The organism is Cedecea davisae, assembly GCF_044095835.1.
In the GTDB taxonomy this organism is placed as follows: domain Bacteria; phylum Pseudomonadota; class Gammaproteobacteria; order Enterobacterales; family Enterobacteriaceae; genus Cedecea; species Cedecea davisae.
On sequence record NZ_CP172054.1, the window covers coordinates 2572894 to 2688236 of the forward strand.

Annotated in this window: 100 protein-coding genes and 2 pseudogenes (2 of these 102 only partly in view); 47 read left to right on the forward strand and 55 right to left on the reverse strand. The window is 53.3% G+C overall.

The window, feature by feature from the left end:
• Positions 1–303: the start of a hypothetical protein gene (locus tag ACG1VR_RS12360; RefSeq protein ID WP_172570052.1), read on the reverse strand. Its footprint begins 324 nt before the window's first position; only the first 303 of its 627 coding nucleotides appear in the window; the start codon lies at positions 301–303; the stop codon falls past the left edge of the window.
• A gap of 302 nt (positions 304–605) precedes the next feature.
• Between ACG1VR_RS12360 and ACG1VR_RS12365 the strand changes: the two genes are divergently transcribed.
• Positions 606–893 carry a hypothetical protein gene (locus tag ACG1VR_RS12365; protein ID WP_395488919.1) on the forward strand — a complete coding sequence of 96 codons (288 nt, stop codon included), beginning with the start codon at positions 606–608 and terminating at the stop codon, positions 891–893.
• A gap of 94 nt (positions 894–987) precedes the next feature.
• On the opposite strand, the gene cybB is transcribed toward ACG1VR_RS12365, so the two are convergent.
• From cybB to ACG1VR_RS12395, 6 genes are all read right to left on the reverse strand, one after another.
• Positions 988–1527 (reverse strand): cytochrome b561, encoded by a 540-nt coding sequence (cybB, locus tag ACG1VR_RS12370; protein WP_016536320.1) that lies wholly within the window; start codon positions 1525–1527, stop codon positions 988–990.
• A gap of 144 nt (positions 1528–1671) precedes the next feature.
• Positions 1672–2466, reverse strand: a complete 795-nt coding sequence (locus ACG1VR_RS12375) for a YdcF family protein (RefSeq protein WP_016536319.1) — start codon at positions 2464–2466, stop codon at positions 1672–1674.
• 94 nt (positions 2467–2560) lie between these two features.
• On the reverse strand, positions 2561–2845 hold the full coding sequence (locus ACG1VR_RS12380; RefSeq protein WP_016536318.1) for a VF530 family DNA-binding protein: 285 nt from the start codon (positions 2843–2845) through the stop codon (positions 2561–2563).
• A 126-nt stretch (positions 2846–2971) separates the two neighbouring features.
• Entirely contained in the window at positions 2972–4666 is a 1695-nt protein-coding gene (locus ACG1VR_RS12385; protein ID WP_395488920.1) for a methyl-accepting chemotaxis protein, read from the reverse strand.
• A gap of 133 nt (positions 4667–4799) precedes the next feature.
• Complete coding sequence (locus ACG1VR_RS12390) at positions 4800–6449, reverse strand: putative bifunctional diguanylate cyclase/phosphodiesterase (RefSeq protein WP_395488921.1); 1650 nt, start codon at positions 6447–6449, stop codon at positions 4800–4802.
• Positions 6450–6552: 103 nt separating this feature from the next.
• Complete coding sequence (locus tag ACG1VR_RS12395; RefSeq protein ID WP_016536315.1) at positions 6553–6804, reverse strand: HTH domain-containing protein; 252 nt, start codon at positions 6802–6804, stop codon at positions 6553–6555.
• 221 nt (positions 6805–7025) lie between these two features.
• Between ACG1VR_RS12395 and ACG1VR_RS12400 the strand changes: the two genes are divergently transcribed.
• Positions 7026–7247, forward strand: coding sequence for a hypothetical protein (locus ACG1VR_RS12400; RefSeq protein WP_147293928.1), 222 nt, complete (start codon positions 7026–7028; stop codon positions 7245–7247).
• Here the strand turns inward: ACG1VR_RS12400 and ACG1VR_RS12405 are convergent.
• A complete protein-coding gene (locus ACG1VR_RS12405; protein ID WP_395488922.1) occupies positions 7236–7748 on the reverse strand; it encodes a GNAT family N-acetyltransferase in 513 nt (170 codons plus the stop codon). The two genes, ACG1VR_RS12400 and ACG1VR_RS12405, sit on opposite strands and share 12 nt — an antisense overlap.
• 188 nt (positions 7749–7936) lie before the next feature.
• Between ACG1VR_RS12405 and ACG1VR_RS12410 the strand changes: the two genes are divergently transcribed.
• Positions 7937–10234 carry an FdhF/YdeP family oxidoreductase gene (locus ACG1VR_RS12410; RefSeq protein ID WP_395488923.1) on the forward strand — a complete coding sequence of 766 codons (2298 nt, stop codon included), beginning with the start codon at positions 7937–7939 and terminating at the stop codon, positions 10232–10234.
• A 67-nt stretch (positions 10235–10301) separates the two neighbouring features.
• A complete protein-coding gene (locus tag ACG1VR_RS12415) occupies positions 10302–10958 on the forward strand; it encodes an O-methyltransferase (RefSeq protein ID WP_395488924.1) in 657 nt (218 codons plus the stop codon).
• 555 nt (positions 10959–11513) lie between these two features.
• Here the strand turns inward: ACG1VR_RS12415 and hrpA are convergent.
• On the reverse strand, positions 11514–15413 hold the full coding sequence (hrpA, locus tag ACG1VR_RS12420; RefSeq protein WP_395488925.1) for an ATP-dependent RNA helicase HrpA: 3900 nt from the start codon (positions 15411–15413) through the stop codon (positions 11514–11516).
• A 213-nt stretch (positions 15414–15626) separates the two neighbouring features.
• Here hrpA and azoR point away from each other — a divergent pair, with 213 nt between their 5' ends.
• On the forward strand, positions 15627–16232 hold the full coding sequence (gene azoR / locus ACG1VR_RS12425; RefSeq protein WP_016536308.1) for an FMN-dependent NADH-azoreductase: 606 nt from the start codon (positions 15627–15629) through the stop codon (positions 16230–16232).
• Between the two features lie 159 nt (positions 16233–16391).
• Here azoR and paaY read toward each other — a convergent pair whose 3' ends face one another.
• From paaY to ACG1VR_RS12460, 7 genes are all read right to left on the reverse strand, one after another.
• The gene (gene paaY, locus ACG1VR_RS12430) at positions 16392–16988 is read right to left on the reverse strand and encodes a phenylacetic acid degradation protein PaaY (RefSeq protein ID WP_395488926.1); all 597 of its coding nucleotides are present in this window, start codon (positions 16986–16988) and stop codon (positions 16392–16394) included.
• Between the two features lie 9 nt (positions 16989–16997).
• Positions 16998–17927: a phenylacetic acid degradation operon negative regulatory protein PaaX gene (gene paaX, locus ACG1VR_RS12435; RefSeq protein ID WP_172570062.1), complete on the reverse strand. Its 930-nt coding sequence runs from the start codon at positions 17925–17927 to the stop codon at positions 16998–17000.
• Positions 17928–18062: 135 nt separating this feature from the next.
• Positions 18063–19241: a glycoside hydrolase family 5 protein gene (locus tag ACG1VR_RS12440; RefSeq protein ID WP_395488927.1), complete on the reverse strand. Its 1179-nt coding sequence runs from the start codon at positions 19239–19241 to the stop codon at positions 18063–18065.
• A gap of 89 nt (positions 19242–19330) precedes the next feature.
• Positions 19331–20146: a DUF2861 family protein gene (locus tag ACG1VR_RS12445; protein ID WP_395488928.1), complete on the reverse strand. Its 816-nt coding sequence runs from the start codon at positions 20144–20146 to the stop codon at positions 19331–19333.
• On the reverse strand, positions 20143–20802 hold the full coding sequence (locus tag ACG1VR_RS12450) for a response regulator transcription factor (RefSeq protein WP_395488929.1): 660 nt from the start codon (positions 20800–20802) through the stop codon (positions 20143–20145). The genes ACG1VR_RS12445 and ACG1VR_RS12450 overlap by 4 nt, the downstream gene beginning before the upstream one ends.
• Positions 20792–22207 carry a DUF3404 domain-containing protein gene (locus tag ACG1VR_RS12455; protein WP_395488931.1) on the reverse strand — a complete coding sequence of 472 codons (1416 nt, stop codon included), beginning with the start codon at positions 22205–22207 and terminating at the stop codon, positions 20792–20794. The genes ACG1VR_RS12450 and ACG1VR_RS12455 overlap by 11 nt, the downstream gene beginning before the upstream one ends.
• 50 nt (positions 22208–22257) lie before the next feature.
• Complete coding sequence (locus ACG1VR_RS12460; RefSeq protein WP_279045946.1) at positions 22258–22968, reverse strand: YnfC family lipoprotein; 711 nt, start codon at positions 22966–22968, stop codon at positions 22258–22260.
• Positions 22969–23073: 105 nt separating this feature from the next.
• On the opposite strand from ACG1VR_RS12460, the gene ACG1VR_RS12465 reads away from it, so the two are divergent.
• From ACG1VR_RS12465 to clcB, 8 genes are all read left to right on the forward strand, one after another.
• Positions 23074–23346, forward strand: coding sequence for a DUF1161 domain-containing protein (locus ACG1VR_RS12465; RefSeq protein ID WP_395491105.1), 273 nt, complete (start codon positions 23074–23076; stop codon positions 23344–23346).
• A 216-nt stretch (positions 23347–23562) separates the two neighbouring features.
• Positions 23563–25998, forward strand: a complete 2436-nt coding sequence (gene ynfE / locus ACG1VR_RS12470; protein ID WP_395488932.1) for a selenate/tellurate reductase subunit YnfE — start codon at positions 23563–23565, stop codon at positions 25996–25998.
• A gap of 11 nt (positions 25999–26009) precedes the next feature.
• A complete protein-coding gene (gene dmsD / locus ACG1VR_RS12475) occupies positions 26010–26630 on the forward strand; it encodes a Tat proofreading chaperone DmsD (RefSeq protein WP_172570069.1) in 621 nt (206 codons plus the stop codon).
• Between the two features lie 312 nt (positions 26631–26942).
• Entirely contained in the window at positions 26943–27656 is a 714-nt protein-coding gene (osmY, locus tag ACG1VR_RS12480; protein WP_016536295.1) for an osmoprotectant ABC transporter permease OsmY, read from the forward strand.
• Between the two features lie 21 nt (positions 27657–27677).
• Entirely contained in the window at positions 27678–28583 is a 906-nt protein-coding gene (osmX, locus tag ACG1VR_RS12485; RefSeq protein ID WP_395488933.1) for an osmoprotectant ABC transporter substrate-binding protein OsmX, read from the forward strand.
• A gap of 9 nt (positions 28584–28592) precedes the next feature.
• Positions 28593–29231, forward strand: coding sequence for an osmoprotectant ABC transporter permease OsmW (gene osmW / locus ACG1VR_RS12490; RefSeq protein WP_395488934.1), 639 nt, complete (start codon positions 28593–28595; stop codon positions 29229–29231).
• A 36-nt stretch (positions 29232–29267) separates the two neighbouring features.
• Complete coding sequence (gene osmV, locus ACG1VR_RS12495; RefSeq protein ID WP_395488935.1) at positions 29268–30413, forward strand: osmoprotectant ABC transporter ATP-binding protein OsmV; 1146 nt, start codon at positions 29268–29270, stop codon at positions 30411–30413.
• Positions 30414–30509: 96 nt separating this feature from the next.
• Positions 30510–31805, forward strand: a complete 1296-nt coding sequence (gene clcB, locus ACG1VR_RS12500) for a voltage-gated ClC-type chloride channel ClcB (RefSeq protein WP_395488936.1) — start codon at positions 30510–30512, stop codon at positions 31803–31805.
• Here the strand turns inward: clcB and bioD are convergent.
• From bioD to ACG1VR_RS12515, 3 genes are all read right to left on the reverse strand, one after another.
• Entirely contained in the window at positions 31758–32453 is a 696-nt protein-coding gene (gene bioD / locus ACG1VR_RS12505; protein WP_395488937.1) for a dethiobiotin synthase, read from the reverse strand. The genes clcB and bioD overlap by 48 nt on opposite strands.
• Positions 32454–32578: 125 nt before the next feature.
• Entirely contained in the window at positions 32579–33796 is a 1218-nt protein-coding gene (gene mlc / locus ACG1VR_RS12510; RefSeq protein ID WP_016536288.1) for a sugar metabolism global transcriptional regulator Mlc, read from the reverse strand.
• 125 nt (positions 33797–33921) lie between these two features.
• Positions 33922–34824 (reverse strand): LysR family transcriptional regulator, encoded by a 903-nt coding sequence (locus ACG1VR_RS12515; protein ID WP_395488938.1) that lies wholly within the window; start codon positions 34822–34824, stop codon positions 33922–33924.
• 100 nt (positions 34825–34924) lie between these two features.
• Between ACG1VR_RS12515 and ACG1VR_RS12520 the strand changes: the two genes are divergently transcribed.
• From ACG1VR_RS12520 to ACG1VR_RS12535, 4 genes are all read left to right on the forward strand, one after another.
• A complete protein-coding gene (locus tag ACG1VR_RS12520; RefSeq protein ID WP_395488939.1) occupies positions 34925–36175 on the forward strand; it encodes an MFS transporter in 1251 nt (416 codons plus the stop codon).
• 74 nt (positions 36176–36249) lie between these two features.
• The gene (locus ACG1VR_RS12525) at positions 36250–37734 is read left to right on the forward strand and encodes a carboxypeptidase M32 (protein WP_395488940.1); all 1485 of its coding nucleotides are present in this window, start codon (positions 36250–36252) and stop codon (positions 37732–37734) included.
• Positions 37735–37886: 152 nt separating this feature from the next.
• Positions 37887–38255 carry an acid resistance repetitive basic protein Asr gene (asr, locus tag ACG1VR_RS12530; protein WP_395488941.1) on the forward strand — a complete coding sequence of 123 codons (369 nt, stop codon included), beginning with the start codon at positions 37887–37889 and terminating at the stop codon, positions 38253–38255.
• A 261-nt stretch (positions 38256–38516) separates the two neighbouring features.
• Positions 38517–39323 carry a serine protease gene (locus tag ACG1VR_RS12535; protein WP_016536282.1) on the forward strand — a complete coding sequence of 269 codons (807 nt, stop codon included), beginning with the start codon at positions 38517–38519 and terminating at the stop codon, positions 39321–39323.
• A gap of 3 nt (positions 39324–39326) precedes the next feature.
• Here ACG1VR_RS12535 and ACG1VR_RS12540 read toward each other — a convergent pair whose 3' ends face one another.
• From ACG1VR_RS12540 to mdtJ, 3 genes are all read right to left on the reverse strand, one after another.
• Complete coding sequence (locus ACG1VR_RS12540; RefSeq protein ID WP_395488942.1) at positions 39327–41495, reverse strand: EAL domain-containing protein; 2169 nt, start codon at positions 41493–41495, stop codon at positions 39327–39329.
• 127 nt (positions 41496–41622) lie between these two features.
• Positions 41623–41952 (reverse strand): multidrug/spermidine efflux SMR transporter subunit MdtI, encoded by a 330-nt coding sequence (gene mdtI, locus ACG1VR_RS12545; protein WP_016536280.1) that lies wholly within the window; start codon positions 41950–41952, stop codon positions 41623–41625.
• Positions 41939–42316 (reverse strand): multidrug/spermidine efflux SMR transporter subunit MdtJ, encoded by a 378-nt coding sequence (gene mdtJ / locus ACG1VR_RS12550; protein WP_115586284.1) that lies wholly within the window; start codon positions 42314–42316, stop codon positions 41939–41941. The genes mdtI and mdtJ overlap by 14 nt, the downstream gene beginning before the upstream one ends.
• A 456-nt stretch (positions 42317–42772) precedes the next feature.
• On the opposite strand from mdtJ, the gene ACG1VR_RS12555 reads away from it, so the two are divergent.
• Entirely contained in the window at positions 42773–43804 is a 1032-nt protein-coding gene (locus tag ACG1VR_RS12555) for an AI-2E family transporter (protein WP_016536277.1), read from the forward strand.
• Between the two features lie 49 nt (positions 43805–43853).
• Here the strand turns inward: ACG1VR_RS12555 and ACG1VR_RS12560 are convergent, their stop codons facing one another.
• Positions 43854–44468: an alpha/beta hydrolase gene (locus ACG1VR_RS12560; protein WP_395488943.1), complete on the reverse strand. Its 615-nt coding sequence runs from the start codon at positions 44466–44468 to the stop codon at positions 43854–43856.
• Positions 44469–44629: 161 nt separating this feature from the next.
• Between ACG1VR_RS12560 and ACG1VR_RS12565 the strand changes: the two genes are divergently transcribed.
• Both ACG1VR_RS12565 and ACG1VR_RS12570 read left to right on the forward strand, forming a co-directional pair.
• Positions 44630–46126, forward strand: coding sequence for an MFS transporter (locus ACG1VR_RS12565; protein WP_395488944.1), 1497 nt, complete (start codon positions 44630–44632; stop codon positions 46124–46126).
• Between the two features lie 39 nt (positions 46127–46165).
• Positions 46166–46747 carry a TetR/AcrR family transcriptional regulator gene (locus ACG1VR_RS12570; RefSeq protein ID WP_172570078.1) on the forward strand — a complete coding sequence of 194 codons (582 nt, stop codon included), beginning with the start codon at positions 46166–46168 and terminating at the stop codon, positions 46745–46747.
• Here ACG1VR_RS12570 and ACG1VR_RS12575 read toward each other — a convergent pair.
• The 4 genes from ACG1VR_RS12575 to budA all read right to left on the reverse strand — a co-directional run bounded on the left by ACG1VR_RS12575 (position 46744) and on the right by budA (position 52054).
• On the reverse strand, positions 46744–48636 hold the full coding sequence (locus tag ACG1VR_RS12575) for a potassium transporter Kup (protein ID WP_395488945.1): 1893 nt from the start codon (positions 48634–48636) through the stop codon (positions 46744–46746). The genes ACG1VR_RS12570 and ACG1VR_RS12575 overlap by 4 nt on opposite strands.
• A gap of 143 nt (positions 48637–48779) precedes the next feature.
• A complete protein-coding gene (locus ACG1VR_RS12580) occupies positions 48780–49550 on the reverse strand; it encodes a (S)-acetoin forming diacetyl reductase (RefSeq protein WP_395491106.1) in 771 nt (256 codons plus the stop codon).
• Positions 49551–49571: 21 nt separating this feature from the next.
• The gene (alsS, locus tag ACG1VR_RS12585; protein WP_016536271.1) at positions 49572–51251 is read right to left on the reverse strand and encodes an acetolactate synthase AlsS; all 1680 of its coding nucleotides are present in this window, start codon (positions 51249–51251) and stop codon (positions 49572–49574) included.
• A gap of 23 nt (positions 51252–51274) precedes the next feature.
• Entirely contained in the window at positions 51275–52054 is a 780-nt protein-coding gene (budA, locus tag ACG1VR_RS12590) for an acetolactate decarboxylase (RefSeq protein ID WP_216376546.1), read from the reverse strand.
• A 108-nt stretch (positions 52055–52162) separates the two neighbouring features.
• Here budA and ACG1VR_RS12595 point away from each other — a divergent pair, with 108 nt between their 5' ends.
• The 4 genes from ACG1VR_RS12595 to ACG1VR_RS12610 all read left to right on the forward strand — a co-directional run bounded on the left by ACG1VR_RS12595 (position 52163) and on the right by ACG1VR_RS12610 (position 58039).
• Positions 52163–53041 carry a LysR family transcriptional regulator gene (locus ACG1VR_RS12595; RefSeq protein ID WP_016536269.1) on the forward strand — a complete coding sequence of 293 codons (879 nt, stop codon included), beginning with the start codon at positions 52163–52165 and terminating at the stop codon, positions 53039–53041.
• 122 nt (positions 53042–53163) lie between these two features.
• The gene (locus ACG1VR_RS12600; RefSeq protein ID WP_395488947.1) at positions 53164–53781 is read left to right on the forward strand and encodes a TetR/AcrR family transcriptional regulator; all 618 of its coding nucleotides are present in this window, start codon (positions 53164–53166) and stop codon (positions 53779–53781) included.
• Between the two features lie 77 nt (positions 53782–53858).
• Positions 53859–54971: an efflux RND transporter periplasmic adaptor subunit gene (locus tag ACG1VR_RS12605; protein ID WP_395488948.1), complete on the forward strand. Its 1113-nt coding sequence runs from the start codon at positions 53859–53861 to the stop codon at positions 54969–54971.
• Positions 54971–58039, forward strand: a complete 3069-nt coding sequence (locus ACG1VR_RS12610) for an efflux RND transporter permease subunit (RefSeq protein ID WP_395488949.1) — start codon at positions 54971–54973, stop codon at positions 58037–58039. Before ACG1VR_RS12605 ends, ACG1VR_RS12610 begins: the two co-directional genes overlap by 1 nt.
• 1 nt (position 58040) lies before the next feature.
• On the opposite strand, the gene ACG1VR_RS12615 is transcribed toward ACG1VR_RS12610, so the two are convergent.
• Entirely contained in the window at positions 58041–58961 is a 921-nt protein-coding gene (locus tag ACG1VR_RS12615) for a LysR substrate-binding domain-containing protein (protein ID WP_395488951.1), read from the reverse strand.
• 92 nt (positions 58962–59053) lie between these two features.
• Between ACG1VR_RS12615 and ACG1VR_RS12620 the strand changes: the two genes are divergently transcribed.
• The 4 genes from ACG1VR_RS12620 to ACG1VR_RS12635 all read left to right on the forward strand — a co-directional run bounded on the left by ACG1VR_RS12620 (position 59054) and on the right by ACG1VR_RS12635 (position 63650).
• Positions 59054–60193: a DSD1 family PLP-dependent enzyme gene (locus ACG1VR_RS12620; protein WP_395488952.1), complete on the forward strand. Its 1140-nt coding sequence runs from the start codon at positions 59054–59056 to the stop codon at positions 60191–60193.
• Positions 60194–60301: 108 nt separating this feature from the next.
• The gene (locus ACG1VR_RS12625) at positions 60302–61561 is read left to right on the forward strand and encodes a hypothetical protein (protein WP_395488953.1); all 1260 of its coding nucleotides are present in this window, start codon (positions 60302–60304) and stop codon (positions 61559–61561) included.
• 223 nt (positions 61562–61784) lie between these two features.
• On the forward strand, positions 61785–62636 hold the full coding sequence (locus ACG1VR_RS12630) for an aldo/keto reductase (protein ID WP_395488954.1): 852 nt from the start codon (positions 61785–61787) through the stop codon (positions 62634–62636).
• Positions 62637–62660: 24 nt separating this feature from the next.
• Positions 62661–63650, forward strand: a complete 990-nt coding sequence (locus ACG1VR_RS12635; RefSeq protein WP_395488955.1) for an aldo/keto reductase — start codon at positions 62661–62663, stop codon at positions 63648–63650.
• Positions 63651–63683: 33 nt separating this feature from the next.
• On the opposite strand, the gene ACG1VR_RS12640 is transcribed toward ACG1VR_RS12635, so the two are convergent.
• Positions 63684–64577 carry a LysR family transcriptional regulator gene (locus tag ACG1VR_RS12640; RefSeq protein ID WP_395488956.1) on the reverse strand — a complete coding sequence of 298 codons (894 nt, stop codon included), beginning with the start codon at positions 64575–64577 and terminating at the stop codon, positions 63684–63686.
• Positions 64578–64718: 141 nt separating this feature from the next.
• Positions 64719–65651, reverse strand: coding sequence for a LysR family transcriptional regulator (locus ACG1VR_RS12645; RefSeq protein WP_016536258.1), 933 nt, complete (start codon positions 65649–65651; stop codon positions 64719–64721).
• A gap of 92 nt (positions 65652–65743) precedes the next feature.
• Between ACG1VR_RS12645 and ACG1VR_RS12650 the strand changes: the two genes are divergently transcribed.
• Complete coding sequence (locus tag ACG1VR_RS12650; RefSeq protein ID WP_395488957.1) at positions 65744–66220, forward strand: GNAT family N-acetyltransferase; 477 nt, start codon at positions 65744–65746, stop codon at positions 66218–66220.
• Positions 66221–66340: 120 nt separating this feature from the next.
• Entirely contained in the window at positions 66341–66751 is a 411-nt protein-coding gene (locus tag ACG1VR_RS12655) for an ASCH domain-containing protein (protein ID WP_395488958.1), read from the forward strand.
• A gap of 47 nt (positions 66752–66798) precedes the next feature.
• Here the strand turns inward: ACG1VR_RS12655 and ACG1VR_RS12660 are convergent, their stop codons facing one another.
• Together ACG1VR_RS12660 and ACG1VR_RS12665 are read right to left on the reverse strand one after the other, a co-directional pair.
• Positions 66799–67035, reverse strand: a complete 237-nt coding sequence (locus ACG1VR_RS12660) for a hypothetical protein (RefSeq protein ID WP_395488960.1) — start codon at positions 67033–67035, stop codon at positions 66799–66801.
• Between the two features lie 64 nt (positions 67036–67099).
• Positions 67100–67444 carry a DUF1294 domain-containing protein gene (locus ACG1VR_RS12665; protein WP_395488961.1) on the reverse strand — a complete coding sequence of 115 codons (345 nt, stop codon included), beginning with the start codon at positions 67442–67444 and terminating at the stop codon, positions 67100–67102.
• Between the two features lie 147 nt (positions 67445–67591).
• Between ACG1VR_RS12665 and ACG1VR_RS12670 the strand changes: the two genes are divergently transcribed.
• Entirely contained in the window at positions 67592–68674 is a 1083-nt protein-coding gene (locus ACG1VR_RS12670) for an NAD(P)/FAD-dependent oxidoreductase (RefSeq protein ID WP_395488962.1), read from the forward strand.
• A gap of 122 nt (positions 68675–68796) precedes the next feature.
• On the opposite strand, the gene ACG1VR_RS12675 is transcribed toward ACG1VR_RS12670, so the two are convergent.
• The 4 genes from ACG1VR_RS12675 to ACG1VR_RS12690 form a co-directional block, all read right to left on the reverse strand.
• Positions 68797–69183 (reverse strand): VOC family protein, encoded by a 387-nt coding sequence (locus ACG1VR_RS12675; protein ID WP_395488963.1) that lies wholly within the window; start codon positions 69181–69183, stop codon positions 68797–68799.
• Positions 69184–69296: 113 nt separating this feature from the next.
• On the reverse strand, positions 69297–69812 hold the full coding sequence (locus tag ACG1VR_RS12680; protein ID WP_395488964.1) for a glutathione peroxidase: 516 nt from the start codon (positions 69810–69812) through the stop codon (positions 69297–69299).
• A 256-nt stretch (positions 69813–70068) separates the two neighbouring features.
• Positions 70069–70587: a ClbS/DfsB family four-helix bundle protein gene (locus ACG1VR_RS12685; RefSeq protein ID WP_395488966.1), complete on the reverse strand. Its 519-nt coding sequence runs from the start codon at positions 70585–70587 to the stop codon at positions 70069–70071.
• Positions 70588–70704: 117 nt separating this feature from the next.
• Positions 70705–71235, reverse strand: coding sequence for a hypothetical protein (locus ACG1VR_RS12690; protein WP_395488967.1), 531 nt, complete (start codon positions 71233–71235; stop codon positions 70705–70707).
• Between the two features lie 750 nt (positions 71236–71985).
• Between ACG1VR_RS12690 and ACG1VR_RS12695 the strand changes: the two genes are divergently transcribed.
• Entirely contained in the window at positions 71986–72960 is a 975-nt protein-coding gene (locus ACG1VR_RS12695) for a DUF1852 domain-containing protein (protein ID WP_395488968.1), read from the forward strand.
• A gap of 28 nt (positions 72961–72988) precedes the next feature.
• Positions 72989–74020 (forward strand): methionine synthase, encoded by a 1032-nt coding sequence (locus ACG1VR_RS12700; RefSeq protein ID WP_039898186.1) that lies wholly within the window; start codon positions 72989–72991, stop codon positions 74018–74020.
• Between the two features lie 65 nt (positions 74021–74085).
• Here ACG1VR_RS12700 and umuC read toward each other — a convergent pair whose 3' ends face one another.
• Positions 74086–75348: a translesion error-prone DNA polymerase V subunit UmuC gene (umuC, locus tag ACG1VR_RS12705; protein WP_395488969.1), complete on the reverse strand. Its 1263-nt coding sequence runs from the start codon at positions 75346–75348 to the stop codon at positions 74086–74088.
• A pseudogene (umuD, locus tag ACG1VR_RS12710) lies at positions 75332–75691 on the reverse strand (translesion error-prone DNA polymerase V autoproteolytic subunit); the annotation flags it as partial. The gene umuC and the pseudogene umuD, both read right to left, overlap by 17 nt.
• Before the next feature lie 639 nt (positions 75692–76330).
• Between umuD and ACG1VR_RS12715 the strand changes: the two are divergent.
• The 3 genes from ACG1VR_RS12715 to ACG1VR_RS12725 all read left to right on the forward strand — a co-directional run bounded on the left by ACG1VR_RS12715 (position 76331) and on the right by ACG1VR_RS12725 (position 80447).
• Complete coding sequence (locus ACG1VR_RS12715) at positions 76331–76570, forward strand: transcription factor (RefSeq protein WP_126358398.1); 240 nt, start codon at positions 76331–76333, stop codon at positions 76568–76570.
• A 156-nt stretch (positions 76571–76726) separates the two neighbouring features.
• A complete protein-coding gene (locus ACG1VR_RS12720) occupies positions 76727–78550 on the forward strand; it encodes an ATP-dependent endonuclease (protein WP_126355920.1) in 1824 nt (607 codons plus the stop codon).
• A 1-nt stretch (position 78551) separates the two neighbouring features.
• Positions 78552–80447: an ATP-dependent helicase gene (locus ACG1VR_RS12725; protein ID WP_395488970.1), complete on the forward strand. Its 1896-nt coding sequence runs from the start codon at positions 78552–78554 to the stop codon at positions 80445–80447.
• Positions 80448–80628: 181 nt separating this feature from the next.
• On the opposite strand, the gene ACG1VR_RS12730 is transcribed toward ACG1VR_RS12725, so the two are convergent.
• The 7 genes from ACG1VR_RS12730 to ACG1VR_RS12760 form a co-directional block, all read right to left on the reverse strand.
• Positions 80629–82035 carry a tyrosine-type recombinase/integrase gene (locus tag ACG1VR_RS12730; protein WP_395488971.1) on the reverse strand — a complete coding sequence of 469 codons (1407 nt, stop codon included), beginning with the start codon at positions 82033–82035 and terminating at the stop codon, positions 80629–80631.
• The gene (locus ACG1VR_RS12735) at positions 82028–82603 is read right to left on the reverse strand and encodes a hypothetical protein (protein ID WP_126355924.1); all 576 of its coding nucleotides are present in this window, start codon (positions 82601–82603) and stop codon (positions 82028–82030) included. Before ACG1VR_RS12735 ends, ACG1VR_RS12730 begins: the two co-directional genes overlap by 8 nt.
• A complete protein-coding gene (locus ACG1VR_RS12740) occupies positions 82600–84723 on the reverse strand; it encodes a hypothetical protein (protein WP_395488973.1) in 2124 nt (707 codons plus the stop codon). The genes ACG1VR_RS12735 and ACG1VR_RS12740 overlap by 4 nt, the downstream gene beginning before the upstream one ends.
• Positions 84716–87076 (reverse strand): hypothetical protein, encoded by a 2361-nt coding sequence (locus ACG1VR_RS12745; RefSeq protein ID WP_395488974.1) that lies wholly within the window; start codon positions 87074–87076, stop codon positions 84716–84718. The genes ACG1VR_RS12740 and ACG1VR_RS12745 overlap by 8 nt, the downstream gene beginning before the upstream one ends.
• Positions 87077–87264: 188 nt before the next feature.
• Positions 87265–87429, reverse strand: coding sequence for a hypothetical protein (locus ACG1VR_RS12750; RefSeq protein ID WP_126355929.1), 165 nt, complete (start codon positions 87427–87429; stop codon positions 87265–87267).
• 195 nt (positions 87430–87624) lie between these two features.
• Complete coding sequence (locus ACG1VR_RS12755) at positions 87625–89865, reverse strand: P-loop NTPase fold protein (RefSeq protein WP_395488975.1); 2241 nt, start codon at positions 89863–89865, stop codon at positions 87625–87627.
• Between the two features lie 2 nt (positions 89866–89867).
• Positions 89868–90017, reverse strand: coding sequence for a hypothetical protein (locus tag ACG1VR_RS12760; protein ID WP_164716807.1), 150 nt, complete (start codon positions 90015–90017; stop codon positions 89868–89870).
• Positions 90018–90326: 309 nt separating this feature from the next.
• Here ACG1VR_RS12760 and ACG1VR_RS12765 point away from each other — a divergent pair, with 309 nt between their 5' ends.
• Positions 90327–90566, forward strand: coding sequence for a HigA family addiction module antitoxin (locus ACG1VR_RS12765; protein ID WP_126355930.1), 240 nt, complete (start codon positions 90327–90329; stop codon positions 90564–90566).
• Between the two features lie 38 nt (positions 90567–90604).
• Here ACG1VR_RS12765 and ACG1VR_RS12770 read toward each other — a convergent pair.
• From ACG1VR_RS12770 to pgaA, 6 genes and pseudogenes are all read right to left on the reverse strand, one after another.
• Positions 90605–91081, reverse strand: a pseudogene (locus ACG1VR_RS12770) (IS3 family transposase); the annotation flags it as partial.
• Between the two features lie 620 nt (positions 91082–91701).
• Complete coding sequence (locus tag ACG1VR_RS12775; RefSeq protein WP_395491107.1) at positions 91702–93801, reverse strand: NEL-type E3 ubiquitin ligase domain-containing protein; 2100 nt, start codon at positions 93799–93801, stop codon at positions 91702–91704.
• Positions 93802–93892: 91 nt separating this feature from the next.
• On the reverse strand, positions 93893–94348 hold the full coding sequence (pgaD, locus tag ACG1VR_RS12780; RefSeq protein WP_395488977.1) for a poly-beta-1,6-N-acetyl-D-glucosamine biosynthesis protein PgaD: 456 nt from the start codon (positions 94346–94348) through the stop codon (positions 93893–93895).
• Entirely contained in the window at positions 94345–95676 is a 1332-nt protein-coding gene (gene pgaC, locus ACG1VR_RS12785; protein ID WP_016536241.1) for a poly-beta-1,6-N-acetyl-D-glucosamine synthase, read from the reverse strand. Before pgaC ends, pgaD begins: the two co-directional genes overlap by 4 nt.
• A complete protein-coding gene (pgaB, locus tag ACG1VR_RS12790) occupies positions 95669–97684 on the reverse strand; it encodes a poly-beta-1,6-N-acetyl-D-glucosamine N-deacetylase PgaB (RefSeq protein WP_395488978.1) in 2016 nt (671 codons plus the stop codon). Before pgaB ends, pgaC begins: the two co-directional genes overlap by 8 nt.
• 8 nt (positions 97685–97692) lie before the next feature.
• Positions 97693–100035, reverse strand: a complete 2343-nt coding sequence (gene pgaA, locus ACG1VR_RS12795) for a poly-beta-1,6 N-acetyl-D-glucosamine export porin PgaA (RefSeq protein ID WP_395488979.1) — start codon at positions 100033–100035, stop codon at positions 97693–97695.
• A gap of 670 nt (positions 100036–100705) precedes the next feature.
• Here pgaA and ACG1VR_RS12800 point away from each other — a divergent pair.
• On the forward strand, positions 100706–101272 hold the full coding sequence (locus ACG1VR_RS12800) for a LuxR family transcriptional regulator (protein ID WP_395488980.1): 567 nt from the start codon (positions 100706–100708) through the stop codon (positions 101270–101272).
• A gap of 30 nt (positions 101273–101302) precedes the next feature.
• Here ACG1VR_RS12800 and cueP read toward each other — a convergent pair whose 3' ends face one another.
• Positions 101303–101854, reverse strand: a complete 552-nt coding sequence (gene cueP / locus ACG1VR_RS12805; RefSeq protein ID WP_395488981.1) for a copper-binding periplasmic metallochaperone CueP — start codon at positions 101852–101854, stop codon at positions 101303–101305.
• Positions 101855–102283: 429 nt separating this feature from the next.
• On the opposite strand from cueP, the gene ACG1VR_RS12810 reads away from it, so the two are divergent.
• The 3 genes from ACG1VR_RS12810 (at position 102284) to yjiA (ending at position 105691) form a co-directional block, all read left to right on the forward strand.
• Positions 102284–104437, forward strand: coding sequence for a carbon starvation CstA family protein (locus ACG1VR_RS12810; protein WP_395488982.1), 2154 nt, complete (start codon positions 102284–102286; stop codon positions 104435–104437).
• Between the two features lie 76 nt (positions 104438–104513).
• Positions 104514–104717 carry a YbdD/YjiX family protein gene (locus tag ACG1VR_RS12815; protein ID WP_016536233.1) on the forward strand — a complete coding sequence of 68 codons (204 nt, stop codon included), beginning with the start codon at positions 104514–104516 and terminating at the stop codon, positions 104715–104717.
• Positions 104718–104728: 11 nt separating this feature from the next.
• Positions 104729–105691, forward strand: a complete 963-nt coding sequence (gene yjiA, locus ACG1VR_RS12820) for a GTPase (RefSeq protein ID WP_395488983.1) — start codon at positions 104729–104731, stop codon at positions 105689–105691.
• 1 nt (position 105692) lies between these two features.
• On the opposite strand, the gene btsR is transcribed toward yjiA, so the two are convergent.
• Both btsR and ACG1VR_RS12830 read right to left on the reverse strand, forming a co-directional pair.
• Positions 105693–106412, reverse strand: a complete 720-nt coding sequence (gene btsR / locus ACG1VR_RS12825; RefSeq protein ID WP_395488984.1) for a two-component system response regulator BtsR — start codon at positions 106410–106412, stop codon at positions 105693–105695.
• Positions 106406–108094, reverse strand: coding sequence for a sensor histidine kinase (locus tag ACG1VR_RS12830; protein ID WP_039898178.1), 1689 nt, complete (start codon positions 108092–108094; stop codon positions 106406–106408). Before ACG1VR_RS12830 ends, btsR begins: the two co-directional genes overlap by 7 nt.
• Positions 108095–108549: 455 nt before the next feature.
• Between ACG1VR_RS12830 and ACG1VR_RS12835 the strand changes: the two genes are divergently transcribed.
• The 6 genes from ACG1VR_RS12835 (at position 108550) to ACG1VR_RS12860 (ending at position 114994) form a co-directional block, all read left to right on the forward strand.
• A complete protein-coding gene (locus ACG1VR_RS12835; protein WP_279045840.1) occupies positions 108550–109572 on the forward strand; it encodes a methionine ABC transporter ATP-binding protein in 1023 nt (340 codons plus the stop codon).
• The gene (locus tag ACG1VR_RS12840; protein WP_016536228.1) at positions 109565–110233 is read left to right on the forward strand and encodes a methionine ABC transporter permease; all 669 of its coding nucleotides are present in this window, start codon (positions 109565–109567) and stop codon (positions 110231–110233) included. Before ACG1VR_RS12835 ends, ACG1VR_RS12840 begins: the two co-directional genes overlap by 8 nt.
• Positions 110234–110325: 92 nt before the next feature.
• A complete protein-coding gene (locus tag ACG1VR_RS12845) occupies positions 110326–111141 on the forward strand; it encodes a MetQ/NlpA family ABC transporter substrate-binding protein (protein ID WP_016536227.1) in 816 nt (271 codons plus the stop codon).
• A gap of 96 nt (positions 111142–111237) precedes the next feature.
• Positions 111238–111783, forward strand: a complete 546-nt coding sequence (locus tag ACG1VR_RS12850) for a shikimate kinase (protein ID WP_172570110.1) — start codon at positions 111238–111240, stop codon at positions 111781–111783.
• 64 nt (positions 111784–111847) lie between these two features.
• Positions 111848–114334 carry an ATP-binding protein gene (locus ACG1VR_RS12855; protein WP_395488985.1) on the forward strand — a complete coding sequence of 829 codons (2487 nt, stop codon included), beginning with the start codon at positions 111848–111850 and terminating at the stop codon, positions 114332–114334.
• Positions 114335–114367: 33 nt separating this feature from the next.
• Positions 114368–114994 carry a response regulator gene (locus ACG1VR_RS12860; RefSeq protein ID WP_395488986.1) on the forward strand — a complete coding sequence of 209 codons (627 nt, stop codon included), beginning with the start codon at positions 114368–114370 and terminating at the stop codon, positions 114992–114994.
• Between the two features lie 7 nt (positions 114995–115001).
• Here ACG1VR_RS12860 and ACG1VR_RS12865 read toward each other — a convergent pair whose 3' ends face one another.
• Positions 115002–115343, reverse strand: the 3' portion of a protein-coding gene (locus tag ACG1VR_RS12865) for a fimbrial protein (RefSeq protein ID WP_016536223.1). It continues 675 nt past the right edge of the window; only the last 342 of its 1017 coding nucleotides appear in the window; its start codon lies beyond the right edge, outside the window; the stop codon is at positions 115002–115004.

Here is a 115343-nt window from a genome sequence, read left to right on the forward strand (position 1 = left end):
TGTCTGGAACTGACCGCTGCTATAGGTCACCCCCATTTCGTTATTACCGCCCGTTGTTATCGGGTCCATTTGCTGAAGCGGCCCGCCCGAACTCCAGAGTACGCCCGGGGCCAGAGGCTGAGCCGTGGTCCCCCAGTTTAGCGCCCAGTCAATTGTCCAGTTGTAGGTATTGGTATTACCGTTGTTGACCGTTTGCAGCAGCCAGACCAGCGGCAGCCCGACGATGCTCGGGTAAGTCTGATAAATAGCAACATTTGCCGGCGCACCGCTGGCATTTAACACAGAAATAGAATAGGAAGACATAATGTTATTTCCTCTTAGATATATATGCTGTGTGAGTCTTTATCCCGCCTCGGTACATTGCAATGTGATGCGAGACAAATTCATTATCAGCGATATTTTTAAATTAGCAATGACGGTAATTAAATATATCCTAAGCGAGGCGATAAATATATTTTCAATCATTAAGCGGCGCTACACATAATGCAAAACCAGTAAACTATAAAAAGATAATTATTTTCCTGAACGAATTGCAGTTTTCCATTCGTTCATTACGCTTAAATGCACAGGTCGCTAATGGCCTGCAATTTTATTGAGGTGATAACATGTCAGAAGAAATTGAAGTCGTTAATTCTTTTCAGGTTGATCCTTCGGTGAATAACGAAACGGTTCAGGTTTCAGGAACTATTACGCCGCTTTTGGGTATTATCAGGCTCGCAGCCTCCCCGGCTTTTCGCGTGACGACCCTTATTGCATTAGGTAGCAATGTCGAGCTTAGCGTCAAAGAAACATCGGTAACTAATGAATTTAAATGGACATATACTGGCCCGCTCTCCATTGCCGCACTAAAAACTTATTTTGCTCCAGGAAAAGACGTGAACGCAAAGTCATGAAATAGAATTAATATATTGTGCAATAAAAAGGCATAGAGCTATTTATCTTATTAACCAGGATAAATATAAAATCTCTATGCCTGTTTGCATTAAATTATGATTCGCGGTCGCGCTTGCCCGGCATCATGCGCAGTAAAGTATTATCTTTCCAGACGTAATGGTGGAACAGCGCACCAAAGGCGTGAATGCCGATGATAAAATAACCGGTATTGGCGATAAGCTCATGCCAGGATTTCAGATCGAATTCCCTGTCTTCATCCGGAACGGAGGCAACCGGCATATGAATACCAAAAGCCACCCATTCGACACCCCTGAAATAGACCGTCAGGAAGCCCAGCAGCGGTAGCGCAATGAACATCAGGTAAATCACCGTGTGTACCAGATGAGAGATGCCGATAATGGCCGGATGCGGCTTTGGCACGATTGCCGGAGCGCGAAACTTAATGCGCACCAGAAGGCGGGCTACCATTAACACCAGTACCGAGATCCCGCAGGTAAAATGGATAGAGTTGATTAGCGGCCGGTAACTGCGCGGCGCGAATCCGCGCAATTCCATCGCGCAATAAGCGCCCACCACCAGGAGAAACACCAGCCAGTGGAGCGAAATCTGTAGTGAGGTGTATTTGTTGCGCATAATCTGCCCTGCCCTTGAAAACGTTAAATACCAGGATAACGAAGAAACATTAAAAATTCATTAACATCAATGAATTATGGTCGGCATTTTGTTTCAGCGTGTAATTTTTTTGGCGATAACGGTAATCAGGGCAAGGCTGGGGAGTTAAAGACCCCTTTCCCGCATGTAGGCGCTTAGCGCCATATCCTGCTGTAGGGCGTGCCAGGCGGCCATAACCTCCGCCGGAATATCAACATGCACGATAAAATCGCGCCCCTGTGGGCCATAGCCGCTGGCGTCGTCACGTAGCCGGGGGATCTCACCGAGCACCAGTGAAACGTAGCGCTCCGGCGGCCACATTCCTTCAAGGTTACCGGCAAAAATGTCTCCCCGCTCGTCGGCTATCAGCTCAGGCACGACGCCGGGCCAGCTTAACCATTCAGGCTGCTGCGGCTCATCCTGCCAGACACGGGCAAAGGTCGCGACCGTACGGCGCTGCATGGTTGGGTCCTGTACCAGCAGAACGCGCCCCGGGTTAAGCCCGTGTTCAGCAAGCGTGGTAAAGCTGAAGCGCGCGTTTTCACCGCAGTTGGTCGATTTCTCTTCGGTAATGATTTTTTCGTTCGGCACTTTCCAGAACTGGTGGGCGATATCACGGATAATCGCCGCTTCTGAGCGCCCGGTGGTAGGAATAGTGTTATAGCGCGAGTGGCCTGCGATAGCCCCATAAAGGTAAGTCGTGGAATGCCCGATACCGCCGGTTATCAGCAATGTTTTTTCACCGTTTGCGGCAAATTCACAGGCTGCGTCGAGGGTCGGCATCACCGCGTTACCGGCAAGAATAATTAAATCGGCCTCCTGGGACTGCGGTGCAGAGGAAAAATCATTCTCTGCCAGCCAACGGCCCACGGTGTTAATAGCCTGGATGGTCGGGGTGCTCAGGGTCGGAAATGTCATCATCAACTGGTCCCTCCATGTTAAAAACCAGCAGGCAGCATAGCCCGGCCTTTATGCCGGGCCTATCAGATGCGGCTGAAAAGGCCACTAAGCATAATTAGTCGCCTTTTTTGCCCTGCCAGTTGGCCCACGGGTTATCCGCTTGAGTATCAGATTCCTGCGGCTCATCGAGGGAAGCGATATACAGTTCCTCAACTTCCTTGCGCGCCCACGGCGTACGGCGCAGAAATTTCAGGCTGGACTTCACGCTGGGGTCGCTTTTAAAGCAGTTGATGTTGATTTGTTTCGCCAGTTCAGCCCAGCCGTAGCGCGCCACTAAATGATTCAGCAGCGCCTCGAGCGTAACGCCGTGCAGCGGATCTTTTGAATGCTGAGTGCTCATAACTTATTCCGAAATCTTGTAAATTTGCGCACACCTTACTGATTCTAAAACCCCGGCGCAACCGGGCACTCCCGTTAATCACTACGCGGGCGGCGAGCCGTTGCGAACGCCGCCCGGTTGATGCCGTCAGAAGGTTTCCCAGTTATCGGCGGAGACGGCGACCGGACGAGCAGGTGCACCTTTAGCGGCGGGCGCAACAGAGCCGCTTTTAGGCTGTGAAGATAAGCCAGCTTTCAGGCGGAAGGTCCCTACGGCCTCGGTCAAGCGAGCGGCCTGTTCTTCGAGTGATACCGCCGCAGCGGATGCCTCTTCCACCAGCGAGGCGTTCTGCTGGGTCACATTGTCCATTTCATGAATTGCCTGGCCAACCTGCAAAATTCCCCGGCTTTGTTCGTCGGAGGCGGCGGCTATTTCCAGCATAATATCCGTCACGCGGCGCACGGCTTCGACGATGCCGGTCATTGTCGTTCCTGCCTGAGCTACCTGCCGCGAGCCATCATCAACCAATGACACTGACTCGCTGATTAACCCTTCAATTTCTTTGGCCGCCTGGGCGCTGCGCTGCGCCAGGGTGCGAACTTCGGTAGCAACAACGGCAAAGCCTCGTCCCTGCTCGCCCGCCCGTGCAGCCTCAACCGCGGCGTTGAGCGCCAGGATATTAGTCTGGAAGGCGATGCTATTAATGACCGCGGTTATTTCGGAGATTTTCTTCGAGCTGGCGGAGATATTATCCATCGTGCTGACCACGCCAGAAACGATACGCCCGCCGTCGCTGGCTTTTTTCGAGGCGTCTTCGGCAAGCTTAGTCGCATGGTGCGCGTTGTCCGCATTCTGCTTCACCGTGGCGGTAAGCTGCTCCATGCTGGCGGCCGTTTGCTCAATCGCAGAGGCCTGCTGTTCGGTACGGGAAGAGAGATCGCTGTTGCCCGCAGAGATTTCGCTTGACCCCTGGTAGATAGCCTCTGCGCCCTCGCGCACCGTGCTCACGGTAGTGACCAACTGCTGCTGCATATGTTGCAGATGCTGGCTTAGTTTGCCGATTTCGCTGTTGCCGCAGGCTTCTTCGGGCTGCGTCAGGTCACCGGTGGAGATATGTTCAATTCGCAATGCCGCTCTTTGCAGCGGACCGATAACAACCCGGCGCAGCATGATAAAGGTAAACACCGTCATAAATAGCGCGAGGCCAAATGCTCCGGCCATTAGCGCCACGCTCAGACGAGTACGGCTCTCGGCTTCTGTCCGCAGCAGATTTGCCCGCTCGGTACGGATAGCAACGGCCTTCTGAAGTTTATCGCTGTAGTCGTTATCAAGCTTGCGCACCACTTCGCTTTCGTGAGTGATGATCGCCTCAAACATGCCGTTTTTGGCAAACTTCAGCATCGGCTTCATCCCTTTTTCAAGGTAGGCCGCGAAGTCATCCTGTAGCGCCTTGTCCAGCGCCTGGTCCGCTGGCGTTTTTACCTGCCGGGCCATATAGGTATTAAAGCCCTGCTGAGCCTGCTTAATTAACGCTTCTGCATTGGCATTATTCAGCTTCACCTGGTCCATATCCGCCACGCGGCTCGCCGCCCCGGCGTTAATCAGGTTAATTCGCGCCGAGCGCAGATGGTTAACGCTGTCCGCAATCCCCATTCGCACCTGAATCTCTTCCGTTACGTCCTGCAAAGCCTGGTCACTTTGCACCAGGAAATAGCTGGCGAAGCCGATACACAGCGCAAACAGCAGCAGAATGCCGCCAAGAATAGAAGAAAACAGCGGCACCAGCCTGATGTGATGCCAGAAACGCACGCCGCCTTGTGGGGTCAGAGTTTTTATCGACATATCCGTGACTCGCTTTGCAAAGGGAAATCCCTTCCCGGGTCATCGGCCCCGTCGGGGAAAAACATTACGCGCTACGTCACAGATTTGAGTTAATGCCGCTAAATAACGTTCGGATAGTTAAGCAGATCACACCTTAGCGATGAATATTCTTGATGTCGACCGGCTGTCCGAACAGGAACCCCTGAATCTCGGTGCAGCCCTCTTCTTCCAGAATGCGCAACTGCTCGCTGGTTTCTACGCCTTCGGCAATCAGCGGGGTATTGATCGAATTGCCCAGCGAGATTATCGCGCGCACAAAGGAGCGAGCCTGGAAGTTGCTTTCCACGTTGGTGAGGAAGCTACGATCCAGCTTGATAACGTCGAAATGAAACTCCCGCAGGGTACTCAGCGAAGAGTAGCCGGTGCCGAAGTCGTCCAGCGCGATGCTGATGCCCATTTTCTGGAACTGATGCAGAATGTTAAACGTCAGCTTTTTGTTCACGATAAAGGCGGTTTCGGTCACCTCGAACTCCAGCAGCGTCATCGGCCACGCGGTGCGCATTAAAATCTCGCGCACGTTGTCGATAAAGTTCAGGTTTCGCAGCTGTACCGGAGAGATATTGATCGAGATTTTCTTGTCGATTTTATTGGCCAGCGACTCTTTGCACACCGTCTCGATAACCCAGTAACCGAGCGGAACAATTGCACCGCTCTCCTCGGCGACCGGGATAAATACATCCGGCGGAATAAGCCCGTGATCGGGGTGATTCCAGCGCAACAGGGCTTCATAACCGGTGATGGCCTTATCCTTCAGCGAGCGTTTTTCTTGATAATGAATGAAAAACTGCCCTTCTTTCAGGCCGCGTCGAATGTCTGCCGCCATCAGGTTACGCAGGCGCGTCTTCTCATCCATGTCTTTTTCGTACCAGCAAATCTTGTTATCCAGATTGGCTTTGGCGCGGTACATAGCAAGATCTGAATTACTGATAAGCGTGTTGATGTCCGTGGCGTCGTCGGGGTAAACCGCCACGCCGATGCTGGCGCTAACGAGAATATCGCTGTGGGCGAAAGTTTGCCTGCCCACAAAACAGCCGTGCAGGCGCTCGGTGAAATTACGCAGCTCGTCATCGTGGTTATAGGGCTTGGCCGCAACAAACTCATCGCCGCCAAAGCGGGCAACGATCTCGTCCTTTTCAATCGCCTTCAGCACCGAAGCAGACACGCGCTGTAGCAGTTGGTCGCCCACGAGATGACCTTCCGTATCGTTAATTTCTTTAAATTTATCCAGGTCAACGGTGCAAATTGCGATGTGGTTATAGTCGGACTCGGTAAACAATTTTTCGACAAAAGAGAAAAATTCGACCCGGTTCGGCAGGCCGGTTAGCGCGTCATAGCGGGCAAGCCACGACATTTTGTCGATGACCACTTTCTGCTCGCTGACGTCGCGGGTGATTTTAGCGAAGCCAAGTAATGCCTGGTTGTCGTCATAAACAGCGTCGATAACCACATGAGCCCAGAAGCGTGTGCCATCTTTGCGATAGCGCCATCCCTCGCCTTCAAACTTGCCGTGTTTCAGGGCGATGGTCAGATTCCGCGCCGGCAGGCCGTTTTCCTGCTCGGCCTCGCTATAGAAGATACCGAAATACTGCCCCACAACTTCCTCACGCTGATACCCTTTTGCCCGCAGCGCGCCCTCATTCCAGGTTGCGACCGTGCCATCAATATTTAGCATGTAGATAGCGTAATCTTTAACGCTCTCCACAAAGTGACGATAGGCGATATCAGTTAAGCTCTCAGTACTCATCTTGCCCTTGGATTAATTGTGGTTTTCATTAATAAAAAGAAAAATTTACCGCATTATCGGCAGCGTAGCTATGAAGCTTTATGCGTTCACCCCTCTGGTGAAATCAATTTTTACGCTTTACCCGCAACAGATAATTTTCCATCTGCTGGGTCACTTCCCGGCTCAGCGCGTACTGATCGTCGCCGACATGATAAACATAGTTGCTGAGCCGCCGGAGATCCCGGTAAATCGTGCGTTCGCTTACGCCAAATTTGCTGGCCAGTTGATGGCGGGACACGCGCTCGCAGCTCAGCATTTCACAAAAGATACCGGCAATCCGGTCCGCCAGCAGCGTGTTTTTTTCGGGGGGGGTCATGAGTGTTTCTCCCGCAAGTAGGTGTCAGGAATATTAGCGCAGTCAGATGACAGGTCTTGTCACCCGCTGTCAGAATATATCGCGCGACAGCAAAGTAATTATGATGCAACTTTTTGACAAGATTAGATTTTTTTGAGCAAAAACAGAGCAGCCGTGGAGATCGGACGACATGTCGCTGGCTTTGCGGGTTATAATCGCCCCCCACAATGAGCTAACAGACGATGACAGTGAGCAAACATCGGGTAACGAGACCAGACGAAATAGAGATGAAGCGGCGGGCCTGGCATCAGGCGCGGCGAGCCATTCTGTGCGCACGGCCGGATGAATCTCCCTTAACGCCGCCCGCCACGCTGTATGAAGAACTGGCTATCGGCTACCACATTCGCCAACTGAGCAAGTTGCAGCGCTGGTTTAAGGAAAGAGAACTGCCCTTACCCGAGTAAATAACGCATTGCGCAACGCGGTAACACCATCAGCCCTTCCTCCTGCTGGTGCCGCAAACATTCCGCCAGTTCCGCAGAAAGTTCATGCGTTTCAACCCTCTCGAAGCCGTGCCGCCGATACCAGGGCGCATTCCACGGCACATCCCGAAAAGTCGTCAGCGTAACCTCCTCAACGTTCAGGCGCCTGGCGTGTTCGAAAACGGCTTCCAGTAGCGCGGTTCCCACTCCGGCACGCTGGAAATCCGGATGAGTGGAGATCTCGGCCAGATAGAGAGAATCCTGCTGCATCTGACAGTAGCAAAATCCCATAATCGGCCCTTCGCTTCCGGCTACCAGCCAGGAAAGATTTTGCTCTATGGCACGGCGATGCGTCGTAGCGTCCGTCACGCCTGCCTGCGCCAGGAAAGCCAATTCGGGTGCGCTCAAAAAAAGCCGGGCCGCCGCGGCTTCAACTCGCCGTAGCGCTTCGATATCTCCGATAGTGCTGGCTCGTAAAATCATTGTCGATGTCCTTATGCTTACCGCCATACGAGTGTCGATTCTAACAGGCTTAGGGGTCATCCCGGCCGTTTCGTTGACGGCGGATTGATGCTTTGCTCTTTCACTAATGTTAATCAGGAGTAAACTAAAGGTAAGCAACCTAACTGTGTTATTGCGCAACGCTAACCATAACAAGTGACACCTGCCATATGAAATTCAAATCAGCGATTAAGCCTTACCAGGCCGCAGCGGGCGGCTGGGGCTCTCTTGAAGCGACGACCCGCTTCGTTATCGACAGCAAGCATGCCCTGAAAAATCTGCGCAATTTGTTGCGCATGAACAAAGCCAAAGGCTTCGACTGCCCGGGATGCGCCTGGGGCGATGATAACAAAAGCACCTTCAGCTTCTGCGAAAACGGCGCAAAAGCCGTGACCTGGGAAGCCACCCGCCGTTTCATTGTTAACGAGTTTTTTGCCCAGCACAGCGTGAGTAAACTTTACCAACAAAGCGATTACTTCCTGGAATACCAGGGCCGCCTCACCGAGCCGCTAAGCTACAACTCCGAAACGGACCATTACGAACCCATAAGCTGGGCCAGCGCGCTGAGAATGATTGCGCAGCACATAGGCCAGATGGACAGCCCGAATCAGATCGAGCTTTACACCTCGGGGCGCGCCAGCAATGAAGCCTCTTATCTCTATCAGCTGTTTGGCCGTATGCTGGGAACAAACAACTTCCCCGACTGTTCAAACATGTGTCACGAAGCCAGCGGCAGCGGCCTGAAGCGGAGCATCGGCGTAGGCAAAGGCACCATCAGCCTCGACGATTTCGATAAGGCGGACGCCATTTTCGTCTTCGGCCAGAACCCCGGAACCAACCACCCTCGTATGCTGCACAGCCTGCGCCATGCGGCGGAAAATGGCGCTCAGATTGTCACTTTTAATACCCTGCGCGAACGCGGCCTTGAGCGTTTTGCCGACCCGCAAAAGCCGCTGGAAGTGGTTACCTCGCTGGCGGGAACCATCAGCACCAACTATTACCAGCCTAATCTGGGCGGCGATATGGCCGCCCTACGCGGAATGGCAAAAGCGCTGCTGGAAACTCATCGCCGACGGATTACCGATGGCGAAGACGGAATTTTTGATCTTGAGTTTATTGCCGCGCATACCCACGGCGTAGAGCAGTGGTTTGCCGCCATTGATAACACCAGTTGGGAACACATTACTCGCCAGTCGGGGCTTAGCGAACTCCAGCTGCGCGACGCGGCAGCGGTCTGGCAGCAGTCAAAACGAGTGATAATCACCTGGGCGATGGGGATAACCCAGCATAAGCATTCGCTGAATACCGTGCGCGAAATCGTCAACCTTCAGCTGCTTGGCGGCCATCTTGGCAGGCCTGGCGCGGGCCTGTGCCCGGTACGTGGCCACAGCAACGTGCAGGGTAATCGCACGATGGGTATTGATGAAAAGCCGCCCGTAAGCCTGCTCGACAGCCTGGCGCAACACCTCAACTTCGAGCCTCCACGCGAGCACGGCCACAATACCGTTGAAGCGCTGGCCGCCATGCTGCGTGACGAAGTAAAAGTGCTTATCGCCCTGGGCGGTAATCTGGCCGCTGCGGCACCGGACAGCCCGCGCACCGAGGAAGCCATCAGCCGCTGCGGCCTGACCGTTTTCATCAGTACCAAGCTCAATCGCAGCCACCTGGTTCCGGGGAAAGCCTCGCTTATTCTGCCAACGCTCGGGCGTACCGAGGAGGATATGCAGGTTTCCGGCCGCCAGTTCGTCACGGTGGAAGACTCGTTCAGCATGGTGCACGCTTCCGAAGGCATCGGGAAACCCATTGCCGCGACTCAACGTTCGGAAACTGCAATTGTCGCCGGCATTGCCGACGCGGTATTAGGCAGGAGCCAGCTAGACTGGCTGGAACTGGCGGATGACTACAACCTGATCCGCGACCATATCGCCGCTACGCTGCCGGGCTTTAAAGACTTTAACCAGCGCTGCGAGCACCCCGGCGGCTTCTACCTGGGTAATGCTGCGGCAGAACTGCGTTTTAACACTCCGACGGGCAAAGCAGAATTCTGTGCCGCACCGCTGCCAGACTCGCTCTGGCAAGACGTGGAAGCCCCGTTCACCCTGCAAACTCTGCGCTCTCACGACCAGTACAACACCACGATTTACGGGCTGGACGACCGCTATCGCGGCGTTTACGGCCAGCGGGAAGTGCTGTTTATTCATCCCGATGATATGGGTGACCTGGGGCTGAACGACGGCGATAGAGTCGATATTGAGACCATCTGGCACGACGGCATTACCCGTAAAGTCAGCGGCTTCAAGCTGGTTGCCTACGACATTCCACGCGGCAATCTCGCGGCCTATTACCCCGAAACCAACCCGCTGGTGCCGCTCGGCAGCGTGGGCGACGGCACGGGAACGCCAACTTCAAAATCTGTACCGGTCAAAATCAGCCGCAGTGAAGAAACTGAAACCCGACGTATTGCCTGACCAGGAATAATAGCCCCTCTCCCCACAAGGGAGAGGGAGAAAGCTCTCTCTTAACGTGGAGTAAGCCATGCAGAAACAATGGTCCGATGTTGATGAGTATCTTGTCTGTTCTTTAATCCCCACCGATTCCGTTTTCCAACAAATCCTCGAAAATAATTACGCCGCAGGGCTACCCGCCCACGATGTAGCCCCCAACCAGGGGAAATTCCTTCAGTTGCTGGTGGAGATAACCGGCGCGCGCAAAATCCTCGAGATTGGTACTCTGGGAGCGTACAGCTCGGTCTGGATGGCGCGAGCGCTACCGGCTGGAGGCAAGCTGGTCACGCTTGAGGCTGACCCTCACCACGCGGAAGTTGCGCAAAAGAACATTCAGCTGGCAGGCCTTGAAACTATTATCGATCTGCATATCGGTCCGGCGGCAGAAACACTTGCGCATTTGGGCGGCGAATCACCGTTTGATTTGATTTTTATTGATGCAGATAAACCCAACAACCCGGTTTATCTTGAATGGGCGCTGAAATACTCCCGCCCGGGGACGTTAATTATTGGCGACAACGTGGTGCGCGACGGTGAGGTTGCCAACCCCGAAAGCGGCGATGACCGCGTTCAGGGTGTGCGAACGTTTATAGAAATGATGGGTAATAATCCTCGCCTTTCCGTCACCGCGCTACAAACGGTCGGCAGCAAAGGCTGGGATGGTTTTACGCTGGCCCGGGTGTTGTGAAAGAGGATTATCCTTTGTGTTGAGAGGCTGCGTTAGCGGCAATGAATTGGCCCGGCGGGGTGGTGTTGCCGGGAGCAGCTGTGTAAATATCCCCCTCACCCCGTCCCTCTCCCCAAAGGGGCGAGGGGGAAAACAAATCGCTTTATCTCACCAGCACCAGATCGCATTCGATTCCGCAGCCACGCCCTTGCCCCCGGCTCTCATCGTCCCCGGCTTTGACCCAACTCAGGCGGGGTGGAGCTGCCGGGAGCAGCGAAAGAGAGCGATCGTCGGGAACGGATCGCGAACGACCCCGAATGTTTGGGTGATAACCGGTGGGTTTACCGCTTTAGCGGCGAAGAGCTTGCCGGCGCCGGGGGTGGTCAGGGGGAATGGCGTATTTCCCCCTGACACGTTCACCATTTTCTGAACGTGCAGAGAAAACAGATTTACCGGTGAACGGAACATAACCGTGCGTGCAGAGATTATCTCTTCAGGTTAAAGCCGTTTATGCCAATCCGAAGAGGCTTCCGTTCACGCACTATCCCGCTGCCTATGTAAGGCGCACACGAAGACTTAAAGCGCTACCTGCTCCATGGCCTGCAAAATACGCTTATCGGAAATCGGATACGGGGTTCCCAGCTGCTGGGCAAAGTAGCTGACTCGCAGCTCCTCTATCATCCAGCGGATCTCCTGTACCTCTTCGTTTTCGCGGCTGGCCGGCGGCAGTTTGTTCAGCCACTGCTGCCACGCCTGCTGCACGCTTTCCACTTTCAGCATTTGCGCACGATCCCGGTGAGGGTCGATGGCCATCTTCTCCAGCCGCTTCTCGATAGCCTGCAGGTAACGCAGCGTATCGCCGAGGCGCTTATAGCCGTTGCCGGTCACAAAACCACGGTAAACCAGGCCGCTCATCTGGGCTTTAACATCCGACAGACCGAGCGCCATCGTCATGTCCACGCGCCCTTTCAGGCGTTTGTTGATGTTAAACACCGTCGTGAGGATCTGCTCAACCTGTTTGGCAATCTCAACCACCGTATCGTTAAGCTCGGCGCGCACTTTTTCATGCAGCGCGGCAAAACCTTCCTCGCTCCATACCGGCCCGCCGTTTTGCGCAATCAGTTTGTCGATGCCGCAGGAAATGCAGTCGTCGATAAGCTCCAGCACCTTACCGTAAGGGTTGAAGTAGAGGCCGAGCTTCGCCTTGTTGGGCAGCTTCTCGTGCAGGTATTTCACCGGCGACGGGATGTTCAGCAGCAGTAAACGGCGCAGGCCGCGCCACATCGCCTGCTGCTGCTCGAGCGGGTTATCAAATAACTTGATTGCCACGCTCTCTTTTTCATCCACCAGCGCCGGGAAGGCCTTCATCCTGTAACTGCCGCGCTTTTGCTCGTAGCTTTCCGGCAATGAGCCAAAGCTCCAGATATGCAGCCCGCTCTGCTCGATGCCGTCATCCGCCACCGCAGACAGCGTTTGCTGTACTTTGTCTTTCAGGCCGCCCTTCAACTCGTGGAGGTCTTTACCTTCTTTCAGCTTTTTGTTGTGCTCGTCCACTACCCGGAAGGTCATTTTCAGGTGATCGGGGACCTGATCCCAGTGCCAGTCTTCCCGGTCGATGGTCACGCCCGCCATGCGGCGGAATTCGCGCTCCAGGCTGTCCAGCAGCGGCAGCTCCAGCGGCGTTGCGCGGCCTAAAAACGCTTCGGCATAGTTCGGGGCAGGAACAAAATTACGGCGTACCGGCTTCGGCAGCGATTTAATCAGGGCAATAATCAGCTCCCGACGCACGCCGGGGATTTGCCATTCAAAGCCGGATTCCTCAACCTGGTTAAGCAGCGGTAGCGGAATATGGACCGTGACGCCGTCGGCGTCCGCGCCCGGCTCAAACTGGTAGGTAAGCCGCAGCTTGAGGTTTCCCTGGTGCCAGAAGTTCGGATAGTCCAGCTTGCTGACCTGCTCCGCGCCTTCCCTGATAAGCATACTTTTTTCGAAGTTCAGCAGATCGGGGGTTTCACGGCTGGCAGTTTTCCACCAGTTGTCGAAGTGGCGGGCGGAAATCACTTCATGAGAAATTCGCTGGTCGTAGAACTCAAATAGCGTTTCGTCATCCACCAGGATGTCCCGGCGGCGCGACTTATGCTCAAGATCCTCGATTTCCGCACGCAGTTTGAGATTCTCGCGGAAGAAGGCATGCCGGGTTTGCCAGTCGCCCTCCACCAGCGCGTGACGGATAAACAGCTCGCGGCACAGAGCGGGGTCAATCTGGCTGTAGTTGACCTTACGCGCGGCCACAATCGGCAGCCCATAAAGCGTCACTTTTTCCTGCGCCATCACCGCGCCCTGAGCTTTTTCCCAGTGTGGTTCGCTGTAGGAGCGTTTAATCAAATGCTGCGCCAGCGGCTCGATCCATTCCGGGTCGATACGGGCGGCTATGCGCCCCCACAGGCGGCTGGTTTCCACCAGCTCGGCGACCATCGTCCACTTCGGCGGCTTTTTGAATAAGCCCGAGCCGGGGAAGATGGAGAAGCGAGCATTGCGTGCGCCGGTATATTCTTGTTTCTCAGTGTCTTTCTGGCCGATATGCGACAGAAGCCCCGTCAGCAGCGCTGAATGCACGGAGCGGAAGTCCGCAGGCTCGCTGTTTACCGGCAGGCCAAGTTCTTTAACCACCTGGCGTAGCTGGGTGTAGATGTCCTGCCACTCGCGCACGCGCAGGTAATTGAGGAAATCCAGCTTGCACTGACGGCGGAACTGGTTCGAAGAAAGCGCTTTTTGCTGCTCGCCGAGGTAGTTCCACAGGTTCACGTAAGCCAGGAAGTCTGACTCTTTGTCGTGGAAGCGGCGATGTTTTTCGTCCGACGCCTGCTGCTTGTCCATTGGCCGTTCGCGCGGGTCCTGAATAGAAAGCGCTGACGTAATGATCATTACTTCGCGCACGCAGCCAAATTTTTGCGCCTCCAGCACCATTTTTGCCAGGCGCGGGTCAACCGGCAACTGGGCGAGCTGGCGACCGGACGCCGTTAGCTTATAAACGCTGTGATCTTCATCGCTGGTGATGGCCCCCAGCTCCTCCAGCAGGCGCACGCCGTCCTGGATATTGCGCTTGTCAGGCGCTTCAACGAACGGGAACGCCTGGATATCGCCAAGCCCCAGCGCCGTCATCTGCAAAATAACCGACGCGAGGTTGGTACGCAGGATTTCCGGGTCGGTAAATTCCGGGCGAGACAGGAAGTCATCTTCGGAATAAAGACGAATACAAATCCCTTCCGAAACGCGCCCGCAGCGGCCTTTACGCTGGTTAGCAGAAGCCTGAGAAACCGGCTCAATCGGCAGACGCTGCACCTTGGTGCGGTAGCTGTAGCGGCTAATACGCGCCGTACCGGGATCGATAACGTATTTAATGCCCGGCACGGTGAGCGAGGTTTCCGCCACGTTAGTTGCCAGCACAATACGGCGGCCAACGTGAGGCTGGAACACCCGGTTCTGCTCGCTGTTGGACAGGCGAGCATAGAGCGGCAGGATTTCAGTATGCGGCAGGTTCAGCTTCGTCAGCGCATCTGCCGTGTCGCGGATTTCCCGCTCGCCGCTCATAAAGATCAGGATATCGCCCGCGCTTTCGTGGCCCAGCTCGTCTACCGCATCAAAGATGGCCTGTAGCTGGTCGCGGTCGGTATCGTCGTTATCTTCCACCATCGGGCGGTAACGCACGTCCACCGGATAAGTCCGGCCGGACACCTCAATGATTGGCGCATTATTGAAGTGGCGCGAAAAACGCTCCGGGTCAATGGTTGCCGAAGTAATGATGATTTTGAGATCGGGGCGCTTAGGCAACAGTTCCCGCAGGTAGCCCAGCAGGAAGTCGATGTTCAGACTGCGCTCGTGCGCCTCATCGATGATGATGGTGTCGTACTGCATCAGCAGCCTGTCCTGCTGGATTTCCGCCAGCAGGATCCCGTCCGTCATCAACTTGACCATGGTGTTGTCGCCAACGTGGTCGGAGAAGCGCACCTTATAGCCCACGCAGCCGCCCGGCTCGGTTTGCAGCTCTTCAGCAATGCGGTTTGCAACGGTACGCGCTGCAAGACGGCGAGGCTGCGTATGGCCTATCAGCCCTTTTATGCCCCGCCCCAGCTCCATGCAGATTTTTGGCAACTGGGTGGTTTTCCCGGAGCCGGTTTCCCCGGCCACGATAACCACCTGGTTGTCGCGTACCGCATTGAGGATGTCCTGCTTTTTCTGGCTTACAGGCAGATTTTCAGGATAGGTAATAGCCGGGCGCGCAGCTTCGCGCAGCAGAACCTTGCCTGCTGCGGCGTCTATTTCTGCGGCCAGGGAGTCGAATAAGGCCTGCTGAGAGTCAGCATTTTTGATCTTCTTTGCGCCGTGCAGGCGGCGGGAGAAGCGTTGTCTGTCGCGGAGCATCAGCCCGTCAAGGCGCGCAAACAAAGAGGACAGCGAGTGTTTTACGGTTTCCATTTTTTCTATCTTTATTTCGCTACCGGGCACAACCGGTTAAGTCATGGCTCTGATTTCCGCTATTTTACCACACCACGATTTAGAGCGCCTTGTTCAATAAATTCGAATATAGGGTTCGATATATTGCGCTATCACTGTAATCAGATTGTGAATACATTAACTCTCAGCGAACGGGCACAACGCCCGACTGACCAAACACTAAGGAATCACTCCATGAGCAAAGTATTAGTTCTGAAATCCAGCATCCTGGCAGGTTACTCACAGTCCAACCAGCTGTCCGACTATTTTGTTGAACAATGGCGTGAAAAGCACAGCAACGACGAAATTACCGTTCGTGACCTGGCGGCAAACCCAATTCCTGTGCTGGATGGTGAACTGGTTGGCGCGCTGCGTCCTTCCGATGCGGCTCTGACTCCGCGTCAGCAGGAAGCTCTGGCGCTGTCTGACGAGCTGATTGCAGAACTGAAAGCGCACGATGTGATTGTTTTCAACGCGCCGATGTACAACTTCAACATCCCAACTCAGTTGAAAAACTACTTTGACCTGGTCGCTCGCGCTGGCGTCACTTTCCGCTACACCGAGAAAGGCCCTGAAGGTCTGGTGACCGGTAAACGTGCTCTGGTTGTGACCAGCCGCGGCGGCATCCACAAAGATACCCCGACCGACCTGCTGGTGCCTTATCTGAACGTATTCCTGGGCTTCATCGGCATCACCGATGTGAACTACGTGTTCGCTGAAGGCTTCGGCTACGGCCCGGAAGTTGCGGCTAAAGCGCAGACTGATGCAAAAGCAGCTATCGACAGCATCGTTGCTGCGTAATATTTGCTTCCTGAGTGACTGACCCTCACCCTAAAAGGAAGAGGGGAAAAAAACAGGCATTACCCTGAAGGGTGTGAGGAAACTTGCGCCCTTTTTTGATTTTGTATTACAGGTGTTTACTCCCTCGCCCCTTTGGGGAGAGGGTTGGGGTGAGGGGGATCAACAGCTCTTCTTAGGTTGATGCAAATCTTCAAACACCAGCCGTTTACGCCCCGCTTCCGCTTCACGCAATGGCTCGACCTGATGCATTGTCTGCTGGCAGCGAATCACCAAATCCTGATACTCCTTCGTTCCCTGCTTTTTCCATTCCAGCTCTTCCGGTCTTAACTCGCGAATCGCTTTCGCCGGGCTGCCGATAATCATCGTATTGGCCGGAAACTCCGCTTTGCCTTTAACAAAGGCCGCCGCGCCGACGATAGAATTCTCGCCAATTTGCGCCCCGTCGAGGATCACCGCGTTCATGCCGATTAGCGCATTCTTACCGATGCGGCAGCCATGAAGAATTGCGCCGTGGCCGATGTGGCCGTCCTGCTCCACCACCGTATCCTGCTCCGGGAAGCCGTGCATCACGCAGTTATCCTGCACGTTAGCGCCATCTTCGATGATAATGCGCCCAAAGTCGCCGCGCAGGCTGGCATTGGGGCCAATATAGACTCGGTGGCCCAGGATTACGTCGCCAATCAGCACCGCCGTGGGATGCACATAGCTGTCTTCCGGGACAACCGGCGTCAGGCCATCAATCTGGTAAACAGGCATAAAGGCTCCTTAAGAGTGATTGAGTCCGCCAAAACGCTGCAAATAGCCATTGCCCGGCACCGGCAGAGAGCCAACCGAGGTTTCCCCCAGTTCACTGACATAAGCCAGCGCGCCTGGCGCAACGCGTTGGTAGATATTGATACAAAGCTGGCGTGCGCTCTGCCCCAGCCAGTGCGGCGGCAGCAGTTCATCCGGCAGAAGCGGATCCTTCAGCACTACGCGGCGGTAGAAGTGAATCAGCAGCAATTGGATCTGGAAGCAGCGCCGGGGCGTCAGCTCTTCGCTTCCGGCCTCGCGCAGCAGCGGCAACAGCGGGCGGAAGGAGCTGATGAATTCGGCGTAGCGCTCGTTTTTGTCGGTCAGCAGCCAGCATTCTTCCACCCGAGACTTTAGCGCGGCGCGGGAGGTTTGCAGCGGAGAATCGGCTTCAAAGCAGATAACCTGTTCGGCCACGCCCGCCTCATGCAGCAGGCTTTGAATATCCGCCAGGCTCTGCGAAGGCGAAGCCATCAGGCTCGGTGCCAGGGCACCAAATCCCTGCCAGATCAGCTGTTTTTTTACCTGCTGGAGAGTGCTTTTATCCAGCCCCTCGGATAGCAGCAGCAGCCACTTTCCGTCCCAGGCGGGCTGCCCGGCACGGTAAATTTTTGACTCGGCGCGGCGCGACATGCGCTGGCCTAAATCCGTCAGGCGATAAAAACTCCGACGCCCCACCCGCTCCACATCCAGCCAGCCTTCTTTATTCAGGCGAAACAGTGAGGTTCGAACAAAGCGTTCGCCAAAGCCGAGCGGCTCCAGCATCGCCGCCAGGCTACCAAGCCAGATTTCTCCTCCCCGGTGCGCCAGCGCATCGCCGTACAAAGAGACAATCAGCGAGGTGCCGCTAATGGGAACCGCGCTGACCGCCTGCTGAATAAACTGATCGAGTTTGCCGCTCATCCTGTCTCGCCGCCGTGGTTAAATTTGCCAGCGAAAAACATAACATAAATAAAGCGGCGAAAAATCATTGCATTAGAAAATGTGATTCAGAATAGTCGCTGACTCAATTCAGCCTGAACCACTTAATCATCCGCGTTAGTGGCTCAACCTGCGGCTAATCGGCTCGAACTCAGGCGTCGCACGGCGCGGCAAAGTATCCGGCTGCTGTTTATCCATCGCCTGCCAGTAAGACCAGGGCACCTTGCCTTTACCCAACTCGTAATCCATTCCGTCCCAGGCGTCCTCCCGGAAGCTGTAAAACGCCCAATGGGCCTGGGTTTTATCCAGCACGGTGAGCACATCCTCAAGATATTGGCGACAGCCGTCCAGCTGGCGAATACAGCCAAATTCCCCGGCTACCATACGATTTTGCTCAATGCCCCGCTGTTTTGCCCATACGAAAGGCTGCTGTAAATACTCGGCAACGCGCCCGGCATCCCATTTTTCCTTCCCTCCGGCAAAAGGCACTACGCCGGGGTAAGCATAGGGCTTAGCTCGTTTCAGGTTAGGCGCGCTGGTGGCGTCGTACGGTTCGTACATATGGAAGCTGTACAGCACCCGCTTGTCAGCGAGCGCGTGCGGCCAGTAGCTAAAGGCGTCCGCCGCCGCATACCAGCCGCTATCGACCATAATTGGCGTATTCGGGTCCACTTCGCGAATCGCTTTAATGACGGTCTGGTAGAACTCCGGCAGATCCCGTGCCGTACCCTGATGCTCTTTATACCAGGCCAGCATCTCTTGCGGCGAAGCGTGCTCTTTCAGGCCGCCGCGCTTTTCAGGTGCCGGTTCATTAACCAGGTTGTAGGCCCCCACCGCCGGGTTATCTTTCAGCTCTTTTGCGAGGTCACGCCAGAAAGCGGCGCTCTGCTGCCAGTAACGTTTATCCTGCCAGAGTCGATCGTCGAAGCGGCCTCCGTTGTTTTGCGACCAGCGCATGCCGGGCAGCGAAAGCGGCGTGATGACCACTTTCAGCCCGGCGGCGTGAGCCCGGGCCAGCGTATCCTTAAGCGTTTGCAGATCCTGCTTCATCAGGCCCTGATAATTGTCGGCATTGCCAATCAAAAAATCGCGCTGTTCCGGCTGCCATTTATCCCACGAAAGCCGCACCCAGCTTGCGCCGTAGCCTTTTAGGGCGGAAAAGTAAGCTTCCGTTGGTGCAAGGCGATTAAAGCTGTTACCGCCGTGCTGCGGCGTGTTCCAGAAGGCGATATTGTCGATGGCGAAGGCCGAAGCGGAAAGCAGCGCGAGGCTGGCCAGCAGGGGGTTTAATTTCATGGCAAATATCCCGTTAATAAAAGAGATGCCAGTATTGCCGGTTAACTCAGAGCAATTGTCAGAGGAATGTCAGGATTACGGCCCGGCCGCTAGTTTTGTAATGTTGCCAGCGGCCCGGCAAGGCGATGCTCGGTGCGCACGGTTACGCTACCCCGGTTTTCAGCGCTGACCACCGCAACCGTTGCCCATAAATTTTCTACCTGCTCCGCGGGCCAGGTCACCAGCGCCATTTTGTCGCTGCGCTGCCACCATACCTGGCTGTAGTCATCCCGTTTAAGCAGCGACTGCTCAAGCCACGGCTGCGGGCAAGAAGCCGCAACCCGCGGTGTATGGAGGATTATTTTATGCCCCTGAAGCTGAGCCTGGCTCAGGCCGTTAATGCCCTGCAAGGCCAGAGACTGCCGCCATTGCTGACCGCCGCTGGAAACGGTGAGTAAATAAACGCCTTCGTTAAACGGCTGGTTAAATTCCTCACTCTCAACGCGAAATTCCCCCTCTGGTTCGTGCTCTACCGGCATCGCGGACAGTGCCTCTTTGCCTCCGGGCAGAAGCAGCGAAACCCGCAAGTCGTGGCGCGGGCTATTGCCGCTGAGGGTAATGCGGTATATGCGGCTTAGCGGCATATCGCGCTGCATCAGCGTCAGCGTGATGTCATCCAGCCACGCCGGAACCGCCGAAGGGAGATCTTTGCCGCATTGATGGCTCACCACGGCATTAAGCGCCTCCTCCCACGCCTGACGCTGTGCATGGCTGTTCAACCGAGGCCAAACATCTGTCAACTGGCCGTAGGCAAGGTCACCACGCTGGTTAAATAGCTGATGATAAACCGGCTCCAGCGGCGTTTCCGGCAGCGCGGCTTGCAGGTTTAAAGGAAAGAGTAAGGCGGCTATCAGGCGTAATTTCATTCCATCCGCTCCAGCCGGTAGCCAATGCCTCGGACGCTGGAGATCGGCAGTCCGGGGAGCTTCTGACGCAGTTGCAAAATATGCGTGTCCACCGTTCTGGTGGAAGGAAAGCTCTGGTAACCCCAGACCTGGTTTAACAGCTCGTCTCGCGTGAACACCCGCCCGGCCATCTGCACCAGCATCGCCAGAAGCGAAAACTCCGTTGCCGTTAGCGCCACATCATTTTGCTGCCAGCACGCAACCTGCCGCGCCGGAACCAGAGTAAGTTCGCCGCAAACCAGCACGCCCTCGCCCAATGGGCGCAGCTGAGCGCGAATGCGGGCCAGCAGCTCAACGTGAGCAAAAGGTTTGCTGATGTAGTCCCGCGCTCCGGCTTCAAGCCCGGCCACTCGCTCTTCTACGCTGACTCTTGCCGTCAGGACGATGACCGGCAGAGCTTTCCTGGCAAGCCACTGGGGCAGCAGGCGCAGGCTGTCGCCGTCCGGAAGCTGCCGGTCGAGAATAGCCAAATCCGCCAGATACCAATAATCGGGCACCTGTTCCGAACCGCGTAGCCAGCGGCAGGTAAATCCTTCCTGCCGCAAAAATGCCGCCAGCCCCTCGCCAAGCGTAGGATCGTCTTCAATCAATAACAGCGAGGGGGTATTAGCTGACATCGCAAGGAAGCTCCAGGGTAAAAGTGGTTGGCGAAGCGCTGAAAGTTAGCCTGCCGTTCAGGCGGCGGGAGACTCGCTGGACGATGGTCAGTCCCAGGCCAAGGTTATTGTTTGACCAGCGCATGCGGCGCGAGTTTAGCAGCGGGTTTTTACTCATCCTTCCGGCATCACTGACCTGGAAAAGCAGGCTCGTTTTGCTTCTGCGCACGGTTAAGCGCACGGGGGCGGCTCCGTGACAAAATGCATTATCCAGTAAATTCGTCAGGCAGAGACTGCTCCAGTATAGCGCTACGCTAACCGTCATATCTTCTTCAAGGCAGTAAATCAGGCCGTCCCGTGTTGCACAAAGGTTATCCAGCCACTCGCTGAGCCGTACCCGGACTGGGGCTTCCAGCGCCTCACGCTGATGCTCCGCTATAAGATAATGCTTGCTGGTTTCGGCCATCTGGCGCATGCGCTGTAATGTATCTGCCAGAGCAACAAAATTAAGCTGCGCCCGGTCAGGGAGCTGGTCAAAGTCGCGGCGAAAATGCTCAACAACATTGCTAAGCTGGGCGATCGGCGTGCGCAGTTCGTGGGTCAACATTTGGGTAATAAAACGCTGCCGCTCGCGTAACCGGCGGCGCTGCCAGGCCGTCCACGTAAGACCAGCGGCGGCAAAAATTGCCAACAAAACAAACAACCAGCGCCAGACATCGCGATACCCATCATTAGCGTTGGCGCATAATGCCCCGAGGCGGACATCACAGCGCCCTCCCGCACTCACCAGTTCAAGCCCGGCCTGCTTAGCCAGCGGCTGCCAGACTGGTTGTTCATAGCGCTGCCATTGCTGGCGGCTAAGGTGCCACAGCTCGCCGTTTTGCAACAGCCAGCGCTGCCCGCCGACCAGCGCCTCAAGATTGTCATCGGAAAGTGTTCCCACGCCGCCCAGGCTACCGGGTCTTTCCCGGACATGCAGAGCGTTTTGCAACGCCGCTGCCGCATCAGGATGGCGCAAAATATAGTGCCACGCGCTGCTTCCTCCGAGCGGATAAACAGGATGCGTGTTAAACCACGACGCGGGCGGCCTGCCTGCCTGGCACAGCGCCTGAACGAAAGGTAAAACCGATTCTGGAAGTGAGGGACCGGAAACGCAGCGATTGTCAAACTGATAAAGCGCGCTCAGGTCGGCAGCTGAATATGCCTGAAACTGAGGATACATTGATTCAGGCTTTAACAGCGTAGGATCCAGCTGTTGCAGAGCCTGTAGCGGCACCTGCGCCGCAGGGCTGGCTTTTTCTAACGCCGCGCTAAACTGGCTCACCCCGGCGGCAAGTTCAGCCGCGTGCGCCGCCGGAGCCAGCAACAAGCCCAGGCACCAACAGAACAACGATGAACGAAGTATCAGAGCAAACCGCTGGGCCACGAGCAACACCTTAATTTTTAAACGTGGGTTGGGCGGCAAACGCGCCGCTATCAATAATACTCGATAGTATTTTTAATCGTATAACGCACGGTGGTTGGCGGCGTTACGGTTTCATCGGTCATATCCAGATCGCAGGACAGCGGGTTGAAATGCCTGTCGTAGTCGCAGCTTTGCTTGGCCATCCCGATGTTTTTACCGTTCAGCGTAGTCACCGCGCTGTAATCCAGCTTTTTCTTTTTGTCGGTTCCGGCCTTCGCAATAATCGCCAGCTCGCTCTCTTTGGCTTTGGATATTTTGCCCAGCGGATAGCCCTCATCGTCATATTTATAGTCGACCAGGACATCTTTACCCCGGGCAACCGTGACGAAACCATTGTCATCCGTATCGTAGCTGATGCCCACCTTCGGCAGCCCGGCAAGCTGGCATTTCCCCTGCAACTCCACGCGTTTTTCGTGACTAACGGCGTCAATGTAGTAATTCGCATCCAGCGCCAGCGAAGCGCCGCTATTGTTTTCCAGATCGTGAAACTCAAGACTGTCGAAGCAGCCTTCCTGCGACAGCACGCCGCTAACCCGCTTCACCACTTCGCCCTTTTCGTTAATCAGCGTCTGGCTAAAATCTTTTACCGGCCCGCGCAGCGGATCGAAGTCGAACTCGTTAGAAAAACTGGCCATTTCCGGCGTATACGCCTGCGGCGACTGCGAGTTGTCACATCCGACAAGCCCGAAAACCAGCGCGCCAGAGATAATGATTTTCTTCACGTTTTGCCGCTCTCCTGTTTGGTGTCATAACATGATATAAGCAAATACAACCCTTTACACTAAAAGCGCTATTCTTATAGTTCACCTCAACATAAGGAAGAGATGATGAAACGTTCCGTTTGGTTAAGCACGATACTGCTGATCGCTGCCGCCCCGGCGTTGGCCGCGCAAGGCAGCTGCGAAAGAGTGAAATCGGATATCCAGCAACGTATTATTAATAACGGCGTGCCTGAGTCCGGATTTTCGCTAACCATCGTTCCGAACGATCAGGCAGACAAGGCCGGCGGCCAGGTTGTTGGCCACTGCGCTAACGACACGCAAAAAATCGTTTATACCCGCATCGCGGGCGGCGCCGCAGCTGAAAACGAGCCTCAGTAATCTCCAGTGGGGCGCGCCGCGCCCTGCTTTCCCGCAATTTCCCCCGCAGACTGCCCTAACTTTGATTGGCGTTAATAACCTCTACTCCTAAATAAGTAACACTCTTGCCGGAGTGAATATTCGCCCGCTAAGCGGCGAGACTCCACCGCAATCATCAACCCTAAAAATTCAAAAAAATAACGTCTTCCACGCGACAAAACAGTCATGGAGTGAGCGATGTCGAATCTCAACAATCCGGGCGGGATTAGCCGCCGCAGCCTGGTAAAATCTTCCGCTATAGGCGGCCTGGCGCTTGCCGCTGGCGGTATTTCACTGCCGTTTGCTTTACGCAGCGCCGCAGCCGCTGTTGCCGGTGCCGTCTCCCAGGAAGATAAAGTGGTCTGGGGAGCCTGTTCGGTCAACTGCGGCAGCCGCTGCGCGCTGCGCCTTCACGTTCGCGATGAAGAGGTCTACTGGGTCGAAACCGATAATACCGGGCTGGATAACTATGGCGATCATCAGGTTCGCGCCTGCCTGCGTGGGCGCTCCATTCGCCGCCGCATCAACCACCCGGAACGCCTGAATTATCCGATGAAGCGAGTGGGCAAGCGCGGCGAGGGGAAGTTCGAGCGCATCAGTTGGGATGAGGCACTAGACCTCGTCAGCGGCAGCCTGAAGAAAACCGTTGAAAAGTACGGTAACGAAGCGGTCTATATCAACTACTCTTCCGGCGTGGTCGGCGGCAACATAACCCGCTCCTCGCCTTACGCCTCGCTGGTTGCCCGGCTGATGAATTGCTACGGCGGCTTCCTGAGCCATTACGGCACTTACAGCACGGCACAAATCGCCTGCGCGATGCCATACACCTACGGCAGCAACGACGGCAACAGCACCTCGGATATCGAAAACAGCAAACTGGTCGTGCTCTTCGGCAATAATCCAGCGGAGACCCGCATGAGCGGCGGCGGCATCACCTATTATCTGGAGCAGGCCCGCGAACGCTCCAATGCACGCATGATAGTCATCGACCCGCGTTACACCGATACCGCCGCCGGGCGGGAAGACGAGTGGATACCTATCCGCCCAGGCACCGACGCCGCGCTCGTCGCCGGGCTTGCCCACGTTTTAATCAGAGAGAATCTGGTGGACCAGCCGTTCCTCGATAAATATTGCGTTGGGTATGACGAGAAGACGCTGCCAGCAGGTGCGCCCGCAAACGGGCACTACAAGGCGTATATTCTCGGCCAGGGCGAAGACGGCGTTGAAAAAACGCCGCAGTGGGCTGCCACGATTACCGGCATCCCTGCCGACAAGATAATCAAACTGGCTCGTGAAATAGGCAGCGCTAAACCAGCCTATATTGCTCAGGGCTGGGGCCCGCAGCGCCAGGCGAACGGCGAACTGACCTCCCGCGCGATTGCCATGCTGCCGATTTTGACCGGCAACGTCGGGATTAACGGCGGCAACAGCGGCGCCCGTGAGTCCACCTACACCATCACCATTGAGCGTATGCCGGTGCTGGAAAACCCGGTGAAAACGCAAATTTCCTGCTTCAGCTGGACGGACGCGATTGTTCGCGGCCCGGAAATGACCGCCAAACGCGACGGCGTGCGCGGCAAAGATAAGCTGGACGTGCCGATAAAGTTCATCTGGAACTATGCCGGTAATACCATCATCAACCAGCACTCCGACATCAATAAAACCCACGATATTCTGCAGGACGACAAGCAGTGCGAAATGATTGTGGTCATCGAAAACTTTATGACCTCTTCGGCGAAGTACGCCGATATCCTGCTGCCGGACCTGATGACGGTGGAACAGGAAGACATTATTCCCAACGACTACGCGGGCAATATGGGCTACCTGATTTTTATTCAGCCCGCCACCGCGCCTAAGTTCGAGCGTAAACCGATTTACTGGATGATGAGCGAAGTGGCAAGGCGGCTTGGCCCTGACGTTCACCAGGCGTTTACCGAAGGAAGAAGCCAGAGCGAATGGCTGCGCCATTTGTACGCTAAAATGCTCGCCAAAGATCCGTTGCTGCCGTCCTACGAGGCGCTGCGCGAAATGGGTATTTATAAACGTAAAGACCCGGCGGGCCACTTCGTGGCTTACAAAAAATTCCGCGAAGACCCGGCGGCCAATCCGCTCAAGACGCCCTCCGGAAAAATTGAGATCTATTCGAGCAGGCTCGAGGAAATTGCCGGTAACTGGGAGCTGGAAAAAGATGAAACCATCAGCCCGCTGCCGGTTTATGCCTCTACCTTTGAAGGCTGGGACGACCCGCAGCGCGGCGATTATCCTCTCCAGCTGTTTGGCTTCCATTACAAGGCCAGAACGCATTCGACCTACGGCAATATTGACGTGCTCCAGGCCGCCGCACGCCAGGAAGTCTGGATCAACCCGATAGATGCGCAGAAACGCGGGATTACCAGCGGAGACAAGGTCAGCGTGTTCAACGGGCGCGGCGAGGTGTATATCGAAGCCAAAGTCACCCCTCGCATCATGCCGGGCGTTGCGGCCATGGGCCAGGGTGCCTGGCACGATGCCAATATGAGCGGCGACAGAATCGACCGCGGGGCCTGCATTAACACCCTGACCACGCATCGTCCTTCGCCGCTGGCCAAAGGCAACCCGCAGCACACCAATCTGGTCGAGATTAGAAAAATTTAAGGAAGCAAAGAATGTCTTCAGATTTACAACGCCTGCCCGCCATCGCCCTGACCGGTCGCGTACTCGGCGCACTTTATTATCAGCCGCCGGGCAGCCCGGAATGCGCGGAGCTTATCGCTATGCTGGCATCACCCGAGTGGGTTACGGAGTGGCCGATTCAGTCTGCTGAATTACCTGATATCGCACGGCTTATGGCTTCCGGCCTGGCGGACGAGGGGCTTGATGCGGAGTATCAGCGCCTGTTTATCGGCCCGTACGCGCTGCCTGCTCCGCCGTGGGGTTCGGTCTATCTGGACAAAGAAAACGTGCTCTTTGGCGACTCAATGCTGGCCTTACGCCAGTGGATGCGCGAGCACGGCTTTGTTCAGGAAACCGAGCAGAACGAGCCGGAAGACCATTTTGGCACGCTGCTGATGCTGGCCGCCTGGCTCGCCGATGAGGAGCAATCTCAGCGGCTGGACGAACTGCTCGCCTGGCATCTGCTGCCGTGGTCAGAGCGTTTCCTTAGCCTGTTCACCGACCATGCCGCCAATGATTTCTATCGCGGGCTAGGTCAACTTGCGCAAATTACCCTTGCCGGATGGCGGCGCGGCATGCTGACGCCGGTGGCGCAGAAGGAGCTGTTCTTCTAAGAATCCTGGTCTTTCGGGGAGCCGACGGCATTCGGTTTCCTGAAAGATCCCGCCCGTCGGCGATAATTGATATGTGACAACGTCACGTCGCATTAACATTTTTAAGACAAATCTTTACTTTCCCCTCCCAGCCCAACAGCCATAAGGCCTGCGCAATACTTTATCCCCTAAACCATTAGCCACTTAATGGTCCGCTAAACTGGAATCCTTCCCGCTGCGTTGCTATAGCTCCAGACACCCTGCCGACACAAGGCATAACAACAGGCCGTCCTTCCGGCGGCAATAACGCGTGCAACAGGGAGACACACTGCAATGCAAAACGCATCCTTCTTAACAAGGTTCCTTCTCGGCCTCCTTGCGCTCGTTGTAGTGCTCGGCCTGCTGGTCTGGGGTATCGGGCCTGAGACAATAAAAGCCCGTCAGGTGGACCTGGTTTACCTCGGGCAGCAGCACTTAATTCTGGTGTTTAGCTCTATGGCGCTGGCGCTGCTGGTTGGTATTCCCAGCGGGATTTTACTCAGCCGCCCTGCCGCCCGCCGCTGGGCGGAATACGTGATGCAGATATTTAATATCGGCAATACGCTGCCGCCGCTGGCGGTGCTGGCTCTGGCAATGGTGGTCATCGGTATCGGCGATAAACCGGCGATTATTGCTCTGTTCCTCGCTTCCCTGCTGCCCATTGTGCGTAACACCTACGCCGGGCTGTGTAGCGTGCCGCCTTCGCTTATCGAGGCGGCTAACGGCATTGGCATGACAAAATTACAGCGTCTGCGCCAGGTCGAAATCCCCAACGCGCTGCCGGTTATGCTCTCCGGGGTACGCATCGCCACCGCCATCAACGTAGGCACGGCCCCGCTGGCGTTTCTTATCGGTGCCAGCAGCTACGGCGAACTGATTTTCCCGGGTATTTACCTTAACGACTTCCCGACGCTGATCCTCGGGGCAGTGGCTACCGCGCTGTTTGCGCTGATACTGGATCTTGCTCTCGCGGGCCTTGGCCGGGTGCTCAGCCCCCACGCCGCTTAATAACAACAATAAGGAGCGTTCATGAAGATGCTTTCCCGACTGCTGAAGGCGGCTCTTACCGCCACGGCACTTCTTACCGCCCAGGCGCAGGCTGCCCCGCTGGTGCTGGCGACCAAGAGCTTTACCGAGCAACATATTCTCTCTGCCATGACCACGCAGTATCTGGCAAAAAAAGGGTTCCAGGTTACGCCGCAAACCAATATCGCCACGGTTATTTCCCGCAACGCGATGATCAATAAACAGATTGATATGACATGGGAATACACCGGGACTTCTTTGATTATCTTCAACCACATCAACAAAAGAATGTCGCCGGAAGAGTCGTATAACACGGTTAAAAAGCTGGATGCCAAACTTGGCCTCGTCTGGCTCAAGCCTGCGGAAATGAACAACACCTACGCCTTTGCCATGAAGCGTGAACGCGCTGAGAAAGAAGGCATTACCACGATGTCTCAGCTGGTGGAGCGGGTGGAGCATATTCGCCAGACCGACCCGAAACATAACTGGATGCTCGGCCTGGATCTGGAATTTGCCGGGCGCAGTGACGGCCTGAAGCCGCTCCAGCAGGTGTATAACATGCCGCTGGACCGCCCGCAGATTCGCCAGATGGACCCCGGCCTTGTGTATAACGCCATCCGTGACGGCTTTGTCGATGCCGGTCTGATTTACACCACCGACGGGCGCATGAAAGGCTTCGACCTGAAGGCGCTGGTGGACGATAAAGGTTTCTTCCCAAGTTACGCTGTCACGCCGGTGGTGCGTAAAGACGTGCTGGATGCTAACCCAGGTCTTGAGGAAGCGCTCGATACGCTTTCGTCCCTGCTGAATAACGACGTGATAACAACCCTGAACGCCAAAGTTGATATCGACCATGAAACCCCGCAGCAGGTAGCGCGTGAATTCCTGCAGCAGAAAGGCTTGCTCTGAGGAGGTATCGTGGAAACTCTGCACTATATGATTGATAACGCGGGCTATATTGGCTCCCTGACCCTGCATCACCTGTGGCTGGTGCTTATCGCCGTCGGGCTGGCCATCGTGATTGGCGTTCCGCTCGGTATTCTGATTGTGCGCCATAAATGGCTGGCCACGCCGGTGCTCGGCGTCGCCACCATCGTGCTGACCATTCCCTCTATCGCCCTGTTCGGCCTGATGATCCCGCTATTTTCGCTGATCGGTCAGGGAATTGGCGTGGTGCCTGCCGTTACGGCCGTCTTTCTCTACTCGCTGCTGCCCATTGTTCGTAACACCCATACCGCGCTGGACAGCCTGCCGCCGGGTCTGCGCGAAGCCGGTCGCGGCATCGGCATGACCTTCTGGCAGCGTTTATGCTGGGTAGAAATCCCGATGGCGCTGCCGGTGATTTTTGGCGGTATCCGTACCGCAGTGGTGATGAACATCGGCGTGATGGCGATTGCCGCCGTCATCGGCGCGGGCGGGCTGGGCCTGCTGTTGCTGAACGGCATCAGCGGGAGCGACATTCGCATGCTGATTGCCGGAGCGGTAATGATTTGCCTGCTCGCCATCGTGCTTGACTGGCTGCTGCATCGCCTGCAAATGCATTTTACCAAGTGGTAACCGGCCATTAAATTCGTCTTTAAAAGAGAGTAAATAATGATAAAACTTGAAAATCTCACCAGACAATTTGTGCAGAAAAACGGCCAGACTTTTAACGCCGTGGACAATGTCAGCCTCAACGTACCCGAGGGGGAAATGTGCGTCCTGCTTGGCCCTTCCGGCTGCGGTAAAACCACCACGCTGAAGATGATTAACCGCCTGATTAAGCCAACCGGCGGCAAAATTTTGATTAACGGGCAGGACACTAACGATCTGGATACCGTCACCCTGCGCCGCAATATCGGCTACGTTATCCAGCAGATTGGCCTGTTCCCGAACATGACCATCGAAGAGAACATTACCGTGGTGCCGCGCATGCTGGGCTGGGATAAAGCCCGCTGTAAAGAGCGTGCCAGCGAGTTAATGAGCATGGTAGCCCTCGATCCGAATCGTTTCCTTAACCGCTACCCGCGCGAGATGTCCGGCGGGCAGCAGCAGCGTATCGGGGTTATTCGCGCCCTGGCGGCAGATCCTCCGGTGCTGCTGATGGATGAGCCGTTTGGCGCGGTCGACCCGATTAACCGCGAAACCATCCAGAACGAGTTTCTCGACATGCAGCGCCAGCTGAAAAAAACCGTGATGCTGGTGAGCCACGATATTGACGAAGCGCTGAAGCTGGGCGACCGCATCGCGGTGTTCAGACAGGGCAAAATCGTGCAGTGCGCCAGCCCGGACGAGCTGCTGGCAAAACCGGCTAATGATTTTGTTGGCTCGTTCGTGGGCCAGGACCGCACGCTGAAGCGCCTGCTGCTGGTGCAGGCCGGGGACGTAACCGACCAGCAGCCGACCATTACCGCCCGCGAGTCCACGCCGCTGCCGGAAGCCTTTGCCACCATGGATGATAACGACATGCGCTCTATTACCGTGGTAGACGGCGATGGTAAACCGCTGGGCTTCGTTAAGCGCCGCGAAGCGCGCGGCGCAACGGGAACCTGTTCTGACCTGCTCCACCCGTTCCGCGTGACCGGCCGGGCTGAAGAAAACCTGCGTATCGTGCTGTCGAAACTCTACGAGCACAATATGGTCTGGATGCCGATTACCGATGAGGACGGGCGCTACAGCGGAGAAATTTCGCAGGATTATATTGCCGACTATCTCAGCTCGGGCCGTACCCGCCGGGTGCTGAATATTCACCAAAGTTAATCGACCTGATGCGCTGCCCGGCGGCGGCGCATTTTCTTTTGAGCTTCTCTTCTTTCTGCCCCACAATAGCGCCATTCCCCCGCTACGTTATCCATTATGCACCGTTTACATGCTTTCCCCGACATCAGGGAGATGCTGCGCCGACTGGTGATTGCGGTCTTCATTGGCCTTGCCTCCGCGCTGGTTGTCTGGCTGTTTCGCCAGGCAATGTATCTGCTTGAGAATGCGTTTCTTGGCGACCACGGCGGCAGCCTGGTCGCGGCTGCGGCTTCGCTTGCCCCCTGGCGACGCGTGATGACGCCGGCCGTTGGCGGCCTGCTCGCGGGACTGCTGTTATGGGGCTGGCAGCGGGCCACCCGCCAGCGCCCTTCTGCCCCCACCGATTACATGGAAGCCATCGAAACCGGCGACGGGCGGCTCGACGTCCCTTCAAGCCTGGTAAAGTCCGGCGCTTCGCTTATTGTGGTCGCCAGCGGCAGCGCCATTGGCCGCGAAGGGGCAATGATCCTGCTGGCAACCGTATTTGCCTCGCTCTTTGCCCAGCGATTTACGCCAGACAAAGAGTGGAAACTGTGGGTGGCCTGCGGTGCAGCCGCCGGGATGGCCAGCGCCTACCACGCGCCGCTGGCGGGCAGCCTGTTTATCGCGGAGATTCTATTCGGCTCGCTGATGCTTGCTTCGCTTGGGCCGGTGGTTATCGCCGCCGTTAGCGCGCTGCTGCTGACCCATTTATTGAACGGCGGCCAGGCTCCGCTATATATCGTCACCCTTCTCGCGCCGCCCCTGCCTTCCCAGTATGGGCTGATGGCGCTGCTGGGCTTAACGGCAGGCGTGGTTGGCCCGCTGATGCTGTGGCTGCTGATGAAAAGCAGCGTGCTGTTTCGCGGGCTGCACCTGTCGCCACCGTTGCAGCTGGCGCTGGGCGGGCTGATTGTCGGCCTGCTTTCGCTGATAACGCCCACCGCGTGGGGTAACGGCTACAGCGTGGTGCAATCATTTCTCTCCAGCCCGCCCGCGCTGCTGTTTGTTGCCGGGGTTCTGCTGTGCAAATTACTGGCGGTGATGGCGAGCAGCGGCTCAGGCGCGCCGGGCGGCGTGTTTACGCCAACGCTATTTATCGGCGCAGCGCTGGGCATGCTGTTTGGTCAAATTTGTGGAATGTGGAGCGGAGGCAGCGAACCGGTGGCGATTCTGCTGGGGCTGACGGGTATGGCCTCGCTGCTTGCGGCGACCACCCATGCGCCCATTATGGCAACGCTGATGATTTGTGAAATGACCGGAGAGTTTACCCTGCTCCCCGGCCTGCTTCTGACCTGCGTTATAGCCTCTACGCTGTCGCGCTGGCTACGCCCGCAGTCTGTCTACCGACAGAGCGCTGCGCAGCCGGGGTAAGTTAATGTACGCCCCGAGGTCGCGCTGTTCGGCGCGGGGCAGGTACGGCAGCTCGCCAATCATTGGCCCCGGCAGTTTCTTGCTCAGCACTTCGATAATTTCCGCGTAGTGCGCCAGCCCTGGGTTGATGCGGTTGGCGACCCAGCCAATAAACGGCAGCCCGTCGTTGGCAATGGCCTGCGCCGTAAGCAGCGCATGGTTGATACAGCCTTCCTGGATCCCCACCACCATCAGCACCGGCAGTTGCTCCTGCACCACCCAGTCGGAGAGCGGGCGCAGATCGTTCATCAGGCTACGCCAGCCGCCCGTGCCTTCAACCACGACATGATCCATCTGGCTGCTCAGGCGCGCCAGGCCGCTGGAGAGCAAAGAGTAGTTCACCGGACTATTGTGGCTAATGCTGCTCTCTTCCTCGCTTAGCGCGATAGGATTGATAGCTTCGTAGGGCAGTTTAACCGTTGAGACGCTTTGTAATACCAGCGCATCCTTGTTGCGCAGTCCTTCTGGCGTCTCTTTACTACCCTTCGCCACCGGCTTATAGCCGACAACGCTTTTACCGCTGGCGGCCAGCGCCTGCAGCAAGGCTCTTGAAACCACCGTCTTCCCCACGGCGGTATCGGTACCCGTTATAAAGAAACGCTTAAGCATGAATCTCTCCCGGAGGTAACGCTTGCAATAAAAACAAAAAAGAAAAATTGAACCGGGAAAGTCTAAAAGAATGGCGCTGCGGCCAGATTGAGATAGCGCAATATTTGGTGAATCAGGGCGTGGAATCAGCCCTGCAACAGGCGAATTAATAAAGAGCCGTTATACATTGCGTCTTTTACCAGCGCCGCACCGGCCATCGTACCCCGATTATTAAACTGGGTACTTTCAACTACCGTATGGCTGCTGTAGGCGGGTAAAGCCTGCTGGCGAATGCAGTCGGTAATCGCCGGGTGGAGAATAGCGGCGGCGCGGTTAAGCGGCGAACCGATAAGGATCTTTTGCGGATTAAACAGGTTAACCATAATGGCCAGAATACGGCCTACGTTCTGCCCGACGCCGATAATAATGTCTTTTGCCAGCAGGTCGCCGCCAATCGCCGCGTCGCACAGGGATTCCACGCTCAGCGGCTGGCCGTGCAGCATCGACCCCATAGACTGGCTCATGCGCTGCTGCGCCAGCTCCAGAACGCTCTCGACGCTGGCGATGGTTTCCAGGCAGCCGTGGTTGCCGCAATAACAGCGCTTGCCGTACGGGTCAACCTGAGTGTGGCCGATTTCGACCAGGCTGCTGCTGCCCGCGTGCAGCAGGCGACCGTCGGTTATTACGCCCGCCCCGACGTTATGGTCGATAACGACCTGAATGACGTCTCGCGCCCCCTGCGACGCGCCAAACAGCCCTTCGGCCATGGTCCAGGCGCTGATGTCGTGCTGGATAAACACCGGCACCCCGGTATGGGTTTCCAGCGCTTCGCCGAGCGGCATATCGCAGATGTCATAAAACGGCATGCGGTGAATAATGCCGCGCACGGTATCAATGATGCCCGGCAGCGTAATGGCGATGGCGGTAAGGCGCTCCAGCTTTTCCTGGTGGCGAATAAAGAACTGATCGACCTGAAAAACGATGCGGTCCAGCAGAGGCTGAGGATCTTCTATCGGCAGGGCGACGGTATCTTCAACCACCAGCTTGCTGCTGAGGTCGCGCAGGCCGAGGGAGATTTCGCCCCGGCTCAGGCGCAATGAAAGATAGTGCCAGGCTTCGGTTTCCAGCATCAGCCCCACGGCCGGGCGGCCACGGCTGCCCGGGTCCTGAATTTCGGTTTCCTGTACCAGGTGAGCTTCAAGCATCTCCCGCACAATTTTGGTGATACTGGCCGGTGCCAGCTGCGCCAGGCGGGAAAGATCGATTCGCGACACCGGACCGTGGGTATCAATCAAACGATAAACAACACCGGCATTGGTCTGTTTAATCTGATCGATATGGCCCGGCTGACTATCAGCAACCACGTGGTACTCCCTTTATTTTCGCGCTTCGAAATAAACTTTTAGGCTATGGTTAAACACTTGAAGCGGGGTAGTCAAATATTTACTTAGGGTTGTGATTTACCGCACATAATCCCGCCATTTTGCGGCTATTTTAGCGCGGATGAGGCCTCTGTTAACAGCGCCGAGATGCGCTTTGCCGCCGCAGAAAGTTCCCGATGCTTCGGCCAAACCAGCCACAGTTCCGACTGCGCTTCCTGCTCTTCTATGGGTAACCACACAACATCGCTTAGCCGAATGCGCTGGAACGACGCGGGGAGAATAGAAACGCCCAGCCCGGCCGACACCAGACCGATAATCGTCATCGCCTCGCCCACCTCCTGGGTAATGTAAGGCACGATATCGTTGCGGTGCAGCAAGCCGACTATGTCGTCGTACAGCCCGGTGCCAACGTGTGGGTCGAAAAAAACAAAAGGCTCTTTGGCAAGCTGTTTAAGGGAAACCGAACTGGCGCAGGCCAGCGGATGCTCCCGGTGTACCATCGCCAGCAGCGGCTCACGCAGGATCAGCGTCCAGTCCAGCGTCTCCGGCAGTTTGGTGTTGCGCATCAGCCCCAGCTCCAGCTCGCCGTCGTTAAGCGGAGCAATCTGCTCCCGGGTATTCACTTCCCGCATTTGAATATGCACATCCGGGTAACGGCGGCGAAAGGCGGACAGGCTGTCCGAGACGGCTTTGATAAACGGCGCGGACGAAGTAAAACCGATGCGCAGCTCGCCGGTTTCGCCCTGATGCAAACGCGCGGCGCGTGCTGCTGCTGCGTCCACCTGGCTAAGGATGAGGCGTGCATCGGTGAGGAACTGCTGCCCGGCGGCGGTCAGATTCACGCTGCGGTTGGTTCGCGCCAGCAGTCGGGCGCCAACTTGCTGTTCAAGGGTCTGGATCTGCTGACTGAGCGGCGGCTGGGAGATGCGCAGCCTTGCCGCAGCGCGGCCAAAATGCAGTTCTTGGGCAACGGCGACAAAGTAACGCAGGTGACGCAGTTCTATATTCATATGCCAAACATATCATTTGAGATTATTAATATATTAGACATAACATTTACACTTTTCTACTCTGTAAATAATAAGTTAACGCACTTTGTAAGGATCTCCTTTGAGCCGCACCACAACCGTCAGCCCCGCCCCGACAGAGGCCGCTGGCGAAAGACCTTCTGTTCAGTCTGTCAGCTACATTAAACGAGGCACTCCCCAGTTTATGCGCGTCACCCTGGCGCTATTTTCCGCCGGTCTCGCCACTTTTGCCCTTCTCTATTGCGTGCAGCCGATTTTGCCGGTGCTGTCGCAAGAATTTGGCGTCAGCCCCGCCAGCAGCAGTATTTCGCTGTCGATATCCACCGCCATGCTGGCTATCGGCCTGCTGTTTACCGGCCCGCTTTCGGATGCGATTGGCCGCAAGCAGGTGATGGTTACCGCGCTGCTGCTCGCCTCCTGCTGCACTCTGCTTTCCACTTTGATGACCAGCTGGCACGGCATCCTGGTGATGCGCGCCCTGATTGGCCTGTCGCTTAGCGGCGTGGCCGCCGTCGGCATGACTTACCTCAGCGAAGAGATGCACCCCAGCGTGGTGGCGTTTTCAATGGGGCTGTATATCAGCGGGAACTCCATCGGCGGTATGAGCGGCCGCCTGATAACCGGCGTGCTGACCGACTTCTTTAGCTGGCGCGTTGCCGTGGCCGCTATCGGCTGCTTCGCCCTCGCCTCGGCGCTGATGTTCTGGAAAATTTTGCCGCAGTCGCAGCATTTCCGCGCCTCCAGCCTGCGGCCCAAAACGCTGTTTATTAATTTCCGCCTGCACTGGCGCGACCAGGGCCTGCCGCTGCTTTTCGCCGAAGGCTTCCTGCTGATGGGCGCGTTTGTCACGCTGTTTAACTACATTGGCTACCGGCTGATGGAAGCACCGTGGTTCCTTAGCCAGGCGGTGGTTGGCCTGCTGTCCGTGGCCTACCTCACCGGGACATGGAGTTCGCCAAAAGCCGGGGCAATGACCGCTAAGTATGGCCGCGGGCCGGTGCTGATAGCCTTTACCGCCGTAATGTTCATCGGCCTGACGCTCACCGTGTTCTCGCCTCTGCTGGTGATTTTTGCCGGGATGCTGCTGTTCTCCGCCGGGTTCTTCGCCGCCCACTCGGTTGCCAGCAGCTGGATTGGCCCGCGCGCGCGGCGCGCTAAAGGCCAGGCTTCTTCGCTGTATCTGTTCAGCTATTACCTCGGCTCCAGCATCGCCGGTACGTTCGGCGGTGTGTTCTGGCACCAGTTCGGCTGGAACGGCGTGGCCGCATTTATCGGCTCGCTGCTGTTTATCGCCCTGCTGGTTGGCACGCGTTTGCATCACCGCGCGCACTAAGGTTCTGCTGGCCTCGTTTTCAGATGCGCTTAATGCTATTTTCTTTGGCGTTAACAACCTGTTCACGAGGCCATATGGAAAAGCAAAACTATAATCACCTGACCCGTACCTTCCAGCGTCTGTCCCGCTTTGACCACCTGTACGCCATTGCAGGCTGGGATATGTCAACCATGATGCCCGCCAACGGCAGCCAGGCACGCGGTGAAGCCCTCGCTGAACTCAGTGTGCTTAAGCACCAGATCCTGACCGACAAGAAAATCGCCACGCTGTTGCAGGCCGCCGCTCAGGAAGATCTCGATGACGTTGAACGCGCAAACCTGCGTGAGATGACCCGCCATTACCAGGAAGCCGTGCTGCTGCCGGATGCTCTGGTTGAAGAGAAATCGCTGGTCGGCACCCGCTGCGAGCACGGCTGGCGTACCCAGCGCCCGGCTAACGACTGGCAGGGTTTTTCCACTAACCTGAAAGAAGTGGTGCGCGTGAGCCGCGAAGAGGCGCAGCTGCGTGCCGAAGCGAAAGGCATCTCCCGCTACGACGCCCTGCTGGACATCTACGAGCCGGGCATGACCAGCGCTAAGCTCGACGTGCTGTTTGGAGACCTGCGCGGCTGGCTGCCGGATCTTCTGCAGAAAGTAGTTGATAAACAAGCCAAAGAATCCCTTATCGCCCCTCAAGGCCAGTTTGCTACCGAAACGCAGCGCCAGCTGGGTCTCGACACCATGGCGCTGCTCGGCTTCGACTTTAACGGCGGCCGCCTCGACGTTAGCGCCCACCCGTTCTGCGGCGGCGTGCCGGAAGACGTGCGCATCACCACCCGCTACAACGAAGAAGAGATGTTCAGCTCGCTGTTCGGCGTGATCCACGAAACCGGCCACGCGCGCTACGAGCAGAACCTGCCGCGCGAATGGCTGGGGCAGCCCGTTTCTCTGGCACGCTCCACCGCGATTCACGAGTCGCAGAGCCTGTTCTTTGAAATGCAGCTTGGCCGCAGCGCGCCGTTCCTGAAACTTCTGCTGCCGAAAGTCACCGAGCGCTTTGGCCCGCAGCCTGCATTTGAGCTAAATAACTTTATCAGCCTTAACCAGCAGGTAGAGCGCGGCTTTATCCGCGTGGATGCCGATGAAGTCAGCTATCCGGCGCACGTTGTACTGCGCTACGAAATTGAACGCGCGCTGATTGACGGTGATATCGAAGTAGAGGACATTCCGGCGCTGTGGAATGAAAAAATGCAGTCCTGGCTGGGCCTGTCTACCGAAGGCAACTACCGCAACGGCTGCATGCAGGATATTCACTGGACGGACGGGGCATTTGGCTACTTCCCTTCTTATACTCTGGGCGCAATGTACGCCGCGCAGCTGTTCGCGGCCGCGAGCCGGGCGCTGCCGCAGCTGGAAAGCGACATCGCCAGCGGCGATTTCAGCGCATTATTTGACTGGTTAAAGCAAAATATCTGGCAGCACGGCAGCCGCTTCACCACCGCCCAGCTGATTACCAATGCCACCGGAGAAGATCTTAACCCATTGTATTTCCGTAAACATTTAGAGTCCCGCTACCTGTAAAATCCTCACGCCGGGTCGTCCGTACCCGGCGTTGTACATTCCGTTACACGCCGATACCAATCACTCACTGAACACTTCCATCCTCCAGCCTATAGTTCATTTCAACGGCCCCGCAGTGGGGTTGACACATAAACAAATTCGAGGATGTCGAAATGAAAAAAGTATTAGCTCTGGTTGTTGCCGCTGCTATGGGTCTGTCTTCTGTTGCTTTCGCTGCTGACACTACTGCTACCGCTCCGGCTGCTGCTCCAGCAACCACCGCTGCTGCTCCTGCTGCTAAAGCACCTGCTGCAAAAGCAACTCATCATAAAAAACACAAAAAAGCTGCCGCTCAGAAAGCTCAGGCCGCTAAAAAGCACCACAAAAAAGCAGTAAAACCTGCTGCACAGAAAGCTCAGGCTGCTAAAAAACACCACAAAAAAGCAGTAAAACCAGCTGCTCAGAAAGCACAGGCTGCTAAAAAACACGTTAAGAAACACCACAAAGCTGCTGCAAAACCAGCTGTACAGCCAGCTGCATAAGTTCAACGGGGCAAACCCGGTGGCTTAAAGCGTTAATATAAAACACCCGGCTTGCCGGGTGTTTATTTCTGGAGTGCGGATAATGTTGCGACGCTATAGTTTCGAGTTAATCCTCGCCCTGCTGGTAATCTGCGGAATTATCACCCTGAGCTTCTGGCTGGGTTAGTGTAGCCCGCTGTTTCTACTCCCACTTTCGGCCCGTTCCGTCTATAGTTACTGCATCTATAAAAACCATAATTATTAGCCCCTTCAGAGAGAGCTATGCGCAAAAGTGTTGTGTTGTTTTTAGGAGCGTTACTCCTTTTACCTCAACTGAGCCATGCGGACGAAGACGATAGCCCCGCTAACGTTAAAACGCTGTTCTTCGGCAAAGATGACCGTATTCGCGTGACCAACCAGGAAGATGCGCCGTGGGATGCCATCGGCCAGCTGGAAACCGCCAGCGGCAATCTGTGTACCGCCACGCTAATTTCACCTCATCTGGCGCTCACCGCCGGGCACTGCCTGCTTGAGCCGCCGCGCGGTAAGGCCGATAAAGCTATCGCCCTGCGTTTTATTTCCCATAAAGGGCAATGGCGCTATGAAATTCATGACATCGAAGGCCGGGTAGATAAATCCCTGGGCCGCCGCCTTAAGCCCGACGGTGACGGATGGCTGGTGCCTTCCAGCGCCGCGCCTTACGATTTTGGCCTGATTATCATCCGCAACCCGCCGTCCGGCATTACGCCGGTGCCGCTGTTTACCGGTGACAAAGACGCCCTGACCGCGGCGTTAAAGGCGCAGGATCGCAAAGTGACCCAGTCCGGTTATCCTCTGGATCATCTTGACGATTTGTATACCCATAATAATTGCTTAGTCACCGGCTGGGCGCAGGCGTCCGTGCTGTCACACCAGTGCGACACCCTGCCCGGCGACAGCGGCTCTCCGCTGCTGCTGAAAACCGACGACGGCTGGCAGCTAATTGCGGTCCAAAGCTCCGCGCCTGCGGCCAAAGACCGCTACCGGGCGGACAATCGCGCCATCTCGGTGACCGGCTTCCGCGATAAGCTCGAAGCGCTGGCGCAGTAAATCTCATGCCGGATGCTGCTGACGCCATGATGACAGCGCGCTCAGCGGCATCGGTTTGCTGAAATAATATCCCTGCAGGCGGTCGCATCCGGCCTGGCACAGCAAACGTAGCTGCCCGTCGTTCTCTACCCCCTCAGCCGTGACAGCCATGCCCAGCGCGCTGGCAATTCGTACGGTGCCGCTCACCAGAGCCAGCGCCTGCTCGTCGCTATCCACCAGGCCCGCCAGGGATTTATCTATCTTGATAGTGTCGAAGTTGAACCTACGCAGGTAGCCAATACTGGAATAGCCGTTGCCGAAATCGTCCAGCGCCATCGCCATACCCTGTGTTTTAAGATTGCGAATGGCCGCCAGCGCCCGCTCCGGGTTTTCCAGCACGTAGCTTTCGGTAACCTCCAGCTCGAGGCGCCGGGCGGGAAATTGGGTTTCTTGCAGCACTCGCGCAACTTTGTCTTCAAACTCCGGATCGCGGAACTGCGCCGGAGAAATGTTGACCGACAGTCGTAAATCCTCAAAAGCCTGTAAATCGCTGCACGCCCGGCGCAGTACAAACTGCCCGAGCGCATAAATCAGGCCGCTGGTTTCAGCCACGCCAACAAAATCGTCCGGTTGTAGCTCCCCTCCGGGACGACGCGGCCAGCGCACCAGCGCCTCAACGCCGGTAATGGCCAGACTCCGGGCATCAATAATGGGCTGATACCAGACCTCAAACTCTTCACGCGCCAGGCCATTACGAATATCGTTTTCAATCACCAGGCGGCGCTCGCGTACGCTATTCAGCGCCGCATCATAGTAAGTAATGCGGCCTTTGCCGGTCATTTTGGAGTGATACATGGCGATATCGGCGCGGCGGAACAATTCGGAGCTGCCGCAGTCCACCAGCGAACCGCAGGCGATACCGATGCTGGCGCTGATGTGGATGGTGCTTTCCCCTACCGGAACAGGCTGGCTGAGATAATCCAGCACCGAACCGGCAAATGCCGATGAGAGCTCCCCGGCGTGTTCACCGCCGATCATCATCGCGAACTCGTCACCGCCCATTCTGACCAGCATGCCGTTAACCGGCACCCGGTCGCGCAGCGAGTTGGCAATGGTGATAATCAACTGGTCGCCGATGTCGTGCCCGTAAATATCATTCACGTCTTTAAAACCGTCGAGATCGATAAACACCACGCTTTTTTCGTCCTTATCCCCGCGCTTGCTGATGCTTTCCAGCCGTTCGATCAGTGCCCGGCGATTTGGCAGGTGGCTCAGCCAGTCGGTCAGGGCAATGTTTCTCGCCTGCTTTTCACCGCGCGCCAGCTTGTAAAGCCCAAGACTGCTGATGGCGATAAAAATCAGGATTAGCAGCGCGGCCAGAATAGCGATGCGCGTAATATCGGCGGAGGCCGCGTGTGCCGCCTCTGCCCCGGGCATTCTCGGCTTCCAGTTAAGGTAGCCCAGCGTCTCGCCGGAGCTGCTTTTTAGCGGCACGCTGGATAAATCCAGCGCCCGTGATGCAAAACGTAGATTCTCAATCTGGAAGGTGTTGCCCAGCTCTTTGAGCATGCTGCTGTTAACCTGGCGGCCGATCACCAGATAGCGGCGAGTGGCATCCCGAACCTGAAGCCGCCCCAGCATCGGGCGTATCAGGCCGATGCCGATAAAGGAAACGCCCGACGAGGTATTGGTTATCCCGGCAAAGATCTTTTTATCATCTTTCAGCGCCTGAGCATGCTGGCGAACCATCGCCTCAAACCCTTTGCCGAGCGGGCTGATGCTGCTCCCGGCAACGCGCTGGCCGCGAAACGAGCCCCAAAGGATATTGAAACTTTCATCCAGGACGTATACGCCGTCGTAGAGATTGTTGATTTTGTAGCCCGCGCCCCAGGTGTTATACAGCCAGTTAACGTCCAGCTCCTGGCGATACACCTGGTTTACCGCGTCGTCCCAGACCGCGTTATCAATCACCAGCGCCCAAACGCGGTTAACCGAAGTCTGGATAGCACCCTGCACCGACAGCGCGCTGCGGTGCTCATCTATCTCATTGGTTTTACTACTGATAAGGTGCAGCGAAAGGTATAGCAGCGCGATAATAGAAATCACTAACCCGATGCCCGCCATAAAAATCATGGCAAACAGGGTTCCGGCGACGGGCGTGCTTTTCCAGCTAAGGGGATTACGCAATTTCATCTCTCTTTTAAGTGAAATAACGTTGAGCTAACCGGTGATTAATTAAGAGGAGTCTCTTTTACCGTAAAATAAGCGTAATACACTTACGGCAAAGCGCTGCCCGATAATTAACGGGCAGCGTGATAGATCAGGCAAATTTGATAATAACCATCCCTGCGAGCAGCAAGGCAAGGCCAATCCAGCCCTTACGGTTCAGCTTCTGGCCGAACAAGATCCAGCCTGCGGCGGCGGTAGCAATAATCCCAAAACCGCCCCACAGCGCATAGGCCACTGACAGCTCGATCCCTTTTACTGCCTGGGCCAGGGCGCTAAATGCCGCCAGTACGGCCAGTAAAGAGAGCACGCCGTAGAGCGGGCGACGGAAGCCATCCGAATGTTTTAATAATATATTCGCGGCGATTTCCAGCACGATAGCAAGCAGCAGCCACAGAGCATGAACCCACTCAAACGACGGCATGATCGCCTCCCTTTTCCGCTTTCTGTTTACGCGGTTTTTTGGTCAGCGTGCCGGATTTAATCAGCGCGATGCCGACAACCAGCGTGCTCAGGCCGAGTATTTTCAGCGGTGAAATGGACTCATCAAACAGCAGCACGCTGAATACGGTAATAAACAAAATACCGATGCCTTCCCACATGGCATAGGCCACGCCGAGGGCAATTTTTTTCACCGAGAACGACAGTAAAATATAAGAGAGGGCGATCATGACCAGCATGAAAATATAACCTGCGTTATTTTCGCTGACGCTTGACCATTTCATTGACAAAGTGCCGGTAATTTCGGCGACGATAGCCAGTCCCAGTAAAATCCAGTAAATCATGATTTCTCTCCTGACAGAGAAAATAAAGCTGCAAGAAGCCTGCAAGACACGTCAAACCGACGAGCAAGCCAAATTAAAGGTGCAAAAAATTTGTCAGAAGAAAGGGACTAAAGCGCGTTGCGCCAGTGTTGTTCACCAGAAAGGGAAGAGGCAGAAGTAGTAAAAATAAAAGAGTTGCTTAAAGGGGTATTGAACATATTGTCCATAATTTTTCCAACTTATCCGCGGTGTTGCTTCTCGTCAGTTGCGGATAGAAAATTGTCCTCAGTAGTTAAACACGCCAAATTTGTACCATAATTCGGTATCTTAGCCCGCGACCTTTGCAATTCTTTACGCTGCACACCCCTGGCTTCACAATGTATTAAACTGTTGGCAACGTTTAAACTAGCGTAATTAATCGATGAATTTTTTACCGGCGGTGTATTATTTTCTGCCTGTAACCGTGGAGAACCTGCAACAATGGCGAAACCAATAATAACTCTGCGCGCTCTGAAAGCCGTGATTATGCTGGGAATGTTGGTAATTATTCTTGTGGGAATAAAAGCCGCAGCGGATATCATCGTGCCGTTTATTCTGGCGCTGTTTATCGCGGTTATTCTCAACCCGCTGATTCGCCGTCTTGAGCGCCTGCGCGTTCCTCGCGTGCTTGCCATCAGCCTGGTTATCGTGATCATTATTTTGAGTATGGTGCTGCTGCTCGCCTATCTCGGCACATCGCTGAACGAGCTGGCTCGTACCCTGCCCCAATATCGTTCTTCGCTTGCCGTACCGCTGCAAACGCTGGAGCCGTGGCTACAGCGGGCGGGGATCTCGGTTTCCGTCGATCAGCTCATGAAATATGTTGACCCCAACGCGCTGATGACCCTGGTTACCGGTCTGCTGACCCAGCTCTCCAACGCCATGACCTCCATCTTCCTGCTGCTGCTCACCGTGGTGTTTATGCTGATTGAAGTCCCGCAGCTGCCGCGCAAGCTCCAGCAATTGATGTCCCGCCCGGAAGAAGGCATGGGCGCTATCCAGCGTGCTTTGGACAGCGTCAGTCATTATCTGGTGCTGAAAACGGCCATCAGCATCGTGACCGGGATTGTGGTGTGGGGAATGCTGGCGGCGCTTGAGGTACGCTTCGCTTTTATCTGGGGCCTGCTGGCCTTTGCCCTCAACTACATTCCGAATATCGGCTCGGTGATAGCGGCTATTCCGCCCGTGGTGCAGGTGCTGGTGTTTAATGGCCTGTATGAAGCGCTGATTGTGGTGGCGGGCTACCTGGTGATTAACCTGGTGTTCGGCAATATTCTCGAGCCACGCATGATGGGGCGCGGGCTGGGCCTTTCAACGCTGGTGGTGTTTTTATCGTTAATCTTCTGGGGCTGGCTGCTCGGCCCGGTGGGCATGCTGCTTTCAGTACCGCTGACAATTGCGGTGAAAATTGCGCTGGAGCAGACCGAGGGCGGCAAGAGTATTGCCGTGCTGCTTAGCGATATGAGCAAGTGATTGCTTCCGTGGCCCCCTTCAGGGAGGAGGCCACGGTGAGAAGAATATTTTACTCAGGATCCAGTTCAAAACGCTCGGCGATGTAGCCCATCGCCTGAGAAACACCGTCGGCGCTTATGGTGTGTACTACGCCAGGTTCGAACAGCGTTTCAACCTCGGCTCCGGCTTCCGTAAGCGCCGCCGCTGCGGCTTCGCTTTCCGCCCACGGGATCACCTGATCCGCCATTCCATGGATAAGCAACGCTGAAGCATCTGCCGCGAGCTGGTAAGGTTTTGGGGAAGCAAGTCGCCCGGAGAATGCCACCACGCCTGCCAGCGGGAAGCGAGCGGTCACCAGCGCGTCCAGCGCCATAATCGATCCCTGAGAAAAGCCCAGCAAAATCACCTGGTCTTTGCCCGGAACCACATCGTGCTGCTCAAAAATAGCCCGAAGTTGAGCGTCGAATGCCGCCCTCGCGTCAACGATGCGCTGCGGACGATTTTGCTCCGTCACGCCCGCCAGGCTAAACCACTGGTACGCCTCGCCGCCGCCGTCAAAAGGCTCGCTGCCGTTCGGAGAAGCAAACAGGACTTCCGGCATGACCTGCTGGAAAAATAGCCCCAGCCCTTCTAAATCCGCCCCGGAACTTCCCACGCCGTGCAACATAACGATCAGTTTTTTCATTTCCCTGCCTTCTCCTGAAACCCATATCGGATTGCTGATATGTGTTTACCCTATCGTATTCGCCATTCCAACAACAGATCCCGGGTTGTCTTTGAGCGGTTGCTCAAGTATATTTCACGCTTGAGCAACCGCTCAATTTCCGTTTTTTAGAGGCATTAACCATGCAGTTCACTAATCGCTGGCTGATTCTGGCGATCCTCACCAGCACCCTGTTTTTAATCATTATTGATATGACGGTGCTCTACACCGCATTGCCGCGGCTTACCCAGGCGCTGAACGCAACCGCGTCAGAAAAGCTGTGGATAATCAACGCCTACCCGCTGGTTGCGGCTGGCCTGCTGCCCGGCGCGGGCATGCTAAGCGACAGGCTCGGCCATAAATTGATGTTTATGTCGGGGCTGCCGGTATTCGGCATAGCTTCTCTATGCGCCGCTTACTCTCCTACGGCGGAACTGCTGATTGCATCCCGTGTGTTCCTCGCCATTGGCGCAACGATGATGATGCCGGCAACGCTTGCCATCGTCCGTCAGGTGTTTATCAACGAACGCGAGCGCGCGCTCGCCATCGGAATCTGGTCGGCTGTGGCATCCGCCGCCGCCGCGCTCGGCCCGGTTGTGGGCGGCGTACTGCTGGAATACTTCTGGTGGGGCTCCGTGTTCCTGATAAACGTGCCGGTCGTGCTGCTGGTTATCGTCTTTGCCTGGTTCCTGATCCCGCGTGATGCGGGAAACCCGCAGCGCCCGTGCGACTTTATCGCATCGCTGCTGATTATGTTCGGGCTGGTTGGCGTGATTTACGCCCTCAAAGAGCTCAGCAAAATGGACGCCTCAATGCTGACGATTGTCGGCTCTCTGCTGGTTGGCGTGCTGTTTTTGGCGCTATTTGTGCGCCGCCAGAAAAACGCGGCACAGCCGATGATCGACTTCTCGCTGTTCCGTAACCGCATGTTTGCCAGCGGTATTTGCGTGGCGATTATTACGATGATCGCGCTTACCGGCATCGAACTGGTGCTGACCCAGCGACTCCAGCTGGTGCTCGGTCTTACGCCGCTGCTGGCGGGACTGTCGATTCTGCCGATCCCGATTGGCTCCGCCCTTGCCTCCCCGCTTGCTGGCATCATGCTGCCGCGCTGGGGCGGTTCCAGGATGATGGTTTTCGGGCTGCTGGTTACCGCTCTCGGTATGGCTGGCGTGGCGCTGCTTGCCGACTATAGTCTCGCCCCGCAGCTTGCCGCCCTGTTTGTTATCGGCCTCGGGCTTGGCGTCGCTTTTACCGCAGCTTCAACCTCAATCATGCTTAACGCTCCGGAAGAAAAAGCCGGAATGGTGGCGGCGATTGAAGACGTGTCGTGGGAAATGGGCGGCGTGCTCGGCGTAACGCTGCTCGGCGGCCTGATGACGGCGGTATACAGCTCAAGCCTGGTGCTGCCGGACGGGCTGGTCAGCGGCAAGGCGGCCTACGATAGCCTGGACGAGGCGCTGCATCTTGCCCGGAATATGAGCGAGCAAGGCGCAGAGCAGTTGACCAACCTTGCGCGCGCCGCGTTTGGGCAGGCCTATCTGACGGTCGTAATCTCTGCCGCAGCGCTGGTTGCCGCCAGCACCGTGGCGCTGAAATACGCCCTGCGTCAGACGGAAAATAGCGTTAAAAACTGCTAAGATAGCTTCCCTGACGCTATAGATAATTGTGGAATAATCATGAAACAAGCAGCTGACACGCTGAGAAGCAAAATCCTGAGCGGGGCCATCGAGCTGTTCATTGAGAAAGGTATTGAGAAAGTGACCACCCGCGAACTGACCGAGCGGGTGGGCATCTCACGCAGCCACATTTATCACTATTTCCGCGACTGGCAAACGCTGTGCATTGAAGCAATGACCGACTTTTTAATGGCCGACCTGCACAGATTTACCGAAGAAACCAACGCTTTTTCCCCGGAAGAAAAACTGCGCCGACTGACTCACATTTACCTCCCCCATGCGCCGGACGCGGTCTGGCAGCTCTACGGCGCGCTGTGGCACCAGGCGGCTCACAGCCCCCTGTGGGCGGAGCTGGCGCTGGATATGACGCAAAAATGGGAAAAGGTGCTGGCGGATATTATTGCCGCCGGTATCGCCGAAGGTATTTTCAAAACGGTTGATGCCGGCCGCGTTACGCGCCAGCTTAGCGCCCTGCTAAATGGCTATGCCGACAAGCTGCTGGTTGCCTCAGCGCCTGCCGACAGAGAGCTGGCGCTGGGCGATATCGACAGTTTTATCCGCCTGGTTCTGCGCTCCGCTTAAATCGCTATGCGGCGGCTAATTTCAACCACCCGGTCGCTCGGCAGCCGATAATAATGGGTCACATGGGTGGCGTTCCTGAGCATAAAAGCAAAGCCTTTGCGCTGCCAGCCCGGAATCCCTTTCCCATCCTCACGCGGGACAATAGTTTCGTGTCCGAGATAGTAAGTCACATCCTCCACCGAAAAAGCACACGCCATTTCACCCAGCCTCGCCATTAGCTCGGGAATATGCGGCCTTTCCATAAAGCCGTACTGGGCGATACCGCGCCAGTAATCCGGTGCCTGCTCAATAATCACCAGTCGCTCTCCGGCGGGAACGCGCGGCACGTTCATAATCGAAATCGTCAGCGACAGCACCTGCTGCTGTAGCGCATGGTTACGCGCAACATGCCAGCGCATCACGGGCGGAATACCGTTGCGATTTTTAGTCAGAAACACCGCTGAACCCTGCACGCGAGGCACGCCCCGCTCTTTCAGCGCGGCGAAGAACGTGTTGACGTCGATGACCGTCTCATTCACCGCATTTGCCGCCTCGCCAGCACCTCGATGCCAGACCAGCATGGTGGTACAAACTACCGCCGCCAGCAGCAGCGGAATATAGCCGCCCTCCAGCACCTTAATCAGGTTGGCAATTAAGAAGCAGGTATCGATGATCAAAAAGCCCCCCGCCACCAGCGCGCTGGTCAGCCGCCGCCACTGCCAGATGTGGCGCATCGCCACGTACAGCAGCCCGGAGGTCATCAGCATGGTGAGCGAGACCGCAATGCCGTATGCCGCGGCGAGGTTTTCAGAGGATTTAAAGAACACCGTCAGGAACAAGGTGACGGCCATCAACAGCCAGTTAATGGTGCCGATATAAATCTGCCCGTAGCTTTCAGCGGCGGTTTGCCTGATGCGTAAACGCGGCAGCCAGCCGAGCTGAATGGCCTGCCGGGTCATGGAGAATGCGCCGGTGATTATCGCCTGGCTGGCAATAATGGTGGCAAGCGTGGCGAGGATAACCAAAGGCATCAGCAGTGCCGGAGGGCACAGCCTGAAAAAGATGTTTTGGCTGATATCCGCCCCGGAAAGGATAAGCGCCGACTGCCCGGCGTAATTCAGCAGCAGGCTCGGGAACACCACGCCAAACCAGGCCAGCCAGACCGGTTTTTTACCGAAGTGCCCCATATCGGCATACAGCGCTTCGGCTCCGGTTACGCACAGGAAGACTCCGCCCAGCACCATAAAGCTCACAAAGCCGTTAGAAACCAGAAACTTCAATCCATACCACGGATTGAGCGCCATCAACACCGCGGGATGCTGGGCAATGCCCCAGATCCCCAGCCCGGCAATCGAAATAAACCACAGCGCCATAATCGGGCCAAATACCTTGCCGATTTTCGCCGTGCCGAACGGCTGAACCGCAAACAGCGCCACCAGAATAGTGACGGCAATCGGCAGCACGTAGGTTTCGGCTTCGGGCCAGAGAATATTCATGCCTTCAATCGCCGAAAGCACCGAAATGGCCGGGGTAATCGCCCCGTCGCCGTAAATAAGCGCCGCCCCAAGCAGAGCAGCAAGCACCACCCAGCGCGAGCCTTTATCTTTCGCCACCAGCAGCGACATCAGCGCCATGATCCCGCCTTCGCCATGGTTGTCGATGCGCATGGCAAACATCGCGTACTTCACCGAAGTAATCAGGATCAGGGTCCAGATAATCAGCGACAACAGCCCGAGGATCACCGCCGGAGTTGGGTTATTCCCCGAAAGCAGCAGCACCGTTTTCAGGGTATACAGCGGGCTGGTGCCGATATCACCAAACACCACGCCCAGCGCGCTACCGGCCAGAATCAGCTTATGCGGCGATGAAACGGCGGCTTCCCCGCCGCCCGCCGGTGACAACTTTGACATACCCAATCCCTTCTGTAATTTTTCTACCGTTGGTGATGACAAAGTATAGAAGTTGATAAAAAGCTTCAGATAAACAGCGGCAAATAAAAAAGACCCGACAGTATCACCGCCAGGCCAAAAGGTACTCCACATTAAAAAGGCTATTAATTAAAGACCATACCGCCGTCGATAAGCAGCGACTGGCCGGTCATATAATCGGAGTCGGCGCTGGCGAGGTAAGAGACGCAGGAAGCCACGTCTTCCGGCTCGGACAGGCGGCCAAGAGTGATGCGTTTGGCGAATTCTGCCGTGCCGTAGCCCAGCGGTTTACCGGCGGCTTCAGAAACCTGACGGTCAATTTCAGCCCACATTGGCGTTTTCACAATGCCCGGGCAGTAGCCGTTAACGGTAATGCCAAGCGGAGCCAGGTCGCGAGCTGCGGTCTGGGTCAGGCCGCGCACCGCAAATTTACTCGAGCTGTAAACCGCCAGTTCCGGGTTGCCGACGTGCCCTGCCTGAGAGCAGGCATTGATGATTTTGCCGCCGTGGCCTTCGGCTTTAAACGCTTTAACCGCCGCCTGAATCCCCCAGATAACGCCTTTCACATTGATGTTGTAAACTTTATCGACTATTTCCGGGGTGATTTCCTCAATCGGCGTAGAAGGCGCAACCCCGGCGTTATTCACAATCACATCGAAACCACCCAGCCCTTTGCGTGCCGCTTCAACGGCGGCAAACACCTGCTCGCGGCTGGAGACATCGACGGTTACATCCAGCGCACGCCCGCCGTTGCTGTTAATTTCGTCAGCCACTTCTTTCGCGGTTTTCGCGTTGAAATCAGCAATGGCGACGGCAAAACCGTCTTTAGCCAGACGCAGTGCGATAGCTTTCCCAATTCCCTGACCGGCACCGGTCACTAATGCTACTTTTTTCATCATTTTATCCTTCTGTATTTTTTAGAGAATTTGGCTGAGGTGCAGCTGGCCCATCAGCAGATGGTTGTCGCTGTAATCAACCGGAATGGCGACCACCGCGGGACCGTTAACATCCATTGCGGCGCGTAAAGTCGGCTCCAGAGCTTCGGCGCTTTCCACCGCAAACCCTTTGGCCCCAAAGGCATCGGCATAGGCTTTAAAGTCCACCGGACCAAAGTTCACGCCGGACAGGCGTTGATATTTTTTCTGCTCCTGAATCGCCACCATGTTGTAGGCGTTATCGACCCAGATGATGTGCAGGATGTTAGCGCCCAGCCGCACCGCGGTTTCCAGCTCCATGCTGGATTGCAGGAAGCCCCCGTCACCGGAAACGGAAACCACTTTGCGCCCGGGATTGACCAGCCATGCGCCAATCGCCCACGGCAGAGCCACGCCCATGGTTTGCTGGCCGTTAGAAATCATCAGCTGGCGTGCGCGGAAGCTATAGAGGTAGCGGGCAATCCAGATGTGGAAGCTGCCCATATCAACCGTCAGCGTTACGTCGTCGTTCACGATATCCTGCATGGCACGAACGATGCGCAGGGGATGGAGAGCGAACTGGTTAAGCTGCGCGCCCCGGCGGTTCAGCAGTTCACGCTGATGCTGCCTGTCGATGAGGATTTCAGAAGCGCGTGGGCTAAGAATCAGCGGCTTTTCTATCAGCGCGGTGAGCTTGCTGAGCGTTCCGGCGATATCGCCGACCAGTTCAACGTTCGGCACATAATTGCGTTCCTCATAAGCCGGAAGCACATCGATATGCACCAGCGTAGCGTCGCCGGTATTCCACATCGCCGGCTCGTATTCCACCGGGCTGTAGCCGATGCAAACAACCAGGTCAGCCAATTGCAGCAGGCGGTCACCGGCCTGGTTATTGAACAGGCCAATGCGCCCGGCAAAGCGAGAAAAGTGCTGCTGATTTACCGCCCCGGCGGCCTGATAGGTGCTGGTAACCGGGATGCCGCTTTTCTCCAGCAGATGGCGCAGCGCCGCGCTGTTCTCGGTCTGGCTCGCCATTAACCCAAGCAGGAACACCGGATTTTTAGCCGCAGCAATCAGTTTTGCCACCTCTTCAATGGCCGCATCCGGCGCGGCACCTGACTGAATTGCGCCGCTTGCAGGCAGAATATTGCCGGTGGCCGGGCCGTCGCTAATATCCTGCGGCAGGCTGACGAAGGCGCTGCCTGGGCGGCCATGTTCGGCGGCGCGGAAGGCATTAGAGACCACTTCGGCGATAGCGTCCGGGGCGGAAACTTCAACAGCATATTTGGTCACCGGGCTGAACATCGCTACCGTGTCCATACTCTGGTGAACCTGTTTGGCTTTATCGGAACGTTTTACCGCGCCGCCGAGCGCCACCACCGGGTCGCCCTCGCTATTGGCCGTCGCCATGCCGGTAATCAGGTTTGAGCACCCCGGCCCGGAAGTGACCAGTGCCACCCCTGCTTTGCCGGTAATGCGCCCCACCGCCGCAGCCATGAAGGCGGCGTTTGCCTCGTGGCGTACCGGGATAAGCTCGATTGGCGAGTCGTTCAGGGAATCAAATACTTTGTCTATTTTTGCCCCGGGAATGCCAAATACATGCTTCACGCCCTGAGCTTCAAGTTGAGCAACAACCATGTCAGCACCGTGCGCCCACTGACGCAGAGGTTTTTTATTGTCCATCGTTTGTTTCCTCCAGCGGAACGCTAGTTTTCTACCGCACGGATAGCGGCATCAAGATTATCGGGATGAAGATCGGCATTAAGGAAAGCGCTGTCCGCCGGGAGGTCGATCATCAGTTTGTGAATTTCACCGAAGGTCAACACGCCCTGCTCCAGCTGGTAGTCGAGCAGATGCCCGCCGCCCTGGCGGTCGTCGGTAATAAAGTGTTCGTGGTAACCGGCCACATTAATGCCCTGCATGTGCTGCGGCGTGCGGAATCCCACCAGCACCCCGGCGCGGCTGTTAAAGCGGAACACCGGTTGGTCATCCAGCACGTCTGTCATTGCACGGTAAGGCGGCGTCTGGCGCGGTACGGTGCGGGTGTGCGCGTGGCGGAAGTGTCCGTCAATGCGTAAGGCGCAGAACAGGTTATCGGAAGGGATTTTTTGGTCGATGATCTGGTGCAGCTCCTGGCGGCTGGTCAGGCTGTCGATGCGTAACCGGTATTGCGGTTTAAACCAGGTCATTACCGCGAAGGGCGTTTTCTGCTGTGGACTGGCGGCTCTGGCGCTGCCGTCAGACCGCAGCTGGTAGACCTGGCTGTTAAAGGCAATCATCTCGCCGTCCAGCTCGTTAAAGGTGCCGAGGCCAAAATCCCCACGCTTGAGCAGGTCGGCCATCGTGGTTTCGCCTTCATACACACCGCTCAGCAGCGCGCTCATCAGCGAAGTTTGATATATCATGTTTTCTTTATTTCTTGCGGCAAAAGTCTCGACCATTTCTAGCAGGCTTTTCTCACAGGAACAGAGTGTTAGGTCGCTCATCGCGGTTTATCCTCGCGCCGGGACAGTTAAGAAACGTTAATAAGATGTTGACTCGATCCAGCTCACAGTTCCAATATAAAACTCCCTCAGGTTTAAGACGTTTTTGATATGGAACTTCGCTATCTCCGCTATTTTGTTGCCGTCGCCCAGACGCGCAACTTCACCCGAGCCGCCGAACTGCTTGGGATTTCCCAGCCGCCGCTCAGCCAGCAAATACAGCGCCTGGAGCGCGAAGTGGGCACCCCGCTGCTGCACCGCCTGACCCGCGGCGTGGAGCTGACCGAGGCCGGGGAGGCCTTCTACCAGGATGCCTGCCAGATCCTCGCCCACAGCGACGCCGCGCTGGAAAAAGCCCGCGGCATTGCACGCGGCATAAACGGCAAGCTTTCGCTGGGTATTGCCAGTTCAAACGCTTTCAATCCGAAGATTTTTTCGCTGCTGCGGCAATTTCAGCAGCAGTATCCCGCCATCGAACTGCGGCAGCGGGAGACGAATATGGCGGAGCTAATGCAGGAGCTGGATGAGGGCTTGCTGGACGTGGCGTTCGTGCGCCTGCCCTGCGAAAGCAGCAAACGTTTCAGCCTGCGGCTGGTGGATGAGGAGCCGACGATGATTGCCCTGCACCGGGATCATCCACTTTCTGGTGAAAATGAGTTGGCGCTGGCCGCGCTGGCAGACGTGCCGCCGGTGCTGTTTCCGCAGGAAGTCGCGCCGGGGCTTTATGAAATGATGTATAACGCCTGCCTGCGGGCCAATATTGATTTGAAAAATGCCTGCCAGGCTTCGCAGATATCTTCTTCGCTCAGCATGGTTTCCGCCGGATTCGGCTTTGCCCTGGTACCCGCCTCGATGGCCTGTATCGCCAGCCCGAATGTCACCTTCCACCCGATACGCGGCGATGAAATAAAAACCGATGTCGCCGTGGCCTGCCGGCAGTTCGAACGATCTCCGTCGGTAAAGCGTTTTTTACAGATGCTCGGGCAGTAACCTGATTATTTCTATCAGCACGGTAAGCCGTGCTGAACACCTTTTAGGATTAGAATAATCCACCGCGGGTAACCCAATGCTACAATGGTCACCATTCACCCGTTCGATTACAGGGAGCACGCATGTCCGATACCAGCGTCCAGGCAGCAGAAACCAGAGGGCCTGCCGAACACAATGTCAGGGAGCAGATTATCCACGCCGCGACAGATTTCTTCGGCCATTATGGTTTTGAAAAAACCACGGTTTCAGACCTGGCCAAAGCGATTGGCTACTCCAAAGCCTATATCTATAAGTTCTTCAAATCCAAGCAGGAAATTGGCGAAGTTATCTGCGATAACCGACTTACGTTGATGATAGACAGAGTCAGCGCCGCGGTAAACGACGTTAACGGGGCGTCGGCGCAGCTGCGGGCAATGTTTAGCGAGCTGATTGCCGCGGGCAGCGACCTGTTCTTCTATGACCGCAAGCTGCACGATATCGCCATTGCCTCCTGCCAGCACAACTGGCCGTCCGCCGAGCGCTACAAGCAGCAGTTGAAAATTATGTTAGCAAATATTATCCAGAGAGGCCGCAAGTCAGGCGAGTTTGAGCGCCGCAGCCCGCTGGATGAGACCGTGGATGCCGTTTTTCTGGTGATGCTGCCCTTTATTAATCCGGTTCAGCTGCAATACAACCTCGACCTCGCGAAGCAGGCGGAGCAGCAGCTTCCCGCCCTGATCCTAAAAAGCCTGATGCCATGACGGCATTTTGTGACCATTGACTAAATTGGTCACTTGAATAATTATCGCGTTCCTGACTCGCGTTTATAAGGGAACGTATGTTTCGTCTTCGGCCTCTTCCGGTGGTTGCTGCCCTGCTGTGCACAACCCTTACCGCCTGCGATAACTCGTCTAAGCAAGACGATCCGCGAACCCAGCCTCCGCTGGTGCGAACAAGCACCGTGCAGCCTGCAAACGACGCCGCGCGCTCATTCACCGGCGTTGTGGCCTCCCGCATTCAAAGCGACCTGGGTTTCCGCGTCTCCGGTAAGATCCTTGAGCGCCTGGTAGATAAAGGGCAAACGGTCAAAAACGGCCAGCCTCTACTGCGGCTGGACCCGCAGGACCTAAGCTTGCAGGCCAGAGCACAAGACCAGGCCGTTGCGGCGGCAAAAGCGCGTGCAAAGCAGGCCGCAGCGGACGAAACCCGCTACCGGAGCATAATCGGCACCGGGGCAATTTCAGCTTCTCAGTACGACCAGGTTAAAGCCCAGGCCGACAGCGCCAGAGCCGATCTTCAGGCCGCGCTGGCGCAGGCTAACGTTGCGAAAAATGCGATGAACTACGCCGTGCTGACGGCGGACTCCGATGGTGTGGTGGTGGAGACTCTTGCCGAACCCGGCCAGGTTGTATCCGCCGGGCAAGCGGTGATAAGACTGGCCCGCGCCGGACAGCGTGAAGCCGTAGTTAGCCTGCCGGAGACCCTGCGCCCCGATATCGGCACCGTTGCCAGCGCTCATTTGTACGGCGGTGACGGAAAACCCGTTGCGGCCACGCTGCGCCAGCTTTCCGATGCAGCCGACCCGCAAACGCGAACCTTCGAAGCCAAATTTGTTCTAGCTCCCCCGCTCTCAGAGGCGCCGCTCGGCAGCACGGTAACGGTTGATATTCCCGAGGGCGGCCACCGGTCTCAAAACCTAACCATTCCGCTGGCTTCGATTTACGACTCGGGCAAAGAGAAAGGGTCCGGCGTTTGGGTCGTCTCCGGGAAACCGGCAAAAGTGAGCTGGCAGCCGGTCACCGTTCTCAGAATCAGCGATGAGTCCGCCGTGGTTTCCGCCGCGCTGCCGGATAATGCCAGCATTGTGGCGTTAGGCGTCCACCTTCTGCACGAAGGCGAAGAAGTCAGGCCGCAGGCCCAGAGCACCCCCGACGTAGCGGGAGCGCCATAATGAGCGACCAGCGCTTTAACCTCTCCGCGCTCGCGGTGCGGGAAAAATCGGTCACCCTGTTTATGATCCTGCTGATAACCCTTGCCGGGATAATCGCGTTTCTCAAGCTTGGCCGTGCGGAAGACCCGCCCTTTACCGTAAAACAGCTAACCGTGATCACCGCCTGGCCGGGCGCGACAGCGCAGCAAATGCAGGATCTGGTGGCCGAGCCGCTGGAAAAAAGGATGCAGGAGCTGGATGCTTATGACCGCACCGAAACCTACACCCGGCCCGGCCTCGCCTACAGCATCGTATCTTTAAAAGACAGCACGCCACCGGCCGCCGTGCCGGAAGCGTTTTACCAGGCGCGTAAAAAGATCGGCGACGAAGCCAAAAACCTGCCGGACGGCGTTATCGGCCCGCTGGTGAATGACGAATTCTCCGACGTAACCTTCGCCCTGTTTGCCCTTAAGGCAAAGGGCGAACCGCAGCGCCTGCTGGTGCGTGACGCGGAAAACCTGCGGCAGCAGTTGCTCCACGTTCCCGGCGTGAAAAAGGTCAATATCATCGGCGAGCAGGCGGAGCGTATTTTCGTTTCGTTCTCACACGACCAGCTGGCAACCCTTGGCGTCTCTCCGCTCGACATCTTTAAAGCGCTAAGCAACCAGAACCTGCTAAGCCCGGCGGGATCCATCGACACCTCCGGCCCTCAGGTGTTTATTCGCCTGGACGGGGCGCTGGATCAGCTGGATAAGATTCGTAACACCCCGATTGTGGCGCAGGGGAAAACCCTGAAACTTTCCGACGTTGCCAGCGTGGATCGCGGCTATGAAGATCCGGCTACGTTCCTGGTGCGCAATAACGGCGAACCGGCGCTGCTGCTCGGCGTAGTAATGCGCGACGGCTGGAACGGGCTGGAGCTGGGTAAAGCGCTGGATAGTGAAACCCGCAAAATCAACGACGGCATGCCGCTGGGCATGACGTTTAGCAAAGTCAGCGATCAGTCGGTCAACATCAGCTCCGCCGTTAACGAGTTTATGATGAAGTTCTTCGCCGCCCTGCTGGTGGTGATGCTGGTGTGCTTCGTGAGCATGGGCTGGCGCGTCGGCATTGTGGTCGCCGCAGCCGTGCCGTTGACGCTTGCCGTGGTGTTTATCGTCATGGCGGCGACGGATAAAAACTTTGACAGGATAACCCTCGGGTCGCTGATCCTGGCGCTCGGGCTGCTGGTTGACGACGCAATTATCGCCATTGAAATGATGGTGGTGAAAATGGAGGAAGGCTACAGCCGGGTAAAAGCCTCGGCCTATGCCTGGAGCCACACGGCCGCGCCGATGCTGGCGGGCACGCTTGTGACGGCTATCGGCTTTATGCCAAACGGCTTTGCCCACTCCACCGCCGGGGAATACACCAGCAACATGTTCTGGATTGTCGGCATCGCGCTGGTTGCCTCCTGGCTGGTAGCCGTGGTGTTTACGCCTTATCTGGGGGTGAAATTATTGCCCGAGCGGCATAAAGCGGTGCTGGCAGAGCACGCGGTCTACACCAGTAAAAACTACAACCGCTTCAGAGCACTGTTGAAAAAAGTCATCGCCAGAAAGTGGCTAACCGCGGGCTCAGTGGTGGGCTTATTTTTGCTCGCCATCGCCGGAATGGCCGTGGTTAAGAAGCAGTTCTTCCCTATTTCCGACCGCCCGGAAGTGCTGGTAGAAGTGCAGATGCCTTACGGCACGGCCATCGGGCAAACCACGCTTGCCACAGAGAAGATTGAAAAATGGCTCGCGCGGCAGAAAGAGTCAAAAATCGTGACCTCCTATATTGGCCAGGGCGCACCGCGCTTCTACCTGGCTATGGCACCCGAATTGCCCGACCCGTCATTTGCCAAAATCGTTATCCTCACTCCCGACCCGGAAGCCCGCGAGGCGCTGAAATTCCGGCTACGCCAGGCGATTAGCGACGGGCTTGCGCCCGAAGCCAGAGTACGCGTAACCCAGCTGGTGTTCGGGCCTTACACTCCCTACCCCGTTGCCTTTCGCGTTATAGGGCCGGACCCGGACGTGTTAAGGGATATTTCCGCCCGGGTTGAAGCGGTGATGATCGGCAGCCCGCAGATGCGCACCGTGAATATCGACTGGGGATCAAGGGTGCCGACGCTGCACTTCACGCTGAACCAGGATCGCCTGAATGCCGTGGGCCTGACTACGACCTCTGTTTCGCAGCAATTACAGTTCCTGCTTTCCGGCGCTCCGCTTACCGAGGTTCGGGAGGATATTCGCTCCGTGCAGGTCACGGGCAGAGCGAGGGGCGAGATCCGTAACGATCCGGCGCAGCTTTCGGCGCTAACGCTGATGGGCGCGGACGGCCAGAAAGTGCCGCTTTCGCAGATTGGCAAGGTCGAAGTGATAATGGAAGACCCGGTGCTAAGACGCCGGGACAGAACGCCAACTATTACCGTACGCGGCGACGTGGTGGAAGGCCTCCAGCCGCCGGATGTTTCGACGGCGATGCTGAAGCAAATCGCGCCGATTATCGACAAGCTCCCGGCGGGCTACAGGATTGAGCAAGCGGGAGCGATTGAAGAATCCGGCAAAGCCACCGCAGCCATGGCTCCACTGTTCCCGATAATGATTGCTCTGACGCTGCTGGTAATTATTTTGCAGGTACGCTCGATTTCAGCGATGTTGATGGTGTTTGCCACCAGCCCGCTGGGGCTGATTGGCGTGGTGCCGACGCTTATCCTCTTCAACCAGCCGTTTGGTATTAATGCCCTGGTGGGGCTGATTGCGCTGTCGGGAATATTGATGCGTAACACCTTAATTCTCATCGGGCAGATACGGCATAACGAGCAGGCGGGTCTCACGCCGTTTAACGCCGTGGTGGAGGCGACGATTCAACGTTCGCGCCCGGTTCTGCTCACCGCCCTGGCGGCGATTCTGGCGTTTATCCCCCTCACCCACTCGGTATTCTGGGGCGCGCTGGCTTATACGCTCATCGGCGGTACGTTAGGCGGCACGGTGATGACCCTGCTGTTCCTGCCCGCGATGTACGCCATCTGGTTCAGGATCAAACCAGAAAACACGGCCAGCTGATTTAACCCGCACGCGACTCTCTTTCCCACGGACGGGAAGAGAGTTTTTCTCGTAACAGGTCGATAAATTTTTGCGTTCTGGGGCTTCTTTCCTGAGGCGCAGAGCCGGTAAGCGCCACAATGTCGGCATCCGGCAGTTGATACTCCGGCAGCAGGCGCACCAGGGAACCGGCGTTGATCTGCGGCAGCACATCCCACTCGGAACGCATAATGATCCCCCGTCCAGCCAGCGCCCATTCCTTCACCACCCGGCCTTCATTACTCGACAGGCGCGGCGCAATACGCTGCGGGCAATCGCCCTCCTGGCCGGAGAAACGCCAGAGGGTGACGTCCTCGCTGTTTTCACGCAGGGCGATGCAGTCGTGGTTAGCCAGCTGCTCCGGCGCGGCTGGCGTCCCCCGCCTGCTGAGGTAACCCGGCGAAGCGCAGATAAAACGCCGGTTGGCCGCCAGCCGGATGCAGTGCATGCTGGAGTCCCGCAGTTCACCGATAAATATCACCAGATCCCATTTGTGCAGCGTGGCCCAATGCGGGTCGTCGGAGAGCGTTAGTTCCACTTCGAGGTTTTCATGCTGAGCGGCGTAATCGCCCAGCAGCGGCGCGATGTAGTCGTTACCGAAGCCTAATGGGGCCAGCACGCGCAGCTTCCCTCGGACCGTTTGCCGCCGGTCGTCCATTGCCGACTGCAAACCGGTCAGTTCAGCGAGAATTTTTTCCGCCCGGCTAAGCAGCAGCGAACCCTCATCGGTAAGGGAAACCTGCCGCGATGGCCGCAGGATCAGGCTGACGCCGAGCTTTTGCTCTAGCCCTTTCAGGCGCTGCGTCACCGAGGGAGGCGTAACGTTCATCGCCCGCGCCGCCGCGGCAAGCGTAGCGTGGGCGGAGATGGTGCGGAAAAAATAGAGGTCGTCGCTGCTTATCATTAACTTAAAACCTAATCATTTATTGATTTTATATTAATTTATACCTAACCAGACGAATGGCAACATGAGCTTCCCCCATAAGGAGAATCGCTATGTTCGCTGAATGTCCGCAAGCACCCGACACCCCGTTTTTACTGATTGATAAAAGCAAATACCTGCGCAATATCGCGCGGCTGTATTCCCGCGTTGAAGCGCTGGGCAGCCGGGTAAGGCCGCATCTTAAAACATTACGCTCGCCAGATGCCGCCCGCTATCTGCTGCGCGATACTTGCTCCCCGGCAACCGTTTCAACTCTCGCAGAAGCCGAGGCTTTTGCCGCAGCGGGCTATAGCAACCTACTTTACGCCGTTGGTATTGCCCCGCACAAACTGCCGCGTGTTGCCCGGCTGATGCAGCAAGGCGTGGAGATGCACATTTTGCTCGACAGCGAGCAGCAGGCTCTGGCGGTGGCCGAGTATGGGCAACAAAACGGCGTTGTGTTTTCGGTGTTTATTGAGGTGGACTGCGACGGACATCGCGGCGGCATTCCTCCGCACAGCGAAGCTCTGCCCGAGCTGGCTCGCATTATTGAAGACGGTGGCTCACGGCTTACCGGCCTGCTTGCACATGCGGGCGAGTCTTACCAGTGCCGCACTGACGATGAGATCCGCGCCGCCGCTAAAACAGAGTGCGTGGCCATCAGAACCGCTGGCTACAGATTGCGAGAGCGGGGTTTTGACTGCCCGATATTAAGCGTTGGCGCAACCCCGACGGCGCATTTCGCCGAAGACCTGACCGATATCACCGAAGTGCGGGCCGGAGTGTTTACCACGTTCGATCTGGTAATGAAAAACATTGGCGTTTGCCGTGTTGAAGACATCGCAATCAGCGTGGTAGCCACCGTTATCGGCCATAACCGCGACAAAGGCTGGGTATTTATAGACGCAGGCTGGATGGCGCTATCCCGCGACAGGGGCACGGCAAACCAGAGCCAGGATTATGGCTACGGCATGGTTTGCAGCCCCAACGGAGATCCGCTTGAAGGTTTAATCGTCAACACTACCAACCAGGAGCACGGCATTATTGAGCTGGCACAGCAGGCCTCATTCACTGTAAATGATTTCCCCCTCGGCAGCCGGGTGCGTATTTTGCCCAACCACGCCTGCGCCACCGCCGCCATGCACCAGCATTACTACGTTGTAGACGAGAGCAGCTCTGTGCCTGAGATTTGGCCGCGTATTACGGGCTGGTGATCGGCAGGCTGGTAAAGTTAAAAAACGGCCAGAATAAAGGTCGTTAATTGATAGTTATGCGTGTGCGAAAGTTTTAATACTTTCTTTTGATTAAAAGGAAATTTTAATATGCCAATTTCAGCATCGCAGCACAGGGCTTCAACCAGAGCTTATAAGCATAACATTCATGATGCCTTTGGGAAAAACACGCTACAAACTCGGGTAACCACCTCAAAGAACCCGGCCACGCCGGATGAAATACTCCGCACGGGAAAGAATATTAATCAAGTCGCCAATTCTTATCTCGAACTGAGTCGCTCCCCTCCACAAAATACCGCTCCACGCCAGGGACTGGCTGTTCCATTAATGCTTCTTCTTAGCCAGCTCCGGTTTGAAAATAATCTGCTAACCGCTCCCTCCAATAGCACTTCATTTATCTCTGCCAACAACCTGTTACACCCCATTTCAAATGCGCTGTATGCAACAGGTGAGTTTATTTCCCGCCATGACCCTCTGATATTCCCAGGCGCTGAAGCCGATTCGGTCTGCTCTGCCTCACATCTTCCTGATGATATTGTAACCCTCCTGAATAGTGATGGTTTTAATGTTGTTACCCGAGGGCTTGATGAATTAAGATGTATTGAACGTGATAAATATGAATTTTTCAAAGGCGTTGCCTATAACGCTATAAAAACCCTGGACTCAGCAATCTTACAATTAGAAGACAAAAATAACGATGAGCTCGATAATCATCTGCGACACTATGGCATAGTCGATCCTCAGGATATTAAATCAAGACTCATTCCTTTATACAACTCAATAAAATCAGATATAGCTGAACGTCTAAAAAGCAAAAGAAACTCCGTTTATTATGGATACAGCAGCACGGGCGCAAACGCCAACATTACAGCGGCATCCATCTCAGATGGCCATAACAAAGTCATATTTCTGACAGACAACTTCTTTGGGAAATGCACTCTTAATGCGATTAACGCTCTTATTCATGAAGTAGCCCACCATCATTCTAAAGTGGATTTATTTCAGATTATAAAAGAGAAGTCATGTTTAGATGATAAATCAGGTTCAGAGATTGCCGTTCACGCTCAACTTGATGACGTATCAGATGATTATTCGTCCTCAACCAGAAAACTGGAAGAGAGGAATATCTTCACAGATCTATATATTGGCCATTTATACAATATGAATATAACGGAATTTGTTGATATCTTTAACACAAACTCGACTATTAAAGAGGAAGCACTTTTTATCAATGCTGACTCTATAAGCCACCTGGCTATTGCACTTGGTAATTATGGTTTCAAAAAAAATGGCACTATGCCGCTGCTGGATACCTCAGAATTTAAAACCGGAGAAGCTCAAGAAACATAATCATTCTCTCTTTCCAGCCTCGTAATAAAGACAGCCTGCATGATGGCGGTTTCGGCCTTACCCGAGCCGCTATTTTATTAGCGCATAGACGGGCAGCCACATTCTCCTTAGGCAATATCATGATTAATGAATAATTCTAATAAGCCCTTGCGAATTATGCCCTCTAATCGAATAAATCCCCCTGCGTTATGCTCTTCACACACAACGATTGAAGGGTAACGCCATGCAAACAGTAACACTCAATAACGGTATTGAAATGCCCCTGCTGGGCTTTGGCGTGTTCCAGATGACGGACGCCGACGAGTGCGAGCGGGCCGTGATTGACGCCATCGAAACGGGCTACCGCCTGATTGATACCGCCGCTTCTTATCAAAATGAAACTCAGGTCGGGAATGCGCTGAAGCAAAGCGGTATCGCGCGTAACGAACTTTTTGTTACCACGAAACTGTGGCTACAGGATACCCATTACGAAGGCGCAAAAGCGCAGTTTGAGCGTTCGCTTAATCGCCTGCAGCTGGATTATGTCGATCTTTACCTTATCCACCAGCCCTACGGCGACATTCATGGCGCATGGCGTGCTATGGAGGAGTTGCAGCAGGCCGGTAAAGTTCGTGCTATCGGCGTGAGTAACTTCCATCCCGACAGGCTCGCCGACCTTGTGGCCTTCAATAAAGTCGTTCCGGCCGTAAACCAGGTTGAGGTTAACCCCTTTAATCAGCAGCTACATGCCGCACCGTGGATGCAAAGCCGGGGCATCCGGCCTGAAGCCTGGGCGCCATTTGCCGAAGGTAAAAATGGCTTATTTCAGCATCCCGTTTTAACCGCCATAGGTGAGCAGTATGGCAAAACCGTGGGCCAGGTTGTCCTGCGCTGGCTGTTCCAGCGCGGCATTGTTTCACTGGCTAAATCAGTACAAAAAGCGCGGATGGAAGAGAACATCAACATCCTCAATTTCGAACTCAGCGCCGAAGACATGATGCGCATTACCGCTCTTGATACCGCAACCAGCGCATTTTTCTCGCATCGTGACCCGGCCATGGTCGAATGGCTGACGGGCCGTAAACTCGATGTTTAACAGCGACAGAAAAGGTAAATACTGATGCAAAAACGTTTTCTCGGTAACGCCAGGCTGGAAGTGTCTGCCCTGGGTCTGGGCTGTATGGGGCTTAGCCACGGATACGGCCCGGCAACGGATACTCGTCAGGCGGTGGAACTGATTCGAGCAGCCGTAGAGCGCGGCGTGACTTTTTTTGATAGCGCCGAAGTTTACGGCCCTTATCTGAATGAGGAAGTTGTCGGCGAAGCTTTAAAACCGCTGCGCGATCGCGTGGTTATCGCAACTAAATTCGGCTTTACCTTCGGGGCTGACAACAAGCAGCAGATTTTAAACAGCCGCCCGGAGCATATCCGCGAAGCGGTGGAGGGATCGCTGCGCCGCCTCAAAACCGACGTGATTGACCTGTTATATCAGCATCGCGTTGACCCGGAGGTACCAATTGAGGATGTCGCCGGTACGGTGAAAGACCTGATTGCCGAAGGCAAGGTTAAGCATTTTGGGCTTTCCGAAGCCGGGGCACAGACGATATGCCGGGCGCATGCCGTACAGCCGGTTACCGCCCTGCAAAGTGAATACTCTCTGTGGTGGCGTGAACCTGAACAAGAGATTGTGCCGCTGCTGGAAGAGTTGGGCATCGGGTTTGTGCCGTTCAGCCCGCTGGGCAAAGGCTTCCTGACCGGAGCCATCACGGCAGAAACCCCGTTCGGCGAAGATGACTTTCGCAGTAAGGTACCTCGTTTTGCTACAGAAGCGCGTGAAGCCAATGCAGGGCTGGTGGCTCTGCTGGGTAACATCGCCGCCGAAAAAGGCGTAACCCCGGCGCAAATTGCGCTGGCGTGGTTACTGGCGCAAAAACCGTGGATTGTGCCGATCCCGGGGACCACTAAACTGCACCGGCTGGAGGAAAACCTGGGCGCAATAGAAGTTACCCTGTCACAGAGTGATTTAAGCAAAATCGCCCTGGCGCTGGAAACGGTGAAAATCGTTGGCGACCGTTACCCTGCGGCGCTTCAGGACCGCACAGGCCGCTAAGGTTTAGCTGGCCTGCCGAGCATTGCAGGCCAGCTATTGCGTATAACGGAGGGCATCTATCATCAGCGCAAAAGCAGAAGGATGCTGTTTGCGGCTGGGGTAGTAGAGATAATAACCGGGGAATGACGGGCACCACTCATGCAATACCTGAATCAGCGCCCCGGACTCTACATACGCCTGAACCGTATCTTCAGGCACACAGGCAAGCCCAAATCCCGACAGCACCGCGTCTATTCTTTCCGGCAGCTGGTTTAACGTCAGTTGCCCCTCAACCCCCACGCGCAGAGGCTTCCCTTCCCTTTCAAATTCCCAGTGGTACAGGCCACCGGCGGTTGGCAAACGCATATTGATGCAGCGATGAGCCTGAAGCTCGTGCGGCGTCTTCGGCACGGAGTTTGCGGCGAAATAACCCGGCGAACCGACCACCGCCATACGCATATCCGGCCCTATTTTTACGGCAACCATGTCTTTATCAACGCTTTCCCCGAGACGAACTCCGGCATCAAAGCGGCCTTCAACAATGTTAACGAAGCCGTTATCCACCACCAGCTCGACATTGATCTCCGGGTATTCTCTGAGAAACGGTTTTAGCTTCGGCCACACCAGGCTGCGGGCGGCATGCTCCCCCGCGGACAGGCGGAGATTACCGGAGGCGGTGCCGTTCAGCTGGATAAGCGCCCCCAGTTCCTGCTCAAGATCGGCTATTCTCGGCTCCAGACAGGCCATAATTCTTTCGCCCGCTTCCGTAGGCGCAACGCTGCGTGTGGTTCTGGTTAACAGCCTGACGTTCAGGCGTTCTTCCAGCGCCTTCATCGCATGGCTGAGCGCCGACTGTGAAACGCCAAGCTTCGCGGCCGCTTTGGTAAAACTCCGCTCTCGCGCTACCACAAGAAAGCTTTGCAGTTCGTTGAAGTTCTCTTTGAGCATCGGGCACTTCCTTATTTAAACCTCCCTTCTTAGCCTTTATTGATGAAGAGAGTTCATAGATACGAGTAGTTTAGCCCTGTTAGCGACAATAATGATAACGGATGTTTTTTCCCGCGAAGAGCCTCAGCAGCCCGCTAAAACTCATCGACCTGAATTAACTTCCTTCGCCAGTATTTGCAGCGTTGTTTTTAACCACGACGTCGCGCCGCGCTTGCCGCTCCGGCTATGAGAATAAATCTTCACTTCGAACGGAGGAACGCTGAAGGGTAAGTCAAAAACGTTGATCTCCGCAGAGTGCATCAGTTTCTCAGCGGCAAAACGTGGGAGCGCCATCAGCAAATCACTTTCCGCCACAATAAACGGCGCACTCAGCATAGACGGCGTTTTGATTGCTATCTGCCGCGTGTAACCCATTTGCTCAAGCTGCAAATCCATTACGCCCTGCTTCTCATTCCACGGCGTGACGACCAGGTGCCTGGCGGCGAGATAATCTTCCAGCGTCAGCCGTGTTCGGCTTTTATTGCTGATAACGACATACTCATCTTCGAACCAGCTGATTTCTTCCAGTTCCGGATGCCGGATTTCGTCCGGCGTGCTGAACCCTAGCGCCAGATCTACCTCGCCCGCCAGCAGCTCCGTGAGCGCCGGTGTGTGCGGCAAATAAAGTAACTCAAAGCGCAAGCCGGGCGCTTCATGCTGCAATTTGTGCATCAGGGCCGGGAAAATACAAAATGCGGTAAAGTCCGTTATCGCAATCTGTAAACGCTCGGTACTGCCTGCGGCTTTAAACTCTGGCTGCGGGGCCAGTTCCTGATTAAGAAATTTCAGGGCCGAAGCAATAGAAGGCGCTAGCTGGGTGGCGTACACGCTGGGGCACATATGATGCCCTTCTCGGTAAAATAACGGATCATCAAGGGTGATACGCAGCCGCGACAGCGCATGGCTCAGCGCCGATGTGCTCATCGCCAGTTCATCTGCCGCCCGGCGAACGGAACGGTGGCGATAAATCGCGTCAAATACCGGTAGAAGGTTTAAATCAAGACGCCTCAGGGCTGGATGCATAATATTCATCATTGGGTGATTTCATTGCACTTAATTCTTCTGACAATAACCCTTATGCTTAGCGCCATCAATATCGACATCATAAAGAAATCGCAGGGAAATTCATGAACATAACTATTCGCCAGGCGCGCCCGGAAGATGCAGCAGCCATTTACGATATGATCTTTGAGCTGGCCGTGTATGAAAAGGCCCCGGAAGAAGTCGTCACTACCCCGGACGAGATCCGGGAAACCCTCTTTGGCGCAGGCAGTAATAGCGAAGCATTGATTTGTGAGATTGATAATAAAATCGCCGGGTATGCCGTATTCTTTACCAGCTATTCCACCTGGCTTGGGCGTAGCGGTATTTATATGGAGGATTTATATATTTCTCCTGATCATCGCGGCAAAGGTGCGGGAAGAGCAATGCTGAAAAACATCGCGCAGTGCGCAGTAAACAGAAAGTGCGGCCGCCTTGAGTGGAGCGTGCTGGACTGGAACCAGCCCGCCATTGATTTTTACCTGAGTATTGGCGCATTGCCGCAGTCAGAATGGGTGCGCTATCGCCTTGATGGTGAGGTACTGCTGAAGTTTGCCGAATAAAAACGCCATTACATTGACATAATCCCGCCAAAGCGGGATTTTCTTTGTTGCGGTTATCGTAGCTGCCCTCTTACTGGAATTGCCTGCGTAGCCAATAATATTGTTCTTAGGGATTTAACAATGCGCAAAATTGACGACTTAAAAGTTAACTATCCTGGTGCGATTGCATGGCCATTTGGAGATACTCCAGCCATGGCAGATGAACTGGCTGCACTTGTTGTTAAGGGAATAAAAACAGCAACTTGTTGCTCACTCTCATCATTCCAGGATGAGGATGAATCCCCGACGATTGGCAGTTACAGCATTGTTCTTAACGGTAAAGGAGAGCCAGCCTGCGTTATCAGAACCATCGCTATGCGGATAGTTCGCTTTTGCGATGTAGCCGAAGAGTTTGCAAGAAAAGAAGGCGAAGGCGATCTCAGCCTCAGATACTGGAGAGAAGGCCATAAAGAGTTTTTCTTAAGAGAAGGGACATACCATGAAGCAATGGAACTTGTGGCAGAAGAGTTTGAGCTGGTTGAGGTTGTGTAACGCCCCTTTTATCTGCTCGCTGCATAGAGCTTCAGCCCTTCAGGCGGCTAGCTAAAACGTTGCCATACCAGCCATCCGCCCATACCTGTCCCTGCAACAATGAGAAGTGAATGTATGGCCAGAACGGCAGTAAAATAACGATCCCCGCGGCGGAACGTTCTCTTACGACGATTGATGTAGGTGACAATCTCGCCGGTTCTGATTCCCCGGATGATGGTATACGCCCCGTAGATACAGCCGCCAAATAAACCCACCAGCGACAAGTCATCCATTCCAATATTCATACACATTCTCCATAACTCAACCGGAATGCTATCCATAGCCAGGGCAACGTGCCGAGGTTTACACTCAGTAGAGGGAAAAGGGATAGAGCCGATACGCCGCCGTGATCGCCACAATATTCACTATAATACTGATAATGAAGTATGTTTTGAATGGCTGCTTCTGTGTTTTATGGCGAAAGAGCTGCTGCCCAACAAGCGCTCCACCCCACCCACCTACAACCCCGAATATCAGCAAAGTTGTTTCTGGCACTCTGCGCCACGCCTTACGAGCTGCCATTTTGTCCACGCCGTAAATCACCAGCGTCAGTATGTTGACAAGCAGCAACCCTATAACAAAGGGATGGGATGTGAAAATACTTCCGAGCGCCATCAGGATCAGTAGCAAAAAACAACAACGATTGAGATTCATACCATTACCACAGTAATTGTCAGAATTTATCGCGGCGTATTATACGCAATACCAACGGCGGGAAGAAACGGCTGCCTGAATTGGCCCCGGCCAGGTATTTGCAATTTCTGGCAGGTTGTCGGTAATAAATAACTTCTGCATCATGGCATGAATCTATTACCCACGCGGGAGGAAGCCACCCTGGGCAGCATGAAAAAAAGGATCGTCGTCGTCGGTGCAGGGATCGTTGGTGCTTCAATCGCCTGGCATCTTGCCCGCCTTGAATTTGACGTCACCATTATTGAGCAAAATGAGCCTGCATCAGGGGCGACCGGCAGCGCGTTTGGCTGGCTAACTGGTGCGGTGAGTGATGATGCGCCCGATGTGCTTCTGCGGCGTGCCGCGTTTGCGGACTGGCACAGGCTGGAAGAACAAATACCGGAACTTCAGATCAACTGGAGTGGTTCGTTAAAATACGGCGCAACGCCTCAGGCCTGCCTGCCGGACGAAAGCCTTCTCCGCAGAGCCGGGGTCGCCAGCCTTGAGCCTGCGTTGCTACGTCCCCCCTCTGAAGCCCGCTATGCTGCAAAAGACGGTGCCATTGATGCCGCCGAAGCGACACGTATATTACTGGACAAGGCCTGTGGTATGGGGACGGTAGTGCAAAACCAAACGACCGTTACGGGTATCTGCATGGCCGAAGGTACGATGACAGCAGTTCTGACCTCCCGGGGTAAGCTGGAGGCTGATTGCGTTGTGTTGGCCTGTGGAACCGGCATTCCCACGTTAGCTGAGGCGGCGGGGACCTCTGTTCCGGTTCTGGCATCACCCGCTATATTGCTGCGCTTTGCAGTCCCCCGGCGCGTAGTCAAAACGCTCATCGCTGGTGATGATATAGAAGTTCGGCATAACCATAACAGGGATTTATTCGCCGCTGAGGATTACCCAACAAACGGCAACGTCAGGGAAACGGCTAACGCGGCTCAGACATCGGTAAGAAACAGGCTCAGGGGTGCAGAGTCTGCCTCTCTCACCCGATACTCCGTGGGAGAACGCCCTGTCCTGCAGGATGGGTATCCCGTTCTTGGCTTTACTGATGAGAGCAAAAGCGTTTATGTGGCAGTTATGCACCCGGCGGTTACATGTGCAGCTACCATCGGAAGGCTGGTTTCTGAAGAATTACGCGACGGTAAGAACGATGAAATCCCTGAGCGTTACCGTCCCTCTCGTTTCAGAAATAATCCTTTGTAGAAGAATTAACGGCTTGTGAAGTAATAAGCAGACTGCTCCCCGGCGGATGGAGTCTGGTTTGAGCGAGGAGCGGATGTTTAGCCTGCAGCTGGACGGAGGCAACACTGCAATATTTATTGGGATTACGCCCACGTCTTGTTTTGGATAACCACCCTATATCCGTCGAGGTCAACAAATGTCCTTCCGTTCACGTCCCAGTAGGGATTGAATGACTTTATCACTTTGAAACCAGCATCAATCATTCTTTCGCAGGCTTGCACCCATTCATTTTCATCCGAGTAATAAAGAACGAGTAAATCTTCTTCCGTGTGCAAAGGTTGAACGGGATGGTTTTGGCAAAAGGTGAACTCTATGTGCCAGTCTACGTCTCCCTGCCCTAACATTATTCCATTGAAACCGTCATGATCATTGAATTCAGCAATTTTATGTAGGCCCAATCCCTGGCTGTACATCAGAAAAGATCTTTCGAGATTGGTGACGGGTTTGGCAATACGCATATGAGTAAACATCTGGGTTCTCCAATGAAAAATACTGCTTTAACGTTGAAATCCCGCCTGAGTTTACATGTGATGATGTTTTTCATTTGTCCAGAAGAGCCTCCGAAATATCCTGCTGCGACTAGCTAACGGTCCGCTTCACGCCCTGAGACATTCGACAAGCTTTCAAGTGCAGAAAGGATTGCGGCTTCCATTTTTTCCGGGCTGGTGAACGGTGCAAAACGCTTGAGCGGTTTACCGTCGCGTCCGATCAGGAATTTAGTGAAGTTCCACTTGATCCGCCCACCCAGTACGCCGGGCAATTCGTTTTTCAGATAACGAAACACCGGATGCGTTGCGGTTCCGTTCACCTCTACTTTCGCGAACATAGGGAAGCTCACACCGTAGTGAATGCGGCATGTTTGCGCAATTTCGTCGGCGCCGCCGGGTTCCTGTTTGCCGAACTGGTTGCAGGGGAAACCAAGTACCACTAGCCCCTGGGCGGCATATTTTTTATAGAGCGCTTCAAGGCCGCCGTATTGTGGCGTGAATCCACAATGGCTGGCGGTATTAACGACCAGAACTACCTTACCAGCGTAGTCGGTCATAGAGATAAGCTGGCCGTCCAGACTGGTGGCCGTAAGTTGATGAAAGATGGTCATACAGGAGCCCTCAAAGCAGAACCAGTTTAATGTCAATATTCCAGTACACAGGGCAAGCGTCGTGGAGAGTAGATCCTGTTCCTGATAACGTGGCAGGTCTGGAGCCGTGTGCGATACATCTTTGCAAAGTTGAACGAAAAGAACAACAAACCGGCAACCTTTAACCTGCTCTCCGTTTATTAACACACCATAAAGTTAGCTGTGTGCGTTTTGCATCTAGCGGCTATGAGCGAGAAGCGAATCTTTTCCTCGTTATTTATTTAAGATTGATTTCTTTAATTTTTGCCCACTTTCTTAATCTCCCGTTCGCATTTGCGTAGGGCGAAGAGGTGTTAAATGAGATCATTCGCCCCATCGTCCATTTCGTATACCAGGGTTTTGCGTACAGAGTGTCGTCAGAACGCTGATCTATAAGTTTCACAATTTCATTTTTTTCAGCCTGAAGTGCTTCAATTAATGAATCGTAATTTAGCTCCCGGTAATCAGAGTAAAATTTTTGTGCGAGAAGCCCCAGTTGATTCCACTTATAGCCGGTTTCGGGGAAATCAACGGGCAAGCCTTTGGCATCCTGAGTTATCCACTTCACAACCAGCGAATTCCACCCCAGCAGGTACGATACAAGCTCCCGAACGCTCATTTCCGTACCTTTTACGTGACCATCCATCGATTTCTCAGAGGCCAACTCATACGGTATTTTGCTGAGATAACTGATTAACTTACTGAAATTTTTATCAATTGCTAAAAGTAGTTCAGATTTTGTTTGTGGCACGCTCACAAAGAATTCCCTCTCACTTTGGGTACTTAACCAGAAATGCGGTAACTAAACGGCGTACCGCGTTTCATTTCCCCGCTTTTCAGCAATGCCGGCTGAGAAAGCGGGAAGCTTTACGACTTAGTGGACACCTGAAACGATACCACCGTCTATCATTGCCAGCCCTTTTTTGGTGCGGACAAAGCGCGGCGCTTTTAAATCCTGATCCAACATGATGAACACTTCATACAGCAGGTCGGTTATCTGTATCTGCTGCCCCGCCGAAAGCTGCTGGTTCAGCAGCACCATGGATAAGGCGGCACAATAGTCACAGATGGTTTCGGACTCGGTTTCAAGCGCAGTTCGCAGCGCTTCTGAATACCCTTCTTCTACTGTTAATTGCTCAATAAGGTATTTTGGCAGCGGATTATCCAGCACAACTCTCAGAACATTGAACCCCGCAAGCAAACGCCCGCACAGCGCAATATATTCAACATGATTATCTGTTTCAATTAATTCACCGACACAACGGCGGCAAACATTCAGTACATAAAATAAATCGTCTTTTGCTCCCATGGGTATTTTTAATAAGGCAGCAATATCTCCGGCCATAAGGTTTTGTGTGCCTGTGACTTTCTGTTGGGTAAATGTGTTACTATCAGAACCAGTCATGGTGTGACTCCTTGTCAGTTGCATTGTGGTTAGCCCTCACCTGGTGTTTTGGCGCCATTTGGGGGCGCTTTTTTAAGGTACCACTCTCTCCTTACCCCTCACCCTCTGCTATTAGCACTGTACAAGTCAACAGTATTAATGTGGTTAATTATTGGAAACCTCAATAATTAGCTATAAATCACTAAAACATGATAACTGGAAACTCAGTTGCAGCGGAATATATGCTGGTGCTTCCATTATACCGATGGGCATAATCAGGCAGGAGCGCTGAGTACCTCGGTTTGGGTTTCCAATAAATAAGCTCTGTTTTTTGTTAATGCGGGTCAGATGCCTTCCGGTTTTTGATTGTGCACTGAGGGAAGATTGTGACCGGTCTTACCGGGCAGAAACCGTCGGAGGTTTAGTGGCCTTTAATGGCTTATAAACAACAAGGACTTAACCATCTGATAGTTATTTTCACTGACCAAAAAATCGATAAAACGCATGATTTTAAAAGGTTTATCTTACTAAGGCTCAACGCATGTCTCAATTCTGCACCACGCCACTTTCGCGATCATGAAATTCGTTCATGTTCTGTGAAATTAAATCACTTTTCCTCAAAGTGTGACTCAGGCATAAGATATGCAGGGCTATTAACTATTGACAATGTGAAGTTCACCGCAGAGGAAGCCACAAAATAAAAGTGGTCATTCCTGAAGAAGCCAGAAATAAAAACAGATTTTATATCAGAAATTAGGGTGCCAGATTACGATGAAAGAGTTTGCATTTACTATTAAGAGCATTAATTTCGATGAGAATTATAACCCGTCGGGAAATACGCGCATCACAACTAACTTTGCTAACCTGGCCAGAGGTGAGAAACGCCAGGAGAACCTGCGCAATGCCTTAACGATGATTGACAATCGTTTCAATTCTCTGGCGCATTGGGACAACCCGAAAGGGGACCGTTATTCTGTTGAACTTGAAATCATCTCCGTTGAGGTTGATATTCAGGGCAATGGCGAGACTTTCCCGGCGATTGAAATACTGAAAACTAACATTGTTGACAAAAAAACTAATCAGCGCCATGAAGGTATTGTTGGGAATAACTTCTCTTCTTACGTGCGTGATTATGACTTCAGCGTGTTACTACCGGACTACAATAAGCAGCGAGCTGACTTCAGCACGCCGGAGAACTTTGGTGTTCTGCATGGCAATATCTTTAAGCACTTCGTTGAGTCCGGTGTTTACAAAGAGAACTTTAAGAAGCAACCTGTTATTTGTTTAAGTGTTTCAAGTAAAAATACTTATCATCAGACCGGTAACCGACACCCTGTTCTGGGCATTGAATATCAGCAAAACGATCTCTCTTTGACCGACCACTATTTCAGTAAAATGGGGCTACAGGCTCGCTACTTCATGCCGAAAAATAGCGTCGCGCCTTTGGCTTTCTATTTTTCCGGTAATTTACTTGACGATTATAGCGATCTTGAACTGATCGCGACCATCAGCACGATGGAGACGTTCCAGAAGATCTATCGCCCTGAAATTTATAATGCTAATTCCCCAGCAGGACTGCACTACCAGCCAAACCTGACGCACCTGGATCATTCAGTCACGCAAATTGTTTATGATCGAGAAGAACGTAGCCGGTTAGCGATTGAGCAAGGAAAGTTCACCGAGGAGAGCTTCATAAAACCCTATAAAACTATTCTTGAACAATGGTCCGCTAATTACGCACGTTGATTAACTAAAAATATTAAGGTCATTTATTATGAAAAGATTATTACCGACTTCGACTGCTGGTAGCCTGCCTAAACCTTCCTGGCTTGCACAACCTGAAACTCTGTGGTCGCCGTGGAAATTGCAGGATCAGGAATTAATTGAAGGTAAACAGGATGCTTTGCGTTTAGCCCTGCACGAGCAACAACTCGCGGATATTGATATCGTCAGCGACGGCGAGCAGACGCGCCAGCACTTTGTCACCACCTTTATCGAACACCTTAGCGGCGTTGATTTTGAGAAACGCGAGACCGTCCGAATTCGTAATCGCTATGATGCGAGCGTCCCGACAGTCGTTGGCCCCGTGGCTCGCCAGAAGCCCGTATTTGTTGAAGATGCCAAATTCTTACGGAAGCTGACCACACAGCCGATTAAATGGGCTCTGCCGGGCCCGATGACGATGATAGATACGCTCTATGATAACCACTACAAGAGCCGCGAAAAGCTGGCCTGGGAATTCGCCAAAATTCTCAACCAGGAAGCCAAAGAGCTGGAAGCCGCAGGCGTCGATATCATTCAGTTCGACGAACCCGCATTCAACGTCTTCTTTGACGAAGTGAATGAATGGGGAATTGCGACTCTGGAAAGAGCCATTGAAGGGCTGAAATGTGAGACTGCCGTACATATTTGCTACGGCTATGGCATTAAGGCCAACACGGACTGGAAAAAAACGCTGGGCTCAGAGTGGCGCCAGTATGAAGAAGCGTTTCCAAAGCTGCAAAAATCGAATATCGATATCATCTCGCTGGAATGCCACAACTCCCGCGTGCCAATGGATCTGCTTGAGCTTATCCGCGGTAAAAAGGTGATGGTCGGCGCAATTGACGTTGCAAATCATGCCATTGAAACGCCAGAGGAAGTTGCCGACACGCTGCGTAAGGCGCTTCAGTTCGTTGATGCCGACAAGCTCTACCCTTCCACCAACTGCGGCATGGCCCCGCTGCCTCGCCACGTTGCAAGAGGCAAGCTGAATGCCCTGAGCGCTGGCGCAGAGATTATTCGCAGAGAACTGCTGGCTAAATAACCTCGTCTGCTATCCGGTCGCTCAAAGGGAGTTAATTCCCGGCCGAGCGACCGAATTTTCTGTCACTATTTCACCAAAGGCAGGTCGGTATAACGAGTGGTGTAACCCGGCGACAGCATTCTGCGCTTCATTTCCCAGCTTTTCTGAATACCCTTCCCGGCGAACCCAATGCTGCCCCGGCCGGAATGATTAATGCTGTCGATAACCTGCATTAATGCGCTGCTGTTGGCCTGCGGCTGATATTCATCGAACAGGCCGAGCTGCGCGACGCCCTGACTGTAGAAATCACTCAGCATCACTCCGGCTTTCATATAACGGAAGCCGTCTTTCCAGATGTGGTTAAGCGCCTGAGTAGCAATGCGGATAATATCCCGGGTGTCACAAGTTGGCGTCGTCAGTCGGCCTGTGGCCTGAGGAGCATAGAAGGTTTCATTCCCGGCATGCGGGCTGGTACGCATAAATAAGCTGATCATGCAGCAAAACTGCCTTTCCGCTCGCAGTTTCTCCGCCGCGCGCTCGGCATAGGCGCAAACCGCCTGGTGCATATCGTCGTATTCGGTAATCCGATGGCTAAATGAACGGCTATAAATAATCTGCTGTTTGGTCGGGGCAAATTCATCCAGCGCCAGGCAGGGCTCACCGCGCAGCTCGCGTACCGTGCGCTCCAGCACCACGTTGAAGTGTTTACGGATAACCCAGGTAGAGCTTTCTGCTAGCTGTAGCGCGTTTTCAATCCCCATCAGTTCCAGTTTTTTACTGATACGGCGGCCAACGCCCCAGACTTCATCCACGGGAATACGGGCGAGCAATTTACGCTGCCGTTCTACGGCAGAAAGATCGACAACGCCGCCGGTCTGAGGCCATTTTTTAGCCGCGTAATTAGCCGCCTTAGCCAGCGTTTTGGTCGGCGCAATGCCTACGCCAACCGTCAGCCCGGTGTTTTTTAATATCTGAGTTCGAATCTGGCGGCCAAACACTTCAAGCGAAATACAGCCGGAGACGCCGGAGAGATCGATAAAAGCCTCATCGATGGAATACACTTCTACGGCGGGAGCCAGCTCCATCAGGATAGACATTACCCGATGACTGAGGTCGGCATAAAGCGCATAGTTGGAGCTAAAAACCGTCACCTGCTGGCGGCGCAAATCATCTTTGATTTTAAAGTAAGGCGCAGCCATTTTTATACCCAGCGCCTTTGCCTCTGCCGATCGCGAAATAATGCATCCGTCGTTGTTTGAGACAACGACAACCGGTTTGCCCTGAAGATCGGGCCTGAATACCGTCTCGCAAGAGGCATAGAAGTTGTTTACATCAACAAGCGCGAACATGTTTGTTTGCTTTTAAGGTGAAGGTAACAACGCCGAAGATCTGCAACTCTTCCTCCGCCAGGAACTCAATGGGCGCATAGTCTGCGTTATGCGGCACCAGCCGGAGCAAAGGCCGGGTTTGCAGCTCCTTCACCGTGAACTCCCCCGCTACCGCCGCCACCACAATATCGCCGTGCTCTGCGCTCAGCGACCGGTCTACAACCAGCAGGTCGCCATCGCCAATGCCTGCCCCAACCATAGAATCCCCGCTCACTCGCACAAAATAGGTGGCGCTTGGGTGCTTAACCACCAGCTTGTTCAGGTCCAGGCTCTCTTCGACGTAGTCCTGGGCAGGATTCCCATATGAACTCATTCTGCCCATATCTTGTCAGTCCTAGAGAAAATAAAGCTGTTTTGGGTTATAGAAGCAGCGCTGTAGCGAGTCTTGTGCATGATTGATCATCACATAAATTTAACTGTGTTTATGTACAGTATTTAGGATTTTAGACATGGATCAAGAAGTTTTTCTGAGAGCAGCCCAAACGCGTTGAAGTTCGGAGGAATTTAGTGGACGGGGTTAGAAAAAGGTGGGGTTCTTTTCTGAATGTTTGTTTGAGTTTCAGAGAAGCCTGCGTTCACTCTTCGGACACAAAATGAATAAACCGAACTATGAAAGATCAGCAACTCAAATGATTAAACATTGCCCATTGAAACAGACTAGTACTTGCATAACCCGAGCAGAGTGAAAACCTCCTCCGATTTCTTCACAGTGATACTATGAAAGGTATAGAGAATCTTGCTCCCCCGCTTGTCACTCGACTTTAAGCGTTCTTGTTAACTCACTTCAAGAACGCTGTGCTTACAGTACTGCTGCTGTATTCCTTCCGGTCAGTTACGGTGTCCAGAGTACTTAATGAGCAGTAAAACGACTTGATTTGCTTTTGTGTGATTTTTTAGATAATTTAGCTAAATTATCTAGTGACATATATTGTAAAGGCTAATGATGAACGAAATTGAGATCTATACGCGTATTAAGCAAGTCTTGGACGACGCACCTCGCAATCAATATACCGTTGAGATGCACCTACAAATGATCAAATATGCTGATGAGCTGAATAGCATCACGTCAAAAGAGTTTTGTGAAGGGGTTGGTTTACGAAGTAGCTTTGGTACGGAGTTCAGTAAAATGCGCAACTTAACCCAGCGCTTGAAAGCTGCAGGACTTGATACTGCCAAGCTTTAACTATTTATATAAAAATATATCAAACTCAGGCTAGTCTCTGGCACAGTAAGGAATAATAATGATCATTAAAAAAAACGAACTTTACACCTCTCTCTGGAGTACTATCGATGAGTTGCTAGTTTGGACAATTTCTATTAATTCACAGGAGGGTGCCATATGAGTATCCAAATAGATATTGTTCGTATCAGCGGCTTTCGTGGCATATCTAATATCGAAATATCCTTGCCGAGAGTTACCGTATTACTTGGGCAAAATAATGCAGGTAAGACATCGATTATAAAAGCTGTACAGCTAGCAATTGGGGACTACTCGCGCTACTTAGCTGACGAAGATTTTCATATAGGAGAGGATGAAAAACGCCAAGAAATAATCACAGTCGATATTCGGTTTATAGCTGTTGATAATGATACGAGAGCGAGAGAATTTTCAGAAAATTGGCAACAGGCATTTGGTGATAAAATTCAGTCAGAGCCTGATGGGAAGCAATTCGTAGTGTTACGAACTGTTGCAAAACCAGATCGAGTAAAGGGCGGCTATACAGTTGATCGGTTTCATTTAGATATGTGGCCAGAACTTAGCGAGTGGCAAGATGCCCGGGTTATCAACAAAAACAGATTGGGTAAACGACTGGAGGCTGTACCGTTCATTTCGATTGATGCTCAAAGAGACATACATAATGAACTGAAAGAAAAATCATCTTTCGTTGGTCGTGTTCTATCTAGTGTTGAGTATAACGATAAAGATGTTGCTGAACTGGAGCGGATGGTGGCCGAAGTTAATAAAGAGGCCATCGACAAAAGCGAACCTCTTAAGCGATTAAAGACTCATCTGGATAGTATGAATCAATCATTTGAAGGTTCAGGAAAAACAGAGCTTAGCCCGTTTCCAAAAAAAATTCGTGATCTGTCAAAGCGTTTTAGTGTGAATTTCGGTGAATCTGATAAAAGCTCATTTTCTATGGAATACCATGGTATGGGTACTCGCAGTTGGGCATCCATGTTGACAGTAAAAGCCTTTACTGAGTTGTTGGCCAAAAATCACGAAGAGGAAGTCGAACCATTTTTCCCAATTATGGCCGCCGAGGAACCAGAAGCACATCTTCATCCAAATGCGCAAAGAACATTATACAGACAACTTATAGATGTTCCTGGCCAAGTGATTATTAGTACTCACTCGCCATATATTGCTGGGTTGGCTGAGTTACATGAAGTTAGATATTTGAGCAAACCAGATAATTCTGTTCAGATAAGTCAGCTTAGAAATACATTTGAAGATGACGATCTGAGAAAATTGAAAAGAGAAGTGGTTCACTCCCGTGGCGAGCTCTTATTTTCCAAAGCGATAGTCCTCTCAGAAGGTGAAACTGAAGAGCAAGCCCTACCTGAGCTTTTTGAAGCCTATACTGGAAAACATCCTTTCTCACTCGGAGTAAATTTTGTGGGCGTCAATGGTTCCGGTGCAAAATACCGTCCTTTTCTTATTTTAGCGAAAGATCTAAATATTCCAGTATTTATATTTAGCGACGGTGAAGAACAAACAATTAAAGAGCTCAAGAAAAATTATGAAAAAATATTCGGAGCTACTGATATCGAAAAGGCAGATAACATCACCATACTTGAAGGGACAGATTTCGAAGGTTACCTATTAAGCCAAGGATTTAATGAACTGATAGAAAAAACCATCTGTGAAGTTGCTGGTGAGGGTAAAATTGATAACTGGATCAAGAAACGAAATGGCACGCCTTTGAAACCGACAAAATCCGATAAGCCTGCCTGCGAAACGTGTAAGCAGCCTATTTTTGAATCAGAACTTAGAGATTATAATGGGGCGGATGGTCGTATTCGAGCGATACTCGAAATCATTGACTTAAACAAGCCACTTTATGCAAAAGCAATTACAGACAATCTAATTAAATTGCCAGCTGAGAGTTTCCCAACTAAGATTATCGAATTATTCGAAAAAATTAAATCTGGAGTATGATATGAATCTATCAAATGCTCAACGTCAGATTGTTGAAGCTCCTTTGAATTCTGCTGTACAAGTGCTTGCATCAGCTGGCTCAGGTAAAACGCGTGTGTTAACAGAGCGTGTTCGTCATATTTTGGATAAAACTAAAAAAGAAGGGATCATAGCTCTTACCTTCACAAATAAAGCAGCGGAGGAAATGAGTGCACGTTTAGCAGACTTCGAGCAAGGAGAGGATAGGGTTTGGATCTCTACCATACATTCTGTCGCACAGCGTATTTTGGAGAAATACGGACACACTGTTGGTTTACCCACGGAGTTGCACATATATGATAGAGATAAAGATCGAATGGAGGTCTTTATACAGTCTTTACGTGAAGATGGTATTAATATAGATGAGTATCTAAATATCACTGACACAAGAGAATTAAAAAGCAGAGAAAAAAATTTGCAATCCTTTATGGATATATTTTCAAAGATTAAGCGAGAGTTACTTACAGAGCTTGATGTGGCTGAGCTATATCCAGAAAGCAATATCTGGAAAATATATCAAGACTATCAGTCTGCACTGCTTAATAGTGGAGGAATTGATTATGACGATATTTTGGTATATGCCCATAAAATTCTACTAACACATGATTGGATCGCAAAAATATACCGAGCTCAGTATAAACATATTTGCGTTGATGAAGCTCAAGATCTTAATAAAGCGCAGTATGAGTTTATAAGGGTACTTTGCGGAAATGTTATAATAAGCATTTTAATGGTAGGTGATCCTAATCAAATGATTTATGGATTTAACGGGTCCTCGAAAGACTATCTCTGCACTAGATTTGTAGATGACTTCACCCCACAACGCTTTGAACTTAGAGAAAATTATCGTAGCACTAAAGCTGTTATACGTGCAGCAAACAAGTTGCGGCCAGGCTCACAAGCAGAAACTGATTATGCCTTAGAAGGTGGTGTATGGATTTCAGGATTTGATACGGAAGAAGATGAGGCTGCTGCGGTTGTTGACATTATTAAAAAACTTTTGGCTTTGAAAATTAACGATGAAATTGAAGGTGAAATTTCATTGAGTAATATGGTGATAATTGGCCGTAATCGTTTTGTTTTTGGAAAACTTGAAAGCTGCCTTAAAGAAAATTCAATACCATTCTCTTTGAGAAAAGGTGAACGACAACTAGAACCTTCAACTAGATTCGGTAAAGTATTAGACTATGCCATTCGCGTTAAACTGAATTCTAAAGATTGGGTGGATGGCAAAAAATTATGTCAGGTACTGAATATTTCCGAGCCAGAAAATTGGACGGCTAATGTATTAAAGGAAATGGAGGCTCAGATCTCATCATCAAATGATGAATACTCTGATATATTCGCAAATCTTCTTTCTGCTGTAGATTTATTGGATGTTGAAAACCCCAAAATCCCTAAATTTGTAAAATATTTTAACAGCCTACTAACATCATTGGTTGAAAAACATGACGGTATCTCAGATGAGAAAATTGAAGATGTTAAGTTGAGCATTGAAGAGCTTGAGGAGTTTAATCGCACCTGGACACGCTTCAGACGGAAAGGAATTGGGGACTCCTTAGTTGCATTCCGTAATGCATTGGCTCTTGGGCAACTTTCGCAAGATATCTCTGAGGATGGCTTAACGTTAAGTACGGTTCATACCATGAAGGGTCTGGAAAAAGATATCGTATTTTTAATTGGTATGTGTGAAGGAGTTTTCCCAGACTACAGAGCTAATACTGCAAAAGAGTTGGATGAGGAGAGAAATAACGCATTTGTTGCAGTAACAAGAGCAAAGCGATGGCTCTATGTAACTTATCCTAAGCAACGAATGATGCCATGGGGCGACACAAAGTTTCAGCGAAAATCTCGCTTTATAACGGAAATAGAATCATGAGCCATATAGGCCAGCAAAAAAGTGTACCCCAAAATATTATTATACATTTTTCAAACTAACTTAAGCTAATGCATTGTTGATCGTCCATTTCTAGAGTGCTGTGCTTGCAGCGCTCTAGACTGTACTTACGGTTACCTGTTTGAAACTAACAGTCGAATTGAGTCCCCATACAAAAAGCACATCATCGTTCGATAGTAGTTGAGACCCAACTCAATTCTTCTAATGCCGTCTTAACGTAATTATTTAATAGGATAGTAAGTTCAGAGGGGCTTATTCCTTGGCTGAGTTCAAATACAACGTCCTTGAGATTGGACTGTAAAGATTCAACAACTAGCCTTGCTTTAATTAAATCCAAAGTGGCCCCAAAATTTGTCACTTCCTCGAATGCCAAATGTATATAGGGCTCAAGGCTGCTGATTGATGTATGCCCAGTGAACTCCTGGACTTTCCTTTTAAGCGTCTCACCATCCAATAATGCACGACGGAACTCGTCCCGATTCTCATATTCATGCTGTTCAATCAATGCTACAAAAAGCTTGGTGATGAATCTGTGGCGGAACATATGTGCACATGCTTGCTCTTCAATTTTTGCTGTTTTAGCAAGCAACAGTAATTCATTCGTCAGAGTCTCAGGTGTGAGTCTTAGCCCAGTTGTTTCAGAGATCAGTAAATAGCCTAAATCCTCTTTGGAGCCCACTGTTTTCTTAATGATCCTGCTCCTGAATTTTTCGATGAAGTTTACGACTAGTTCAAGATCTATTTTAGAAATAGGTAAGTATCTGTACTCCTCCCTCCCTCCTGACCGTTTGGCTGTGAAGACCTTCAGGAGCGGCTCTTGCTTCATCAACTTTGCATTATAAATATCTTCGACTCTGATGTTTGCGACTTCAATTCGCCTTGCCCCTGTAATTTCCAAAAGCTTGACTAGGATGAAGCGTCTTCTCCGCTGATAAGTCGTCCTGCTCACATGTGGGATGGCCTCAATGAGCTTTGCGATATTCCTCGAGCTGATAGGTAAACGCCGTGTTTGAGGCTCGGGATGAGGAAAAGAATGGTGATACCAATAGGTACGGGTAACCTGCTTTCCTTGGTTTACTAGCTTGACTTCTTTGATCTCAGCTCTGATCGTGCCCGTAGACCCGATGAAGAATGGTTCAAGATAGAGTTCTCCAACGTAATCCAAAAAGCCAAGGCAGATCCTGCCAATGTTTGCTACGTGAGCTCCCTGCCGTTTTCGCTGCCCCGGTTTTCTTGGGTCCATTTCCCCCTGAAGTGTTCTGATGAATAATGAGAAAAGAGAGTCAGTAAGCTCAATAAAATTATGGTTATTGTTGAAGCAAAAGCGAATAAGAGGTGATAGAAGTTTGGCATATTGTGTGAGCGTGCCACCGTCTTCCTTACGGGACAGTCCGCGTTCAAAACAATACAGCAGATATAGATTACCTTCTGTACAAGGTCTACCATCAGGCCAACAGAGGAGAGGAATGTTATCCGCTTTAACACTCAAGACATGATTGTTACGATCAACCCCGAAAGGTAACCGTAACACGTTGCTTGTTAGATGATACAGTTTCTCATTGTTATTCAATGGATTGAGCCTCATGCGAGGATGTCAAAGACTGTTTGCTTATCGAGAGCATTGAAAGTAGCTCTCTGCGGCGTTTTTTGAAAAGGCTCAGCTCTGTCGGGTCATGGCATTTTTCGGCAAATTGCTCAGCGAGAATGATCGACTCCCTGAGAATATTCGTTACCAATGCAATTTCATCCCGGAGTTGGGTGATTACCTTGTCTTGAGCCTTAACCTTAGCTTTAAGAGCCTGCTTAGTCACTGAGGAAGGCTTTGCTATCTTGGCTGTACGGGAATCGTGAATGGCTTTAGAGGCCAAATGTCTCAGGTTATCAAATACAGAAAACCCTCCAGGAAGAAGGTCATTCGCCCTGTTTTTAAGCGTATTAAGCGACATAGGATAAATTAACGATTCGCTTATCGATAGCTTTGCAAGGCCACCTTGGCTCTTCAATGCGATTAAAATATCTGTGCTTTCATGATACATACTAGGTGTCTGAATAATCGACTCAAGGTATTTAATACGAGCAAGCACCGAGCGGTTGTTAATATCCAGCGGAGAGTTCGTTTGAGGTGAGTTTTTCTTCATGATTTATCGCCCATTATTTTAAAGAGAATTTCATAACGATTTCCATCAGGAGTATCGTAGAAGACTGGCTCGATATTTAATATCCCCTCAATGATTAGGTCTTCAATATAATCAGCAACTTCATCTGATTGCATGATTGAAAAAGATGAAACCCCATAGCGCTCTTCTAAAAGCGCCCCGAGACTCTTTGAATTACTCTGCCCTGAGACCAACGCTTCAGATGCATATTCGGCACTGACTCTCCGCAATACTTCGCCTGGTACAGTCTCAGTGATGTAGTGATAAACGTGTTCAAGGTTTGTATGGCCTAAAAACCACCGCAGAGTATCCAGACCGCCAAAACCACCGTTCCAAAAAAAAGTCATAGCGAAGAAACGTCTCATCTGGTGAGTGCGAATGTAATAGCGCCGTCCATCAGAGCTTAGTTGTGTTTCAAAATAATCAGAGAAGCGATTCAGTACTTTTGTCGCATCGACCAAACTCATCTCGGCCAGACCAACCTCGCGACACCGAGGTTTACTGAAAAGCCGATCTGAAACTCTAGCAGAACTAAGCAATGATAAATTTAGATGCAGATCTTTTAAACTCTGGATACAAAGAGCTGCGATATTAGGAATGGGGCGAAGGACTTGTTCTCGAAACTTGCCGAAATTTCGTTTTCGTAAGGCGAACTGTAAGTAATAACCATGATTTTTTTTAACCAAGCAGGTACTTGCCATAAGATCTCTTATCTCTCCTGAACGCCGGGCACTAAGAGCAGCAAGTATTATCCAGATAGCTCCATATAGCACCTCGATTAACTGAAGCAACCCTTCATTCGTCCTAAAGCGTTTAAAGAAAATAACACTTCCTCCACCCCGCTCCCTGCCACGAAAATCTGCCGAGAGATCCCAGACCTTTACTCCAATATCACTCAGCTTTTGGGGGATGAGCCGTTCTATATCAGTCGAACTTAAATCCGTGAGCGTACACTCGCGTGAATCAGCCTCTTGTGCCAATACAACATAGCCGTCGATGAGTAATTGGCCCACATCAAAATAGAACTCAACTGCATTCCTAAATGATGACAATATGACTTCCTGAGGCAAAGATCGATAGCGTCCTTTAGTTTTCATCTCCAACTGCCGAATAAAAGCTTTGTTATTCAGAGCTGAAAGCGAGTGATGACTAATATGGTCCAGCCCATTAAGCTTGAGAAACTCCATTCGCTTCAATCCTTGCAGGTAAGTATCAATCCCATTTTCAGAAGGCAGTGGATCGTCAATAAGAACCATAGACGAAACCATGGGGTATTCCCGAAAAGTTTTCTCAGATGGGCTGAAGTGCAGTTCGTCCAAGGACAGACCTCTAAATTTAGGTGTTACTAAAGTTCGCTCATGGTAAATCTCAGAATAAATGCTATTCGGAGAAACCTGGTGCATAAAAAATGAATGCCCATCACTACCCGCTTTAATCTGTACGCGCTTATAGTTTCCATTAATCCACAGGAAAATCCGTGCTGTAATAATCTCCGATTTACACAAACCAAGACTGTACTCATCTGAATTATCCAAAAAAGCGATACCAGGGACCTTAGATATAACGCTCTTTATCTGTTGTTCTGTGACTTGATGGATCTTGAGGCGAAGGAAATCCCGAAGTTCTTCACGAGCTGCATAAATGTTATTCTTCAGATATTGGCTACTAGCCAACACTGCCATGAACTCAGTTATGTTATGAGGCGTTATTAATTTGAATCCATGAGATGCTAATTGAAAGCGCTCGGCTCGCAGTAGGAAGTAGTCGATAATACCGATAGTTGTATAAACTCTGCGCTCTATTGTGCTTGGGGAAAGCTGGATACCTCTAGCCGTCAGCGAATGGGAGGAAAGGCATAAGTAAGATTTTATGGACTCTAGGAGACCCCGATGTTTTGGATGTGTGAGTAATAAACCATCATCCAGCCTAACTCTGAAATCAATAACAGTATCTCTCTTGCCATTTCGGCCAATGTGGGTGACCCATACTGGTTCATCAAATTTTGAATTGAACCATTCAGTACTGCGGAAAAAATCAGAGCAGGAATCAAAAGGGGCCATAATAAAGTCTAGTTCATGAGGAAATTGGTTATTATCAGACATAGACCAGACTCTCAAATTGTTGAGGGTTTGCTCCCCTTCTGGCCTTAACCAGACAGCTACGGAGGTATGGATCGGGGAAATTATGAGATTCAATATGAGACTCAACCCTTATAATGAACTCACTCCAATATATGGCTGCCCCCGAAGCACATGGGCCAGCATTTTCAACTGCCAGCCTGAGAGAGATAAGTATTCTAAGGATCTCTTCATCAAGAGAGATTATAATCTCTGAGCCGGATGCACCTAATTCTGGTTCAGCGGAATGATTAAGTGGTTCTGTTACCTCAGGGAGCGCCCGAAGAGCATATTTTTCAAGGAACTTATTAAGCTCAGTCATGCTGTCGAAATCAGTCGCTTTGAGCAAAAAATGGGAATCCCTCATAGCATAGACAATCACAGCATTTTGGAATATTCGAACCCAACGTTCTTGGAAAAATTGCATGATAGTGGGCGGCAGGTAATGATTCATAGCCACGCGTTTCGAATTACCAAGTGATTCGGCCATTTTGTCGATACTTAGTGTGTTGAGGTAAACGATAACTCCTGCCGTTGCACGTATCCTGGCGAGTGACAATGTGCTGATTAATTCCCCTAACTTAGCAGAGTGAGCTTGAACAAATTCTTTTTGCCTCAGAATCTTGGCGAAACTAATTTGGTTTGTAAAAACATAGGGCTCCTGAAAACCTTGACCACCTGCAACAATAAATAGCCGCCGCCACCCATCATCGTTTTTCTTTTTAAGGTAGTTTCTGAGAGGGGTTGTAATTTGGATAAGCAGCTCAACGACAGAGATTGCTTCCGAGCTTAATACAACCTCCTGCTGACTTCCTTTGCGATTTTTCTTTACTACAAGCACAGACCCTGAGTCGGTCGAGACAAAACCACTTCGTTTGCCATTTCGGTCGAAAAGCTCACATCCAAGCAGAGATGCGTCGGTCAGAATGGGATGCTGCGCTACGAGCCAAATAGCGATAGGAGCAATCATATATTTAGTAGGTAATACCAGCCTCTCGGCTAACGCCATTGTTGAGAAACTGCTTCCCGTAGCACCCACCAAACGGGCACGCATAGAGTGATCAATAACTATAAATCCTCTATGGCTCTCAACTATTGTTTTGATAAGGCAGTTCATCACCATGTGAGGCTGGCCGAATGATTTAGAGGATATTCGCACCTTTTGCTTTATCAATTCTCCTTTTTCGCAGGCTGATAAAACCGTGCCTAACCGATAATTAATGAGATCGATTTGATTCCGAGCCCATAGAACAACTTTGTTAAAATCACCTTTAATTTTCTTGAAAAGAAGTTCAGTCGCCTCTTTGTCACTGGCTGACAGCGGAATCTGAGTCAGAAGTTTCTGGGATACAAGCGCGTTACCATCGGCATATCTATGATGGCCGATTTCGTAAAGAGGCCGGGTGAGTTTTTTGCTTCCCTCAGGCCATACATCTCCTGGCGGTGGTTGCATGAGTCTGCTGTTGATAAGAACATTTTTCGCCCAAGAAATGATTCTTATCCATTGACGCTGAAGATTTGCAAGGACTCGCCCTTTTGGCTGATTTTGGTTCCTTTTGGCGTAACTTTCAAAATGCCAGCGCTGGAAGTTCCAGAAAAACTGATAAACAAATATTGGCTCTTGAAATAGTTCTGGGCATAGTGGAGGTCTGTCCTTCGAATCTTTGTCGTACAGATACAGAAAATCATCTAGTCGAGAGACTATATTTGCGTAATTGCCATAATGACTTTGAGTTAAAGCATGTCTCCGGCTTTCTTGATAGAGGGCTGTGGTAAAATCATGTCCCAAAACGTCGAATATCGCTCTCATCTTTAATCGATATGAACCTGAATTTCGATCGACAACATGCCATCCTGCTAGCCTTGATACGCGCCGAGGATCAATATACATCTCCTCAAATTGTATAATACATTGTTTTGTTTGATCATCTGTAAGGTCTGAATATACAAAAACATTGACAGGAAAAGATTCAGACAGCTTATTGAGCAACTTAAAAAAACACTGAGCAATCTTCTTTCTGCTGGAGTACTTAATCTCAGCAGATAAAAAGCTGTTTGAGTAAAGAGCTCCATAGAAAAGACGCTGAATATCCCGGAAGATGCAATTTTGAAGATCTAGAACTGTTGCTATGGGAGAATGATGGGTTATCCACAAAAAGCATTCGAAGTAAAACAAAGCGCGATTTGCACTTCGGCGTTGGGATAGAGGGAGATGGGGAAGCTGAGCTTGAATCGTCCCCAAAGCGCTACCCGATAGCGTGTTGAATTTAAAATCTTTTTCGATGTGGCCTTTAGCTATTATACCTTGAGGATAATTGTTTGAAGACACCTGACTCATCAAGATACCTCATTCGGCTTGATTTGATAGAGGGAATAACGTCAAGCACATATATGGCTACGAATTAAGTAATCACTTATGATTATTGCCACAGTTACAAAAGCAGTCGCATAGGAAACTATTGTCTTTGGTTCCATCACCAAAATCACTGATAGCCCTTATTGACACTGACATAGAAAATGCTCCTGTCATAACCAAGGATAACCGGCCTCATATTGGCTACATATTTTGGTAACCGGCAGACTTTCAGCAAATTCGTACGACGTCATCCATTCCCGCGTAGAATGAGGGCGTCTCTCGTTATAGTGTATGCGTCCGGCCTCGATTTTGCACGGTGTATCCACCGAGAACATGAACCAGTTTTCGTTCAGGCACTCCTGCCTCAATGTAAGCACACTCGCTTATGTCGTTGGATTCTCATAAAAATATAATTTACTAGTGTCGTAAGTGCTATTAAGGATATCCGGTGATCCTATGGAAAAGGCCCCGCCGGGGCCTTAGTTCGAAGTGTTGAAATAAACAAGCTCTCAGACGTGTCATCAATCCGGCTAAAAATGGTTTCTCCTGACAGACTGCTCGACCTGATCAACGAGCTCCGCGAAATGACCAGACTCTCTGATCCGGGTGATACGTTCAGTGATCACGTCACTATCCCCAAGAAATTCTGTCAGGTCTGCTAGGTTCAGCGCACGATAGCGCCCATCCACCGAACTGGTGCCAAGATACCGGAGCTGTAGTAGTAGCCGCAGAAAAGCGCCATCATCTAGGGTCTGGCGCTTTATCCATTTCTGTAAGACTTCACTTCCGCTGATATCCCGCCATGCCCAGATGTAGGCGTTTAGCAAAGCAAAACCTCCCAGCTTGTCGGTGACCTCTGGACTGTTCAGCCGGTCTGCAAGGGCCTTTCGAATTGCGTCTACATTATCGCGTTCCATCCATGCTTCCTGCTGATTGAAGGTACGATTTCCCACAATCCCGTGCTGCCAGAGCAGATGACGAACATATTCCGCGATCCAGTACCAAGCTTGGCCGTTGTTAACCTTTTCTGTCAGAAAGACCATCATATCTTCAGGGGACTCCTGTAGCATCCGTTGGATGAGCCGATCAGCTACGCTGTAGGTATCTAGGTCATGCGGCGCAAACCATTCGTTGTCAGCCCGGTAGCGTTCCAGCATGTTATCGCCGTAGTCAAAGAAGAATGCCAGAAGACCACGACACTCTGCCGGAGTTCGGGTATCAATCAGGGGGGATGTCAGTTGGGCCAGAATGTGTTCAAACCACGTCTGAGAGGATAACTGTTTACTCTGGATATACCCGAGCAGACGTTCCGCGAGTTCCTGCTGCTTTTCAGGCTGGGCGGCGCTCCCGAAGAGTTCCCCGAAAACCTCCGGTGACAGAACATTTTGGGGGGCGGAGAAGGCAAAGTAGTAGCGCCAGTATGCCTGGCTACCCAGCCGCTTACCCGCAGTCATCATGGCACTTTGCTGTGCACCTGTCACTCCGAACAAACTGAAGGGAAGGTTTGCCAGCCCGCCTGAGATCCCCGGCACCCAGCGGCCCAAGACATAAACAGAATGCGCTTCTGCAGGAAAATACTGCTTCAAGTTAGCCTTAAGGCTGTCGGCCAGGACTTTTTGTTCATCTTCACTGACATGGCCATCTCCGGCTTCCACCACGGCCCGTTCAGACAGGTATTCCTCCACCCAGTCATAGAGGCCTGAATTCGTCGTGCGGAGCAGCTGCAGGAAGCACAAATCCGGGAAATACACATAGTCCCGCATGCTTGCATAACGAAACCTCAGGGCATTGAGGACTAGCTGCACTTCCCGGGGCGTTTTCAGCGCTGCACCATAAACATCAGCAACTTTTGCCAAGTCATCCATCACGTCAGTCCCTGGCCGCTGGTCATTCACCGTAAGGTATAACTCAGCTGCCGCATCACGAAATTCCCGACGCAACACAAAGGATTCTGGGCGTGGGAGGCCGAATGAGATCTGTACAATTTTCTGTAAATACAGGCCGCCGTCTGCGACCCCAAGCCCCTGGCTGATAGCCTGTGACAACACTGATTTGTCATAACAGAGCAAGTACCGGAAGCGGGGAAAATCAGCTACCGATTTCACCAACCGGATCACCTCCACGGCCTGAGCTGGTTCGAGGCGGTCAAGATCATCCAGCAGAACAATGAAGCTCAGATCCAGCTCTGTGATTTTCTGTGCAATCTCGGCGCGCATTTCTGCCGCGGTTTTTTCTTTTTCTTTCAGCCAGCGCGACTCTGACAGGGCTTTCAGGGCGCCACTAGTGTCGGGAACACCGGGAATAACGCTGGCCATCTGAGCGAGAGGCAACAGGTTCCTGGCGGTTGCCCGGGTGTAGTCCATTACCGTCCGGGCGGTACGGGTCAGCGCTTCATTCTGTTTGAGTTCCACCAGTTCCTCATCTGTAAGCCGACGTTCTTCTTCCGCAGCAATAAGGCCCGCGACCGGCAGCAGTAAAGATGCAACCAGAGGGGTATCACTGCCGTCGAGCCAGGGGGAAATATTCAGCACATAAGTTCGGTCTTCCTGCTGTTCCTCCAGCGCAATGCGCAGCAGATTGAGCAGACTAGTCTTCCCTGTTCCCCAGGCTCCTTCGATACCGATCACTGCACTACCTTCCCGGCCTATCCCCTGAATGGCGAGTGCTAGCTGGGTGGCAATGTGTGTGAAACCATATCGGTCTTCGTCCTTATGGCAGACGGCGCGATCTGGATGTTGCCGCTTCTGTTTTTCTTCCGGTGAGAGCATCATGATCACAGAGCTCCGTATCCGTATAGGCCACGCAGGCTGTTCAGAGCGTCGAGCTCAACCAGCGCGTTCACGGAGGTGCTTTCGTGGCGGGTGCGGATTTTCAGCACCTCAATGAGTTTTTTGTAAATGCACAGAGTCAATTGGCTCAGCATGGTCTCTCCTTCAGAAAATATTCACTCTGTGAAGAAATGAATATTGAGTGTATGTGTCTGAGATGAAGTTAATCAGAAATATTTAATTCAGTTAAATAAATGATATGGTGTCATTTTCAATGATGTGAGACAACGACACTCTTCTTTGTTACACTAAGTTCCAATTTCTATGACTTTCGGATCCTCTTATCAATTCCACACATCGCCGCGACGCGTAGACACGAAAAGATAGCGGTAAGGACAAATTAGCGTATAATAGCCGAGTTATGATAGGTGGCACACGCACTTTCAATCCCGGAGGCTATCATTATGGGAATATTTAATCCGCCTCACCCTGGCGGTCTAATTACTGAATATATTGAAGATAATAATATATGTTTGCTCTGTCTAGCTAGAGAACTGGATCTATCGATAAATGTACTCAATAAAGTAGTCTCAGGTAAGATTTCCATTAATTCTGAAATAGCTTTTCGCCTAGAAGTGGGGCTGGGAATCGCAGCACCTTTGTGGTTATCAATGCAGGCCGCCCACGATAGTTGGCAGCAATAATGAAAATTGTCGCTTGAGAGAATAAAGTCTATCGATCAGTTATCGTTAAGTGCTTCAAACAGTGCCGAGTTGCACACAGGCAGACGTTGCTTTCCCTTACGGCGATAATTTAGTTTTAACAGGCAGTAAACTCGCTTATGATTCCATGTATGACACTGTCTGCATAGCACCTGAATTAGTTTATTAAGCCCATAACGAGGATGGCACTCAACTACGATGGGACCGCCGGTTCATCACGTCCGTTATCTGGACGATAAAAATATACTAGCCCGCTCAGCGACAACGCCCTACATACCTAGCTTACACTCATCGAGCATATCTCTTTCAGATAATTGACGAGTTCACACTTTATCGCTGGTTTTAAAACTTTTTTCGATAACATCTTTTAACGCGCAACTTTCCAGACGACGGATTCTCATCCGCAAGGTTTTTTTAATATCAGTCGCTTCCATCCTGCCATAATTTTCTTTCCAGCTATAATAGCTGGCTTCAGATATGGTGGCCTCACAACACACACCTGACGGTACGTCCAACTTAAACGGAGTTGAGGGCTGCTATTATTTAGTGTTAAGTCATTCGGGTCTTACGCATGGTGCTCTCCTCCTGGGACATAATCAGTATGTTGCAAAATCTCTAAAAGTAAGTGATCCGGTTTATCGGCATGCTTACAGACATGCCTTAATGTTTATGGCTTCATTTAGCCTGGTTTCAAGCTTTGATAATTGTCAGCATAAAAATCCATTTAACTCATTCTAATAAATAAAATATCATAATGATTTATTGAGATTTTTTAATACTTAGATGCATATTGACAATAATAATCAGATGGGAAAACAGCCGGGCTGGGAAAGCCGCACGGAACCCGCTCTAAAAATAGCGGCAGCTCGATGATTTGCTCTTGTTTATAAGGATAAGGGACGGTCATGATTGCTCACCTCAAAATACTGTATGCATACACAGTATTATATGGATTAGGTGAATAACTCAAGCCGCCGGGCAGGCCGTTACGCAAACGTGCTGATGTTTATGGGGATTTAGTTGTAGCTGACCACAGGCTTCGCCCGGCGCGGTTCACATTTAATGAAGGAGGTAGCTCCGCGCCGTCTTCTGTTTTAAAAAAACAGCCAGCGCTCAGTTAAGACCATCTGGGCTTTAGATATCTGCCCAACATATTGCCCGCCAGAGGGTGAAGGCCATCAAGAAATGCCCTTTCCGCACTTTCCATGGCTCTTGCTCCGATAATACGCTCAGCATCGGTATTGCCGAGCAGACCTGCCGGTTTTAGCTCTGTGTCAGACAGAATTCGGTACGTGTTTTCATAATCTGATATTTTCTTTTCACAAAGTGCTTCCCAGCTTGTCGGCTCCGTACGCTCCAGTACCTTGCGTAATGGCTCCCACTGCAATATCCACTCTGCAAACTGGCTGTTTTCGGCAGTTTTTACCTGAATTTCAGCGGACTGAAGGTCTGACTCCGTCACGCCGGATACACCAAAGAACCGCATTTCTGCCGTCACGCTGGTCAACTCAAGCGGTTGCTTCAGTTTATTCTGATAGCCCAGATAGACCTCGATCTCATCGACGAAGTACAGCGTTTTGACCTTCTCACGGGCAATCTGCTCCAGTTTCTCCAGCCGGAACATTTCACGCCCAACCGAGACCAGCCCGGGGAGATTCTCGTTAAACTCCCCTTTTTCCGCATTATGTACTAATTGCACGTTCTTCATCTTGTTCAGCGCAAGGGTAACCCGATCCTCACAGCTTGAAGTCGCCTCTGTCGCCATGGCAAATGTTTTTGCTCTCAGCTCATCATCGTCAACCAACTGTGCCAGCCAGGAGGCTATCTGTGTTTTAAAACCCGAGTCTTTTTTGAAGTTTTCCGTCTCGCTCAGCCGGTCCAGAAAACTGCTGAAGGAGGCCGCATCATCTTGCTGCTCAAACGCCTGCCACTTGCCCGCAAGGCGCGGCTCACCTTCCCTGGCAGGCACCAGCCAATCAGCGACTGCCTGATGCAGTGGGCGAGGTTTCCTGAAAACGGGAGGGCCGCCCACACCGAAATATATTCTGGGGCCAGAATAGTTAGGGGCATGGGTCATATCCAGCAGGGCCTGACGCGTACGATCTGACAGCGGGTTCCCTGACAGGTCGACCCACATATCCCCGGACAATCCGGCGATGCTTTCAGGCAGCCTGGTCAGACGGTTATTATTGACCGTCAGCGCCTGTAGCCCTGACGGCAATACCGGCAGGTAGTTCAGCTCGTTATAACTGGCCCACAACGTCTGTAGCCCTGACGGCAACTCAGGCAGGCTGGTGATTTCGTTATCATCGACCTTCAGTTCCTGCAGAGCTGGCGGCAACGCAGGCAGGGTGCTCAGATAGTTATGACTGCCAGACAGAGTCTGTAGCCCTGACGGCAGCGCTGGCAGCCTGCTCAGAGTGTTGCAATCAACCACCAGTTTCTGTAGTTCTGAAGGCAACTCAGGCAGGCTTATCAGAACGTTATGATTGATAACCAGTTCCTGTAGCCCTGACGGTAACATTGGTAGACTGACCAGCTCGCTATGGCTGGCCCGCAGAGTCTGGAGTCCTGACGGCAACGCTGGCAGGTTGGTTAGTGGTACATTATCAAGGATCAACCTTGCCATATCCGGCGGTAAACGGTCGGGTAAGGAGGTGATGTCAAAGTTGCTCAGGTTAAGCTCTGGATTGCCATTATTCAGGCAGTCACGCATTTTCTGTACCACGACTGCGCGATGGTATGACTCTTCTGGTGGAGCAATAATTTCCCACGTTGACCAGACAGCTTCATAATCTTCTGCTCTCAATTCTGTACGCAGGCTGAGGTTATGTGTTTCATTGTGTCCCTGACAATTCACGGTATACTTCCCGGCGTTATCAGGGATGACGGACAGAACCTCCCGGCTGCCTGAGTCCAGGATACAAAAGTGGCCCTCCCCGTGTCGGCCGAACTGAATGTTTCCCCTACGCCCGGCATATGCGAGCGCCCTGAGCCGTTCAAACCCGCTGACTACATCCTCCCATATCGTTCTGCCCGGTGGGTGATAAATCCTCTGAATACACTCCAATGCCTCGGGTTTATTCGTTTCGCAAAAAAAATCCTCTATTTTTTCCCATGCGCCCATTTCAGGTGGGATACCAGAGTGGGCGATTCTGTGAATGTGATTGTTGCTGATTGCGGCGGGAAAAGATCCATTACTCACTTGAAAGATCATAATAAAATTTCTCTGTAAATTTACACATAATGCCTGTCCGGTGACGTCAACGGCTGCCGTTGACGGTATCATTTTTCCCCAACCCTTTATTTCATAATACGGTCATTGGCTGACTCTCCCGCCCCGCCGCCAGCTCACTGCTTTTTAAATGAATAATTTGCCCAATCTGGTCGTGGTAAACCGTCAGCTGATTATGCTGGCTCATCTCGGATATCAACTGCGGCGGGACGTTAAAGCTCTGCGCCAGTTCGCTGAGATGCAGCGGCGCGAGGCTTTCATGGTAGCGCGCGTTATGCCTGCGCAGGCTGTACTGATACCAAAGGATCAGCAGCCAGCCGTTGACCACCGCGAGCAACAAATAAAGCAGCACCGAATTAAGCGACGAGACGATAATCTCCCCGCGCTGGCCGGGCAGCGTCATTATTTGCAGCAGCAGGTTTTTATACGCGAAGAACACAAACCCAGCCCAGGCGATAAACGTCAGCAGGCCGTCGAACAGGCGCGGGGCGATTCTGTGTTCGGTTAATATCAGGGTATTGGCGTTCATTCTGTTCTTCCTTTTCCGCGGTCAGGGCTTACCCAGCGCGCCCTTGCACGCTGGCGTTTCAGCATCACTCTGGGGAATGCCACCAGGGTGGTTACCAGGCCAATCATCCAGTACATCATCGGGAACCAGATTATCCAGAACAGCGAACCGGCTATCCGCCGCTCATAGCGCCGCTCGATAAACAGGCTGACGAGAAACTGCATCAGGCACATTACGCCCAGCAGCAGCCCGGTAAACTCGGGGGGAAACAGGCTGCGTACCACGAGGTTGGGCGGTAGTGTTGCAACCAGACTTGCGATAAACAGCAGGATGGTTATCGCGTAGGCGAACGCCCACACCGTCGATAACACATACTCAAGAAACAGCGGCCACATGCGGCGGTGCTCCCAGCGAAATAGCCGACGAACATTAACCAGGAATACTTCAGCCCCGCCCTGCGCCCAGCGCAGCCTCTGCTTCCACAGCCCGCGCAGCGTTTCCGGCATCAATATCCAGCACAGCGCCCGCGGCTCGAAGAATATCGTCCAGTGGCTTAGCTGTAGCTTCCAGCTGATATCAATATCCTCGGTTATCATATCCGTGCTCCAGTAGCCGACGTCCGCCAGCGCCTGGCGGCGAAAGGCCGCAATCACCCCGGACACGGTGAACACCCGGCCATAAATGCGCTGAGTGCGCTTGATAAGCCCGATAATCGAAGAAAATTCTCCAACCTGGATGCGGCCAATCAGGTTGGAGCGCGTGCGGATGCGCGGGTTGCCGGTCACCGCACCAACGTGTGGATGCTGGAGCAGCGGCGCGGCAAGGTAAGCCGCCGTATCCCGCTCCAGCAGCGCATCGCCGTCGATACAAACCAGCAGGTCGCCTCGCGCGGCGGCGGCACCCGCTTTTAAGGCCACCGCTTTGCCCTGGTTTTCTGCCAGATGGATAACCCGCAAGCGCGGATACTCTTGCGCCAGCTGCCCAAGCACGCCGGAAGTGTTATCCCCCGAACCATCATTGATGGCGATAACCTCAATATTTTGATAGCGCTGGTTGAGCGCCGCTTCGATGGTTTCCCTGGCATTTTTCTCCTCGTTAAAGCAGGGAATAAGAATCGAGATCAGCGGGTTACCCTCCAGCCGTGGCGGCGGAGTCTCCTTCCCCCAGGGCCAATGCCGTTCCAGCTGGAACCAAAAATAGAGCCCGCCGGTCATCCACAATACCGACATAAACAGCGGCCAGAAGAAGACGAAGTCGAGCAGAATTTTGCCGGTGAAAACGGCCGCCACGCTAAGCGGCAGGCCAAATATCAGGCACAGGATCAGCAGAGAAATAATCCGGTCAGTCATTGTCTGGGTACCACCATGAGGAAAATTCAGGCCGGATGCGCGAGATATCCGGCTGATTATTAATGAAATCGTCCGGGTAATAGCCGTAATGCATTACGCCGTTGAGCTGCAACAGACGCATCCACTCCACCAGCTGTTTATCGGCAACACCCTTTTGCCCTTTGCTACTCCAGTCCCGGGACTGGAGCTCAAAAATGGTTTTATTCAGCGCCAGAGGTTTGGCCGCCACGCGGCGAATAAGCTGCGTCAGCCAGTCGTTACTTTCCGCAGGCGGAACGGACTCCATCAGCGGCATAGCCATCGGCACCGTCCAGTCATAGGCGGCAAGGAAATCATCGAAGTTCTGCGCAAACCAGGCCTCGCTCTCCGGCTCCAGAATCGGCAGGGCAAAAATATTGCGGGCGGTTTTTATCTGCGGGCCGCGAATGTCCTTCACCGCCTGGGTCAGCGTGCGCGTGAAGCCAACCAGCGTCTGGCTTTTAAAACGCGTCCAGCGCTGAAATTCGGCGGTATTGCCGTGAATATCGGCAATATTTTGTGCAAAACCGGCACGGCGATAGGCAGCCAAAGCGTCCTGGCCGGAGTCCTCAAAGTCCGTCAGAAGGGCATCGTCATGAAACAGAATGCCGTCGAAGGTCGCATACCGGGAAAGGTCCTGATAAAGGTCGGCAATCTGGCTGCGAACCTGTTTATTCCACGGCGAAAGGCGCAGATAAGGGCTGTGAGCTCGGCGCGACTGCCGGGTTGCTGTATCCCAGCGCTCAACCCTCGGCAGAGAAGCATTTAAATCAAACGAGAGTACCGGCAGCCAGGCATAAACCTTCACCCCGCCCCTTGTCTGTAGCTGCCAGGAGACGAAGTTAAACAGGTCGGCGCGCACCGGAAGCCAGCGGTTAGGAAAATAGAGCGACTTAATATTGCCGTCTCCGGCCGGGTCGGAAAATGCCTGCAGGAAAACATGGCTAATCTTCATGTCGTAGACGCGCTGCACCAGCGTATCGATATTCTTCGTTTGCTGGGCAGGATCGCTGTCGTAGACGTAGTCCAGATCAACATGCATCACCCGCACCGGCTCGGTTTCCTGAATGCGAGTCACCGTGCTGGCAAAGGCCTTGAGCGAAGGGTTGCCGGAGATAAGGAGCCGGGGAATATTGTCCAGATCGCGAACGTTAGCCAGGCCATCGTTAAGCGTGAACGCCAGCCGGTAGCCGTGTTTTTTTATTACGCTTAACGAAGTGCCGTTTGCGGCACCGTAGGGCCAGACCCAGGCCCGAGGCGCTTTCCCGCTTACCTGCTCCAGTTTGGCGCTGATGCGGCTCACGTCGTCATCAATGCGACGGGTAAACTGCTCGTCGTCCTCATATTGGCCGGTTGCTTTGTCCCAGGCCCGGTTGGCGATAGCCGGTTCGCGGCTGCCCTGCGGGTTAGCCAGCACGCCAAAATGAGATGCCCAGGTATGGGAGCCAATTTCCACCAGCGGCGATTCACTCAGCTCCCGCACCATTTCCCAGGTGGCAAATTTTTCGCGCGGCGTTTTCAGCCCGCCAAAATCGACCGGCTTCCCCTGCGGTGTGCCGACCCAACTGCCCACGGGTGCCCAGAGCGCGGGAACATTGTAGGCCTTAAGCAGCGGCCAGACGCGGGTATAAAAGCTGCTGTAACCGTCATCAAAAGTAAGCAAAAAAGCCTTCGGCGGCAGCGGCTTACCGCCGTCATGCGCGTTCAAAATATCCTGCACGCTTACCGCGCTGTAGCCGTTATGCAGCAGCCAGATTATTTGCTCGTTTAGCGCGCTGGTGCGCACCGCCAGATAACGCTGATCGGGGTCGCTATCCTCCACGTCGTGGTAAGCCAGCACCAGAAAATTGTTCTTCGGCCAGGGTTTGCTGGCTTCGGGCTGCGGCCTGTCCTGCGGGGGCAGAAAATGAATTTCCTGAGCGCACAAACCAGAAAGGGTAAATAACCAGCCGATAACGATCAGGCTGATTCGGAAACTGTTGGTCAGCATGCTTGTCCTTAAAATCTTAAATTCGCGTCAAAGGCCACGGCGAGATTACTTTCGCGCCTGCCGTCATAGGGGCGCTTTTCCCAGTTCAGCATCACGCCGGTGTCGAGAACGTTGTTCCATTCGATCCGCTGGCCGTAGCCGAACGAGGTAGTGGCGCCTGAGCCGTAGCTTTTCTGCCGATAAACGCCCGCGCTCGCGGTAAATTGCTGGCTCCAGACGGTGTCGTAGCGCCGGTACATGACGTGGTCTGCGGAGAACGTCGGTGCCGCAGAGAAATCCCATTTCGGGCTGTAGTAAACCGTGTTGGCGCGGCTGTTAGCGCCGAAGGAAAAACCGGGCAGCAGGTCGAGCATCAGCCCCGGCATTTGCCAGACGCGCTCTTTTCCCTCGAGGCTATATTCCTGACGGAAGTTATGGTCGGTAAACCGGCTGGCGGTGGCGATGAGCTGGTATTCCCTGCGTTCATTCTGATACCAGCGCAGCCAAATATTGGCCTGGTTTGAGCTGATGCCGTTGCGTAACGCCCGCAGCGGCGTGCTGCGGGCCAGGCGTTCAATGCCGCCGCCCGTTCTCCAGCTGTCGCTGAAGCTGTGCCACGCCGCAAGTCTCGCACCGGGTTTATCGCCGCCGTTAAAATGGTTATTTGCCAGTTCAAACTCGGCCCAGCTGGCCCGGGGCCGCCACTCAATGCCGCCAAATACGCTGCGGTTCAGCCCTTTCCCCTCTTCAAAGCGCCCGCTGTTAAAGCGGTTGCCGCCGAACAGCCGCCAGTCATCCGCCAGCGGCGGGCCGTAAATTGCCGCATCCCAGCTAAAGTCGTGAGCGCCGCTTATCGGCGTATCGGAGGTAATGCCCTGATTGCCGCTGAGGCGTAACTCGGACATTCGGTGAACGTCCAGGGCGCGGCTAAGCTGGCGGGAGTCAGGATCCAGCGGCGCTCTGGTCAGCACGTCGTCGGTCAGCAGGCTCATCTGCCGCCATTCGTGAAGATCCTGCGCGACATAAGCCTGCTGCCGCTCAAGCTCCAGGTTAGACGGTTCCAGAACCTCCGCAGCCTTCAGTTCTCGTTCGGCGGCCTGCGGCAATCCCCGCATCTGCAACGCTTCAGCGTAACCTGTTCGTAGCCCCTGGTTGCCAGGCCCGGTCGTCGCCAGGTGATAGGCGAGCTTTTCCGCCTCCGGCAGCGCATGTGTTGCCAGAAGATATTGCAGAGAGAGCGTTTTACCCTCCAGCCAGGCGTCGTTAGGCTGGGGCGTGGGCGAGCCTGCGATGTAAACAACATACGGCGCGCTGCCGGTGATGCTCTCCACATAGCGCCTGGCAGCCAGATACTGGCCGCTGTCCAGCAGGGCATAAAACATCGCGTGTTCGCTTTCATCCGGCAAAGGCCGTGCAGCCTGGGGCGACAGAGCTATGGCCGGCTCCAGCCTTCTTTGCGCCAGATAAGCGTCCACCACCCAGCGCAGCGCCCAGTCGGGAACATCCGCCTTCTCTGAAGCCAGCGATTCATATTCAGCGGTTACCTGCGGGTAATAGTTGTGTGCATACAGCGCGCCAAGCCTGTCTATGCGGGCGCGAACAAGGCCTCTGGCGGCCTGCGGGTCGTTGCGCCAGCGGGCAAAAAACACGTCGTAGCGGTCCAGCGCTTGTTGTGCGACGGCAAAGCGTTCTTTTTCTTCGCGAGGAATAATATCCGCAATGCGTACCAGCTCTGAGGCGGCATCTATTTCCAGCCTGCGCCGCTCTGCGGGAGTGAGATTTGCCCTGCCCGCAAGTTCCAAAGCGGGAGCGCTAATTCGGTTAACGCTTAAAGCATCGGCCAGGGTACGCAACGCCGCGAGATCTTCAGGCGCGAGCGCTACCAGCCGCTGAGCTTCAAACAGCGCGGGCCATTCCTGCTGCCCGTCGGCAAGCGTTTTTATCCGCCCGATGCGGTAGTCAATATTTGCCGGAGCAAGGCGTAGCACCTGTTCCCAGAGCGCAAGCGACTCCGCCCAGCGCCGCAGGTTGCGGTATGACCGGGCGGCAGAAGCTATGCCCCGGGCGGGAATTGAAACCCGCTGCTGGTAACACTGCCAGACGCTAACCACTTCTTCATCCCGCCCGGCCCAGGAAGCCACCTGCAGCCAGTCGGCAACCTTTTCGTCGCTAAGCGCCCCCTGCATTTGCTGTCGTTTTAATGTATCCAGCAGCGGCTGATAATTCCCGCTACGGGCCAGCATCACCTGCTGCTCATAGGCGGACTCACCGCCGAAACTCTGAGCGGGAAATAGCCCTATTAAGCCCAGCAATAACGCCAGCTCTGCGCCATGACAAAAGAATAACTTATTGATATTCAGTCGTTGTGCCATAAATATCTATTCTATATTCCGTTATGAATGAGTACGCGCTTTCCATAGCGTTAAATCAGCTACTAATGGAAAATGTGCACATTAGATCCACGCGATGGATTTTATCGCGGATTATTGCGATGCGTGTGTTTTTGAGTAGCTTCACCCTTACGTTAAAAAGGAGAATTTAAATACATTCGCCTGGCCACCCGATATGACCAACGAGAATAATAAAGTACCGTTAGCCGTTTTGTGAATACGTCAAAAAGGCGGTTGCGGCGCTTTTAAGAATACTCTGCAACGGTTATTTCCAGATAAAATAAAATTCGCCAACCCAATGATTAACAAATAAAAAAACAAACAAATGGAAACCCATGAAATGGAAAAAATCCATTGTCTGGTGGTTTTCCCTGTGCCATTCAGGAAGTTTCCTGGCAAAGATTCTTAATTTTTTATTAGCCCACTTCTTTCTCCATTCATTTAATTTATAATTCGCCACATGGATAATCATAAAAAATGCACAAAGCGTTATTAATATCTTATTCAACGTCGTGTTTTGGTGGCAGGCTAACTAACAAAAAGGTTAGTTAACTCATTTTCAATGAAATATCTAAATGCCGGAAAGAAAGCTGCGGCTCTTCTTCCGCTATGGATAGCCGTTTTTGTTGATCGGATATTAACAGGATGAGCCGTGGTGAATGCGACACTTTTAGTCACTCAGGATTACTATCTTTTTCAGGGCATAAAAAACTGTTTGCCGGAAACGCTTCAGTTACGAACCGTAGACAGAAGGATTTTTAGCAGCGGATACCAGGAATACTCGCTGCTGGTTGATAGCCGCCTGCCGCTGTTTTTTTGGCAAAATATTGTTATTAGCGCGGACAAAACCGGGGCACGTATTCGCTGCATTATTCTCGATATGCGCCACAGCGAAATCCCTCCACTAAGGCTAAAACAGAGCCTGGATATGTCGATACCGTATCGGGAGATAGAAGCAATATTGACCCAATTACGCCGGATAAAGCCTGAAGTTGTGGCAAAAGAGTGGTTTCGCGAGATGCGCCTTAGCGGCGAAGAGCGGGCGATGATGCGGCTACTCAGATTGGGCGTGCCGATGGAACAGGCGGCGTTGAAATTAAATACTTCGCTTAAAAGTCTGTATCGCAGGCGTATTGAGCTATACCAGCGGCTCGGCCTGGCGAGTTTTAATGAAGCCTGCCTGCTTATTTTCAGAAATGAGCCGCCGGACTATCCATAATGTAACCGGAGAGCCGGGCGGCCGGGTAAATTACGCCTGTTTTAGTTGCAGAGTGGTCATGCAGGTCTGGCTGCCGTCATAGGTAGCAAAAGGCGAGCTGGCCGAGCGCCCCTGGTAGCTGACGTTTATCGTGCCTTCGGTATTACGCGGCAGCCACACGCCAACAAAACCGTTTTGATGGCTGGTCAGCGTTTTATGCAAAATCACCTTCCCTGCTTTATCGGTGATGTTCACCTCAAACGCCGTGTTGGCAAGCTCCCCCTGGCAGCCGGAAAGGCTGTGGTTAAAGCAGGGATGGGTTTGCTGAAGGTAAGGCGCAAACGAAAGATAGAATTTATCCCCCAGCGGGTAGCTCACCCGCTGCTTCTCGTCCGACAGGACTAAAGCTCCGCTGGTTATGCCCGCGCTATAGGCAAGCGGGCGAGCCTGCGTGGAGCCATCAATAGCTTCAACCAGTTGTTCAACGTTTTTGCCTTCCAGCCCGTGGCGGGCCAAAAATGCATCGCCTTCAGACGTAGCCGCCAAAGCCGAACCGCTCAGCATCAGCGCCACAAGCGCCGTTATGGTACGTATTTTCATCATTATTCCCCTGGAGTCAGTGTGCATAAATAACTGGCGCAGACGTTACACCTTACCCCAGGGGGAAGGTCAAAGCTCGGGGAGCATAGAAAGGTAAAGCAATGTATTTATTCAGTTTTAATTGATTTCAATCAAACATTGTTCGCCGCCATGAACCGCAATCGGACCGTTGAATCGCTGTTTTTTTTCTTTGCATGGGCATCCGTGAGATCTAAATCACAACTTTCAGCAAGTTAGCACCGCGGCGAAACCGCTTAGCCCATCCGGCAACCGCTTATCTTCGCATATGACCGCTCAGCCACTCTTTCTCCCGCCGGGCAAGAAACGGCGTCAGGCTATATACGGCATAAATTCATGCTCCTTTGTGACAAAAACCAGGTTCAGTAATACAGAGACAGGTATTACGAAAGTATTCTGACAAACGGAATTATTATGAATAAAAATAAATTTCTCAAACACATACCCTGGGTGATTCTGGGGATAATCGGGGCCTGCTGCCTGGCAGTGGTTGCCCTGAGAAGAGGGGAACACATCAGCGCCCTGTGGATAGTCGTGGCTTCGGTTTCGGTCTACCTCGTCGCCTACCGCTATTACAGCCTCTATATTGCGCAAAAGGTGATGAAGCTTGACCCTACGCGCGCGACGCCTGCGGTTATTAACAATGACGGTCTGAACTATGTTCCCACCAACCGCAACGTGCTGTTCGGCCACCACTTTGCCGCGATAGCCGGTGCGGGGCCGCTGGTTGGCCCGGTATTGGCCGCGCAAATGGGCTACTTACCCGGCGTGCTTTGGCTGCTGGCGGGCGTAGTGCTGGCGGGTGCGGTACAGGACTTTATGGTGCTGTTTATCTCGTCGCGTCGTAATGGCGCTTCCCTTGGCGAGATGATCAAAGAGGAAATGGGTCCGGTGCCGGGCACAATCGCCCTGTTCGGCTGCTTCCTTATAATGATAATCATCCTTGCCGTGCTGGCGCTTATCGTGGTTAAAGCCCTGGCAGAAAGTCCGTGGGGGGTCTTTACCGTTTGCTCGACGGTGCCGATTGCCCTGTTTATGGGCATCTATATGCGCTTTATCCGGCCCGGGCGGGTTGGCGAAGTCTCGGTCATCGGCGTTATTTTGCTTATCGCCTCGATTTACTTTGGCGGCGTGATTGCCCATGACCCGTACTGGGGCCCGGCGCTGACCTTTAAAGACACCACCATTACCTTTACCCTGATTGGCTACGCTTTCGTTTCTGCCCTGCTGCCGGTGTGGCTGATCCTCGCCCCACGCGACTATCTGGCAACCTTCCTGAAAATCGGGGTTATCGTCGGCCTGGCCATCGGTATCGTTATTCTCAACCCTGAACTGAAAATGCCGGCCATCACCCAATACGTGGACGGCACCGGTCCGCTGTGGAAAGGGGCGCTGTTCCCGTTCCTGTTTATTACGATTGCCTGCGGGGCCGTATCCGGCTTCCACGCGCTTATCGCCTCCGGGACAACGCCAAAACTGCTGGCCTGTGAAACCGATGCCCGCTTTATCGGCTACGGCGCAATGCTGATGGAGTCCTTCGTTGCGGTGATGGCGCTGGTTGCCGCCTCCATCATCGAACCAGGCCTCTACTTCGCCATGAACACGCCGCCAGCGGGCCTTGGCATTACCATGCCAAACCTGCATGAGCTGGGCGGAGAGAATGCGCCGATGATTCTGGCGCAATTGAAGGATGTGACCGCCCACGCGGCGGCGACGGTAAGTTCATGGGGCTTCGTTATTTCCCCGGAACAGATCCTGCAAACGGCCAAAGATATTGGTGAACCTTCGGTGCTTAACCGCGCTGGCGGCGCGCCAACTCTGGCCGTAGGTATCGCCCATGTGTTCCACAAGATTGTGCCGGTTGCAGATATGGGCTTCTGGTATCACTTCGGTATTCTGTTCGAAGCGCTGTTTATCCTTACCGCGCTGGATGCCGGTACGCGTTCCGGGCGCTTTATGCTACAGGATCTGCTGGGCAACTTTATTCCGTTCCTGAAAAAGACCGACTCGCTGGTCGCCGGTATTGTCGGCACGGCCGGGTGCGTTGGGCTCTGGGGTTACCTGCTGTATCAAGGCGTGGTCGATCCTCTCGGCGGGGTGAAAAGCCTGTGGCCGCTGTTCGGCATCTCCAACCAGATGCTGGCCGCCGTAGCGCTGGTGCTGGCAACCGTGGTGCTGGTGAAGATGAAGCGCACCAAATACATCTGGGTTACCGTGGTGCCTGCCGTCTGGCTGCTTATTTGCACCACCTGGGCGCTCGGCCTGAAGCTGTTCAGCAGCAACCCGCAGATGGAAGGCTTCTTCTTTATGGCCAACCAGTATAAGGCGCGTATCAGCGCCGGCGGCGCAGACCTGACCGCTCAGGAGATTGCGAATATGAACCATATCGTCATCAACAATTACACCAATGCGGGTCTGAGTATTCTGTTCCTGGTTGTGGTGTACAGCATTATCTTCTACGGTATCAAAGCGTGGAAAGAAGCGCGCCAGACCGAGCTTCGCACTGATAAAGAAACCCCTTATCAGCCGGTGCCGAAGGAAGGCGTTAAACTCTCATCCGGCCACTGATCGTTTCATCTGACTGCCCCGCCCACGCGGGGCTTTCTCCTGCCGCATAGCGGCTAAATTTCTCAAGGAGCGACGGATGTTCGATAACTTAGGCGCAGCAAAAAAATACCTCGGCCAGGCGGCCCGGATGCTGGTCGGCATTCCGGACTACGACACCTACGTTTTGCATATGCAGACCAACCACCCGGACAAACCGGCCATGAGCTATAAAGAATTCTTCCGCGAGCGCCAGCAGGCGCGCTACGGCGGAGATGGAAAAGGCGGAATGCGCTGCTGTTAAGGAATAATGTTATGGCACCGATTGCAGTGACTGTTTTAACCGGCTTTCTCGGCGCGGGGAAAACCACCCTGTTACGCCACATTCTGCATCACCAGCAGGAGAGCAAGATTGCCGTTATTGAGAATGAATTTGGCGAAGTTCCCATCGACAGCCAGCTGATTGGCGACCGCGCCACCCGCATTACCACGCTGAGCAACGGCTGTATCTGCTGCACCCGCTCAAGCGAGCTGGAAGACGCCCTGCTTGACCTGCTCGACAGCCTGGATAAAGGCGAGGTGCAGTTTGACCGTCTGATCGTCGAATGCACCGGCATGGCGGATCCCGGCCCTATTCTTCAGGCGTTTTTCTCCCATGAAATTATCTGCGAGCGCTACCTGCTCGACGGCGTTATCACCCTGGTCGATGCGGTTCACGCCACATCGCAGCTCGACCAGTTCCAGCTTGCTCAATCCCAGATTGGCTACGCGGACCGTATCCTGCTGACTAAAACCGACGTTGCCGGGGATTGCAGCGAACTCATCGAGCGCCTGCAACGCATCAACGCGCGCGCCCCGGTTTACCCGGTAGTCCACGGCGATATTGAGCTGGGCCTGCTGTTTGATACCCGCGGTTTTATGCTGGAAGAAAATGTTGTGGCAGCAAAGCCTCGCTTCCACCACATTGCGCAGCAGCAAAATCCTGTCTCTTCGATTGTGGTCACGCTCGACTACCCGGTAGCGCTGGCGGCGGTTTCCTCGGTGATGGAAAAACTGCTTTCCGGCTTTGCCGACAATCTGCTGCGCTATAAAGGCATGCTGTGGATTGAAGACCAGCCGTGCCGCCTGCTGTTTCAGGGTGTACAGCGGCTTTACAGCGCAGACTGGGACCGGGAATGGCAGCCGGACGAAACGCCGGGCAGCACGCTGGTGTTTATTGGAATAGCGTTGCCGGAAGCCGAGATCCGCGAGGCTTTTGCCGGTTTACGCCAGGGCTGACTTACAGCCCCACCGCCTCTTTCAACGATTTTAAATAGCGCCGGCTGACCGGCACGGTACGCCCGTCGCGCAGCAGCAATTCCGCCTGGCTGTTATCCTCCAGGCGGATCTCCTGAAGATAATTCATATTCACCAGATACTGCCGGTGGCAGCGCAGCAGCGGCGTGCGGCTTTCAAGCGTGCGCAGCGTCAGCTCGGTAAACCCTTCTTTGCCGTCCCGGCTGGTGACGTACACCCCGCTCATCCGGCTACTGACGTAGGCCACTTCCTCCATCTGCAACAGCCAGATGCGGCTATGCCCGCTGCACGGGATAAACTTCAGCGGCTGCTGGCTTTCAGGCAGGCCAGAAACGTCCTGCGCTTCGTGCTCCTGATGCAGTCGCGCCAGCGTTTTTTGTAATCGCGGAGCCTCAATCGGCTTCAGCAGATAGTCAAAGGCACGCTCTTCAAAAGCCTGCACCGCATACTCATCAAAAGCCGTGAGGAAGACGATGCGCGGGCGGTGCCGCTCATCGAGCATGCCGACCATTTCCAGGCCGCTGATACGCGGCATCTGAATATCAAGAAACAGCACGTCCGGGCGCAGTTTGTTTACCGCACCAATCGCTTCAATCGCGTTGGAGCATTCACCAATAATTTCAATGTCGCCGTCATCCTGTAGCAGGAGGCGCAGGTTCTCACGCGCCAGCGGCTCGTCGTCAACAATCAGCACTCTTAACATACAAATTCCCCCGCTGGCAGCCGCAGCGTGACGCGCGTAAAACGGTCAGGGTCGCAACTTACGGCGATGCCATAATCGTCGCCAAATCGCGCCCGCAGGCGCTTGTCCACCAGATTCATGCCTAACCCGTTACCGTTGATTTTCGGCCGGTACAGCCCGGCATTGTCTTCTATGTCCACAAAGACATTGTCCCCCTCGCTGCGGGCGCTAATTGTGATAACGCCTGTGCTTAACAGCTGAGACGTGCCGTGTTTAATCGCATTTTCCACAATCGGTTGCAGCGTAAAAGCGGGCAAGTGCTGATGGACAAACGCCTCCGGCACCTGTAATTCAACCTTAAGCTGCGACTGGAACCGCGCCAGCTCGATTTGCAAGTAGGCGTTAACGTGTTCAATTTCATCGGACAGCGTGACTATCTCCGACGGGCGCTTGAGGTTCTTGCGGAAGAAAGTCGATAAATATTGCACCAGCTGCCCGGCCTTATCGCTGTCATTGCGGATAACCGCCTTCAGCGTATTCAGGGCATTAAACAGGAAGTGCGGGTTCACCTGGGCGTGGAGCAGCTTTATCTCCGACTGCGCCAGCAGCGCCTTCTGCTGCTCGTATTTACCGGCGAGGATCTGCGCCGACAGCAGCTGCGCAATCCCTTCGCCAAGGGTACGGTTGATTGAACTGAACAGCCGGTTGCGCGCCTCGTAAAGTTTAATCGTGCCGATAACCCGCTGGTTCTCGCCTCGAAGCGGGATAACCAGCGTTGAGCCCAGCTTGCAGTGAGGATGCAGAGAACAGCTGTACGGCAGCGCGTTACCGTCGGCATAAACCACTTCGTTATTCTCAATCGCCCGCCAGGTGTAGCCCGACGAGATAGGTTTCCCCGGCAGGTGATGGTCATCCCCGGTGCCGGTAAAAGCCAGCAGCTTCTCGCGGTCGGTAATCGCGACGGCGCTGATATCCAGCTCCTGAAGCAGCACCTGCGCCACCTTCATGCTGTTCTGCTCGTTAAAGCCCTGGCGCAGAATACCTTCCGTAGAAGCCGCTACTTTTAGCGCGGTGGCGGAAAAAGCCGAGGTGTATTTCTCAAACATCGCGCGCTTATCCAGCAGGATGCGCATAAACATCGCCGCGCCGAGCGTATTGGTCACCATCATCGGGGCCGCAATGCTTTCGACCAGGTGCAGCGCGTCTTCAAACGGCCGGGCAATCAGCAAGATGATCAGCATCTGCACCAACTCGGCAACAAAGGTCACCGCCCCTGCCATCAGCGGGCTGAACAATTTGTCGGTACGGCCTCGTTTGATTAAATAGCTGTGGATCAGTCCGCCGATTAAGCCTTCGGCGATGGTCGAAATCATGCAGCTAAGCGCCGTCATTCCGCCCAAAGAATAGCGGTGAAGCCCGCCGGTAAGGCCCACCAGCCCGCCGACGACCGGGCCTCCGAGCAGGCCGCCCATCACCGCCCCGATGGCGCGTGTGTTGGCAATCGAGCCTTCAATGTGCAGGCCAAAATAGGTACCCATAATGCAGAAAACGGAGAAAGTGATGTAACACAGCAGCTTGTGCGGCAGGCGCACGGTTACCTGCATCAGCGGGATAAACAGGCGGGTTTTACTCATCAGCCAGGCAATCACCAGAAACACACACATTTGCTGCAAAAGCAGCAGCACTAAATTGAACTCATACATGCTCAGACATTCTCCGTACACAACACGCGACAACATAGCGCGGCTGGCAAAATATTTCCCGATCGCGCTTCACGCTTTGTTAATCCTGCGGGGAGAATTTTTAATTCGTCTCAGATATTCGGCTATTAAATAGACTTTTTTAAATAAAAAAACCAGACACAGATCTTAAAGTAAATTAATTAGCCAGAGAATAATAAATATCCAAACTCAATATAAGCAACGCTGATTATTTGCTAAAGAAAATCCAGATAATGCAGTTCAGAAACTGCCCGGCATTGCTATATGCCTTATCGCTATAACTCATGTTTTTTATATTCTTCTGGCATAGCACGTTAGCAGGTAGTATCGGCTAAACAACGGCGATTAAGCTCGCAGGACAAAGCCCACCACCGGCCATCCACAGCGGATTATGCTGCCGGAAGGCGGAAGTTTTAAGCAGTTAAGGAAAGGTAATAATGATCGTTCTATCGGGCGTGTCGAAAATATTTGCCGGGAAAAACGGCGATATTACAGCCGTGGAAAATATTAGCCTCACTGTCGAAAAAGGCCAGATTTACGGCATTATCGGCTATAGCGGCGCGGGTAAGAGCACCTTAATAAGGTTATTAAACGGCCTCGAAGCGCCCTCTTCCGGTTCTATTTTTATTGCCGGTCAGGATATCGCCAACGCCAGCAGCGAAGCGCTTCGCCAGGCGCGTTTAAAAGTCAGCATGGTGTTTCAGCATTTTAATTTACTGTGGTCGCGCACGGTGGCTGAGAATATTGCCTTCCCGATGCAAATTGCCGGGGTGAATAAACGCCAGATTAAGCAACGCGTTGGCGAACTGGTCAAGCTGGTTGGCCTGGAAGGACGAGAAGGCGCCTACCCTTCCCAGCTCAGCGGCGGCCAGAAACAGCGCGTCGGCATTGCCCGTGCGCTGGCTAATAATCCGGAGGTTTTGCTGTGCGATGAAGCAACATCCGCATTAGATCCACAAACCACCGACGCCATCCTCGACCTGCTGCTCGACATCAATCGCCAGCTCAAATTAACCATCGTGCTTATCACTCATGAAATGCACGTAGTACGCAAAATTTGCCAGCGCGTCGCGGTAATGGAAAACGGCAAAATCGTCGAAGAAGGCGCGGTGCTGGACGTGTTCACTCATCCTCAACAGCCGATAACACAAACCTTTGTCCGCCAGGTTTCCCACCACGGCGAAGGCGGCAGCCCGTTCAACCCGCAGTGGGTTCAGGGGTTAAGCGGCAGCATCCTGAAGCTTATCTTCCCCGGCGGTCAGGCTCAGCAGCCGGTGGTTGCCGAAGTCATTCAGCACTTCAACCTCGCGCTGAATATCCTGCACGGCAAGATTACCCAAACGGTGGACGGCTCGTTTGGCGAGCTTTATGTCCATTTTGAAGAGGCCAGCCAGCTGGACAATATTGTGCAATACCTGAATCAAAAGCGGGTAGAAACCGAGGTTATTCAACATGCCTGAGCAATTATTCCCGCATTTAAACCTCGATAAGCTGTGGGCCGCAACCGGCGAAACCCTTTATATGACGGCCTGGTCCGGGCTGGCGACGCTGGTGTTGGGCATCGCACTCGGCGTGCTGCTGTTCTTAACTTCTCGCGGCCAACTGCTGCAAAACCGGCTGGTTTATTCGGTTGTCACGGTGCTGGTAAACGTCTTCCGTTCGATTCCTTTTATCATTCTGATAGTGCTGCTGATCCCGTTTACCAAAACGCTGGTCGGCACCATTCTCGGCACCAACGCCGCGCTTCCGGCGCTGATTGTGGGCGCCGCGCCATTCTATGCAAGGCTGGTTGAAATTGCCCTGCGCGAAGTCGACAAAGGCGTTATCGAGGCTACGCGCTCCATGGGGGCCAAAACCCACACGCTTATCTTCCGCGTATTGCTGCCCGAGTCCTCTCCGGCGCTGGTGTCCGGGATTACCGTCACCCTGATTGCGCTGGTCAGCTACAGCGCAATGGCGGGCGTTATCGGCGCGGGCGGCCTCGGCAACCTCGCCTATCTGGAAGGTTTTCAGCGCAACCACAACGACGTCACCTTAGTGGCAACCGGCATGATACTGGCCATCGTTTTTATTATTCAGTTTATCGGCGACCGTATTACCACTCTGCTGGATAAGCGCTAGCAGAGATTCATCTTTCGGCAGTCAGGCGCGCTATCTGCCTGCCGGAGTTCCACGGCAATGCTTTTTATAATTAATCACTACTGGACGGGATAATGAAAAAACAATTTATGATGTTAGCTCTGGCTTCTCTGACCGCGCTGAGCCTGCATGCCAATGCGGCAGAAAAGCTGATTGTTGGCGCGTCTAACGTGCCGCATGCGGAAATTCTGGAGCAGGCGAAGCCAATCCTTGCGAAAGAAGGTATCGACCTGGAGATTAAGACCTTCCAGGACTACATTCTGCCGAACACCGCCCTGGCGGAGCGTGAAATTGACGCCAACTATTTCCAGCATCAGCCGTACCTTGACTCGGTATTACAGGATCATAAAGGCGATAAAAACTACGATTTTGTCAGCGCCGGGGCGATCCACGTTGAGCCGATTGGTATTTATTCAAAGAAATATAAAAGCCTGAAAGACCTGCCGCAAAACGGGAAAGTCATTATGCGTGACTCGGTTGCCGAAGAAGGCCGAATTCTGGCTATCTTCCAGCGCGAAGGCGTTATCACCCTGAAGCCGGGCATCAAGCCGGTTAACGCGCGCATTACCGATATCGCAACTAACCCAAAACACCTGCAATTTAAGGCTGATATCGAAGCCGCCCTGCTGCCGCAGATGTATGCCAATGACGAAGGCGACGCGGTTGTTATCAACGCCAACTACGCGCTGGACGCGGGCCTGAACCCAATCAAAGATCCGATTGCGGTTGAAAGCACCGAAGGCAACCCGTACGCCAATATCATCACCGTGCACAGCGCCGACGTGAAGAAACATGACGTCGTAGAACTGGTAAAAGTCCTGCACTCTAAAGAGATTCAGGACTGGATAAAAGAGAAGTACCACGGCGCGGTTGTGCCGGTTAACCAGTAATAATCTTTCTTTGTCCACATTCTGAAAAGGGGCACATTGTGCCCCTTTCTTTTATCCAATAGCATTCAGGGAGAGGATAAATAAGCGAGAAGGCAGATGGCAGATTTTGTTTTTCTGATTGGCCCCGGCGGCGCGGGCAAAAGTACCGTGGGTAAATTTCTGGCGGCTCGCCTCGGCTATGCGAAAGTCGATCTCGACGACGAGTTCTGTGAGCGAATCCTGAACATCCGCGAATTTATCGCCCTTAATGGCTATGAAAGCTATCTCCTGGAGAATGCAAAACTGCTGGAGACGCTGCTGGAAGAAGCCGAAGCTGATAGCGTCTTTATCCTTTCCTCAGGATTTCTGGCAACCGATATCCGCCCCGACATCGTGGAGCGGAACAGAAAACGAGTCGCAGAAAGCGGCACCTCGGTGCTGCTGATGCCGTCCCGCGATTATCAGCAGGCTGTTAACTGTATTGTCGAACGCCAGCTACAGCGGGGCTTCGGCCTGAAAAGAGAAAGCGAAATCGCGAAATTCAGCCAGCGTTTTGAGGCATATCTATTGTCAGGCGATGTGCAGATATTTTCTATGGCCGCCCCCGAGGCCATCGCCGCCAGCATCTTTGATGAGTTAAACAGCCGACGAGTCGCTTATTAATCTCTGTTTTTACAGCTATATTGACTGACATCTAAGCCCAAAAGCCACCGAAGGGAACGCCACGATGCGGCTGACCGCTGTTCTGCGCCTGATTAGCCTCTGCCTGCTCTGCATCGCCTCCGTGCTGCATGCTCAACCAGCGCCCTCTGCCTCATCTGGTTTGGCTAACCCTCTCGGGCTGACCCAGCAAGAGCAAGACTGGGTTGCCGCTCATCCTGTGGTGCCGGTTCTGGTGGTCAATACTCATATTCCGCTGACCTTTATAAATCAGGAAGGCAAGCAAAGCGGTTACGCCGTGGCGCTGCTGAACAGCATCGGCAGGCAAAGCGGGCTACGTTTTACCTGGCATCCCTTCAATAATCTGGTGGAGATGCGCGAACAGCTTAAAAAAGATCCCAACTCGTTAATTGCCGCCGCCGATGCCTCCGCAACGGGGCCTGATGCCGGGCTTATCTATACCCGCCCGATTCAGGTAACCGACTGGGTGCTGGTCACCCGCAAAAATTTCCCCGCCATAACCTCGCTCGCCGGAATGAACGGTAAAAAGGTGGCGGTATTTACCGGCAGTTATTATCTCCCGGATTTACGCAGGCGGTTTCCGCAGGTCGAGTTCGTCGAGCAGGACTTCTCGCTGGAAACCGCCCTCGCCCTGTTCATTCATAATCTCGACGGCGCCATCGTGCCGCAAACCGCTGCCAGCTTCGTGCTGAAAAGCTATCTCGAAGATCGATTCCGCATCGCCATAACGGTGCCCGTCCCCCCGCTGCGGCTGGCGATGGCCTCCGGCGAGCAAAACCGCGCGCTGCTGTCGATAATCGACAAAGCTCTGGAGCGAGTGCCGCCCCAGGAAATGGAGGAGCACCTTAGCGGCTGGCAAATGCGCTACGCGCTGGAGCGCTTTGAGGTCTGGGGCCATTACCGCACCGGGATTATGAGCGCGATTGTTCTCATCAGCCTGGCCGCGATGCTGCTGGTGTTCTACTTCTGGCGCAATCGCCTGCTTAAACGCACCCTCGCAACCCAGCGGGCGCTGCAAAACGAGCTTCAGGCTTCTCAGGCGCAGTTGCAAAAAGCCAGCGAGTCAAAAAGCCAGTTTCTGGCGCAGATGAGCCATGAAATACGTACCCCGATGAACGCCCTGATAGGCCTGCTGGAACTGGAGAATGCCGGGCGCAGCTCGCCGGAACAGCGGCGTAATAACATCGCCGTCGCCTATGAGTCGTCAAAATCATTATTGATGCTGGTGGGCGATATTCTCGATATGGCAAAAATCGAGTCCGGCACTTTTACCGTGCGCAGCGTTCCGCTTTCCCTGAGCGAGATGATTAACAGCGTCAGCACCCTGTTCCGCTACAGCGCGGAAGAGAAGCAGCTTTCGCTGCATGCAAGTGTTGAAGTGCAGGACGACCGGATTCTGTTCGACCCGGTTATGCTCAAACAGATCGTTTCTAACCTGGTGAGCAACGCCATCAAATTTACCGCCCGGGGCGAGGTGGAAATCATTATCTATCAGGCCAAAAAGCAGCCCGGTAAGAAAGGCGATTATGTGCTGGAAGTCTGCGATAGCGGCGTGGGAATGAGCGAAGAGCAGCAAAAAGCTATTTTCGAACCTTTTGTTCAACTCGACGCCGCACGGCGGGCGCACCACGGCAGCGGTCTGGGATTGAGTATCTGCCGCCAGCTGGCAGATCTACTGCACGGAAGCCTGGAGGTTGAGAGCACGCCGGGCGAAGGCACCACGTTTATCTTCCGTTTCTCGGCTCCGATAGCGCCTCCTGAGCAGGACAGGAGTCAACCGGAGGCCAGCCTGAGCGCCTCACACTCACGCAAAATTCTGGTTGTTGACGACCATCCGGCAAACCGTTTACTGCTGGTTCAGCAGCTTGAATTTGCTGGCCATACCAGCGTGGCGGCGGAAAACGGCGCTCAGGCACTGCGGCTTTGGGAAGCGGAACAGCCGCCGTTTGATATCGTCATCACCGACTGCAACATGCCGGACTTTAGCGGCTTTGAGCTGGTGCGCCAGCTGCGGGAAAAAGAGCAGCTGGCGGGAAGCAAGCCCCAACCGATGTTCGGCCTGACCGCCATGGCAGAGCAGCAGGTACGCGACCGGGCAATTCAGGCGGGGATGACCGACTGCCTGTTTAAGCCGGTGGAACTGGCAACGCTGCTTTCCCGCATCGATGAATCAGCTGAGAATATCGGCGAACATCCGCCGCGGGCGCTGCTTTCTCTTAACAAGCTTGCGGGTTCACAGCCGGGGGCTTTTCAAGCCCTGGTTAACACTATAATTGAGCAAAACCAGCTTGATATGGCCGCGCTAAATAGCGCCCTTGCCGGTGGGGATTTCATCCGGGTTAAAGACAGCGCTCATCGCCTGGCCGGAAGCGCACGGCTGGCGGATGCCGCCGGGCTGTCTGAAATCTGCGGGAAAATAGAGGCCGCTGCGCAGGCGCGAGATGGTGAGGCGATTAACGCTTTAATCGCAGACTGCGAACGGCTGGTAAAACAGCTGGAGAATACGCTGCGCCAGGTTGCTATACTGCCATAACCAGTTGATACCTAACCTTCGGGCCGCCCTTTTATGAGTAAGATTTATATCGTCGACGATCATCCTGTTTCGCAGCTTGCCGTCAAAGTGGTGGCGGCGAATAACGGCTACGAAGTGGTTGGCATCAGCGATAACGGCCGCGACGCGATTAACGCCCTGAGCGGTAACGCCGGAGTCGATCTGGTGGTTATCGACATCGAAATCCCGCCGCCTAACGGCCTGGACGTGATTAAACGACTGCGCCAGCAGGGATTTAACGGCGGCATTCTGGTTCTCACGGGCCATAACGATAGCCACTTTGTGGATCGCGCCCGCCGCGCCGGAGCAAACGGGTTTATCAGCAAGAATAACCATCTCGATCAGCTGGTTGACGCCTTCAAAGCTATTATCAGCGGCTACGAGTTCTTCCCTCAGCGGCCGCAGGCGGTGAATACATCGGCCGGAGCACAATCTGAAAGCGAGCTGCTCGGTACGCTGTCCAACCGCGAGCTTGAAGTGCTGGGTCTTATCTCTCGCGGCGAGATGCTGATTGATATCGCCGCGCAATTGCACGTCAGCAATAAATCCATCAGCACCTATAAACGCCGCATTATGGCCAAGCTCGGCTTCAGCAAAACGCTGGAGATGATCGAGTTCGCCAAACGCAATAATCTCGCCTGAGCCGCGCTTACTGATAAGTCATAGTGAAGGTGGCGTTCGCGTCGGCTCTGCCCGGCGTGACCTTCGCCCCGGTCTGGTAATAACGCGCCGCAAGCGGGAGCGAATAAGCGCCATCGACGCTGGTGGTGGCAATGCTCATCATCGTACCCAGCTCAAGCGGCGTGTCGTTATACAGCACCTGGATACCCACTCCGGTAGCCGTTTGTCCCGCCTGAGCCGCATCCAGATTAAGAATACCCAGGCTGCTGTTCTGCGCCCCGCCGCTTCCCGGCGCAAGCGTCAGCTTTATCTTCGTTTCGGCATCGCAGTTCAGCTTGATGGCAAAATCGGCGTCGCCGCTGGTGCTGCC

Excerpts from the sequence above, each read along its gene's own strand:
- ACG1VR_RS12850 (WP_172570110.1), top strand. The coding sequence starts at position 111,238 with ATGGCAGATTTTGTTTTTCTGATTGGCCCCGGCGGCGCGGGCAAAAGT.
- ACG1VR_RS12450 (WP_395488929.1), bottom strand. The coding sequence starts at position 20,802 with ATGTCAGCTAATACCCCCTCGCTGTTATTGATTGAAGACGATCCTACG.
- mdtI (WP_016536280.1), bottom strand. The coding sequence starts at position 41,952 with ATGCCGTCGTTTGAGTGGGTTCATGCTCTGTGGCTGCTGCTTGCTATC.
- ACG1VR_RS12655 (WP_395488958.1), top strand. The coding sequence starts at position 66,341 with ATGCGCAAAATTGACGACTTAAAAGTTAACTATCCTGGTGCGATTGCA.
- yjiA (WP_395488983.1), top strand. The coding sequence starts at position 104,729 with ATGGCACCGATTGCAGTGACTGTTTTAACCGGCTTTCTCGGCGCGGGG.
- ACG1VR_RS12395 (WP_016536315.1), bottom strand. The coding sequence starts at position 6,804 with ATGACCCCCCCCGAAAAAAACACGCTGCTGGCGGACCGGATTGCCGGT.
- pgaB (WP_395488978.1), bottom strand. The coding sequence starts at position 97,684 with ATGCTGACCAACAGTTTCCGAATCAGCCTGATCGTTATCGGCTGGTTA.
- ACG1VR_RS12560 (WP_395488943.1), bottom strand. The coding sequence starts at position 44,468 with ATGAAAAAACTGATCGTTATGTTGCACGGCGTGGGAAGTTCCGGGGCG.
- paaY (WP_395488926.1), bottom strand. The coding sequence starts at position 16,988 with ATGCCTGTTTACCAGATTGATGGCCTGACGCCGGTTGTCCCGGAAGAC.
- ACG1VR_RS12525 (WP_395488940.1), top strand. The coding sequence starts at position 36,250 with ATGGAAAAGCAAAACTATAATCACCTGACCCGTACCTTCCAGCGTCTG.
- ACG1VR_RS12665 (WP_395488961.1), bottom strand. The coding sequence starts at position 67,444 with ATGAATCTCAATCGTTGTTGTTTTTTGCTACTGATCCTGATGGCGCTC.
- ACG1VR_RS12415 (WP_395488924.1), top strand. The coding sequence starts at position 10,302 with ATGCAGAAACAATGGTCCGATGTTGATGAGTATCTTGTCTGTTCTTTA.
- ACG1VR_RS12645 (WP_016536258.1), bottom strand. The coding sequence starts at position 65,651 with ATGATGAATATTATGCATCCAGCCCTGAGGCGTCTTGATTTAAACCTT.
- cybB (WP_016536320.1), bottom strand. The coding sequence starts at position 1,527 with ATGCGCAACAAATACACCTCACTACAGATTTCGCTCCACTGGCTGGTG.
- ACG1VR_RS12630 (WP_395488954.1), top strand. The coding sequence starts at position 61,785 with ATGCAAACAGTAACACTCAATAACGGTATTGAAATGCCCCTGCTGGGC.
- ACG1VR_RS12715 (WP_126358398.1), top strand. The coding sequence starts at position 76,331 with ATGAACGAAATTGAGATCTATACGCGTATTAAGCAAGTCTTGGACGAC.
- btsR (WP_395488984.1), bottom strand. The coding sequence starts at position 106,412 with ATGTTAAGAGTGCTGATTGTTGACGACGAGCCGCTGGCGCGTGAGAAC.
- ACG1VR_RS12640 (WP_395488956.1), bottom strand. The coding sequence starts at position 64,577 with ATGCTCAAAGAGAACTTCAACGAACTGCAAAGCTTTCTTGTGGTAGCG.
- osmY (WP_016536295.1), top strand. The coding sequence starts at position 26,943 with ATGCAAAACGCATCCTTCTTAACAAGGTTCCTTCTCGGCCTCCTTGCG.
- dmsD (WP_172570069.1), top strand. The coding sequence starts at position 26,010 with ATGTCTTCAGATTTACAACGCCTGCCCGCCATCGCCCTGACCGGTCGC.
- ACG1VR_RS12740 (WP_395488973.1), bottom strand. The coding sequence starts at position 84,723 with ATGTCTGATAATAACCAATTTCCTCATGAACTAGACTTTATTATGGCC.
- ACG1VR_RS12595 (WP_016536269.1), top strand. The coding sequence starts at position 52,163 with ATGGAACTTCGCTATCTCCGCTATTTTGTTGCCGTCGCCCAGACGCGC.
- ACG1VR_RS12700 (WP_039898186.1), top strand. The coding sequence starts at position 72,989 with ATGAAAAGATTATTACCGACTTCGACTGCTGGTAGCCTGCCTAAACCT.
- ACG1VR_RS12855 (WP_395488985.1), top strand. The coding sequence starts at position 111,848 with ATGCGGCTGACCGCTGTTCTGCGCCTGATTAGCCTCTGCCTGCTCTGC.
- ACG1VR_RS12445 (WP_395488928.1), bottom strand. The coding sequence starts at position 20,146 with ATGAAATTACGCCTGATAGCCGCCTTACTCTTTCCTTTAAACCTGCAA.
- ACG1VR_RS12535 (WP_016536282.1), top strand. The coding sequence starts at position 38,517 with ATGCGCAAAAGTGTTGTGTTGTTTTTAGGAGCGTTACTCCTTTTACCT.
- ACG1VR_RS12735 (WP_126355924.1), bottom strand. The coding sequence starts at position 82,603 with ATGAAGAAAAACTCACCTCAAACGAACTCTCCGCTGGATATTAACAAC.
- ACG1VR_RS12440 (WP_395488927.1), bottom strand. The coding sequence starts at position 19,241 with ATGAAATTAAACCCCCTGCTGGCCAGCCTCGCGCTGCTTTCCGCTTCG.
- ACG1VR_RS12385 (WP_395488920.1), bottom strand. The coding sequence starts at position 4,666 with ATGTCGATAAAAACTCTGACCCCACAAGGCGGCGTGCGTTTCTGGCAT.
- ACG1VR_RS12555 (WP_016536277.1), top strand. The coding sequence starts at position 42,773 with ATGGCGAAACCAATAATAACTCTGCGCGCTCTGAAAGCCGTGATTATG.
- ACG1VR_RS12405 (WP_395488922.1), bottom strand. The coding sequence starts at position 7,748 with ATGATTTTACGAGCCAGCACTATCGGAGATATCGAAGCGCTACGGCGA.
- ACG1VR_RS12815 (WP_016536233.1), top strand. The coding sequence starts at position 104,514 with ATGTTCGATAACTTAGGCGCAGCAAAAAAATACCTCGGCCAGGCGGCC.
- ACG1VR_RS12750 (WP_126355929.1), bottom strand. The coding sequence starts at position 87,429 with ATGTTCTCGGTGGATACACCGTGCAAAATCGAGGCCGGACGCATACAC.
- ACG1VR_RS12760 (WP_164716807.1), bottom strand. The coding sequence starts at position 90,017 with ATGCTGAGCCAATTGACTCTGTGCATTTACAAAAAACTCATTGAGGTG.
- pgaC (WP_016536241.1), bottom strand. The coding sequence starts at position 95,676 with ATGACTGACCGGATTATTTCTCTGCTGATCCTGTGCCTGATATTTGGC.
- asr (WP_395488941.1), top strand. The coding sequence starts at position 37,887 with ATGAAAAAAGTATTAGCTCTGGTTGTTGCCGCTGCTATGGGTCTGTCT.
- ACG1VR_RS12400 (WP_147293928.1), top strand. The coding sequence starts at position 7,026 with ATGACAGTGAGCAAACATCGGGTAACGAGACCAGACGAAATAGAGATG.
- ACG1VR_RS12845 (WP_016536227.1), top strand. The coding sequence starts at position 110,326 with ATGAAAAAACAATTTATGATGTTAGCTCTGGCTTCTCTGACCGCGCTG.
- ACG1VR_RS12725 (WP_395488970.1), top strand. The coding sequence starts at position 78,552 with ATGAATCTATCAAATGCTCAACGTCAGATTGTTGAAGCTCCTTTGAAT.
- pgaD (WP_395488977.1), bottom strand. The coding sequence starts at position 94,348 with ATGAACGCCAATACCCTGATATTAACCGAACACAGAATCGCCCCGCGC.
- ACG1VR_RS12840 (WP_016536228.1), top strand. The coding sequence starts at position 109,565 with ATGCCTGAGCAATTATTCCCGCATTTAAACCTCGATAAGCTGTGGGCC.
- alsS (WP_016536271.1), bottom strand. The coding sequence starts at position 51,251 with ATGGACAATAAAAAACCTCTGCGTCAGTGGGCGCACGGTGCTGACATG.
- ACG1VR_RS12860 (WP_395488986.1), top strand. The coding sequence starts at position 114,368 with ATGAGTAAGATTTATATCGTCGACGATCATCCTGTTTCGCAGCTTGCC.
- ACG1VR_RS12765 (WP_126355930.1), top strand. The coding sequence starts at position 90,327 with ATGGGAATATTTAATCCGCCTCACCCTGGCGGTCTAATTACTGAATAT.
- ACG1VR_RS12745 (WP_395488974.1), bottom strand. The coding sequence starts at position 87,076 with ATGAGTCAGGTGTCTTCAAACAATTATCCTCAAGGTATAATAGCTAAA.
- osmX (WP_395488933.1), top strand. The coding sequence starts at position 27,678 with ATGAAGATGCTTTCCCGACTGCTGAAGGCGGCTCTTACCGCCACGGCA.
- ACG1VR_RS12650 (WP_395488957.1), top strand. The coding sequence starts at position 65,744 with ATGAACATAACTATTCGCCAGGCGCGCCCGGAAGATGCAGCAGCCATT.
- ACG1VR_RS12570 (WP_172570078.1), top strand. The coding sequence starts at position 46,166 with ATGAAACAAGCAGCTGACACGCTGAGAAGCAAAATCCTGAGCGGGGCC.
- ACG1VR_RS12660 (WP_395488960.1), bottom strand. The coding sequence starts at position 67,035 with ATGAATATTGGAATGGATGACTTGTCGCTGGTGGGTTTATTTGGCGGC.
- ACG1VR_RS12695 (WP_395488968.1), top strand. The coding sequence starts at position 71,986 with ATGAAAGAGTTTGCATTTACTATTAAGAGCATTAATTTCGATGAGAAT.
- bioD (WP_395488937.1), bottom strand. The coding sequence starts at position 32,453 with ATGCTTAAGCGTTTCTTTATAACGGGTACCGATACCGCCGTGGGGAAG.
- umuC (WP_395488969.1), bottom strand. The coding sequence starts at position 75,348 with ATGTTCGCGCTTGTTGATGTAAACAACTTCTATGCCTCTTGCGAGACG.
- ACG1VR_RS12620 (WP_395488952.1), top strand. The coding sequence starts at position 59,054 with ATGTTCGCTGAATGTCCGCAAGCACCCGACACCCCGTTTTTACTGATT.
- pgaA (WP_395488979.1), bottom strand. The coding sequence starts at position 100,035 with ATGGCACAACGACTGAATATCAATAAGTTATTCTTTTGTCATGGCGCA.
- osmV (WP_395488935.1), top strand. The coding sequence starts at position 29,268 with ATGATAAAACTTGAAAATCTCACCAGACAATTTGTGCAGAAAAACGGC.
- ACG1VR_RS12600 (WP_395488947.1), top strand. The coding sequence starts at position 53,164 with ATGTCCGATACCAGCGTCCAGGCAGCAGAAACCAGAGGGCCTGCCGAA.
- ACG1VR_RS12670 (WP_395488962.1), top strand. The coding sequence starts at position 67,592 with ATGAATCTATTACCCACGCGGGAGGAAGCCACCCTGGGCAGCATGAAA.
- ACG1VR_RS12580 (WP_395491106.1), bottom strand. The coding sequence starts at position 49,550 with ATGAAAAAAGTAGCATTAGTGACCGGTGCCGGTCAGGGAATTGGGAAA.
- clcB (WP_395488936.1), top strand. The coding sequence starts at position 30,510 with ATGCACCGTTTACATGCTTTCCCCGACATCAGGGAGATGCTGCGCCGA.
- ACG1VR_RS12775 (WP_395491107.1), bottom strand. The coding sequence starts at position 93,801 with ATGATCTTTCAAGTGAGTAATGGATCTTTTCCCGCCGCAATCAGCAAC.
- ACG1VR_RS12610 (WP_395488949.1), top strand. The coding sequence starts at position 54,971 with ATGAGCGACCAGCGCTTTAACCTCTCCGCGCTCGCGGTGCGGGAAAAA.
- ACG1VR_RS12540 (WP_395488942.1), bottom strand. The coding sequence starts at position 41,495 with ATGAAATTGCGTAATCCCCTTAGCTGGAAAAGCACGCCCGTCGCCGGA.
- budA (WP_216376546.1), bottom strand. The coding sequence starts at position 52,054 with ATGAGCGACCTAACACTCTGTTCCTGTGAGAAAAGCCTGCTAGAAATG.
- paaX (WP_172570062.1), bottom strand. The coding sequence starts at position 17,927 with ATGAGCGGCAAACTCGATCAGTTTATTCAGCAGGCGGTCAGCGCGGTT.
- azoR (WP_016536308.1), top strand. The coding sequence starts at position 15,627 with ATGAGCAAAGTATTAGTTCTGAAATCCAGCATCCTGGCAGGTTACTCA.
- ACG1VR_RS12365 (WP_395488919.1), top strand. The coding sequence starts at position 606 with ATGTCAGAAGAAATTGAAGTCGTTAATTCTTTTCAGGTTGATCCTTCG.
- ACG1VR_RS12690 (WP_395488967.1), bottom strand. The coding sequence starts at position 71,235 with ATGACTGGTTCTGATAGTAACACATTTACCCAACAGAAAGTCACAGGC.
- ACG1VR_RS12635 (WP_395488955.1), top strand. The coding sequence starts at position 62,661 with ATGCAAAAACGTTTTCTCGGTAACGCCAGGCTGGAAGTGTCTGCCCTG.
- ACG1VR_RS12465 (WP_395491105.1), top strand. The coding sequence starts at position 23,074 with ATGAAACGTTCCGTTTGGTTAAGCACGATACTGCTGATCGCTGCCGCC.
- ACG1VR_RS12375 (WP_016536319.1), bottom strand. The coding sequence starts at position 2,466 with ATGATGACATTTCCGACCCTGAGCACCCCGACCATCCAGGCTATTAAC.
- ACG1VR_RS12755 (WP_395488975.1), bottom strand. The coding sequence starts at position 89,865 with ATGATGCTCTCACCGGAAGAAAAACAGAAGCGGCAACATCCAGATCGC.
- ACG1VR_RS12830 (WP_039898178.1), bottom strand. The coding sequence starts at position 108,094 with ATGTATGAGTTCAATTTAGTGCTGCTGCTTTTGCAGCAAATGTGTGTG.
- ACG1VR_RS12625 (WP_395488953.1), top strand. The coding sequence starts at position 60,302 with ATGCCAATTTCAGCATCGCAGCACAGGGCTTCAACCAGAGCTTATAAG.
- ACG1VR_RS12720 (WP_126355920.1), top strand. The coding sequence starts at position 76,727 with ATGAGTATCCAAATAGATATTGTTCGTATCAGCGGCTTTCGTGGCATA.
- cueP (WP_395488981.1), bottom strand. The coding sequence starts at position 101,854 with ATGATGAAAATACGTACCATAACGGCGCTTGTGGCGCTGATGCTGAGC.
- ACG1VR_RS12565 (WP_395488944.1), top strand. The coding sequence starts at position 44,630 with ATGCAGTTCACTAATCGCTGGCTGATTCTGGCGATCCTCACCAGCACC.
- ACG1VR_RS12605 (WP_395488948.1), top strand. The coding sequence starts at position 53,859 with ATGTTTCGTCTTCGGCCTCTTCCGGTGGTTGCTGCCCTGCTGTGCACA.
- ACG1VR_RS12680 (WP_395488964.1), bottom strand. The coding sequence starts at position 69,812 with ATGACCATCTTTCATCAACTTACGGCCACCAGTCTGGACGGCCAGCTT.
- ACG1VR_RS12410 (WP_395488923.1), top strand. The coding sequence starts at position 7,937 with ATGAAATTCAAATCAGCGATTAAGCCTTACCAGGCCGCAGCGGGCGGC.
- hrpA (WP_395488925.1), bottom strand. The coding sequence starts at position 15,413 with ATGGAAACCGTAAAACACTCGCTGTCCTCTTTGTTTGCGCGCCTTGAC.
- ACG1VR_RS12390 (WP_395488921.1), bottom strand. The coding sequence starts at position 6,449 with ATGAGTACTGAGAGCTTAACTGATATCGCCTATCGTCACTTTGTGGAG.
- ynfE (WP_395488932.1), top strand. The coding sequence starts at position 23,563 with ATGTCGAATCTCAACAATCCGGGCGGGATTAGCCGCCGCAGCCTGGTA.
- ACG1VR_RS12810 (WP_395488982.1), top strand. The coding sequence starts at position 102,284 with ATGAATAAAAATAAATTTCTCAAACACATACCCTGGGTGATTCTGGGG.
- ACG1VR_RS12575 (WP_395488945.1), bottom strand. The coding sequence starts at position 48,636 with ATGTCAAAGTTGTCACCGGCGGGCGGCGGGGAAGCCGCCGTTTCATCG.
- ACG1VR_RS12615 (WP_395488951.1), bottom strand. The coding sequence starts at position 58,961 with ATGATAAGCAGCGACGACCTCTATTTTTTCCGCACCATCTCCGCCCAC.
- ACG1VR_RS12835 (WP_279045840.1), top strand. The coding sequence starts at position 108,550 with ATGATCGTTCTATCGGGCGTGTCGAAAATATTTGCCGGGAAAAACGGC.
- ACG1VR_RS12515 (WP_395488938.1), bottom strand. The coding sequence starts at position 34,824 with ATGAATATAGAACTGCGTCACCTGCGTTACTTTGTCGCCGTTGCCCAA.
- ACG1VR_RS12675 (WP_395488963.1), bottom strand. The coding sequence starts at position 69,183 with ATGTTTACTCATATGCGTATTGCCAAACCCGTCACCAATCTCGAAAGA.
- ACG1VR_RS12380 (WP_016536318.1), bottom strand. The coding sequence starts at position 2,845 with ATGAGCACTCAGCATTCAAAAGATCCGCTGCACGGCGTTACGCTCGAG.